At 67.1% G+C, this 115,343-nt stretch carries 74 protein-coding genes and 1 pseudogene; 38 read left to right on the top strand and 37 right to left on the bottom strand.

Annotated elements, in window-relative coordinates; translation table 11 throughout:
- From M1247_RS26765 to M1247_RS26750, 4 genes are all read left to right on the top strand, one after another.
- Positions 1-471, top strand: coding sequence for a PaaI family thioesterase (locus M1247_RS26765; RefSeq protein ID WP_064884955.1), 471 nt, complete (start codon positions 1-3; stop codon positions 469-471).
- Positions 468-1,139, top strand: coding sequence for a TetR/AcrR family transcriptional regulator (locus M1247_RS26760; protein ID WP_064884957.1), 672 nt, complete (start codon positions 468-470; stop codon positions 1,137-1,139). Before M1247_RS26765 ends, M1247_RS26760 begins: the two co-directional genes overlap by 4 nt.
- 74 nt (positions 1,140-1,213) lie before the next feature.
- A complete protein-coding gene (locus tag M1247_RS26755; protein ID WP_064884959.1) occupies positions 1,214-1,648 on the top strand; it encodes a DUF6188 family protein in 435 nt (144 codons plus the stop codon).
- A gap of 146 nt (positions 1,649-1,794) precedes the next feature.
- Complete coding sequence (locus tag M1247_RS26750) at positions 1,795-4,866, top strand: MMPL/RND family transporter (protein ID WP_207545017.1); 3,072 nt, start codon at positions 1,795-1,797, stop codon at positions 4,864-4,866.
- A gap of 232 nt (positions 4,867-5,098) precedes the next feature.
- Here the strand turns inward: M1247_RS26750 and M1247_RS26745 are convergent.
- The 10 genes and pseudogenes from M1247_RS26745 to M1247_RS26700 form a co-directional block, all read right to left on the bottom strand.
- A pseudogene (locus M1247_RS26745) lies at positions 5,099-5,797 on the bottom strand (aminotransferase class I/II-fold pyridoxal phosphate-dependent enzyme); the annotation flags it as partial.
- Complete coding sequence (locus tag M1247_RS26740) at positions 5,784-6,902, bottom strand: MFS transporter (protein ID WP_410506954.1); 1,119 nt, start codon at positions 6,900-6,902, stop codon at positions 5,784-5,786. The gene M1247_RS26740 and the pseudogene M1247_RS26745, both read right to left, overlap by 14 nt.
- A 29-nt stretch (positions 6,903-6,931) precedes the next feature.
- Positions 6,932-8,200, bottom strand: a complete 1,269-nt coding sequence (locus M1247_RS26735) for an amidohydrolase family protein (RefSeq protein ID WP_317159436.1) — start codon at positions 8,198-8,200, stop codon at positions 6,932-6,934.
- Positions 8,194-9,300, bottom strand: a complete 1,107-nt coding sequence (locus M1247_RS26730) for a CoA transferase (RefSeq protein ID WP_317159435.1) — start codon at positions 9,298-9,300, stop codon at positions 8,194-8,196. The genes M1247_RS26735 and M1247_RS26730 overlap by 7 nt, the downstream gene beginning before the upstream one ends.
- The gene (locus M1247_RS26725) at positions 9,300-10,331 is read right to left on the bottom strand and encodes a hotdog family protein (protein WP_317159434.1); all 1,032 of its coding nucleotides are present in this window, start codon (positions 10,329-10,331) and stop codon (positions 9,300-9,302) included. The genes M1247_RS26730 and M1247_RS26725 overlap by 1 nt, the downstream gene beginning before the upstream one ends.
- On the bottom strand, positions 10,331-11,206 hold the full coding sequence (locus M1247_RS26720; RefSeq protein WP_410506953.1) for an enoyl-CoA hydratase/isomerase family protein: 876 nt from the start codon (positions 11,204-11,206) through the stop codon (positions 10,331-10,333). The genes M1247_RS26725 and M1247_RS26720 overlap by 1 nt, the downstream gene beginning before the upstream one ends.
- Positions 11,207-11,210: 4 nt before the next feature.
- Complete coding sequence (fadD4, locus tag M1247_RS26715; RefSeq protein ID WP_317159432.1) at positions 11,211-12,731, bottom strand: fatty-acid--CoA ligase FadD4; 1,521 nt, start codon at positions 12,729-12,731, stop codon at positions 11,211-11,213.
- Between the two features lie 92 nt (positions 12,732-12,823).
- A complete protein-coding gene (locus M1247_RS26710; protein WP_317159431.1) occupies positions 12,824-14,650 on the bottom strand; it encodes a phosphoenolpyruvate carboxykinase (GTP) in 1,827 nt (608 codons plus the stop codon).
- Positions 14,651-14,807: 157 nt separating this feature from the next.
- Positions 14,808-16,289, bottom strand: a complete 1,482-nt coding sequence (locus M1247_RS26705; RefSeq protein ID WP_317159430.1) for a hypothetical protein — start codon at positions 16,287-16,289, stop codon at positions 14,808-14,810.
- Entirely contained in the window at positions 16,286-17,275 is a 990-nt protein-coding gene (locus tag M1247_RS26700; protein ID WP_317159429.1) for a FeoB small GTPase domain-containing protein, read from the bottom strand. Before M1247_RS26700 ends, M1247_RS26705 begins: the two co-directional genes overlap by 4 nt.
- Positions 17,276-17,426: 151 nt before the next feature.
- Between M1247_RS26700 and trmB the strand changes: the two genes are divergently transcribed.
- From trmB to mmpL3, 3 genes are all read left to right on the top strand, one after another.
- Positions 17,427-18,188 carry a tRNA (guanosine(46)-N7)-methyltransferase TrmB gene (gene trmB / locus M1247_RS26695; protein WP_410506949.1) on the top strand — a complete coding sequence of 254 codons (762 nt, stop codon included), beginning with the start codon at positions 17,427-17,429 and terminating at the stop codon, positions 18,186-18,188.
- Entirely contained in the window at positions 18,185-18,898 is a 714-nt protein-coding gene (locus tag M1247_RS26690) for an NYN domain-containing protein (protein WP_317159427.1), read from the top strand. Before trmB ends, M1247_RS26690 begins: the two co-directional genes overlap by 4 nt.
- A gap of 63 nt (positions 18,899-18,961) precedes the next feature.
- Positions 18,962-22,015: a trehalose monomycolate exporter MmpL3 gene (mmpL3, locus tag M1247_RS26685; protein ID WP_317159426.1), complete on the top strand. Its 3,054-nt coding sequence runs from the start codon at positions 18,962-18,964 to the stop codon at positions 22,013-22,015.
- A gap of 8 nt (positions 22,016-22,023) precedes the next feature.
- On the opposite strand, the gene M1247_RS26680 is transcribed toward mmpL3, so the two are convergent.
- Entirely contained in the window at positions 22,024-23,166 is a 1,143-nt protein-coding gene (locus tag M1247_RS26680) for an AI-2E family transporter (RefSeq protein ID WP_317159425.1), read from the bottom strand.
- A gap of 71 nt (positions 23,167-23,237) precedes the next feature.
- Between M1247_RS26680 and M1247_RS26675 the strand changes: the two genes are divergently transcribed.
- Genes M1247_RS26675 through M1247_RS26665 form a run of 3 tightly spaced genes read left to right on the top strand, consistent with a single transcriptional unit; the run spans position 23,238 to position 25,890 of the window.
- Positions 23,238-24,314, top strand: a complete 1,077-nt coding sequence (locus M1247_RS26675; RefSeq protein ID WP_317159424.1) for a lysylphosphatidylglycerol synthase transmembrane domain-containing protein — start codon at positions 23,238-23,240, stop codon at positions 24,312-24,314.
- A gap of 9 nt (positions 24,315-24,323) precedes the next feature.
- Complete coding sequence (locus M1247_RS26670; protein WP_317159423.1) at positions 24,324-25,529, top strand: M23 family metallopeptidase; 1,206 nt, start codon at positions 24,324-24,326, stop codon at positions 25,527-25,529.
- Entirely contained in the window at positions 25,516-25,890 is a 375-nt protein-coding gene (locus M1247_RS26665) for a DUF3054 domain-containing protein (RefSeq protein WP_317159422.1), read from the top strand. The genes M1247_RS26670 and M1247_RS26665 overlap by 14 nt, the downstream gene beginning before the upstream one ends.
- Here the strand turns inward: M1247_RS26665 and M1247_RS26660 are convergent.
- From M1247_RS26660 to M1247_RS26645, 4 genes are all read right to left on the bottom strand, one after another.
- Complete coding sequence (locus tag M1247_RS26660; RefSeq protein WP_317159421.1) at positions 25,878-27,215, bottom strand: HAMP domain-containing sensor histidine kinase; 1,338 nt, start codon at positions 27,213-27,215, stop codon at positions 25,878-25,880. The genes M1247_RS26665 and M1247_RS26660 overlap by 13 nt on opposite strands.
- Before the next feature lie 23 nt (positions 27,216-27,238).
- The gene (locus tag M1247_RS26655; protein ID WP_317159545.1) at positions 27,239-27,907 is read right to left on the bottom strand and encodes a response regulator transcription factor; all 669 of its coding nucleotides are present in this window, start codon (positions 27,905-27,907) and stop codon (positions 27,239-27,241) included.
- A gap of 77 nt (positions 27,908-27,984) precedes the next feature.
- Positions 27,985-28,371 (bottom strand): heme-binding protein, encoded by a 387-nt coding sequence (locus tag M1247_RS26650; protein ID WP_317159420.1) that lies wholly within the window; start codon positions 28,369-28,371, stop codon positions 27,985-27,987.
- A 181-nt stretch (positions 28,372-28,552) separates the two neighbouring features.
- A complete protein-coding gene (locus M1247_RS26645; protein WP_317159419.1) occupies positions 28,553-29,110 on the bottom strand; it encodes a hemophore in 558 nt (185 codons plus the stop codon).
- A 274-nt stretch (positions 29,111-29,384) separates the two neighbouring features.
- Between M1247_RS26645 and M1247_RS26640 the strand changes: the two genes are divergently transcribed.
- Positions 29,385-32,246 carry an MMPL family transporter gene (locus M1247_RS26640; protein ID WP_317159418.1) on the top strand — a complete coding sequence of 954 codons (2,862 nt, stop codon included), beginning with the start codon at positions 29,385-29,387 and terminating at the stop codon, positions 32,244-32,246.
- Positions 32,243-32,845: an XRE family transcriptional regulator gene (locus M1247_RS26635; RefSeq protein WP_317159417.1), complete on the top strand. Its 603-nt coding sequence runs from the start codon at positions 32,243-32,245 to the stop codon at positions 32,843-32,845. Before M1247_RS26640 ends, M1247_RS26635 begins: the two co-directional genes overlap by 4 nt.
- Positions 32,846-32,849: 4 nt before the next feature.
- On the opposite strand, the gene M1247_RS26630 is transcribed toward M1247_RS26635, so the two are convergent.
- Together M1247_RS26630 and M1247_RS26625 are read right to left on the bottom strand one after the other, a co-directional pair.
- Entirely contained in the window at positions 32,850-33,539 is a 690-nt protein-coding gene (locus tag M1247_RS26630; protein ID WP_317159416.1) for a hypothetical protein, read from the bottom strand.
- Positions 33,536-34,138 (bottom strand): hypothetical protein, encoded by a 603-nt coding sequence (locus M1247_RS26625; protein ID WP_317159415.1) that lies wholly within the window; start codon positions 34,136-34,138, stop codon positions 33,536-33,538. Before M1247_RS26625 ends, M1247_RS26630 begins: the two co-directional genes overlap by 4 nt.
- Here M1247_RS26625 and M1247_RS26620 point away from each other — a divergent pair.
- The gene (locus M1247_RS26620) at positions 34,137-36,215 is read left to right on the top strand and encodes a M13 family metallopeptidase (RefSeq protein ID WP_410506948.1); all 2,079 of its coding nucleotides are present in this window, start codon (positions 34,137-34,139) and stop codon (positions 36,213-36,215) included. The two genes, M1247_RS26625 and M1247_RS26620, sit on opposite strands and share 2 nt — an antisense overlap.
- Positions 36,216-36,273: 58 nt before the next feature.
- Here the strand turns inward: M1247_RS26620 and M1247_RS26615 are convergent, their stop codons facing one another.
- Both M1247_RS26615 and M1247_RS26610 read right to left on the bottom strand, forming a co-directional pair.
- On the bottom strand, positions 36,274-37,296 hold the full coding sequence (locus M1247_RS26615) for a L,D-transpeptidase (RefSeq protein WP_317159414.1): 1,023 nt from the start codon (positions 37,294-37,296) through the stop codon (positions 36,274-36,276).
- Between the two features lie 143 nt (positions 37,297-37,439).
- Positions 37,440-38,657, bottom strand: coding sequence for an MFS transporter (locus tag M1247_RS26610; RefSeq protein ID WP_317159413.1), 1,218 nt, complete (start codon positions 38,655-38,657; stop codon positions 37,440-37,442).
- A 73-nt stretch (positions 38,658-38,730) separates the two neighbouring features.
- On the opposite strand from M1247_RS26610, the gene M1247_RS26605 reads away from it, so the two are divergent.
- Positions 38,731-39,018, top strand: a complete 288-nt coding sequence (locus M1247_RS26605) for a thiamine-binding protein (RefSeq protein WP_317159412.1) — start codon at positions 38,731-38,733, stop codon at positions 39,016-39,018.
- A 52-nt stretch (positions 39,019-39,070) separates the two neighbouring features.
- Here M1247_RS26605 and ricR read toward each other — a convergent pair whose 3' ends face one another.
- On the bottom strand, positions 39,071-39,370 hold the full coding sequence (ricR, locus tag M1247_RS26600; protein ID WP_317159411.1) for a copper-sensing transcriptional repressor RicR: 300 nt from the start codon (positions 39,368-39,370) through the stop codon (positions 39,071-39,073).
- A gap of 107 nt (positions 39,371-39,477) precedes the next feature.
- Here ricR and ilvD point away from each other — a divergent pair, with 107 nt between their 5' ends.
- A complete protein-coding gene (gene ilvD / locus M1247_RS26595) occupies positions 39,478-41,181 on the top strand; it encodes a dihydroxy-acid dehydratase (protein ID WP_317159410.1) in 1,704 nt (567 codons plus the stop codon).
- Between the two features lie 46 nt (positions 41,182-41,227).
- Here the strand turns inward: ilvD and M1247_RS26590 are convergent, their stop codons facing one another.
- The gene (locus M1247_RS26590; RefSeq protein WP_317159409.1) at positions 41,228-41,668 is read right to left on the bottom strand and encodes an SPW repeat protein; all 441 of its coding nucleotides are present in this window, start codon (positions 41,666-41,668) and stop codon (positions 41,228-41,230) included.
- A gap of 163 nt (positions 41,669-41,831) precedes the next feature.
- Here M1247_RS26590 and M1247_RS26585 point away from each other — a divergent pair, with 163 nt between their 5' ends.
- Positions 41,832-43,289: a hypothetical protein gene (locus M1247_RS26585; RefSeq protein WP_317159408.1), complete on the top strand. Its 1,458-nt coding sequence runs from the start codon at positions 41,832-41,834 to the stop codon at positions 43,287-43,289.
- A gap of 7 nt (positions 43,290-43,296) precedes the next feature.
- On the opposite strand, the gene M1247_RS26580 is transcribed toward M1247_RS26585, so the two are convergent.
- Together M1247_RS26580 and M1247_RS26575 are read right to left on the bottom strand one after the other, a co-directional pair.
- Positions 43,297-45,915: a helix-turn-helix transcriptional regulator gene (locus tag M1247_RS26580; protein WP_317159407.1), complete on the bottom strand. Its 2,619-nt coding sequence runs from the start codon at positions 45,913-45,915 to the stop codon at positions 43,297-43,299.
- A gap of 94 nt (positions 45,916-46,009) precedes the next feature.
- Positions 46,010-46,597, bottom strand: a complete 588-nt coding sequence (locus M1247_RS26575) for a TetR/AcrR family transcriptional regulator (protein WP_317159406.1) — start codon at positions 46,595-46,597, stop codon at positions 46,010-46,012.
- A 239-nt stretch (positions 46,598-46,836) separates the two neighbouring features.
- Here M1247_RS26575 and M1247_RS26570 point away from each other — a divergent pair, with 239 nt between their 5' ends.
- Both M1247_RS26570 and M1247_RS26565 read left to right on the top strand, forming a co-directional pair.
- Positions 46,837-47,265: an MmpS family transport accessory protein gene (locus M1247_RS26570; protein WP_317159405.1), complete on the top strand. Its 429-nt coding sequence runs from the start codon at positions 46,837-46,839 to the stop codon at positions 47,263-47,265.
- The gene (locus M1247_RS26565) at positions 47,262-50,162 is read left to right on the top strand and encodes an MMPL/RND family transporter (RefSeq protein ID WP_317159404.1); all 2,901 of its coding nucleotides are present in this window, start codon (positions 47,262-47,264) and stop codon (positions 50,160-50,162) included. Before M1247_RS26570 ends, M1247_RS26565 begins: the two co-directional genes overlap by 4 nt.
- Here M1247_RS26565 and M1247_RS26560 read toward each other — a convergent pair.
- The 7 genes from M1247_RS26560 to M1247_RS26530 all read right to left on the bottom strand — a co-directional run bounded on the left by M1247_RS26560 (position 50,159) and on the right by M1247_RS26530 (position 58,363).
- Positions 50,159-51,385 carry a glycosyltransferase gene (locus tag M1247_RS26560; RefSeq protein ID WP_317159403.1) on the bottom strand — a complete coding sequence of 409 codons (1,227 nt, stop codon included), beginning with the start codon at positions 51,383-51,385 and terminating at the stop codon, positions 50,159-50,161. The genes M1247_RS26565 and M1247_RS26560 overlap by 4 nt on opposite strands.
- Before the next feature lie 4 nt (positions 51,386-51,389).
- Positions 51,390-54,554 (bottom strand): ATP-binding protein, encoded by a 3,165-nt coding sequence (locus tag M1247_RS26555; protein ID WP_317159402.1) that lies wholly within the window; start codon positions 54,552-54,554, stop codon positions 51,390-51,392.
- A gap of 92 nt (positions 54,555-54,646) precedes the next feature.
- Positions 54,647-55,303 (bottom strand): O-methyltransferase, encoded by a 657-nt coding sequence (locus tag M1247_RS26550; protein ID WP_317159401.1) that lies wholly within the window; start codon positions 55,301-55,303, stop codon positions 54,647-54,649.
- 20 nt (positions 55,304-55,323) lie between these two features.
- The gene (locus tag M1247_RS26545; protein WP_317159400.1) at positions 55,324-55,797 is read right to left on the bottom strand and encodes a TIGR04338 family metallohydrolase; all 474 of its coding nucleotides are present in this window, start codon (positions 55,795-55,797) and stop codon (positions 55,324-55,326) included.
- Complete coding sequence (locus M1247_RS26540; RefSeq protein WP_317159399.1) at positions 55,794-56,537, bottom strand: DUF2786 domain-containing protein; 744 nt, start codon at positions 56,535-56,537, stop codon at positions 55,794-55,796. The genes M1247_RS26545 and M1247_RS26540 overlap by 4 nt, the downstream gene beginning before the upstream one ends.
- Before the next feature lie 9 nt (positions 56,538-56,546).
- Positions 56,547-57,545 (bottom strand): alpha/beta fold hydrolase, encoded by a 999-nt coding sequence (locus tag M1247_RS26535; protein WP_410506947.1) that lies wholly within the window; start codon positions 57,543-57,545, stop codon positions 56,547-56,549.
- Positions 57,524-58,363 (bottom strand): alpha/beta hydrolase, encoded by an 840-nt coding sequence (locus M1247_RS26530; protein WP_317159397.1) that lies wholly within the window; start codon positions 58,361-58,363, stop codon positions 57,524-57,526. The genes M1247_RS26535 and M1247_RS26530 overlap by 22 nt, the downstream gene beginning before the upstream one ends.
- A 748-nt stretch (positions 58,364-59,111) precedes the next feature.
- On the opposite strand from M1247_RS26530, the gene M1247_RS26525 reads away from it, so the two are divergent.
- Together M1247_RS26525 and M1247_RS26520 are read left to right on the top strand one after the other, a co-directional pair.
- On the top strand, positions 59,112-59,825 hold the full coding sequence (locus M1247_RS26525; protein ID WP_317159396.1) for a sigma-70 family RNA polymerase sigma factor: 714 nt from the start codon (positions 59,112-59,114) through the stop codon (positions 59,823-59,825).
- 40 nt (positions 59,826-59,865) lie between these two features.
- Positions 59,866-60,162: a YbaB/EbfC family nucleoid-associated protein gene (locus tag M1247_RS26520; RefSeq protein ID WP_317159395.1), complete on the top strand. Its 297-nt coding sequence runs from the start codon at positions 59,866-59,868 to the stop codon at positions 60,160-60,162.
- A gap of 38 nt (positions 60,163-60,200) precedes the next feature.
- Here the strand turns inward: M1247_RS26520 and M1247_RS26515 are convergent, their stop codons facing one another.
- The 4 genes from M1247_RS26515 to eccCa all read right to left on the bottom strand — a co-directional run bounded on the left by M1247_RS26515 (position 60,201) and on the right by eccCa (position 68,650).
- Positions 60,201-61,724: a MinD/ParA family ATP-binding protein gene (locus tag M1247_RS26515; protein WP_317159394.1), complete on the bottom strand. Its 1,524-nt coding sequence runs from the start codon at positions 61,722-61,724 to the stop codon at positions 60,201-60,203.
- A 73-nt stretch (positions 61,725-61,797) separates the two neighbouring features.
- Complete coding sequence (gene mycP, locus M1247_RS26510; protein ID WP_317159393.1) at positions 61,798-63,174, bottom strand: type VII secretion-associated serine protease mycosin; 1,377 nt, start codon at positions 63,172-63,174, stop codon at positions 61,798-61,800.
- A gap of 2 nt (positions 63,175-63,176) precedes the next feature.
- Positions 63,177-64,616, bottom strand: coding sequence for a type VII secretion integral membrane protein EccD (gene eccD / locus M1247_RS26505; RefSeq protein ID WP_317159392.1), 1,440 nt, complete (start codon positions 64,614-64,616; stop codon positions 63,177-63,179).
- Positions 64,613-68,650: a type VII secretion protein EccCa gene (gene eccCa / locus M1247_RS26500; RefSeq protein WP_317159391.1), complete on the bottom strand. Its 4,038-nt coding sequence runs from the start codon at positions 68,648-68,650 to the stop codon at positions 64,613-64,615. Before eccCa ends, eccD (M1247_RS26505) begins: the two co-directional genes overlap by 4 nt.
- A gap of 123 nt (positions 68,651-68,773) precedes the next feature.
- On the opposite strand from eccCa, the gene eccD (M1247_RS26495) reads away from it, so the two are divergent.
- The gene (gene eccD, locus M1247_RS26495) at positions 68,774-70,264 is read left to right on the top strand and encodes a type VII secretion integral membrane protein EccD (RefSeq protein WP_317159390.1); all 1,491 of its coding nucleotides are present in this window, start codon (positions 68,774-68,776) and stop codon (positions 70,262-70,264) included.
- 13 nt (positions 70,265-70,277) lie between these two features.
- Here the strand turns inward: eccD (M1247_RS26495) and eccB are convergent, their stop codons facing one another.
- Entirely contained in the window at positions 70,278-71,780 is a 1,503-nt protein-coding gene (gene eccB / locus M1247_RS26490) for a type VII secretion protein EccB (protein WP_317159389.1), read from the bottom strand.
- A gap of 143 nt (positions 71,781-71,923) precedes the next feature.
- On the opposite strand from eccB, the gene eccE reads away from it, so the two are divergent.
- Both eccE and M1247_RS26480 read left to right on the top strand, forming a co-directional pair.
- On the top strand, positions 71,924-73,684 hold the full coding sequence (gene eccE, locus M1247_RS26485; RefSeq protein WP_317159388.1) for a type VII secretion protein EccE: 1,761 nt from the start codon (positions 71,924-71,926) through the stop codon (positions 73,682-73,684).
- On the top strand, positions 73,681-74,460 hold the full coding sequence (locus M1247_RS26480) for a DUF5336 domain-containing protein (RefSeq protein ID WP_317159387.1): 780 nt from the start codon (positions 73,681-73,683) through the stop codon (positions 74,458-74,460). Before eccE ends, M1247_RS26480 begins: the two co-directional genes overlap by 4 nt.
- Positions 74,461-74,500: 40 nt before the next feature.
- On the opposite strand, the gene M1247_RS26475 is transcribed toward M1247_RS26480, so the two are convergent.
- Both M1247_RS26475 and eccA read right to left on the bottom strand, forming a co-directional pair.
- Positions 74,501-75,598, bottom strand: a complete 1,098-nt coding sequence (locus tag M1247_RS26475; protein ID WP_317159386.1) for a MinD/ParA family ATP-binding protein — start codon at positions 75,596-75,598, stop codon at positions 74,501-74,503.
- 29 nt (positions 75,599-75,627) lie between these two features.
- Positions 75,628-77,439 (bottom strand): type VII secretion AAA-ATPase EccA, encoded by a 1,812-nt coding sequence (gene eccA / locus M1247_RS26470; RefSeq protein ID WP_317159385.1) that lies wholly within the window; start codon positions 77,437-77,439, stop codon positions 75,628-75,630.
- A 231-nt stretch (positions 77,440-77,670) separates the two neighbouring features.
- Between eccA and M1247_RS26465 the strand changes: the two genes are divergently transcribed.
- The 15 genes from M1247_RS26465 (at position 77,671) to M1247_RS26395 (ending at position 115,271) form a co-directional block, all read left to right on the top strand.
- Positions 77,671-77,949: a hypothetical protein gene (locus tag M1247_RS26465; RefSeq protein ID WP_317159384.1), complete on the top strand. Its 279-nt coding sequence runs from the start codon at positions 77,671-77,673 to the stop codon at positions 77,947-77,949.
- 13 nt (positions 77,950-77,962) lie between these two features.
- On the top strand, positions 77,963-79,327 hold the full coding sequence (locus M1247_RS26460) for a WXG100 family type VII secretion target (protein ID WP_317159383.1): 1,365 nt from the start codon (positions 77,963-77,965) through the stop codon (positions 79,325-79,327).
- A gap of 10 nt (positions 79,328-79,337) precedes the next feature.
- Positions 79,338-79,634, top strand: coding sequence for a PE domain-containing protein (locus tag M1247_RS26455; protein ID WP_317159382.1), 297 nt, complete (start codon positions 79,338-79,340; stop codon positions 79,632-79,634).
- Between the two features lie 75 nt (positions 79,635-79,709).
- A complete protein-coding gene (locus tag M1247_RS26450) occupies positions 79,710-80,810 on the top strand; it encodes a PPE domain-containing protein (RefSeq protein WP_317159381.1) in 1,101 nt (366 codons plus the stop codon).
- Positions 80,807-81,619: an ESX secretion-associated protein EspG gene (locus tag M1247_RS26445; RefSeq protein WP_317159380.1), complete on the top strand. Its 813-nt coding sequence runs from the start codon at positions 80,807-80,809 to the stop codon at positions 81,617-81,619. The genes M1247_RS26450 and M1247_RS26445 overlap by 4 nt, the downstream gene beginning before the upstream one ends.
- A gap of 71 nt (positions 81,620-81,690) precedes the next feature.
- Complete coding sequence (locus tag M1247_RS26440; protein WP_317159379.1) at positions 81,691-81,960, top strand: WXG100 family type VII secretion target; 270 nt, start codon at positions 81,691-81,693, stop codon at positions 81,958-81,960.
- Between the two features lie 18 nt (positions 81,961-81,978).
- Positions 81,979-82,266, top strand: coding sequence for a hypothetical protein (locus tag M1247_RS26435; protein WP_317159378.1), 288 nt, complete (start codon positions 81,979-81,981; stop codon positions 82,264-82,266).
- Between the two features lie 88 nt (positions 82,267-82,354).
- Positions 82,355-82,684, top strand: coding sequence for a hypothetical protein (locus tag M1247_RS26430; RefSeq protein WP_317159377.1), 330 nt, complete (start codon positions 82,355-82,357; stop codon positions 82,682-82,684).
- A 135-nt stretch (positions 82,685-82,819) separates the two neighbouring features.
- A complete protein-coding gene (locus tag M1247_RS26425) occupies positions 82,820-85,072 on the top strand; it encodes a HEAT repeat domain-containing protein (RefSeq protein ID WP_317159376.1) in 2,253 nt (750 codons plus the stop codon).
- An 11-nt stretch (positions 85,073-85,083) separates the two neighbouring features.
- Positions 85,084-85,917 carry an ESX secretion-associated protein EspG gene (locus M1247_RS26420; RefSeq protein ID WP_317159375.1) on the top strand — a complete coding sequence of 278 codons (834 nt, stop codon included), beginning with the start codon at positions 85,084-85,086 and terminating at the stop codon, positions 85,915-85,917.
- Between the two features lie 80 nt (positions 85,918-85,997).
- Positions 85,998-86,462, top strand: coding sequence for a YbaB/EbfC family nucleoid-associated protein (locus tag M1247_RS26415; protein WP_317159374.1), 465 nt, complete (start codon positions 85,998-86,000; stop codon positions 86,460-86,462).
- 3 nt (positions 86,463-86,465) lie between these two features.
- A complete protein-coding gene (locus M1247_RS26410) occupies positions 86,466-86,765 on the top strand; it encodes a WXG100 family type VII secretion target (RefSeq protein WP_317159373.1) in 300 nt (99 codons plus the stop codon).
- A gap of 49 nt (positions 86,766-86,814) precedes the next feature.
- On the top strand, positions 86,815-104,877 hold the full coding sequence (locus M1247_RS26405) for a DUF3626 domain-containing protein (RefSeq protein ID WP_317159372.1): 18,063 nt from the start codon (positions 86,815-86,817) through the stop codon (positions 104,875-104,877).
- A gap of 480 nt (positions 104,878-105,357) precedes the next feature.
- Positions 105,358-114,213 (top strand): WXG100-like domain-containing protein, encoded by an 8,856-nt coding sequence (locus M1247_RS26400; protein ID WP_317159371.1) that lies wholly within the window; start codon positions 105,358-105,360, stop codon positions 114,211-114,213.
- Positions 114,214-114,254: 41 nt separating this feature from the next.
- A complete protein-coding gene (locus tag M1247_RS26395; RefSeq protein WP_317159543.1) occupies positions 114,255-115,271 on the top strand; it encodes a sigma-70 family RNA polymerase sigma factor in 1,017 nt (338 codons plus the stop codon).
- Positions 115,272-115,343 lie beyond the last annotated feature (72 nt).

Raw genomic sequence — 115,343 nt, 5'->3', positions numbered from 1 at the left:
ATGGGCTGCGGCCCGGACAACCCTCACGGCCTGCAGCTGGTGGTGTACCGCTGCGGCGAGCAGGTGTATGCCGATGCGACCTTCGACGAACGCCACATCGGGGCGCCGGGATTGGCGCACGGCGGCGCGGTGGCGGCCGCCTGCGATGACGTACTGGGCTTCACGCTGTGGATCGCCGGCACACCGGCGGTGACGCGCCGTCTGACCGTCGAGTATTTGCTGCCGGTGCCACTGCACCAACCGCACCGGATCACCGCGCACATCACCGAGCGCAACGGCCGCGCCCTGCATATCCGCGCGACAGGCACCGACACCGACGGCGTCACCCGGTTCACCGCGAGCGCGGTGTTCGTCGTGGTGAGCACCGACCACTTCGCCGCCCACGGTGATCTGGCGGCGTTCGATGGCCTCCTGGAACAGTTCACCCGCAGCAAGCGGGCCCACGCCGACCCGCACGACCCGGCACCGTGACCGCGACCGACACCGAAGCCCACCCCACAAGGCAACAATCCCAGTCGGATTCGCCGCCGGTGGCGCCACACCCGAGCGCGCCGCCGCGTCCGCGCACGCCGACGCGACACCGAGAGGCGATTCTGGATGCGGCACTGACGGTGGCCGCCGCGGGCGGGTATGAGGCCGTGCGGATGCGCACGGTAGCCGATCGGGCCGGTATCGCGGTCGGCACGCTCTACCGCTACTTCCCGTCCAAGACCCACCTGCTGGTCTCAGCGCTGGCCCGAGAATTCGGGCGGCTGCAGGCCGCCCAGGACTGGGCCGCCACCGGCACGACACCTCAGCAGCGACTGGATCGGCTGACCGGTTATCTGCACGAACACTGGCAGCGCGACATTCATCTCACCGACGCCATGACACGGGCATTCGTCGCCGCCGACAGCACCACCGCCGCCGCCCTCGACGAGGCCGCCGCGGTCATCCAACGCCTGCTCGCCCACACCCTGGGCGGCGACACGCCCGGGCCGCTCGATCAGCCGGTCGCCGAACTCCTCGCCGACATCTGGCTGGCGAACCTGACCGCCTTCATCGGCCGGCGGGCCTCGGCGGCCCAGACCCGTGACCGCATCGATCGGGCCAGCCGGCGCATCGTGGATCGCCTGGCCACCCTCACCCCCGACAGTTAACGATACTAATAGTATCGCAGCGATACTTACCGTACCCTTCAGATGCGACCCAAAGACGTGTCGAAGGAGGCGCCATGTTCACCCAATGGATCGAAGACTGCGTCGTGCAACGCGTGTCGCTGCGCGACGGGTTGGTGTTGGACCTCGATGGCTACAGCGAGCTGGTGATTTCGCGCCCCCTGCGGCTGACACTGCCGCCCATCGGGGACTTTCCGGCCGAGGAAGTGCTCATCGACCCCGACCGGGTCGCGGTGCACGAACGCCCGCTGCTCGACCTGGCCGGCGCGGTGTGCACGCACGCCCGATACGGCGATGACGGCGCGTTGCACCTGGGCTTTTCCCGCGGACACCGCATCGATGTCGAGGCCGACGCGCACGCCACAGCCTGGGAGCTCTACGGCAAACGGCACGGATACATGGCCTGCCTGCCGCGTGGCCGGGTCCGGGTGGTCCGCCACGACATCCCCGACGACGACGACACCGACGCCGGCGTCGGTGCGGGTCGCTAGCGGCCCCCAAGACGCGCCCGCGCGGCACCCTCGGACGCGCCGCGCCAACCACTGTGGTACTGCTAGTAGCGTAGCGATACCGATAGTTCCTTTTCTCGGGTGGAGGGGTAGTGACCGACAGCGATCCGGATGGTTCGGGCACCGCGATGAATGTTCGGCGGCGATACCGCCGTTCGGCCGAACCGGCGGATTCCAGCGAGTACAGCGCGCGGTTGGCGGCGCTGGCGAGGTTCACGGTGAGGCACAAGGCGCTGGTGATCGGAGCCTGGCTCGGCGTCGCGGTGGTGCTGGCACTGCTGTTTCCCCAATTGGAAACCGTGGTGCGGCAGCAATCGGCGGAGCTGCTCCCACATGATGTGCCGTCGTTTCAGACAGTGGACCGGATGAGCGCGGCGTTCGGCGAACAAGGTTCCAAGACAATGGTGTTCGTCGCGATGGAAGACCCCGCCGGGCTGACGCCGTCGACGCGGGAGCGCTACGACGACCTGGTGGCGCGGCTACGCGGCGACACCGCACACGTCTTGCTGGTTCAGGATCTGCTGGCCGACCCGATCACCGCGACGCAGGCGGTCAGCGCGGACCGCAAGGCCTGGTTTCTGCCGGTCGGGGTGGCCGGCACCCTGGGCGATCCCGCCGCCGCTGAATCCGTGCAAGCGGTGCGCGACATCGCCGCCGAGGTGTTCGCCGGCTCGACGATCACCGCGTACGTGACCGGCCCGCCCGCCACGTTCAGCGACCAGATCGCGGCCGCCGAACACGACCTGGTGCTGATTTCGATCGCCACCGCCGGCCTGATCGCGGCGATCCTGCTCATCGTGTACCGCTCGGTGTTCACCGCGCTGCTGCCGCTGCTGGTGATCGCGGTGAGCCTGGTCGTCGGGCGCGGTGTGCTCTCGGCCCTGGGCCAGCTGGGAATGCCGGTCTCGCAATTCACCGTGGCGTTCATGACCGCGATCCTGCTGGGAGCCGGCACCGACTACACGGTGTTTCTGATCAGCCGTTACCACGAGCAGCGCCGCGCACAGGTGCCGCCCGATCAGGCCATCGTGCACGCCACCGCCAGCATCGGCCGGGTCATCCTGGCCTCGGCGGCCACCGTCGCCTGCGCATTCCTGGCCATGGTGTTCGCTCAACTGAGCGTGTTCGCCGCCCTCGGGCCAGCCTGCGCGGTTGCCGTCTTGTTCGGATTCCTGGCCACCGTGACGCTGCTGCCACCGGTGCTGGCGCTGGCCGCCAGACGCGGCATCGGCGACCCCAAACCCGACCGCACCCGCCGCTACTGGAACCGCGTCGCGGTCGCGGTGGTCCGCCGACCCGTGCCCCTGCTGATCGCCAGCCTGGTCATCCTGCTGACCCTGGCCGCGGCCACCACAACGATGAAGATCAGCTACGACGACCGCAAAGGCCAGCCCGCCACCACCGCCAGCAACCAGGGCTACCAACTCCTCGACCGCCACTTCCCCAAAGACATCGTCATCACCGAATTCCTCGTCGTGGAAAACCCCACCGACATGCGCACCGCAAAAGGGCTGGCCGACCTCGACGAAATGGCCTCCCGCGTCTCCCAGATCCCCGGAGTCACCACAGTGTCCGGCGTCACACGCCCCACCGGAGCCCGCCTCGAACAAGCCCAACTCTCCTGGCAGAACGGCCAGATCGGCGACAAGATGGCCGGCGCCGTCGCCGACGGCAACGCCAGAAAAGACGACCTCACCAAGCTCACCAGCGGCGCCGACCAACTCGCCGGCGGCCTGGCCCAACTCGACACCACCGTACGCACCGCCCTGACCCCACTGACCGCGACACTCACCCAAGCCCAGACCGCCGGCACCCAGATTCAGCAGTTCCGGCCCCTGCTGCAACAACTTTCGGCCACCGCCCCCGGCGTCGACCGCGCCATCCAATCCGGTCCCGGACTGCGACCCCTGGCCGAACAAGCCCAACACGCCATCGCCGTCCTCGACCCCCTCACCGGCGCCCTCAACACCTCACCGTGGTGTGCCACCACACCCCAATGCGCCCAGATCCGCGACCAAGTCCAGACACTGGTGAGCTTGCGCGACAGCGGATTGTTCACCCAGATCGCCGAACTCGGCGATCGCTACAACCCCGACACCAACGCCACCGTCGCCGGCACCCTGGCCACCGTCCAAACCGCGGTCACCACCCTCGACAAAGCCTTCGCAACCCTCGGAGACCCCGCCGACCTGGCCGGCAACATCCGACGCCTCCAAGACGGCATCAGCCAACTCGCCTCCGGCGCCCAAGCCCTGGCCACCGGCGTCCACGCACTGGCCGACTCCAACATCGAAATGCTGTCGGGGATGAGCCAGATCGCCACCCAACTCCAAAACGCCGCCCGCGCCACCACCAACTCGGACTCCTCCAGCGGCTTCTACCTGCCCGCCAACACCTTCCAAAACCGCCAATTCACCGATATGGCAAAACAATTCCTCTCCCCAGACGGAAAAACAGCACGCTTTGCCATCGAAACCAGCCACGACCCCTACAGCGCCGAAGCAACCCGCCTCGCACACGAAATCACCGACGTCGCCAACGCCGCACGCCCCAACACCTCACTGCACCAAGCCACCGTCTCCGTTGCCGGGTTCCCCGCCGTCAACTCCGACATCCAACGACTGCTGCGAGCCGACTTCGCCCAACTCGCCCTCGCCACACTGCTCATCGTCGGACTCATCCTCGTACTACTACTGCGCGCCCTGCTCGCCCCGCTCTACCTGCTCGGCACCGTCGTGCTCAACTACCTGGCCTCACTGGGCATCGGCGTCCTCATCTTCCAATGGGGACTCGGACACGAAATCGCCTGGCCAGTACCACTACTCGCGTTCATCATCCTGGTCGCAGTCGGCGCCGACTACAACATGCTGCTCGTCTCACGACTACGCGAAGAATCAGGACACAACATCCGCGTCGGCGTACTGCGCACCGTCGCCAACACCGGCTCCGTCATCACCTCAGCCGGACTCATCTTCGCCGCCAGCATGTTCGGCCTCATGGTCGGCTCGATCGCCATCATGATCCAAGCCGGCCTCATCATCGGCTGCGGACTCCTACTCGACACCTTCCTCGTGCGCACCCTCACCGTCCCCGCCATCGCCACACTCCTACGCGAAGCCAGCTGGTGGCCCCAACGAGCCACCCGCAGCCCGACAGCCACCACCCACTCCACACCACCACAACTAGCCACCCGTCATTAAGAACCAACACCCGCGCCCACGCCGAACAAGTCACCGCACTCGTCACCGACGGCACCCCCGCCATGATGGGCGGCGACGAAGCGATGGGCTCCCGAACCATCGCGCCAGCCAGACCGCACCAACCAACCCCTAACCGGAAACACCGGCGGCCCAGCCTGTTACCGATCAGTCCAAGCCAGCCAGCTCGCCTCAGCGGTAACAACAGTGAACATCAGAATGTGACCCCAGATAACTGTTCGAATCCCGCACCCATCTTGTGCACGCTGACCACACAGACATCGGCGCCGGCGCTCATCGCCCAGGTGGGCAGGTCCTCATGGAACGGAAGATGTGCTCCCCAGGCCTCATCGACGATCAACGGTTTGCCGCGGGCATGGCAGACCGCCGCGATGCCCTCCAGGTCGGCGCAGGTGCCGTACGGACTCGGACTGACGATCAGCGCCCCCGCCGCGTCCGGGTGGCGCACCCAGGCGTCCTCCACCTCCTGCGGCGACGGCGGATGCGACAGATGGCGTTCGGCATCCCAACGGGGGGTGATCCAGCGCGGCACGACGCCGGAGAAGATCAGACCCGCCACGACAGACTTGTGGCTGTCACGGCTGAGCAGCAGGCCGTCATCGCCCGCCACGACGGCCATCATCGCCGCCTTGACCGAGAGCGAGCTGCCACACGTGGAGAACCAGGCCACCTTGGCACCGACAGCCTCGGCCATCAGGTCCTCGGCCCGCTGCAAATAGCCGTTGCTCGACCGCCGGTCATCCAGGCCCCCGTTGGACAGCACGTCGCTCAGAAACGGTTCGCGGCCGAGCACCCGCAGCACACGATCGTCGACGCCGCGGCCTTGCCGGTGGCCCGGCGGGGTGAAACCGTACCGGTTGGACGAGTGGTATTCGTTCAGCGCATCGAGCAGCGGTGCCTCACCCTGATCCAGGGCCTTTTCGTTCATTGCCCGGGATTACCCAAAACAACCCGATAATCACACATCCACCTGCCAACACCGCAAATCCCAGCGGAAAGGAACTCGCGGTGGCCAGCGCGCCCACGGCCAGCGCGCCCAGCCCGGTGCCGGTGTCGAATCCGACGTTCCACGCCACGCTGACCGCGCCGCGGGCGTGCTCGCCGGTCGAGGCGAACGCCTGGACCAGCGTCAGATTCTGCAGCGATCCGTAGGCGGCGCCGACCAGCACCGAACCCACCACAACCACGGCGCCGCCGATGTTGATGCCCACCGCGACAACCACCAGCCCCACCGCGCCGAGGCCCAGCATCGGTCCGATGAACCGGGCAGGCCCGCGCCGGTCGGCGATCCCACCGATGAGCCACCGGGTCACCGCGGTCGCTCCGGTCAGCGCCAACAGTGCAGCAAAAGCGGTACCGGCGCTCCCGAACTGCGGTGCGAACGTCAGGATCGCACCGCCCGCCGCAGTGATCACGACGAGTGCCGCGATGGCAAAGACCAACCCACGCGACACCGTGAAACGCTCTCCATCCTGCGCCGGAGGTGCCGTCTCCGGACCGGGCCACATCAGGATCAGCGGCACCGCCAGCAGCGAGGCCGCGGCGAGCGCGAACACCAGTGCAAAACTGAGGTGTTCAGCCAGCCAGGGCGCCGCGGGGGTGAGAAGGAACTGTGGCGCCGCGATGGCAAGCCCGTACGCTCCCACCGCTCGGCCGCGGTGTTCCTGCGCGAACAGACCGGCGATCCCGTCGACACTGCACACGGTCAGGATGCCGAAGCCGAAGCCGCGCAAGGCGGCCAATAGCAGTACTGCCCACAATGATTCGGCGAGCATGTGCGCCAATGCCGGTGCGCCGAGCAACACCAGCCCGAGCGCGAACGTCATGCGCCAGCCGGCTTGTCGCACTACCCGACCGACCAGCAGTTGAGCGATCACGGTGCACAACATCAGCACGGCGTTGACCAGGCCCGCGCCCAGGTTGTCCGCGCCGATGCGCACGGCCCACATCGGCGCGACCGGCAGCAGCAGCGCAAAGCCGGTGAATCCCAGGGCTGCGGCCGCCAGCAGCACCGGCATCCCGGGTGCGCGCCACACTGCGACGCGGCTCACCTGCTGAACACCACGTCGCCACCGATGATCGTGGCCGCCACCAACCCCGCGTCCAGGGCATCGAGCACCCGGTGCGGCGGTGCCGACAGCACGCAGACGTCACCCGGTTGGCCCGCAGCGATGCTGCGCCTGCGGGCCGGGCGCTGCGCTTCCCCGAAGAACAGTTGCAGCGCAGTACTGGCGGGGACACGCTCGGCGGCGCTCAACACCGCACCGCTCGGCGTGCGGCGGTGCACTGCCGCACGCATCGCCGCCCACGGGTCGAGATCACCGAACGGGGCGTCGGTGGACAGTGCCACCGGTACCGCTGCCCGCAGCAGCGACGCCAGTCGCCACAGCTGGTCGTGTTCGGCCACCGGCACATCCGTGCGGTACTGATCGCCGCGTTCGGCCACGAAGTTGGGCTGGGTCACCACGGTCACGTCGAGGTCGACGAGATCGGCGATGCAGTCCTCGGGCACCATCGCGGCGTGCTCGATGCGGTCGGACCGGTGCACTCCGGCAGCACGCAGCGCCGCGATCGTGACGACGAGTTGCGCCGCGGTCACGCAGTGCACTGCCACCGGACCCGTTACGTGCCGGTCTGCGATCCACGCGGTCAGCGCGTCGAGGTCCAGGTCGTCGTCGTGCAGGATCTTCTTTCCCGGCGCCAGGACATGCAGCCGTTGGCGCAGTCCGCGGGGCTGGGCTCCGAGATCGGGGGTGGCGTCGGTGACCGCGGTGACGCCGTAGCCGGCCAGCCGGTTGCTCAGTGCGGCCATGGCGGATTCGCGGCGCGGCAGCGTATCCGACCAGGAGGTGTCCGCACTCGGTAACCTCCCGTCGTCGTGGTCGGCTCTCCCGATGGCCCTCAGGCCGGCCGAGTTCAATGTCCACAGCACACCGCTGCGATGCTGCACCCGCAGCGGTACCGACGGCGCGAACTCGTCGAGCAGGTGCCGGTCGAGTGGTCCGGCCACCGCCTCGTGATAGCCCACCGCCCGGATCCAGCCGTCGCTGCCCGGCACCGCGGCGGCCAACACCCGCCGCAGCTCGGCCGCGCCGTGCACCTCGCGCGGACCCACCCGGACCGAGCCCTGTTCGGCGGCAGCCGAATACACGTGCAGGTGGTGGTCGTGCAGCCCCGGGATGACTGTGCCGTACACGGCATCGAGCACCTGCTCGTCGGGGTACGGCGTGAGGCCATCGGCAACCTCGGTGATCTGCTGCCCGAGCCGGATGTCGGTGGCCGTCCCGTCCAGGAGGGTCGCCCGTTGAATCAACATGTGGCGGTCGTTCTTTCGCGTATCAGCTGTTCGACTGCGGCGTTGTCGGCGCCCAAAGCACGAGCGGGCGGGCCCGGGCTGGGGCGCACCGGTGATGTTTCTCCGCCGTCAGGGTGGGCCGCGTATCCGGCGGCCACAGCCGCCATCGAGAATTCGATCAGCTCGCCGCCGCCGCGATTACGTGACGCGGCGACGGCGTGCGCGGCATGCAGTCCGGTAAGCGGGTCGGCGATGGCATCGCCGGTGAATACCGGTGCACCGTCACGGTATCCGACCAGGCCGCCCGATACCGCGGCGTCGTCACCGAACGCCACCCAATCGGCCTGCGGGCCCACCGCACCGTGCCCGGTGATACGCAGCCACACCCGGCCGTCGCGCGGCGCCACGGAGTCCGGGCCCAGCCCGCGGCGGGCAAGGGCGGCGGGCCGCGACGCTTCGATCACGACATCGGCCACCTTCAGTAGGGCTGCGATGGCATGGTATTCGCCGAAATCCACCGCATAGGAGAGCTTTCCGCCGTTCATCCAGTCGAAGAACGCGCGCTCGCCCGCCCTGGTCCCGTCCGGACGTCCCCGGCTCTCCACCTTGACCACGATCGCGCCGGCGCGGGCCAGCAGCTGCCCGCACAACGGGCCCGCCCACATCGACGACAGGTCGGCCACCAGCATCCCCGCCAGGGGGCCGTCCTTCGGTGCGCCCAATGCCCGGATCCGGGGCGGCGCAGCGGTTGTCTCACCGAGCACCGCAACCGGTAGACCGAGCAGGCGGGCCCGCTCGGCCGCATCGCAGGCGCGCTGCCCGGCGAGCCATTCCTCGACGGCCGGCCAGGCATCGACCTCGTCGTCGGCGCCCACCAGCGCCGGAACAGTCGCAACGTCGTCAGGCCGCGACAGCGTCAGCGCACACCAGCCGCCGTCGGCCGTAGGCAGCAGCCGCGTCGCGCCGCCTGCCGAAACCCTGCCGTGCGCAGCCAGGCCGAGCAGCGCGGCGCGGCCGGTGAGAATTTCGGCGGCGTCGACCGTCACCCCGTCGGTGGCGGTGACGAATTCGTCGGCGACCGTTTGGGCTGCGGCCAGGACACTCGCGGCGATGCCGGTCATCAGAACAACAGCGCGCTGAACCGCCAGTCCAGCACCTGCCGGTCCGTGGTGTCAGGGTCCGTGGCGCCTATTTCGCTCCTCGCGTGCGCGGCGTACACCAGCGACCTCAGCCGCAGCACACCCGCTTCGGCCGATTCCACGTGCAACTCGCTGAACAGCGTGTCGTTCTCGTACACCGGACCGGTGTGATCGCAGGACTCCCAGCCCAGCACCGTGACGAGATTGGGCAACAGTCGGCTCGCCTGCGCCAACGCCAATCCGATGGTGTGACCTCCGTACACCAGGCGTTTGCCGCCGGCGCGCCAATCATGGTGGGTGGCAGCGATGTTCAAGGTGAGCCTGGCCAGTTCGGGAGCGCTGCTGACCACATCGCCCGTGCTGCGCAGCACCGTACCGGCCAGCGCCGGGTCGAAGTGTGGGCCCCGCACGCGGGCCCGGTATCCGTCGGCGTCCCAGCCTGCGGTCGGATCAGGTGGCGTGTCGGTGCCGATCGTCGACAGGTCATCGGAGTGACCGGTGTCCGCGGCGCCGTCGGACAGCGGCAGCATGGCGCAGCGGTGGAAATCCAGCACCAGGCGCTCGTTCTGGTCGACGGTGGTCATCCGCAACGCCGCCAGGCCGGTCGGCTCGCGACCCGACTTGTTCGAATTCTGCTTGAGTCCAACAACTTCAGTGCGGGTGGTCAAGGTATCGCCGATCACCGGGTACCGGTGGAACGCCAGCCCGCGGTAGAACAGGTTGGCCTTGACCCGCTGGGTCACCAGCGTGCTCTGCCCGATCGCCACGTCGCAGACCAGCGCCGGGTGTGCCAGAGGTCCCGGCGCACCGGTCACCGCCGCGGCCAGTTCGGCGTCCAACGCCAGCCGCAGCCGATCACCGATGATCGACTGGTGGGTGGCTGCCGCGCCCGCCGTCAGCGTCATCGACGGCGCGGTATCGAACACCTGCCCGACCTCAAGGTCGTCGAAATAGGGACCACCGCTCACACTGGCACTATGCCATCCGGCGTCGCCGGCCTGCACGGGCAGCATCAGCTCACCTCGTCGACCAACCCCCACGCGAGCGCCGTCGCCGCATCGATGGTGTGCCCGGAGAGCACCAGGTAGGCGGTGCGCCAGCGGCCGATGCGCCGGGTGACGCTCACGGTGCCGCCCGCACCCGGAATGAGTCCCAGTTGCAGCTCCGGCAGGCCGATGGTCGCCTCGGGGTGACAGCGCACCCGACCGCAGTACGCCGCCATCTCCAGGCCACTGCCCAGCACCTGGCCGTGCACCTCGGCGCGGCAGCGTGGGCCGAGCCGGGTGGTCAGCGCGTCGAGCACCAGCGCCGGGCTGTGACGGGTGCGCGCCAGGTGGGCACTGGCCGGATCGGTGAACGATCCGAACTCCGCGAGATCGCCACCACTGCAGAAAGATCGGCCGTTGCCGCCGAGCACCACCTCGTCGACCGCAGGGTCGAGCCGGGCCACCTCGAGCGCTTCGAGTAGCGCGGCCCGCGCGTCCGTGGAGAACGCGTTGTGCCGCTGTGGCCTGTTGAACCGGATGTGCAGGGTGTTGCCGTCGCGGTGGGCCTGCACCGGTTCCGGTAGAGCGGGCACGGTGGCGGGCCCGCGTTCGGCCAACCAGCGGGTGAACTCCGGTCCGGACTGCAACGTCGAATAGGCCAGCGATTCGGTGATGACCCCGCCGAATGCGGGAGCGCTGACGTCGACGCTGCCGAGCACGTCGAGACAGACCGCCGCAGCCTGCGGCCACCGCTCACAGCGGTGCCGGAGTTCGTCGAGCGTCTGGCCCACCGAGTCCACCGTGACCACCCGCGGGTCGTCGGACCGGGCCTCGGTCAACGTGAACGCCGCACCGTCATCCGGGTTTTCGACTCCGACGCGGACGCCGCCTGACAGCTCGATCACGTCATGAATACTTCTGGATCAGCTCCTGCTTGTACAGCTTGCCGGTATCGGTGCGCGGCAGTTGTGTCTCGAAGGAGATCGTCCGCGGGCACTTGTAGTGCGCCAGGCGGTCCCGCAGCCAGTTGAGGAGCTCATGCTCGAATTCCGGGGTGGCGTCAGCGGGGTCGACGGTCTGCACCACACCTTTGACGGCCTGTCCCATGTCATGGTCTGGCACGCCGAACACCGCGGCGTCCATCACCTTGGGATGCACGACGAGCATGTTCTCCGCCTCCTGCGGATAGATGTTCACGCCGCCCGAGATGATCATGTGGTGACGCCGGTCGGTCAGGTAGAGGTAGCCGTCGTCGTCGAGATATCCGATGTCCCCCACCGTCTTCCACCCGTGCGAGTCGCGGGAGGACGCGGTCTTCTGCGAGTCGTTGAGGTATTCGAAATCCGCGCCGCCCTCGAAGTAGATCTCACCGGCCTGCCCTGCGGGCAGTTCATTGCCGTCGTCGTCGAGGATGTGCACGATGCCGTTCATCGGCTTGCCCACCGAGCCCGGATGGGTCAGCCAGTCCTCGGCGAAGATCAACGTCGCGCCGATCGCTTCCGAGGATGCGTAATACTCGTCGACGATCGGCCCCCACCAGTCGATCATCTGCTTCTTGATCTCGACCGGGCACGGCGCCGCGGCATGCATGACCCGCTCCAGGCTCGACAAGTCATACGAATTCCGGGTCTCTTCAGGAAGTTTCAGCATCCTGGTGAACATCACGGGGACGAACTGGCCGTGGGTCACGCTGTACTTCTGGATGGCGTCCAGGGTGCCTTCCGGGTCGAATTTTTCCAGCACCACGGTGGTGATGCCACCGGCGTGCACCTGCATCGACCACACCGACGGCGCGGTGTGGTACAGCGGCGCCGGGCTCAGATAGACGGCCTCGGGGTGCATCCAGAAGCCGACCAGTGCGGCCATCAGGCCCGGGGTCTCCGACGGTGGCAGGTGCGGCAGTTCACGTTTGATGCCCTTGGGCCGACCGGTGGTGCCCGACGAGTACTGCAGCAGATCGCCGTCCAGTTCGTCGGCGATCGGGGTTTCCGGCTGGTCGGCGACCGCGTGCGGATAGCTCTGCCATCCATCCAGCTCCCCGTCTGCGATCAGGAGCACGGAGGGCAGGCCGTCAGGCAACTCGTCGCCCAGGCCGGCCAGCACGTCCTTCATCGCCGCCGAGCCGACGATGGCCTTGGCGCCACTGTTGTCGATGATGTACGCGGACTCGGCGGCCGTCAGGTGGGTGTTGATCGGCACGTAGTACAGACCACTGCGGCGCGCCGCCCACATCACCGCGTGGATGTGGGCGTTGTTCTCCATCAGGATCGCGACCACATCGCCCTCGCGCAGGCCCTGCCGGCGGAAGTAATGCGCCAGTCGGTTCGCGTGGGCCTCCAGCTCACCGAACGTGACGACGGTGCCGGACGGGTGAAGGATGATTGCCGGCTTGTCGGGGTTGGCGTCGGCATGCTCACGGATCTGCATGAGCTGACTTTAATGGGCGCCACTTGACGGGTGTCAAGTGGCTGGCGTCGCGCTTCGTGATGGCCGCGGCGTGTGGCCTACTACGCCTCGGCCTAAGCCTCGGCCAGGCGCTGCTTGAGTGCGTCGAACTCGTCTTTGACGCCGCTCGGGAGCTTCTCGCCGACGAACTCGAACCACTCCTCGATCAGCGGCAGTTCGGCGCGCCACTCGTCGGCGTTGACCGCCAGCGCCTCGTCGACGTCGGCCGGGTTGACGTCGAGACCCTCGAGGTCGAGGTCGGCCGCGGTGGGCACGATGCCGATCGGGGTGCTCTTGCCTTCTGCTTTGTGCTCGATGCGCTCGATGGCCCACTTCAGCACGCGGCTGTTCTCGCCGAAGCCAGGCCACAGGAAGCGGCCGTCATCGCCGCGACGGAACCAGTTGACGAAGAACACCGCGGGCATCTTGGACTCGTCGGCGTTCTTGCCGATGTCGATCCAGTGCTGGAAGTAGTCGCCGACGTTGTAGCCCATGAACGGCAGCATGGCCATCGGATCGCGCCGCACCGTGCCGACCTTGCCCTCGGCGGCCGCGGTCTGCTCGGAGCCCAGGGTGGCGCCGATGAACACTCCGTGCTGCCAGTCGCGGGCCTGCGTCACCAGTGGCACCGTGGTCTTGCGCCGACCGCCGAACAGGATCGCCGAGATCGGCACACCCTGCGGGTCGTCCCATTCCGGGGCCAGAGTGGGGCACTGTGAGATCGGCGTGCAGTACCGCGAATTCGGGTGGGCTGCCTTGGATTCCGTCTCGCGCAGAATCCAGTCGTTGCCCTTCCAGTCGATGAGGTGATCGGGTTCGCCTTCCAGGCCCTCCCACCACACATCGTTGTCATCGGTCCTGGCGACGTTGGTGAACACCGTGTTGCCGGCCTCGATGGTCTTCATCGCGTTGGGGTTGGAGTCCCAGTTGGTGCCGGGCGCGACACCGAAGAAGCCGAACTCGGGATTGACCGCGTAGAGCCGGCCGTCCTTACCGAACCGCATCCAGGCGATGTCGTCACCGACGGTCTCGGCGCGCCAACCCGGGATCGTGGGCTGCAGCATCGCCAGGTTGGTCTTGCCGCACGCCGACGGGAACGCCGCGGCGATGAAGTACGCCTTGTTCTCCGGCGAGATCAGCTTGACGATCAGCATGTGCTCGGCCAGCCAGCCCTCGTCATGGGCCATCGCCGAGGCGATGCGCAGCGAGTAGCACTTCTTGCCCAGCAGCGCATTGCCGCCGTATCCCGAACCGTAGCTCCAGATTTCGCGGGTCTCGGGGAAGTGGGTGATGTACTTGGTGCCGCTGCACGGCCACGGAACGTCTTCCTGCCCGGGCTCCAGCGGAGCACCCACCGAATGCAGCGCCTTGACGAAGAATCCGTCGTCACCGAGCTTTTCGAGCGCGGCGGCACCCATCCGGGTCATGGTGCGCATCGAGATGACGACATACTCCGAATCGGTGATCTCGACGCCCAGCTTCGGGTCCTCCGCTCCGAGCGGGCCCATACAGAACGGCACCACATACATCGTGCGGCCCCGCATCGAGCCGCGGTACAGCTCGGTCATGATGCCGCGCATCTCGGCCGGGTCCATCCAGTTGTTGGTGGGTCCGGCGTCGATCTCGCGCTCGGAGCAGATGAAGGTGCGCGACTCGACGCGGGCCACGTCCGACGGTGCGGACAGCGCGAGGTACGAGTTGGGCTTCTTCTCTTCATTGAGCTTGGTGAACGTGCCCGCCTCGACGAGCTCGGCGGCCAGGCGGTTGAACTCTTCGTCGGATCCATCTGCGAACACCACGCGCTCCGGCTGAGTCAGCTCTGCCACCTCTTGAACCCAGGCCAGCAGTCCCTGATGTTTCGTCGGTGCGGTGTCCAGACCCGGAATGGTCGCTGAGGTCATCACATTCTCCTGCGTAGGTTTTTTGGAATCCGACCACGCCACAACGCGGTCACGGCGGTTCCCTGAGATAGAGGTTAACGCGGGTGATATACCCACGGGGAACCAGTGCAATGTCCGATGACTCACAAGAACGATTCAGATTCGGTTATTGCCCGAATTACTCGCCAGTAGCCGCCGAGCTGCCATAAAGGTCGGTCCGCACCGCGTCCAGCGCACGCTGTAGCAGTGGGGTCCGGCGGTCCCGCTGGGCTGCGGCGCGCGCCGTGGCGATCGCATGTTCGCGCAGTTCAGCGTCGATCGCGGCGACCTGTTCTGCCGCCGTGGCCGCGTCGGCCTCCGCGCGGGCGGACAACTCGGTCGTGAGCTCGGTTTCGGCGGCCAGCACCCGGGTGGCGACGAGTTCCTCGGCAGCCGACCGAAGCGTGCCGGTGCTCTCGCCGACCCAGCGGTCCAGCACCGCCCGGTCGTGCAGCAGGCCCCGGGTGCTCACCACCCAGGCCGTCAACAGCAGCCCCACGACCGCCCCCACGACCAGACCCGCGACGGCCAGTCGCGGAGCCGCCCCACCGAGCAGTCGGCTCACCGTCAGTGCCACACCAAGCCCGAAGCCGACCCCGAGGACCATCATCAGCCGGGTCTCCAGGGCCCGGGATTTGAGCGGCGGCACACCGATGTCGGGCCGGGCCGGGGCTTCCGCGCCGGCGGGTGCGCTCAATCTGAGTTCACGGGCGACGTCCGAGAGGTGTTTGGTGACGCCGTCGGAAACATCGTCGATCACCTCATCGGCGCGCTGCCGGGCGTAGGCCTCGAACGTACCCACCCGCCGCCTGCCGAGCCCGGCGACATCCTCCTGCAGTTCCGAGCGCACCGAATTGCACCGGTTCCTGGCGAAATAACCTAACTGCACCCTGGCCTGCTGGATCTGGCTACGCAGCGCGATGCTGCGCTCCGTCCTGGTCAGCCTGCCGACGCGGTTGATCTCGTCGCGACGCTCGCGCAGGGTCTCGACGCGGGCTCTACGGTCTGCACCGGAACCATCGGACCGATACCGCCCGATCACCGCCTCCAGCCGGGTTTCCCAGGCGCGCAACCGGTTCCGGCGCAACACATCGGGGTCAGCCAGGCGGTCTGTGAGCAGTTCGACCAGCTCGTCAAGCTTTGGCTCGCCGAGGTCCGGGGCGGCTGCGACGCCGACCCAGGGCATTCGCCGATACCGGTCCGCCCGCCCGGCCAGGATCTCGGCATCGGCGTCACGCACCTCACGCCAGTTGCGATGGGCATCGACTTTCGAGAGCACCCCGACCACCAGATCCGTGTGGTTGGACGCCAAATCAACCAGGGTGCAATCAGATTCGGTAAGGGGAGCGGCTGCTGAGACGACGAAGACCACCGCGGCAGGTGCCTCGCCTGCGAGTAACCCGGTGGATTCGACGAACGTGTGCTGCGGCATCCGCTCCCGCAGCGCGGCCAGCACGCTGGTCGCCCCGGCCAGCCACGGACCGGTCACCAGCACGACATCGAGGGCCTCCACACCCGGGCTGCTCAGCCCCGGATCGATCGCCGCGACCACGGCATCGGCTTCTGCCAACCCTCGCGTCCGACCTTCTATCCCATCCTCGCCCAGCTCCACCTCGGTCATCGCGCTGAATCCGCCGCGCCCTCGAGAAGCCTCAATGAGCCGCGGGCGATAGCTGCACCGCAACTGCGGTGCAGCGCATTCACCGGTCCGCGGCTGTACCGCCGCCACTGCCTGGCCCGACGCAGGTGCGCCTCGGCATTCGCCCCACGATCCACTGCCACCCCGTCGGCCTGCACCACGTCGACGGCGGCGGCCATGATCGCGATCACGGTGTCGTCGGCGGCCAGAAAGCCACCCACCTGCCCATCGCCCAGCGCACGTAATTCGGCCACCGCGCGCTGCACGCGGCGGTACCGCACCGGCGCGCTCACTCCATCGAGCGTTTCGAGCACCCGATCGACCTCGCTGAGTCGCTGCAGCAGGCCCGGTAAATCGTCGGGATCGGCGCCCCGACTCAGCGCCAACGCGGCATGGGCGATCCCGAACCGGTCGAGCGTGGCCAGCAGTTCCGCGCGCAGCGGGCCGGAGAGTCGATGCGGGCCGGTGAGGAATGCGTCCGGTGACGTCAGGTCCGCCGGGTGGGCCACACACACCTGCAGCGCCGCCACCAGCGCCTGCGAGGGCGCCACGTTTGCCAGCAGCGCAACCATCGGCACCACCGGTACCCCGGTCAGCCTGCGCAACTCGGCGGCCCGCCGGTGTGCGGTCGCCACCGGCCCGCCGCGGCCGGAGCCGGCCAGGTCGGCTTTGTTCAGCACGACCAGCGCGGGTGTGCCGTCCTCGCGCAGCCGCTCCAGCGCAGCACGGTCCTCGGGTTTGAGCACCTCGGCAATCACCAGAACCGCGATTTCGCCGGCGTTGCGCACGCTCACCCCGGCCGCAGTGAGGGCAGCTGCGACCGAACTGACACCGACCCCGCGACGACCCTGCACAGCAACATGCACCGGCGCCGACACCCGTGCGCTGATCTGCGCCAGCCGCGAACGCCCATCACGGTCAGCGAAGCATTTCAGCTCGTCTGCGAAAATCTGGCAGCCTTCCCTCATTCGTGCCGGTCTCAACCCGGTCGTCCACCGCAAATCGTGGCACGTCACAGGCGGGGTCGCGAACGCTTGTTTGGTCCGTCCGTCCAGCCATAGCAGTTGAAGGCAACTGTTGGATATCAATCTGTACCACGATGCGGGTACATCGCCGTCGATGAGACACCATGGACGGATGCACGTGCCCAGGCTGGACACCGGCAGCCCCCCAGCCACCCAGCCACACCGCTACCCACGGGTCACCAGCTTCCGGGCCCGGCGCTCGACGCTGTCCGGAGGACAGCAGCAGACCTGGGACCGGCTGTGGCCCGAACTCGGGATCCAGGCCCGCACCGACGACGGCACCCCGGTTGTCAATAACCTCGACGCCTGGTTCGGCCGGTCGGCGCCGCTGGTGCTGGAGATCGGTTCGGGCACCGGCATCTCGACGCTGGCGATGGCCCAGGCCGAACCGCACATCGACGTGATCGCGGTGGAGGTGTACCGCAAGGGCCTGGCACAGCTGCTCAGCGCGATCGACCGGGCCGGGGTCACCAACATCCGGCTGGTCCGCGGCGACGGCGTCGACGTGCTGGAACACATGATCGGCCACGAAAGGCTGACCGGGGTGCGGGTGTTCTTCCCGGATCCATGGCCCAAGGCCCGCCACCACAAGCGCCGGCTACTGCAACCAGCGACGGTCGCGCTCATCGCCGATCGATTACGGCCCGGTGGGGTCCTGCACGCGGCCACCGACCATGCCGGTTATGCCGAACACATCGCCGAGGTCGGCGACGCCGAGCCGCTGCTGCGCCGCGTCGATCCGGACGCCGACGGTTCGGCCCTGCCGATCTCCCTGCAGCGGCCCGTCACCAAGTACGAGCAGAAGGCCCTGGCCGGTCCGGACGTCGCCGAATTGATCTGGGAGAAACGGCAATGAGCGTGACCGAGGACTTCCCGCAGACGGCCCCCGAATCCGCCGGATCCGCCGAGGACACCGCGATCCCGAAACGTGTGCTGCTGGTGTGGGATGCACCGAATCTGGACATGGGACTCGGCTCGATTCTGGGCGGCAGACCGACTGCCGCGCACCGGCCCCGTTTCGACGCACTGGGCCGCTGGTTGCTGGCCCGCACCGCCGACCTGTCGGCCGAACTCGGCGGTGCGCACGGCGATGGCAACACCGACGTCACGCTGGAGCCCGAAGCCACCGTCTTCACGAACATCGCCCCCGGTAGCGCCGATGTCGTTCGGCCCTGGGTGGAAGCGTTGCGTAACGTGGGCTTCGCGGTCTTCGCAAAACCGAAGATCGATGACGACAGTGACGTCGACAGTGACATGCTCGACCACATCGCGCTCCGCAAAAGTGAAGGGCTTGCGGCGGTACTGGTGGCCTCGGCAGACGGCCAGGCGTTCCGGCAACCGCTGGAGGAAATCGCCCGCGAGGGCACGCCCGTGCAGGTGCTTGGATTTCGCGAACATGCGAGCTGGGCGCTAGCGTCGGATACCTTGGAGTTTGTCGATCTGGAGGATATTCCCGGTGTTTTCCGGGAACCGTTGCCACGGATCGGCCTGGACTCGCTACCCGAGCAGGGAGCCTGGCTGCAGCCTTTCCGGCCGCTGTCATCGCTACTGACCTCGCGTGTGTGACAACTACAAAGAACGTAGAAATTTCAAACGCGCGGGTCTCCAAAGATCTAGTTAGGAGCGTAAGTGTTCGCCTGGTGGGGTCGAACGGTGTACCGGTTGAGGTACATCGTCATCGGTGTCATGGTGGCGCTTTGCCTCGGTGGCGGCGTCTACGGAATCAGTCTGGGAGACCACGTCACGCAGAGTGGTTTCTACGACGAAGGCAGCCAGTCCGTCCAGGCATCGCTGACGGGCGACGAGGTGTACGGCCGCGACCGGACCAGCCACGTGGTCGCCATCCTGACGCCCCCGGATGACAAGAAGGTCACCGACAAGGCCTGGCAGAAAGACGTCACCGGCGAGCTGGACCAGTTGGTCGATGACCACAAGGACAACATCGTCGGCTGGGTCGGGTGGCTGAAAGCCCCTGACACCACCGACCCCACCGTCAGCCAGATGAAGACGCAGGACCTGCGACACACCTTCATCAGCGTGCCGCTGCAGGGCGACGACGACGACGAGATCCTCAAGAACTATCAGGCCATCGAGCCCGATCTGCAGCAGGTCAACGGCGGAGACATCCAGCTCGCCGGGCTCAACCCGCTGGCCAGCGAACTGACCGGCACGATCGGCACCGACCAGAAACGCGCGGAGATCGCCATCGTCCCGCTGGTGGCCGTGGTGCTGTTCTTCGTGTTCGGCGGCGCGGTCGCGGCCGCTCTGCCCGCGATCATCGGCGGCCTCACCATCGCCGGTGCGTTGGGCATTCTGCGGCTCACCGCCGAGTTCGGGCCGGTGCACTTCTTCGCCCAACCCGTCGTGACGATGATGGGCTTCGGTATCGCGATCGACTACGGCCTGTTCATCGTGAGCCGGTTCCGAGAGGAACTTGCCGAGGGTTACGACACCGAGACCGCGGTACGAAGATCGGTGATGACATCGGGGCGCACGGTGGCATTCTCCGCGGTGATCATCGTGGCGTCCTCGTTGCCACTGCTGCTGATCCCGCTCGGCTTCCTCAAATCGATCACGTACGCGATCATCGCGTCGGTCATGTTGGCGGCGTTCCTGTCGATCACGGTGCTGCCCGCGACGCTCGGCATCCTGGGCGCCCACGTCGACGCACTCGGGGTGCGCACCCTGCTGAAGGTGCCGTTCCTGGCCAACTGGCCGTTCTCCCGCCGGATCATCGACTGGTTCGCGGAGAAGACGCAGAAAACCAAGACCCGTGAAGAGGTCGAGAAGGGGTTCTGGGGCCGGCTGGTCAACGTGGTGATGAAGCGGCCGATTGCCTTCGCCACGCCGATCCTGGTCGGCATGACCCTGCTCGTGCTGCCGATCGGCTCTCTCGCGCTCGCAGGGATCAGCGAGAAGTACCTGCCCCCCGACAACGCGGTGCGCCAGTCTCAGGAGCAGTTCGACAAGCTGTTCCCCGGCTTCCGCACCGAACAGATCACCCTGGTGATGGAGCGCGACGACGGCGAACCGATCACCGACTCGCAGATCGCCGATATGCGCGCCAAAGCGATGACGGTTCCCGGATTCACCGATCCGGACAATGATCCGGACGCCATGTGGAAGGAACGCCCGGCCAACGACAGCGGATCGAAGGATCCGTCGGTGCGGGTGATCCAGAACGGCCTGGAGAATCGGGGCGACGCCGCCCAGAACATCGACGGGCTGCGTGCGCTGCAGCCGCCGCGTGGCATCACCGTGCTGGTGGGTGGCACCCCGGCGCTGGAACAGGACTCGATCCACAGTCTGTTCGACAGGCTGCCGCTGATGGTGACGATTCTGGTCATCACCACCACGGTGCTGATGTTCCTGGCCTTCGGATCGATCGTGCTGCCGATCAAGGCGGCGCTGATGAGCGCGCTCACGCTCGGCTCGACGATGGGCATCCTGACCTGGATGTTCGTGGACGGCCATGGGTCGGGCTGGCTGAACTACACGCCGCAGCCGCTGATGGCGCCGATGATCGGCCTGATCATCGCGGTGATCTGGGGTCTGTCCACCGACTACGAGGTGTTCCTGGTCTCCCGCATGGTGGAGGCCCGCGAACGCGGCATGTCCACCGCTGAGGCCATCCGGATCGGTACCGCGACCACGGGCCGCCTAATCACCGGCGCCGCCCTGGTCCTTGCCGTCGTCGCAGGCGCGTTCGCCTTCTCCGACCTGGTGATGATGAAGTATCTGGCGTTCGGTCTGCTGATCGCACTTCTGTTGGATGCCACGGTGATTCGTATGTTCCTGGTGCCGGCCATCATGAAACTGCTCGGCGACGACTGCTGGTGGGCTCCGCTCTGGATGAAACGGATCCAGGAGAAGCTCGGCCTCGGAGAGACCGAACTCCCCGACGAACGCAAGCGTCCCACCGTGCGCGAGCCTGCCGACGACGAACGCGCGCTGGTCGGTGCCGCGATGCCGCCTCCGCCGCGGCCCCGTCCGCACGATCCCACGCACCCCGGCGTCGATCAGGTAAGGCCCGTGTTGCCGCCGCGCACCAACGCGCCATCGGCAGCCGGAACCACCCGGCTCCCGTCCCCGCCACCGCAGCAGCAGCCGCCACAGCAGCAGGCGGAGGAGCCCCCGACCACCCGGTTCGCCATGGCCAAGAACGCCGTGCGCAACGCGGTGAACAACGCCGTCGGTAACGCAACCGGCAATGCCAATGCCAATACCCCGACTCAGCGCACGCCAGCGCCCCCGACGGGGCAACCTGTGCCGCCGCCACCCGGCGGCCCGCCCGGACCGGCAGCACAGCGTGAAGAGCGGGAGATCGAGTCCTGGCTCGGTGCACTCCGTGGCGGCCCGGCCGGTCCGGCCGGTCCCCCGCCACCACAGCCACCGCCGCCACCACCTCCGCGGCCGTCGGCGGATTCCACCCGGGCGATGCCGCAGTCCCGCCCCGCGCCCGGGGACAACGCGCCGACGACGGCGTTCAGCGCACAACGGCACCCGGACGCGCCGCAGGCAAACGGTGGGGCCGCCGACCCCACCACTGCCATCCCGGTACCGCGCAAGCGAGATCAGGACCCGTCGACGGAGCAGCTCAACACTCGCGACAAGGATGAGCCCAAGCGCCGTGGCGGCGGGATGAGCGCGCAGGATCTGCTGCGCCGCGAGGGCAGGCTGTAGCGAGCGATCTAGTCGGGCGGCGGTTCGTCGGGTCGGGCCTGCATGATCACACCCGCACCCGCAGTCTCATCCTGTCGGGCCTCCTCGGCCTCCGGGTCGCGGGCCAGCAGCACCCGGATCGCGCTGTTGAGGAATGCGACCGCAGGCACCGCGAGCAGCGCGCCGACGATCCCGGCGAGCACGCCGCCGCCGGCGATCGCCAGCACGATCGCGAGCGGGTGGATCGACACCGCACGGCCCATCACCAGCGGCTGGAGCACATGGCCCTCCAGCTGCTGCACCGCGATGATCAGCCCCAGGGTGATCAGCGCATAGACGAAGCCCTTGGCCAGCAGCGCGACGATCACCGCCAGGAATCCGGCGACCACCGCACCCACCAGCGGGATGAAGGCGCCCATGAACACCAGCGAGGCCAACGGCAGGGCCAGCGGGATCCCCATGATCGCCAGACCGGTGCCGATGCCGACAGCGTCGACGAGGGCCACCAGGAACGTCGCCCGCACGTAGCCGACCAGTGAGTGAAAGCCGGACCGCCCGGCATCGCGCACCCGGTCGCGCACATGCTCCGGGACCGCCTTGGTGACGAAGCTGAAGATGCCGCGGCCGCCGTGCAGCAGGAAGATCAGCGTGAACAGCGTCAACAGGGCGCCGGTGAGCAGTTCGGTGAGTGTGCCCGCGGTGGACAGCGCGCCGGTGGTGACCTTCTCCTGGTTGTCCCGCAACGCCTCGATCGCGGTGTTGCCCGCCTGGTCGATCTGCTCCTTGCTCAGGTGCGGTGGGCCGTCGATGAGCCAGTTCCGCAGCCCGTCGATGCTGCGTGTCATCTGTTCCACCAGCGCGGGGGCACCCTCGATGAACTGGCTGACGACGAACGTCAGGATCCCGCCGACGACCGCGATGCCGGTGAGCAGCACCAACGCCACTGCGGCACCACGCGGTGCCCCGCGCGAGTCCATGAAGTCCACTGCGGGCAGGAGCAGCGCGGTGACCATGGTGGCCAGGGCCACGGGGACCACCAGCACTTCCAGTCTCTTCGCCAACCACAGCAACGCGATGACGGCGGCCAGAATCACCAGCACCCGCCATGACCACGCCGCGGCCTTGCGTACGAGGGGTGTTACCGACTCGTCGGCAACCGAATCCGAAGGCATGTCGGTAGCGTAGCCGCGGCGCGCCCGCACATCGGTGAGGTCAGAGCTACCTGCGCAGTTACCCTGTACGCGTGTCACACGACGCGCCGGCGGACACCGCCCGCGGCAGGGCCGGGCCGACACGCGGCAAGTACTGGTGGCTGCGCTGGCTGATCATCGCCATCGCGGCCTCAGTGCTGGCGGTCGAGGTGGCTCTGGTCTGGGACCAGCTGGCCAAGGCGTGGCGAAGTCTGCTGACGGCCAACTGGTGGTGGGTGCTCGCCGCGGTGGTGGCCGCGATGGCCTCCATGCACAGCTTCGCCCAGATTCAGCGGACCCTGCTGCGCTCCGCCGGTGTGGAGATCAGGCAGTGGCGGTCCGAAGCGGCGTTCTATGCCGGCAACGCGTTGTCCACCACGCTGCCCGGCGGCCCGGTGCTGTCGGCCACCTTCGTCTACCGGCAGCAACGCATCTGGGGTGCCTCCCCGCTGATCGCCTCCTGGCAGCTGGTGATGTCGGGTGTGCTGCAGGTGGTCGGCCTGGCGCTGCTCGGCCTCGGCGGCGCGTTCATGCTCGGTGCGAGCAAAAACCCACTGTCACTTATCTTTTCACTCGGCGGTTTTGTGGCGATCATCCTGCTCGCCCAGGCGGTGGCCACCAGGCCCGAGCTGATCGACGGCATCGGCGCGAAGGTGTTGTCCTGGCTGAACTCGCTGCGCGGAAAGCCCCACCACACCGGGCTGGCCAAATGGCGCGAGATCCTGTGCCAGCTGGAATCGGTGAGCCTGGGCCGGCGCGACCTCAGCGTCGCGTTCAGTTGGTCGCTGTTCAATTGGATCGCCGACGTGGCCTGCCTGGCATTCGCCTGCTACGCCGCGGGCGGCCATCCGTCGCTGGCCGGGGTGACGGTGGCGTACGCGGCCGCACGGGCAGTCGGATCGATCCCGCTGATGCCGGGCGGGCTGCTGGTGGTGGAGGCGGTGCTGGTCCCCGGCCTGGTGTCCAGCGGCATGACCCTGGCCTCGGCGATCTCGGCGATGCTCATCTACCGGTTGGTCAGCTGGATCTTCATCTCGGCGATCGGCTGGGTGGTGTTCTTCTTCATGTTCCGGACCGAGAAAGACATCGATCCCGACCTCAGTGAGCCCACAACCGAACCCGACGGCTAGGAGCCTGCCATGCGATACCCGACCATCGTCGTGGCACTCGGTGCCGCGATGGCCTTGACGGCGTGCTCGTCGGCGCAGGTTCAACAGTCGGAGACCCCTACGCCCACCACTCCGGCGGCGGTGCCGACCCCGGTCATCGGATCGGTACTGGCAGCGCCGATCCCGGTACCGGCCACCGACGGGCGTACCCATCTGGCCTACGAGTTGATGCTGACCAACCCGATGTCGGGCAATGTGACGCTGAGTTCCGTGAGCGCCATGGCCAGCGACCGAAAGTTGCTCACCCTGACCGGCGACGGCCTGAAGTACTGGACCCGCGCGCTCGGGAATCCGGCCGCTGGAACCAATGTGCTCGGCCCCGGGCAGAGCGCCACCGTCTGGCTCGATGTGGTGGCTGACGATCCGGCGCAGGTACCGACCGAACTCACCCATGAGATCGAGATCAGTGTGGCCAAGCCGATGCCCGGCCTGATCCCGCCGAAGATGACCGAGAACATCGCGCCGGTGACGGTGCAGACGCGCAAGCCTGCTTCCATCTCACCGCCGCTGACCGGCGACAGGTGGCTGGACGTCAACAGTTGCTGCGATATGTCCGCACACCGCATGGCGCTCAACCCGATCAACGGAAAGCTCTGGGCCGCTGAGCGGTTCGCCATCGATTATCTCCAACTGAGCCCTGACGGCCGCATCTTCACCGGGGACGGGGCCAAGGTCGAAAGCTACCCGTTCTTCGGCGCGGACATCCACGCCGTCGCCGACGGTCCCGTGGTGGCGGTCCTCGACGGCCTGCCCGAGCAGACCCCGGGGGTCACCCCCACCGGGTTGTCCCTGGAGCAGTACGGCGGCAACCACATCGTCCAGGACATCGGGGACGGCAACTATGCGTTGTACGCGCACCTCAAACCGCAGAGCCTGAAGGTCAAGCCCGGCGATGACCTCAGCAGCGGGCAGGTCATCGCCGCGCTGGGCAACAGCGGTAACTCCGACGCGCCGCATCTGCACTTCCACCTGATGGACGGCCCGGATCCACTGGCGGCCAATGGGTTACCATTCGTGTTCACATCGTTCCGGCTGGACTCCAGGCTGACATCGGCAGACGCGGGCGATTCGCTGCTCGACGGTAAACCGGCAGCGCTGCAGCCCGGCTTTGCCGTGCGCGACCAAACCGAGGTCAGCCCACTGATGTTGGACGTGATGAGCTATGCGGCGAACTAGCGCGCTCGCCTTCCTTGGCGACCTGCTCTGCGTGGTGGTGTTCTGCACCCTCGGCCGGCGCAGCCACGCCGAGGGTCTGACCGTCGCCGGGGTCGCCGAGACGGCATGGCCGTTTCTGGTCGGCACGGTTGTCGGCTGGCTGGTCTCCCGAGGCTGGCAGCGCCCGACCTCGCTGGCGCCCACCGGGATTGCGGTATGGGTCAGCACCGTGGTGATCGGCATGCTGTTGCGCAAGGCCACCTCCGCCGGGGTGGCAGGCAGCTTCATCGTGGTCGCCACGCTGGTGACCGCGGTACTGCTGCTGGGCTGGCGTGCGGTGGCGGCCGGGGCCGGCAGGCGTGCGAACTCTCAGTCGTCCTGATCCAGCGGGGCCGGCGCCGTCGACACCGTCAGCGTCGCCCGTAGTCCGCCCAGCGGGCCGTCGGACAGCTTGATCTCACCGCCGTGCAACTCGGCTTGTTGCACCACCAGCGCCAGGCCCAGTCCCGAGCCGCCCACGCCCGCGGTGCTGCCGCGGCGGAACCGCCCCAGTACGGTCTCGTGTTCGTCGACCGGCAATCCGCGCCCGTTGTCGTCGACGGTGATCGTCAGCACGTCGCCACTGCGGTGTGCGGCCAGCACGATTCGGGTCGCCTCGCCGTGGGTGACGGCGTTACGCACCAGGTTGTCGACCGCCAGGCGCAGCCCGCCCGGCCAACCCAGCACGGTGCCCGCGTCGTCGGCAGCCTCCACGTCGATCTGTACCGCATCGCCGGGGCGGGCGTTCTCCCGCGCGACGCGGTAGAGCAGGTCGGTGACCTCGATGAGCTCGCGGTCCTCGGCCTGCGCCAGCTGACCCGAGGCCAGGTGCCCAAGCGCGGTGATGATGGCCTCCACCCGGCGTTGGGCGCGGGACAGATCGGCGACCACCTCGTCCCGTTCGTCGTCGGGCAGGTGGTGCAGCCGCAGGGTGTCCAGGTCGGCGCGCATCGCGGTGAGCGGGGTGCGTAGCTCGTGGGCGGCGTTGGCGGCGAAATCCTGGGCTGCCTGAAGGGAATTGGTGGTTGCCCGCTGGGCGGCGGCCAAGCGGGTCAGCATCCCGGACATCGCCCGCGAGAGATCCTCGGCTTCGCGGACACCACGCACCTCCGGCATGGCTTCGGTGCCGCTGCCGAGCTTGCTGGTGTGCTCGGTCAGCTTGCGCAGTGGCCGGATCGCCGGGCCGGCGAGCATCCAGCCGACTCCCCCGGCAAGCAGCACCGTCACCACCCCGACCACGATGTACATCGGAATTCTGTTGGGGCTCAACAAGATACTGTCAGCTCGGATTCCGACCGACATGAGCACGCCACCCTGCTGGTCCACCTCGACCGTGCGGACGCGGTACTCCACTCCGTTCACTTCGACGTTCTGGGTGCCCAGCGGAAGCGCAGGCAGTTGGAAGCCGCGCTGGAACACCACCTGCCCACCGGTGGCCGACCGTCCGGTGGTGAGCACCCCGCGGTTGGGTCCCTCCAACTGCTCAGGGTTCAGGCTCGCGTCCACGATCGCGTCGAGACGCCGATCCAGTTGTTCGGCATCGTTGTTCGCCAGGACCACCGACGTCAGGATCGTGAACGCCGCGACGACCGCCGCCGCGGCAGCCGCGGCGGCGACCGCCACCCGGGTGCGCAGCGAGGTGGACCGGAGCAGACGGAAAAGCCACACCTAGCGTTGGCTCCCCTGAATCCTCACGAATCCTCCCGAAGCACATATCCGATACCGCGGACGGTGTGGATGACCCTGGGCACGCCGTCACGTTCCAGCTTGCGTCGCAGATAGGAGATGAACACGTCGGCGACATTGGTGTCGACGTCGAAGTCGTAGCCCCACACCAGTTCCAGCAGCCGCTGCCGGGAGAGCACCACGCCGGCGTTCTCGGCCAGCACCGCCAGCAGATCGAATTCCCGCTTGGTCAGTTCCACCCGCTCGCCTGCGACGAACACCAGACGGCGGGCGGTATCGATCGTCAGCGGCCCGACGGTCATGGTGTCCGAAGGCGTGTCCGAATGGCTGGCGCGGCGCAACAGCGCGTGCAGCCGCGCCACCAGCTCACCGAGGTCGAACGGTTTGGTCAGATAGTCGTCCGCGCCTGCCTCCAGGCCGGCTATGCGGTCGTTGACGGTATCCCGTGCCGACAGCACGCAGATCGGTATGTCGTTGCCCAGCGCACGCAACGCAGTAACCACAGCGACGCCATCGAGTTCAGGCATCTGGACGTCCAACACCAACGCGTCATGCGTTTCGCTGGACAGCAGCCGCAGTGCTTCCTTACCGGTCGCCGCGACCCGGACGTCGAACCCCGAATGCCGCAATCCGCGGGCAACCGAAGTTCTGACATCCGGATCGTCGTCGACCATCAGCACCGTCCGGCTCGCGCTCTCCGGCGCGAGTGGTCCGTCGTCGCCCGCGGGGGTATCTCCCACCCGCACGCGGACTACGGTACGTCGGGCGTCGGTGCCGCCGAGCCGCAGCGGTTCTTCAGATCGACCAGTGGCTGGCGGATTCCGGTCAGCTCGGCCTTCACCTGCTGGTTCTGATCCAGGTAGGTCTTCACCTCGGTGCGCACGTCCTCACGGGACTTGCCTTCCAGGCTGGTGAAGAACCAGTTCACATCGGGATGGGTGAACAGGTACGCGGAGGTCGATGCCGAGACACCCGACGCCACACCGGCCAGATCGGCCGCGCTGCAGTTGGGGGGGTTCTGAGCCGGGTCATCAGCCAGTGCCGACGGGATGGCACCGAACAGCATCGCGCCGGCTACTGCACCGGCGCCGGCCACGCCAGCTACCACGCGCCGCGTATTACGGGCCGAGAGCAACATGGTCAAGCTCCTTCATCGGATGGGGGAAGGCCGTAACCCCAAGCGGTTAGCGGCTTAGAAAAGCTAAGCAGAATCTGTGGATAGTTTCTTGCCTTGCGCTGAACCAATCCCGACATCGTCAAAAACCGCAGTTCAGAGTCGTCTTCGCGGGCAACTCGCGGCGGGCCCGATCCGATCCGGGCTAGCGCGCGGTGCGTGCGCTGGGCCCGGGAAGCGGGCCGGCGCCCTGGCTGGCCGCCGACGCCGGGGCGGACTGGGCCGGCGCCGAGACGCCCGGCACGCCGACGGTCTGGGCCGAAGGCAGCCCCGCCGGCAAACTTCCGGCGGCCGCGCCGCCCTGCTGCTGCGCGGCCTGCATGAGGCCCATCAGCTGCGGAATGCTCAGCGGCAGTTTGCACCGTGCACTCAGCGTGACCAACGGCTGCTGCAACGCCTGGACGTCCTTGGCCACCTGCGGGTTGGCGTCGAAGTAGGTTTTCAGCGCGCCGAGCGACTGCGGCCCGGCCTGCTGCTTGCTGATGGTGGTGAGCGCCTGGTTGGTCTGCGGGTGCTCATCGAGGTACTCACCGGTGTCGGTGGCTACGTTGCCGATGGTCTTGGCGACCTCACTGGCCGCGCAGGGATCGGTGGCGGCCTCGGCGGCAGGCACCATCAGCACCGCGACCGCCAAACCTCCAGCTGCCGATACAGCGAATGCGCCGGCAATACTGCGCCGCAGCGCACCGTTGATCGAACTCATGGGACTACTCCTTACGGCCTGCGATCGTCTACCTGCCTCGCAAACACTGCGTCGGCGGCATGCGAGGACCCCGACGGACGTGCAGCCGGGGGCCATCTTGCCATCTATGTCGCCGAGCCAGCCAATTCCGTTAGCCGCTGCCACGGCTTCGCCCCGCCGAATCTCAGAGTGATCTCAGAACCGTCCGAGCGGCGGGCCACCATACCCGCGCCGAGGTACGCTCACGCTACGCAACGCCGGGGGGAGAAAGCGGGGACATCGAATCCAGCAGTTCATGATGCGCTTGAGCAGCAGTCTGCGCAGGTTCCGCTGGGCGGTGTTCGCGGCCTGGTTGCTCCTTCTGGTGCCCTCGATCTTCCTCGCACTGAACCAGTCGTCGAACCTCACCGGCGGCGGGTTCGAGGTCGAGGGCTCTCAGTCGCTGCATGTACAGCGGCAACTCGAGGAACATTTCCCTGATCAGGGCGCCTCCCCGTTGGCACTGGTCGCCGCGCCGCGGGCGGACGCGTCCTTCGAGGACATGAACGCCGCGGTGGCGCAGCTCGAACGGTTCGCCGCCGAGGTGCCGAGCGTCACGATCCTGCCCAATCCCCAGCAGCCGGCACCGCAACCCGACCGGCCCTACGTGATCACCCTGCAGCTGGATTTCAACAACACCGGCGCAGTGGACACCGCCAAGCAGCTGCGCCAGAAGGTCGGAATCCACGGCGAGGAGCCGGGCCAGAGCGAGAGCGGCAAGGTCAAGTACTACGTGATCGGCCAGGGCGCCCTCGGCGCGGCCGCCACCCAGGCCACCAAGCACGACATCGCCCAGGCCGAGAAGTGGAACCTGCCGATCGTGCTGATCGTTCTGCTCGCGGTGTTCGGGTCGCTGGCCGCGGCCGCGTTGCCGCTGGTGCTCGGCATCTGCACGGTCGTGGTGACCATGGGCCTGGTCTATGCGCTGTCGATGATCACCACGATGAGCGTGTTCGTGACGTCGACGGTGTCGATGTTCGGTATCGCCCTGGCCATCGACTACTCACTGTTCATCCTGATGCGGTTCCGTGAGGAGCTGCGGGCCGGGCGCGAACCCGAGGATGCCGCCGACGCCGCGATGGCCACCTCCGGTCTTGCCGTGGCGCTGTCCGGTCTGACCGTGATCGCCTCGGTGACCGGCATCTACCTGATCAACACCCCGGTTCTGGTGTCGATGGCCACCGGCGCGATCCTCGCGGTCGCGGTCGCGGTGCTGACGTCGACGACGCTGACGCCTGCGGTACTGGCCACCTTCGGTCGCGCCGCGGCCAAGCGCTCGTCGTACCTGCACTGGTCGCGGCGCGCGGAGGCGAGCCAGTCCCGGTTCTGGACCCGCTGGACCGGCTCGGTGATGCGGCGCCCCTGGGCGTCGGCACTGGCCGCCGTCGTGGTGCTGTTGACCTTGGCCGCACCGGCCTTCGGGATGGTGCTCGGCAACAGCATGCAGCGGCAGTTCGAGCCGACGCACGAGATCCGCGGCGGGGTCAACGCCGCAGCCGATGCGCTCGGTCCCGGCGCGCTCGGCCCGGTGCGGGTCCTGGTGACCTTCCCCAACGGGAATGCAGACAGCCCTGCAGGCACCGCGACCCTCGACGAGATCCGCCGCGAGATGCAGCAGGCCCCGAGTGTCCTCACGGTGCAGCCGCCGGCGTTCTCCGACAACAACGACAGCGCGCTGCTCTCGGCGGTGCTCTCGGTGGACCCCGAGGACATGGCGGCACGCGAGGCCGTCGACTGGATGCGCGGCAACCTGCCCCAGGTGGCCGCCCCTGAGGCCCAGATCGACGTGGGCGGTCCGACCGCGCTGATCAAGGATTTCGACGACCGGGTGTCGGCCACCCAGCCGCTGGTGTTCCTGTTCGTCGCACTGATCGCGTTCGTGATGCTGTTGGTGTCGATCCGGTCGGTGGTCCTCGCGCTCAAGGGCGTGCTGATGACCGTGCTGTCGGTGGCCGCGGCCTACGGCAGTCTCGTCGCGGTCTTCCAGTGGGGCTGGTTCGAGGAGCTCGGCTTCGAGCAGCTGTCGTCGCTGGACAGCACGGTCCCTCCGCTGGTGCTGGCCATGACGTTCGGGCTGTCGATGGACTACGAGATCTTCCTGCTCACCCGTATCCGGGAGCGGTTCCTGCAGACCAACAACACCCGCGACGCCGTCGCCTACGGGGTCAGCACGAGCGCCCGCACCATCACCAGCGCCGCGTTGATCATGATCGCGGTGTTCATCGGGTTCGCATTCGCCGGTATGCCGCTGGTGGCCCAGATCGGGGTCGCGTGCGCGGTGGCGATCGCAGTCGACGCAACCATCGTGCGGCTGGTGCTGGTGCCTGCCTTGATGGCCATGTTCGACGAGTGGAACTGGTGGCTGCCGCGTTGGCTGGACCGCCTGCTGCCCGAAGTGGACTTCGAGAAGCCGCTGCCGAAGATCCAGGTCAGCGACCTGGTGATCATTCCCGACGACATCTCCGCGCTGGGCCCGTCCGGCTCCGACCTCCGGATGATGGTCCGCACCGCGGCCCGCATGAAGACGCTGGCGCCGCAGACGATCGTCGTGACGGACCCGCTGGCGTTCAGCGGCTGCAGGAAGCCCAGCACCCGGCTGGGGGCCCAGCGGCCCGGCCGCGCCAAACCGTGCCCGCCCGGGGTGCACCCGGTCACCATGTGGCGTGGCAGGCTGTCGGTGGCGGTGGACGCGTTGGAGACCGAAGCCGACGCGATGCGGGCGCCGGTGGAACGCCGCGGCCCGGTGGAGACCACCAATGTGCAGCTGCCGACCGGGGACCGGCTGCAGATCCCGACCGGTGCCGAGACACTGCGCCTGAAGGGCTATCTGATCATGTGCCGGAACAGCACCAAAGACTTCGCGGAGTTCGCCGATCTTGTGGATTCAATGGAAACTCTAACCGCAGCACAGGTGTTGTCCGGAATGGATCGGTACTACTGTGGGCAGCGCCCGAGGAATCGGTGGGTGGCCACGCAGTTGGTGCGCCGCCTTGCCGACCCGCAGCCGTCCGACGAGCACGACGTGAGAATGTCAGGACCTGAGGCAGCTGAGGATTGGGCGCTCGTCAGGCAACGCTGCCTGTCGGTTGCGGTGGCCATGCTGGAGGAGGCGAAGTGACGTTGACTGCTGATACGCGGGATACGCGTCGCGAAGGTGTGCCATCCGGCAAACGGGCGCAGCCCCAACGGATTCCGGCATCACGTCCGGGCGCCAAGGATCCTGCGGGCCGACGCGCCACCCCGCCCCCGCCGCAGCCCGCCCCGGTTCGCCGCCCCGCGTTCGACGATCGTCCGGTCGAATACTGGCCCACCGCAGCGATCCGTGCCGCGCTGGAGACTGACGACCTGGCTGTGTGGCAACGGATCGTGGCGGCCATCAAACGGGATCCCTACGGCCGGACTGCCCGCCAGGTCGAGGAAGTGCTGGAAACCGCACGGCCCTACGGGGTTTCCAAGGCTCTCTCGGAAGTCATGGTGCGCACCCGCGAACACCTGGAAGCCACCGAGCGGGCCGAGGTCGCCCGTCAGATCCAGGCGCTGCTGCGTCGTTCGGCGCTGCAGCCGCAGGAGTTCGCGTCGCGCATCGGGGTATCCAACGAATCGTTCGCGAATTATCTGGAGGGCCGCACCAGCCCGCCTGCGTCGTTGCTGCTGCGGATGCAGCGGCTCTCCGACCGATTCGCCAAGATCGCCGCCCAGCGCGGCAAGTCTTCCTAGCCTCCTAGCGGGAGTGCAGCGGGGTCACATCGTCGACCAGCCAGCGCCCGTCCTTCTTGGTCAGCGCGACCCGCAATGCCAGCACGGCGTTGTCGGCCGGCTTGCCGGGCACGCTCTGGGTACCGCGGAGCACCACCGCCACGCTTGCCATCTCCGGCCCGAGTGCCTCCACCCCCGCCGATATGGTGCTGGCCTGGGCCGATACGTTCTTACTGGTCAATTCCTTTGCCACGGCGGCGAATTCGTTCTTGAACTGCTCGGCCCGCTCCGGTGACATCAGGCCGGTCGCCCGGTCGATGGAGGCGGTCGGGCTCTGCGGCGTGAACGTCGCGGTGGCCTCAGAGACACTGCTGGCGATGCGCACCACCTCAGCCCGGTCGCTGTTGAACGTGCGGTCCGGCACGGTCCAGCGCAGGTAGCCGATCACCACCGCGGCCACGAGTGCGGCGGCGGCCACGCCCACCACCGCCAGCCGCAGCCCCGGACCGTCGTCGTCGGTGCCGACGGTGACGCCGTCACGGCGCATCAGGGCGAAATCGACGATCACGCCCTGCACGATCAGCAGACACAGCACCGAGCACACCGAAACCCACCACAGCGGCCAGGCCAGCACGATGCCGATGAACACCAGCGCGACGATCGCGGCCACCGGGGCGGCGATGTCGAAGGCCAGCACCCGCAACCGGTTCCTCATCGGATCGGCTCCAGCCGGGAGATCATGAGTTGGCCTTCCACATCGGAGACGTCCAGCCGCAGGTTCCAGCGCACGGTCTGCGGTTTGTCGGCGCCCGCGTTCTTGCTGATCGAGGTCGCGACGACGAGCACGGTGTCGATCCGGGACACCAGGCCGCTCAGCTCACGTTGCGGCTGTTCGGGGGCCGCGCCATCGGGCGCAGGCGGGTGGTAGAGCGATTCGATGGCCACCGAGTCGATCTGGCCGGTGGTGTCGGTCTGCAGTTTGCGCACCAGATCCCGGAACGGCTGCACCGTGGCATCGAAGTCGGTGTTGAGTTGGCCGACGGTGCCGTCGTGCAATTTCTGCATACCGGCCTCGACGGTGTCCTTGTTCATATTGATCAGCACATTGGTCCAGTCGGCCGCGGCCTGCAGCACCCGGGTCTGATAGGAGCGCTCGGCGACTTCGCCACGGTGACCGGACCACATCATCACGCCCAGCACCACCGCGGCCACGGCGATCACCCCGAGCACCGCCGAGGCGACCCCGTAGCCGGTGAACATGCCGTCGTGGCCGCCGCTGTCGTCGGTGCTGGCCTTGCTGGGGGCGTCGGGCATGGCCGTGAGGGTACCGGGCGGGGTTTCGGCCGGGCACCGCGCCGGCTTCTGGCAGCATGTTGGGGTGACGCTAGAAACTTCCCGTGGCGGAGCCGCAGCGACAATCAAGTCCGGTATCGACCTGAGCCATGTCGACCCGCAGGCCCGCGCGCAAGATGACCTGTTCGGCCACGTCAACGGCCGCTGGCTGACGGAGTATGAGATCCCCGCCGACCGGGCCACCGACGGCGCCTTCCGCTCGCTGTACGACCGGGCCGAGGAGCAGATCCGCGATCTCATCAGCCAGGCCGCGCAGTCCGGTGCGGCCCCCGGCACCGATGAGCAACGCATCGGCGATCTGTACGCCAGCTTCATGGACGAGGCCCGGATCGCCGAGCGTGGCCTGCAACCGCTGCGCGATGAGCTCGCTCTCATCGACGGCGCCGCCGACGCGCAGGCGCTCGCCGCGGTACTGGGCGGGCTGCAGCGCGCAGGTGTGGGCGGTGGAGCGGGGGTGTACGTCGACACCGATTCCAAGGATTCGACGCGCTATCTGCTGCACGTGAGCCAGTCGGGCATCGGGTTGCCCGACGAGTCGTACTACCGCGATGAGCAGCACGCCGAGATCCTGGCCGCCTACCCGGCGCACATCGCCAGGATGTTCGGCCTGGTCTACGGGGCGGATTCGGCGGCCGCTCATGCCGACACCGCGGCTCGGATCGTCGCGCTGGAGTCCAAACTGGCCGCCGCGCACTGGGACGTGGTCAAACGCCGCGACGCCGACCTGACCTACAACCTGCGCCGGTTCGCCGACCTGTCTGCAGACGCCCCCGGATTCGACTGGGCGGGCTGGGCCGGTGCGCTGGGCGCGACGGCCGGGCAGGTCGACGAGCTGGTGGTACGTCAGCCCGACTATCTGACCGCGTTCGCCGCGGCGTGGTCCTCCGAGGCCCTCGACGATTGGAAGGACTGGGCGCGCTGGCGCCTCATCCATGCCCGCGCGGGGCTGCTGACCGATGACCTGGTGGCCGAAGACTTCTCGTTCTACGGGCGCACACTGTCCGGCACCGAGGAGATCCGCGACCGCTGGAAGCGCGCGGTTTCGGTGGTGGAGAACCTGACCGGCGACATCCTGGGCAAACTTTATGTGCAGCGGCACTTTCCGCCGGAGGCCAAGGCCCGGATGGACGAGCTGGTGGCCAACCTGCGCGAGGCCTACCGGGTCAGCATCAACGATCTGGACTGGATGACCCCGGAGACCAGGGCCAAGGCGCTGGCCAAGCTGGACAAGTTCACCCCGAAGATCGGCTATCCGGCGCGCTGGCGGGACTATTCGGCGCTGGTGATCGAACGCGATGATCTGTACGGCAACTACCTGCGCGGGCATGCCGTCAGCTCGGACCGCGAGCTGAACAAGCTCGGCGGCCCGGTGGACCGCGACGAATGGTTCATGACGCCGCAGACGGTCAACGCCTACTACAACCCGGGTATGAACGAAATCGTCTTTCCCGCAGCGATTCTGCAGCCGCCGTTCTTCGACGCGGAGGCCGACGACGCCGCGAACTACGGCGGCATCGGCGCGGTGATCGGCCACGAGATCGGCCACGGCTTCGACGACCAGGGCGCCAAGTACGACGGCGACGGCAACCTGGTCGACTGGTGGACCGATGCCGACCGTGCCGAGTTCGGAGTCCGGACAAAGGCTTTGATCGACCAATACGAGAAGTTCACCCCGCGTGGGTTGGACCCGTCACACCATGTGAACGGCGCCTTCACGGTCGGCGAGAACATCGGTGACCTCGGCGGGTTGTCCATCGCGTTGCTGGCCTACGAGCTGTCGCTGAAGGGCCGGGAAGCGCCGGTGATCGACGGGCTGACCGGGGTGCAGCGCGTGTATTTCGGCTGGGCTCAGGTGTGGCGCACCAAGTCCCGTGATGCCGAGGCGATCCGGCGACTGGCGGTGGACCCGCATTCCCCGCCGGAGTTCCGGTGCAACGGCGTCATCCGCAATATCGACTCGTTCTACGAGGCGTTCGAGGTCAACGACTCCGACGAGTTGTATCTGGAACCGCAGCAGCGCGTCCGTATCTGGAACTGAGCCACCGAACACAAAACCCCCGCAGCGAACTGCGGGGGTTTTGTTGTGCTCGGCTGGGTCAGAAGATCTGCCAGTCGGACGCACCGTCGGGCTGGTTGTAGAGGCCGCCACCGGAGTTCTTGATCACGACGGGGTCGCCACTGCCGAATTGGTCGTAGAACCACTGTGCGTTTGCCGGGCTGAGGTTGATACAGCCGTGGCTGACGTTCCGCTTGCCCTGGTCACCGACCGACCACGGGGCACTGTGTACGAAGATGCCGCTGTTGTCGATGCGGACCGCGTTCTGCACCTTCAGCTTGTAGCCCTCCTTGGAGTCCACCGGCACGCCGTAGGTGGAGGAGTCCATGATGATGTCGGGGAACTTCTCCAGCACGTAGTAGGTGCCGTTCTTGGTCTCATGCTTGCCGTCGGACTTGCCCATCGACATCGGGAAGGTCTTCTCAAGCTTCCCGTTGCGCCTGATCTCCATCTGGTGGGTCGCGTCGTCGACCGTGGCCACCAGGTAGTCACCGACCCGGAAGCTGGACTTGGTGCCCGCCGCGTCGATGTTCACCACGGTGTTGGCCGGCCAGAAGTCCTGCGGGCGCCAGCGCACCTGGGTGTCGTTGACCCAGTAGAAGCGGCCGGGCACGGGCGGGTTCGAGGTGATGCGGATCGCGTCCTCGGCCATCTGCCGGTCGGCGATCGGCCGCTGGAACTGAATGTAGATGGGCTTGGCCACGCCCACCATCGACCCGTTGACCGGGTTGAACGACGGCGGCAGGAACGGCGGCTCTCCGGTGAACGGGGTCGGGTTCTGGCCCGCCGGGGTACCCGCGGGGATGACCGAAGGGGCGCCGTAGTTGTTGACCACAGAAGGCCCGGCCGGGTCGGCTGCCGGGGCAGGCGGTGCGAACGGGTCCTGCGGCGGCGGGAACGCGAAGGGGTCCGGCGGGGGCGCCATCGGATCAGGAACGCCAGGTGCAGGCGGTGGCGGCGGCACCTCGGGATCTGCCAGCGCAGACGGGCTCATGACCAGTCCGCCGACCAGTCCAGCTGCCAGAAATGCGGTGATCAATCTACGTTTTGCCGATTTCGGCATCTGTTACCTCCAAAGAGCACAACTTGGACCCAGTGTGTCACAGCATGGGGACCAGCTACCGCCGCGAGAGGCTCTCATATCTCGACACCGACTGATTCCACAGCGCTGAACTGCAGTGTTAGTCGGCGCCGGGGTGAGCAGCGTTACTTGTCGCTGGTCACGCAGGAAACTCGGAAAACGCCGCGGGTGAGCAGTACGCCGCCCATCGCGGCGATGATGAGCGCGGCGGCCACGGCCACCACCGCGGCCAGGCCGACGCCGTCGTAGATCACCCCGCCTGCCAGCGCACCGCCCATGATGCCGATCTGGAAGGTCGCGACGTACAGGCCCGAGGCCCCGTCCGGATCGCTGGGCGCGGTCCGCATCGCCGAGGCCTGCAGCATGGGTGGCAGCGCGGTCGACGCGGCTCCCCACAGCACGATCGCGGCCGTGCCCAACAGCACCCCGGGCCGGTGCCCGGACGCCAGCAGCGACAGCGTCACCAACGCGGTCGCCAGCACCGCCAGGCAGCCCACCACCGATGCCTTCGGCCAGTGATCCAGGGGACGGGCCATCGCCGCCATCGCGATCAGGCCTGCGACGCCGAAGGCGGCCAGCAACCAGGCCAGCCGTGGACCGTGCACACCGACCACGTCCCGGATGATGACCACGATGAACGTGTAGGCGACGAAATGCCCGGTGACGCCGATCAGGGTCAGCACCGACAGCGTCACCAGCCGTGCGTTGTGGCGGTGGCGGTGCCGCGCCGCCGCGGGCTCGTGGGTCGAGAGCATCGGCGGCAGTGTCACGGTCGCCGCCAGCGTCACCATTGCAGCCGCGACCGCCACGGCCGCCACAGCCATGCGCCAGCCCCACAGTTCGCTCATCGCCGCCGTCAGCGGAGTTCCCACCACCAACGCCATCGCGGTGCCGACGTAGACGGCCGCGGTGGCCCGCCCGGCGTGGCTCGGCGGGACCAGGCGGGCGCCGATCGGCGCGATCACCGACCACATCAGGCCGTGGGTGAGTGCACACAGCACCCGGCCACCGGCCAGCACCGCGAAGTTGGGCGCCAATGCCGAGATAACTTGGGAGACAGTCAGAAACACCAAGGTGAAGACCAAGGTGCGGCGCCGCGGCCAGTGCGCGGTGAGCCGCACCAGCAGCACCGTGGTCACCGCGGCGACCAGTGCGTAGGACGCCATCAGGGTGCCGACGAGTCCCGCACTGACCTGCAGATCGGCGGAGATCGCCGGCAGCGCACCGACCGGCAGGATCTCGGCCGTGACGTAGACGAAGGCCGCCGCCGCCAACACCGTGAGTTGGATGGTCACCCGTGGTGTCCACGGGCGTGCGCGTGTCGTCGGCGGATCCACGGTCATCTGCAGGCCACGGTAGTGGCTTGAAGTGGCGGTACCGGACAACCCACGCCTGCGGGCGCGCAGAATCGAAGGCGTGATTGTTGCCTTCAGTGTGAGTCCATCCGGCGGCGACGACTCCGGCGGTGTCGGGGCGGCCGTGGCCGAGGCGGTGCGCGTGGTCCGCGCCTCAGGTCTGCCGAACGAAACCAATGCGATGTTCACCAACATCGAAGGTGAATGGGATGAGGTGATGGCGGTGGTCAAACAAGCAGTGGAAGCCGTTGCCGCGACGGCACCACGCGTCAGCCTGGTCCTCAAAGCCGATATCCGGCCCGGCTACACCGGGCAGCTCACGGCGAAAGTGGAACGCATCAACCGGTGATTTCGGCGTGATCGGTTGCGCTCAGCGGAACCGATCACGCCGAAATCACGAGCTAAGACCGGACCAACCGGGCGATCGCCGCGGAAGCCTCGGCGAGCTTGGCGTCGGCCTGCTCGCCGCCCTCGGCGACGGCGTGGCTGACGCAGTGCCCGAGGTGCTCGTCCAGCAGGCCCAGCGCCACTGATTGCAGGGCACTGTTGACGGCGCTGATCTGGGTGAGGACATCGATGCAGTACTTGTCCTCGTCGATCATCTTGGCAATACCGCGGACCTGGCCTTCGATCCGCCGCAGGCGTTTGGCGTAGTTTTCCTTCTGCGCCGAGTAGCCGTGTACCGCCGAATCCTCAGCCATGTCCGTCTCCCGTTTGTCGAGGGTGTTATCACACCAGCATACCGGTACCCCATGGGGGTATGGATATCGGTTTTGTCGCGGGAAACCGCGCGGGCATACTGCTACTTATGCCCTCAGACTCCAAGCCAGATATCAAACCGCGCAGCCGCGACGTCACCGACGGCCTGGAAAAGACCGCAGCCCGCGGGATGTTACGTGCGGTGGGCATGGGCGACGACGACTGGGTGAAACCGCAGATCGGTGTCGGGTCGTCGTGGAACGAGATCACTCCGTGCAACATGTCGCTGCAGCGACTCGCGCAGTCGGTCAAGCAGGGTGTGCACGCGGGCGGCGGGTATCCGCTGGAGTTCGGCACCATCTCGGTGTCCGACGGCATCTCCATGGGTCACGAGGGGATGCACTTCTCGCTGGTCTCCCGTGAGGTGATCGCCGACAGCGTCGAGACCGTGGTCCAGGCCGAACGCCTTGACGGCACAGTGCTGCTGGCCGGCTGCGACAAGTCAATCCCCGGCATGCTGATGGCGGCCGCCCGGTTGAGCCTGGCCTCGGTGTTCCTCTACAACGGCTCGATCATGCCGGGGGTCGCCAAGCTCACCGACGGCACCGAGAAGGAAGTCACGATCATCGACGCCTTCGAGGCGGTCGGAGCCTGCGCGCGGGGTCTGATGTCACGTGAAGACGTCGACATCATCGAGCGCGCAATCTGTCCGGGTGAGGGCGCGTGCGGCGGCATGTATACCGCCAACACCATGGCATCAGCGGCCGAGGCGCTGGGCATGTCATTGCCGGGCAGCGCCTCTCCTGTCGCCATCGACAAGCGCCGCGACGAGTACGCCCGCAAATCCGGCGAAGCGGTCGTCGAACTCCTGCGGCGCGGCATCACCACCGCCGACATCCTCACCAAGGAGGCGTTCGAGAACGCGATCGCGGTGGTGATGGCGTTCGGCGGATCCACCAATGCGGTGCTGCACCTGCTGGCCATCGCGTACGAGGCACGCGTGCCGCTGACGCTCGACGACTTCATCCGGGTCGGCGCCAAGGTGCCGCACCTGGCCGACGTGAAACCGTTCGGCCGGCACGTGATGAAGGACGTCGATGAGATCGGCGGTGTCCCCGTCGTGATGCGCGCCCTGCTGGACGCCGGTCTGCTGCACGGCGATTGCCTGACGATCACCGGTCAGACCATGGCCGAGAACCTGGCCCACATCGCGCCGCCCGACCCGGACGGCAAGGTCCTGCGGGCGATGAACAACCCGATCCACCCGACCGGTGGCATCACCATCCTGCACGGCTCACTGGCCCCGGAGGGGGCCGTGGTGAAGTCGGCAGGTTTCGACTCCGACGTGTTCGAGGGCACCGCAAGGGTTTTCGAGCGGGAACGGGCCGCACTGGATGCGCTGGAGGACGGCACCATCACACACGGCGACGTCGTCGTGATCCGCTACGAAGGCCCCAAGGGCGGCCCGGGCATGCGCGAGATGCTGGCCATCACGGGTGCGATCAAGGGCGCCGGGCTGGGCAAGGATGTGCTGCTGATGACCGACGGCCGCTTCTCCGGTGGCACCACCGGGCTGTGCGTCGGGCACGTCGCACCCGAGGCCGTCGACGGTGGCCCGATCGCGTTCGTACGCGACGGTGACCGGATCCGGCTCGACGTCGCCAAGGGCACGCTGGACGTGCTCGTCGACGCCGACGAATTCGAGGCCCGCAAAGCGGGTTTCGAGCCGTTGCCGCCGGTCTACACCACCGGGGTGCTGGCCAAGTACACCAAGCTGGTGGGCTCGGCCGCCGTCGGCGCCGTCTGCACGTAGGCGGGTCACCCGGCTACGCGAGCGTGCGGTACTGCTCAAGGGTGGCTCAGCCGTGCCTGCCCTCCGATTTGCGCACCTGCATCCCGAAGTACGCCGCGACGAGTCCCAGCACCGTGACGATCGCCCCGCTGATCACGTGTGACCAGATCATGCCTGCGGTCGGTCCGCTGACATAGATCCACGGCGAGATGATGAGCCACACCCCGAAGACCGGCAGTGTCCAGGTCATACCGTGGGCGCGGTCCAGTGCGCAGCTGAAGCACACAGCCAGGAAGCCGATCATCCCGCCGACGATCAGATCGTTGACGGTCAGCCTGCTGAAGGCGTCGTAGTTGACGATCCACGGCGACAGCGCGACATAAACCGCTGCCAGCAACGTCAGGCCGAACGTGGCCTGCGCGGTCATCGACTCCGCGACACGGTCATATCCGGCCCGCAGTGCCACGATATCCGGGTGTTGATCGATCGATGAATGGACTGTAGCCATTTTCGTATCCTTTCCGTTACACGGCAAGGATTTTGGGTCCTCACCGCACCCATCCACCACTGCCCAGATTACGCCCCTGACCAGCCTGCGGGAACACCAAGTACAGTGCGATCCGACCCTCGAACGGAGTAGCTCAATGCGGTGGCGCGGCAACGGTGCCCGGATGGCCGGGACCACGGGTGCGCGTCAGCAACTGCGCTGGTTCGCAACGCTGTTCGCGATGGGATTGGTGTTCCACTACTCCGACAGTCAGCCCCTCGCGGTCGTGCCTGCGCTTCTGGCCGGCCTGCCTGCACTGATGTTTCCCGGCTCGGTGGCCGCTGTCGGACTGGTCGTGGTGGCCGGCGCCACGCTGGCGGTGCTGAACCTGCCCGCTGCGGCGAACCACCTGGTGATGAGTCTGCTCGTGGCCCTCACTCTCGGGGCCGCGGCGTGGTGGGCTCTGGCCACCCGGAACCGGCCCGGCGCCCACAGCGATGTCGTCGCGCGCTGGCTGGATGCCGCCCGCAGCCCGGCCGGTCTCGTACTGCTGGTGGTCTATCTGTTCACGGTCTTCGACAAGTTGAACACCGCCTTCTTCACCTCGGCGGTCTCGTGTGGCGGCGACTTACTGTCCCAACTCATCTGGCTCAACGGTCTCGGCGAGGTCGTGCTGAGCCCGGCCGTCGCACAGTTCTCCGCAATCGCCACGGTGGTGATCGAGTCCGTCATTCTCGTGTTGCTGGCAGTACCGCGGCTGCGGTGCTGGGGTGTGCTGCTCGGCGTCGGCTTCCACTCGGTCCTGGCGCTGGCCTCGTTCTACGACTTCGCGACGATCGTCTTCGCGGTGTATGTGCTGCTGGTCCCTGCCGAGGTGTTCACCGGTCTGGCGCCGAGGAGCGCGGCGTTGCGGCGATGGGCGCTCACCGGCTTCGCGGCGCACGTATTGCTGAGTTTTGTGTCCTCCTTTGCCGATTCGCCGACAAGTCCCGTCGCTCTGCCCTGGCACACCCTGCTCGTGGCCACCTGGTTCTTCGCCGTGGGACCGTTCATGTTCGCCCTGGTGCGCGGCTACCTCGCCGCGCAGGCCGCCGGTGTCCGCTCGCCGGGCTGGCGCTTGAAACCCGCGGTGTTGCTGCTCGTTCCGCTGCTGGCGTTCGCCAACGGCGCCACGCCTTTTCTGGGGCTCAAAACCGTCGCGAACTACTCGATGTTCAGCAACCTGCACACCGAAGAGGGCGAGACGAACCACCTGCTTCCCGGTGTCACCGCGCTGGAACTGGCCGGCTACCAGCGCGACACCGTCACGGTGGTGGGTCTGGAGCTGCCGGAGCAGGTCGAGCTGGATGCGCTGCATCGCGTGCTCGGCGGCCTGACGTATCTCCGGTGGCAGGCCCGCTGGATATCGGAGGAGCCGCCGGTCCGAATCCCCTGGTTGGAACTGCGGCGCACGGTGGTGCTCTGGCAGCGGGCGGGCATCGGCGGCATCCGCATCGCCTACCTGCGGGACGGGGTACCCCATGTGGTGCAGGATGCGATCGCAGATCCCGTTCTGGCAGCGCCGTTGCCGTGGTGGCAGCGGCATCTGCTCGCGTTTCGGGCGGTCGACTCGGGCCTGGGCGCCGACAGCTGCCGATGGTGACCGCGTCTCACCCGTGTAGTGCCAGTCCCTTCGGACCGGCCAGGATGATCGCCGCCAGCTCTTCACGGGAACTGGCCCCCACCCGTTGGCAGGCCCGGTAAAGGTGGCCCTCCACGCTGCGCACCGATATCACCAGGCGGTCGGCGATCTGGCGGTTGGACAACCCGGCGGCGACGAGTTCGGCGATCTCACGCTGGCGGTGGGTCAGCGGTTGGCCCGCCGGGTTCCGTAGCGCGGGTGTGCACAGGCCGCCGCACTCCTGCGCGATCTCCTGCGCGACGGCGGCGGCATACATGCTCCGCTTGTTGTTTCCGGCACGGCCGAACGCCACGGCGGCCTGCGCGGTGGCGTCCGCCGCGCTCGCCCGGTCACCGACGGCCTGGTAGCCGGCTGCGGCATCGAGCAGACCGGCTCCGTCGTGCGCTGCCAGGGCTTCGGTGTGGCGGGCCACGGTGTCGGCCAGCGGGAGGGTGAGCGCATCCGCGAGTGCACGGGCCCGGACGGCCCCGGAGGCGTCGCCCCACTGCGCCGCGGCCTGCAGGCAGGCGAGCTCGTGTGTCGGCTGTCCGCGTTCGGCGGCAACGCGGGCGGCGTCGAGAGCGACGCCGACGGCCTCGCCCAATGCGCCGCCGGCAGCCAGGGTCCAACCGGTGACCAGCGACAGCGCCGTCTGCATGTACACGTAATCAGCCGGCACGCAGTCGTGCGCCGAGGCCAGCGCGTCCTGAGCCGCCGCAGCGTGGCCGAGCTTGGCGTGGGCCTCCGCCAACGCAAAGCGACTCGCAGCACGTAAACCCGTTGTCACTGCGTGTGTTTCGGCACCAGCCAGTGCTTCGTGCAGGTGTTTGACGGCGTCGGGGAGGGCGCCGCTCACCAATTCCGCATGCCCGAGCAGGAACGCGAGATTCGCATAGGCGAGCCCGGGCACATCGCGGGCGGATTCCTCGAGATACGCCGCGGTGCGTACACATTCGTCGTTCCGACCAGTCAACCGGCAGGCACGCCCGTGGACGGCACCGAACCAGAACCGCATCGGTGAGGATTCAAACGAGGTGGTGGCACGCTTGATGGCCTGGTCGGCCACCGCGGTGATGTCATCGACCACGCCCAGCGCACCCAACGCCATCATCAGCGCCAGCGAGGCCATCATCGCGTGGAAATCGGTCAGGCCTTCGGAATCCAAAGCAGTCCTGGCCTTTTCGGCCGCATTCTGACAATGACCCAGCACCGCATCCACGCAGGCCTCCACCGCGATGCGCTCGATCCGCTGCCCATCGGTTTCCGCTGTGGTGGCAAGCTTTTCGAGAAGATCGGCCGCATCGCGCGGCCGCCCGAGCATCCAGGTCAGGTTGGCCGCCCGTAACGTCACCCAGTGGTGGCTGTCCGGCCGACCGTTGGTGCTGATCCCGCGCAGCACTTCCTCCGCGTCGGCGCCGCGGCCCAGCAGGATCAGCGTCATCGCCCGCATCGGCCCCGCTTCTGGCGCACCACACTCCGCTGCGGCGGCGGCGAATCGTTCTGCCGCGTCAGGGTCGAGCAGCACGGTGGCACACCGCGCTGCGGTGAGATACAGCTCGGGGTCCGCAGGCAGGTTCGAGTTCAAGGCCAGCAGGGCGCGACGCACGGTCGCCCGCATATCGGTGTCGGGATCCGACGCGAGCCGCTGCGCGAGCCGTCCCCGGATTATCGACAAATGCATCTCACCGGCGGTGGCCCGGCGCAACTCGCCGTAGAGCGGATGCGCCAGCCGGGCCACCAGCTCACGGCCTGCCCGCTCGACGGTCACCAGGTGCATCTGTTCAGCGGCCTCGAGATCGGCGCGCGCCACCAGATCGCACAGGATGTCGACGCCGAGCGGCTCACACTGCGACAGCGTGTCGAGCACCAGCGCAAGCCCCTCGGTGAGGGTGCCGAGGCGCCGACCGACCATGTCGGTGATGCTCTGGGACACAGCGACATCGCCGCCCCACATCCAGACGCCCGCCGATTGGCGCAGCTGCCCCGCGGCGAGTTGGTCCTTGACCAGTTGCAGCAGATACAACGCATTGCCGTCGGTCAGCTTCCAGAACCGGTGCGCGCTACGGCTGTCCACGGGGCCGGAGACGACCGCTTCGATCAGCGTCGTGGCCGCCGCCTCGGACAGGGGTTCCAGATCGATCCGGTCCAGCAGGCTGTCTTTCCACAGCGCGGTCACGGCGTCCGGTTCGGCGCCTCCTGGCCGGGCCGTGACGACAAGGCGCACTCCCTGGGTCTGGGCCAGTTGATGCACGACGTGTGCGGACAGGCCGTCGAGCAGATGGGCGTCGTCGACGCCGATGACGACCCTGCCCCGACGCTGCTGGGCCACGAACGTGTCGATCACGCGGCGCACGTTCGGCAGTGGGTCGCACATGCTCTGGGTGATCGATCCGGTGAACGCCCCGAGTGGGATCGCCCGCGCGGATTCGGTGCCGACAAACCAGTTGGTCCGATGCCCCGATGCCGCCGCGTGGTTCAGCGCTTCTCGCGCCAGCCGCGTCTTACCCACTCCGGCGTTGCCCACGATCAGCACACCGTGGTGACCACCCGGCCCACCGAGGGCACGCCGTATTGCCGCCAGTTCTACTTCGCGTCCCGCCAGCTTCATGGTGTTGCAGCTATCCGTCGTCGCAGTCGTCGACTCCCGCGATTGCCCAGGATATGGCGTTTCACGACGCCCGGGAGCGGAATTAACGCAACTGTCAGTCTGCTGAGTCGGCCGTAACCGCGACCGGCGCCCGCAGCAACCGCCGGGCGCATTCCAACAACGTGCTGTGCAGATCGTCGTCGGTCACGTCGGCGAGTTCGGGATCGGTTGCACTGCCGTACACCCCGGCCGCGAGCATGGATATGACGATCCGACTGGCGACGTCGGGGTCGGGGCCCAGCAGGATGGTGGTGATGCGCTCGATCGGGTCCTGTAGATCACTGCGGGTATGCACCAGGCTGTCGATGACCGGATCACCGTGGAACACCGCGGTCAGTCTCCGGTGCCGGACGGCGAGTTCCACCATGCCGCTGACCGCGACATCGCGCTGTGCGTCTGCCGACGACATCGCCTCGGCGATCCGGACCAGTCGCGCGAGGTCGTCGAAAACGGGCTGCACAACTGCCAGCACGATCTCGTCTTTCGAATGGAACTGGTAGTACACCGCAGCCTTGCTGACGCCGAGTCGGTCGGCGATCATCTGCAGCGACGTGCCGTTCACCCCGTGCTCGGCGAACAGGTCGAGCGCCGCGTCGAGCACCCGGTCACGCGCGAACCCGCGCGGCAATACCGCCTTCGCCACACCAGTCCCTCCGTCGCGCCGCAGCCTACCCAAGGGGGCCAGATCACATGCTCAATTAACTGAACTAACTTGATTCCAGTTAGCCGACTGTATAGGTTTCATTTGTCATCCGGCAAGGACGCCCGCGGGGGAGGTCGCAGCTTCGCCAGCTGCTCGACGCCAACCTGCTCAGCGCCGCCCACGCCGGCATCGGCCGAATACGTGACTGCATATCTCAACCGAAAGGCCAACGAGCGAATATGCGCCTCTTGAGACGGTTCTGGATTCCGGTGCTCATCGCGGTCGTGGTGGTTGTCGGGGCGTTCACTGTGCTGCGGGTGCGCACGTTCTTCGGCGCCGGAGATGGCACGGGCATGGCCAGCGCAAAGGTCGATGACACCAAACCGTTCGATCCCAAGGTCGTGGTCTATGAGATCTACGGCGAACCGGGCGCCTATGCCGACGTCAACTATCTGGACCTCGACGCCCAGCCTCAACGGGTCGACGGTGTGAGCCTGCCGTGGACGCTGCGGTTGGAGTCGACGGCGCCGTCGGTGTTTCCCAACATCGTCGCGCAGGGCAACGGTGACACGATCAGCTGCCGCATTTCGGTCGATGACGAACTCAAAGACGAGCGCACCTCCAACGGCGTGAACGCCCAGACCTTCTGCTTGGTGAAATCTGCATGAGCTCCCCCACCTCCGACGCACCGACCGACGCCTTCCCGGCAGCTGGTCCCAGGCACGCCCAGCCGGGCGGCATCGCCAAGTGGATCCGGCGGATGTCCATTCCGATCATTCTGGTCTGGATCGCCATCATCGCCGTGCTGAACGTGATCGTCCCCCAGCTCGAAGAGGTCGGGGAGATGCGCTCGGTGTCGATGAGCCCCGACGAGGCCCCGTCGATGATCGGGATGAAGCGCGTCGGCGAGGTGTTCCAGGAGTTCAAGTCCAACAGCTCGGTGATGGTGGTCCTGGAGGACCAGGACTCCCTCGGCGACGAAGCGCACAAGTACTACGACGAGATCGTCGACAAGCTCGAAGCCGACAAGAAGCACATCGAGCACGTCCAGGATTTCTGGGGCGACCCGCTGACCGCCTCCGGCGCGCAGAGTTCTGACGGCAAATCGGCGTATGTGCAGGTCTACACCGCCGGTAACCAGGGTGAGGCGCTGGCCAACGAGTCGGTGGAAGCCGTTCAGTCCATCGTCGACAGTGTGCAGGCCCCAGCCGGACTCAAGACGTATGTGACCGGTCCGGCCGCGATGGCGGCCGATCAGCAGATCGCCGGTGACCGCAGCATGCGGATGATCGAGATGATGACGTTCACCGTCATCATCATCATGCTGCTGCTGGTCTACCGGTCCATCGTCACGGTGATCCTCACCCTGGCCATGGTGGTGTTGGGGCTGGCTGCCGCCCGTGGTGTGGTGTCGTTCCTGGGCTTCTACGAGATCATCGGCTTGTCCACATTCGCGACAAACCTGTTGGTCACGTTGGCGATTGCCGCGGCCACCGACTATGCGATCTTCCTGACCGGGCGATATCAAGAGGCCAGAAGTGTCGGCGAGGACCGAGAACAGGCCTACTACACGATGTTTCACGGCACCGCGCATGTGGTGCTGGGTTCGGGCCTGACCATTGCCGGTGCCACTCTGTGCCTGCACTTCACCCGCCTGCCCTATTTCCAGACCCTGGGTATCCCGCTGGCGATCGGCATGACCGTCGTGGTCTTCGCGTCGCTCACACTGGGGCCCGCGGTCATCACCGTGGCCAGCCGGTTCGGCAAGACGCTGGAACCCAAGCGCGCCATGCGTACTCGTGGGTGGCGCAAGCTCGGTGCCGCCGTGGTGCGCTGGCCCGGACCGATCCTGATCGCCACGATCGCCTTGTCGCTCATCGGACTCTTGACGTTGCCCGGCTACCGCACCAACTACAACGACCGCGACTACCTGCCGCAGGATCTCCCGGCGAACAGTGGTTACGCGGCCGCCGACCGGCACTTCTCGCCGGCCCGGATGAATCCCGAGCTGCTGCTCATCGAGAGCGATCATGATCTGCGTAACTCGGCGGACTTCCTGGTGATCGAGCGGATCGCGAAGCGGATCTTCGAGGTGCCCGGCATTTCCCGGGTACAGGCCATCACCCGGCCGCAGGGCACCCCGATCGAGCACACCTCGATCCCGTTCCAGATCAGCATGCAGGGCACCACCCAGACCATGAACCAGAAGTACATGCAGGACCGCATGGCTGACATGGGCGTTCAGGCCGAAGACATGCAAACCATGATCGACACGATGACCAACATGATCGATCTCATGACAGAGATGTCGGCGACGATGAACAGCATGGTCGGCAAGATGCACGTGATGGTCGGCGACATCGAGCAATTGCGGGACAACATCTCGGATTTCGACGATTTCTTCCGGCCGATCCGCAACTATCTGTATTGGGAACCGCACTGCTTCGACATTCCGATGTGCTGGTCGATGCGATCGGTCTTCGATGCCCTCGACGGTGTCGACACCATGACCGACGACTTCAAGACCATCGTGCCGGACATGGACAAGATGAACGAGATGCTCCCGCAGATGCTCATCCTCATGCCGCCGATGATCGCGACCATGAAGACGATGAAGACCATGATGCAGACGATGCAGGCCACCCAGGGCGGCATGCAGGATCAGATGGCGGCCATGCAGGACAACTCCACCGCCATGGGGCAGGCATTCGACAAGGCCAAGAACGATGACTCCTTCTATCTGCCGCCCGAGACGTTCGACAACCCGGACTTCAAGCGCGGCATGAAGATGTTCCTGTCCCCCGACGGCCATGCGGTGCGGTTCATCATCAGCCATGAGGGCGATCCGATGAGCCCCGAGGGCATCAAGCACATCGACGCCATCAAACTCGCGGCCAAGGAGGCCATCAAGGGCACGCCGTTGGAGGGCTCGAAGATCTACCTCGGCGGTACCGCGGCCACCTTCAAAGACATGCAGGAAGGCGCCAACTACGACCTGCTGATCGCCGGAATCGCCTCACTGTGCCTGATTTTCATCATCATGCTGATCATCACCCGCAGCGTGGTGGCAGCCGCGGTCATCGTCGGCACGGTGCTGATATCGCTTGGCGCGTCCTTCGGGCTGTCGGTGCTGATCTGGCAACACCTCATCGGACTCGAGCTGCACTGGATGGTGCTGGCGATGTCGGTGATCATCCTGCTGGCCGTCGGCGCCGACTACAACCTGCTCCTGGTATCCCGGCTCAAAGAAGAGATATATGCGGGCTTGAACACCGGCATCATCCGCGCCATGGGTGGCAGCGGTTCGGTGGTGACCGCCGCCGGTCTGGTGTTCGCATTCACCATGATGTCGATGGCCGTCAGCGAACTGGCGATCATCGGGCAGGTGGGCACCACCATCGGCCTTGGCCTGCTCTTCGACACCCTGGTGATCCGGGCTTTCATGACACCGTCGATCGCGGCGCTGCTCGGAAAGTGGTTCTGGTGGCCACAAATGGTCCGTCAGCGGCCGAAGCCGCAGCCGTGGCCGACGATCCAGAAAGATCCGCAGGACGCGCTCAGCTAACCGAGCACGCGACTCTCGAAAAGGTCGGCGCCGCGGGATACCCCACCGGCCTCGGTGAATCCCGCGGCGACCCGTCTGGCACCGGCCGCCATCGCCATCGCCTGGCGCACCTTCTCGAGCAGCCGCGGCGGTGTCAGCTTTTTCGCCGGCAGGCGCGTGCCACATCCCGCCACCTCGACCCGCCGTGCCACCTCGAACTGGTCACGTCCATAGGGGACGACGCACACGGGAACGCCACGGGCGAGCGCCTTCTGGGTCGCTCCCATCCCGCCGTGGGTCACTGCACACACCGCACGGTCCAGCACCGCGCCGTGCGGGAGGAGCTGGCGCACGGTCGCATTGGGAGACGACGCGGTGCTGGTCGGCAGCCCGGCAGGCATCGTGGCGACCACGTGCACCGGCTCGTCGACCAAGGCGGCGAGTGCCGTCTCCACAAGGCCGCCATCGTCTTGCTGCTCCGATGACGTCGTCACCAGAACGATCGGCCGGTCGATCGCACGCAGCCAATCCGGTATCGGTTCCGCTACCGGGTCGGCCACACATGGTCCGATCATCTGCACCGGATCACCCCATTCGGTCTGTGGATACTGGAAGGGCTTGCCGCTGGCGAGCAGCATCAGCGGTGTCCGGCGGAGGAATTCGTCTGTCGAGGCCACCCGCGATAGATGCACCGCCTCGCGAATGCCGTTGATCGGCGGCAGGATGATCTTCTCCAGAGGGCCGAGCACCGCGACCCGCACCCCCGCGTCCCGCATCCGCCCGATCACTCCGGCCCGCGGCCGCAACCCCAGCCCGAACGGTGGCACTCCAGACGCGCGGAGCGGCGGCGTGAACGGCGAGAAGGTCGCCCACGGAATGTCACCGGCCTCTGCCGCCGACAACGCACCCCAACAGTTCACATCGATGAGCAACGCATCTGGATGAACATGTCCGACAGCGTCTCCGAGGTCAGCGACCTCGATCGGGGCACGTCGACCGAACACCGCGACACCGCGCTTCAGTGCGGCCCGGGGATTGCCGGCCTTCCAGTCATCCATCCGCATCGCCTCGATGCGCGGATCGATCTTCTCCGTGCTGAATCCGAGCTGCCTGCCGATGTCGATCCCGGCGGACAACGTACGCACATGGACTTCGTGACCACGCCCCGCCAGCTCCGACAGCATGGCACTCATCGGCAACAGGTGACCGAGCGCGGGTGAGGTGTAGGCCAGTATCGTCGCCATCGGACTAACCTCTCATTGCCCGGGCATCGGCGAGTCGACCTCGTGCGTCCAATCTTTCGCACAGGTCGAGGTACTCGGTGACGAGGTCATCCGAACTCGCCTGGTCACCTTCCGCCTCGGCCAGCAGGGCACGCGACCGCAGCCACCACAGGTCCAGAGCGGGAATCCCGGGCCGCTGCGTCTGCCATTGGTCAATCACCACACGCGCCTCGGTGAGGTCGCCGGTGGATCTCCGTTCGATGAGAAGCTCGATGAGCGCCTCCCCCACAGCACCGGCAAACACTCTGGAGCCGGCCCGCAGATGCAGCGCCAAGTTGGCGCGCAGGTCGTCGAGAACTCCGTCGGGCCCCTCTCTTCGCGCCGCACCGGCACCAAGGTCGGCGATGACGGTCGGCAGTGCGAACGTCATCGAGTCGTGCGTGTGGATGTACGAGCGCACATCTTCGAGCAGGTCGACCGCGACCTGATGAGACTGGGGCGCTGCCCGCAGCAGCGCCGTACCGTACGCCCATTGCGCGCAGATGACGCCGCTGACCTCACCCAGCGTTTCCGCCTGCCGCCAGGCCTCCTCGATGTCGTCGATCAACTCGCCGGCTTCGCATAATCCCAGTGCCACAGCCACACCGGCATACATCACAACGTGGGAATAGACGACGGTGTTGAGTGCCCGCGCCCGCGCGATACCCTCGTGCAGATCGCGACGGCCCCGGTCACCGTGACCGATGCACAGCTCGATGACCCCACGCAGGGCGTGCGCCGGTGACAGTTCGACTGCAGGCACACGCGGCCCCTCCAGCAGGTCGATGGCCTGCAGCGCGGCGGAGAACTCGCAGTTGGCGAACAAGACAAAGGCGATGGCGTTGACGCAGATTCCTGCGGCCTCTCCATCCCAGTCGGCGGCGATCACCATGTCCTGCAACTCTTTTGCCAGCACCACCGCCTCGCTGAGGCGGTGGTCGTTGGCCGTCATCGCCCACAACTGGCCGGCCATTCCGATCGCGAGTGACCGCGTATCGTCGGTTCGCGTTGCAAGCTCATGGAATTCGCGGTACCGCTGCTCGGTCCCGGCATCGTTTCCGACGTAGAGGGAGGTGGATACCAGCATGGTGCGCGGTGCGATACGCATCTCTGCGACACCCGCCTGATCATCGGGTAGTCGGTCGGCGATAGTCCGTGTCCGCTCCCACTGCTCGCGTGCCGCAGGTAGGTCGCGGGGCCGCAGCCATTCGGCAGCGCGCATATGCCAGCGGTACGCGTCGACGCTTTCGCCTGCCGCGTCGAAGTGGGTGGCGATCAACGCCGCATTCTCGTCGGCTGAGGAAGGCTCACGGCGCTCGATGGCCGCCGCGAGGCGACTGTGCGCCTTCGCCCGGTCAGTACTCAGCTGGGATTCATAGGCGACCGCGCGCACCAGCGGGTGATGGAAGCAGTACCGTTGCCGCGGAACGAATTCCACCTGATCTATCAGGGCCGCCGATACCAGCTCGGACAGCCCGGTGGAGCCGGCGTCGGGACGCAGCACCCGCAGCGTGTCGATGTCGAACTGCGCGCCGATCACCGCCGCCGCGTTCAGCATCGATTTCGCGTCGACGGGAAGCCGATCGATCCGCGCCGCCAGGACCGCCTGCACGGTGGGCGGAACGGCTATCCGGTCGACACCGGACGGCAGCCGATGATCGCCACGACTACCGGACAACACTTTTCGTCCGGCGAGATCCCGGACGATCTCCTCGATGAAGTACGGGTTGCCTGCAGCCGAATGGGCGATCCGTATGGCCAGGCCGCCAAGGGACGGATCGTCGCCGAGAAGTTGCCCGACCAGGCGTACCGCCACCGCTTCGTCCAGGGGTTGGAGCGTGATCGTCTGCGCTGAATTGCGCTGCAGCGCCCCGTGGAACTCCGGTCGGTAGGTGGTGAGAAACATTAACGTCGTCGCGTCGAGCACGGCGGCGAACCCGGCGAGGACCTCGTCGCTGGGGGTGTCGATCCAGTGCGCGTCCTCGAGCACGAATACGGTTCGAGTGGAACGGGCCTGCACCACCCGCGTCATCACCTCCACCAGCCGGCGTCGTCGTCCGTCGACACTCACCTGCCCATCCAGCACTGCTGCTTCGTCGATTCCCATCGCTTCGAACAGAATTCGCATGTCGGACGCGTGCGTCGGGACGAGCCCCGCACACTGGGCGACGATGCGTTCACGGGCGTCGGCCGCGCGCAGCCCCTCGACCTTGAACATGCCCCGCAGCAGTTGCGCCAGGACCCGGAATGCCAGCGCCGAAGCATGCGCCTCGCATCGCGCAACGACCACCTCGGCACCGCGATGCGCGGCGGCTGCGGCGAACTCGCCGATCAAGCGGCTCTTACCCAACCCGGGCTCGCCGACGATGCCGACCAGAGCGCCACGGCCCGAGTCGAACACGCTCTGCAACCGATTCAGATCGGTATCGCGGCCCAGCATCACCCCGTCGGTTCGGCCCAACAACTTGCGCTGGGTCTCCACCGAGTGCAGTTGGCGGGCCTGCACCGGCGCGGCGGCACCCTTCACCCGAACGTTCTTCACCGGACCCAGCCGGGTGATGTCCTCGACCAGCCGTGCAGTGGACTCTGTGCACAACACTCCACCCGGAGGCGCTGCCGCCTCCATGCGCTGTGCCAGTCCGACGGGATGGCCCACCGCGGTGTACCGCCCCGGCCCTGCGCCGATGTCGCCGGCGATGACGTCGCCGGAGTTCAGCCCGATGCGGATCTGGAGGGCGACGCGGTCACGCCGCAGCACCGCAGCGGCCAGCGCAGCCGTGACAGCCTGAATCTCGAGCGCCGACACGCATGCGCGCAGAGCATGATCCTCCAGCGCGACCGGAGCGCCGAACAACGCCATCAACCCGTCACCGGTGAACTTGTCCACGGTGCCCTCATACCGCTGCACCACCGCGGCCGCACGGTTGAACAGCTCGTTCATGATCTCCCGGAGCCGCTCCGCATCCAGTGCCGCGGCGAGCTTCATCGACCCGACCACATCGGCGAAAAGGACCGTCACCTGCTTGTGCTCGCTCGTCGTGGCCCGCGGCGTGATCGGCGACCCGCACGCATCGCAGAACCGTGCCCTGGCACGCAGGTCGTGGCCGCACGAGATGCACCGGTCGGTGTGCTCACCGACTGGACTGGACATCCGCCGAACCTGCTAGTGCGTCAATTTCCTCATGATCGCGCACACCGCGGCGAATCGGTCCCCGTTTGCCAAACTGTCGGGGATCCGTCGAACTAACTGACCAGGGCGACGGCGAAGCCGTCCCAACCTTTGGTGCCCACGGTCTGGATCGCCGCGGCCTCCAGGCGCGGGTGCCGACCCATCATTTCCAGCATGTCGCGCACTGCCAGCGCTTGACGGTCCTCGGCGGCCGGCTCGAGCACCCGCCCCATCCGCGTCACGTTGTCCACCACGATGACCGAACCCGGATGGCCCAGTTTGATCGCCCATTCGACGTAGCTGACGTTGTTCTCTTTGTCGGCGTCGATGAACACCAGGTCATAGACGTCACCGCGGTCTGCCAACCGTGCCAGGGTGTCCAGTGCGGCGCCGACGATCACCTCGACCCGATCGGCGACCCCGGCGCGTTCCAGGTTGGCCCGGGCCACCTCGGCGTGGCGGGGTTCGAATTCGCACGTGACGACCGTGCCGTCCGGGCCGACACCGCGGGCGAGGTTGATGGTGCTGTAGCCGGCCAGCGTGCCGATCTCCAGCACCCGGCGCGCCTGAGACATCCTGGCCAGCAGGGCCAACAGTTTGCCGTGTTGCGCCGACACTTCGATGGCTGGCATCCCGGCGGCCTCCGCCGAGGTGCGGGCCGCCAGCAGCGCATCGTCCTCGGTGCGCAGAACCTGGTTGAACATGACGTCGACATCGCGGGGCTCGACCATGGCCGCCAGGCTAGCGCAGGTCAGATCACGCCCTCTTTTCCGTAGACCATCCGCAAGACCAGCCCGACCTCGGGACCCATCACCGTCTCGCACAGCTCGCAGTAGGTCGCGACGAAGGCCGGTCCGTGGGGTGGGGCGACGGTGCACAGGTGGTGCGCCAGTTCGTGCAGCACCACCAGTTCGCGCAAGGCCCAGGTGGTGTGCTGTTCAGGCACCGCGATGACGGCGGTGTCCTCGGTGAGCTCGTAGTGTGCGGCGGTGGTGCCGCGTCGCGCCCGCACCGTGACCGGGTCGCCGCCGACGCGGGCGAGCACCCCGTCGACATAGCGTTGCACCGCCTCCACCGAGGCGAACTTCGCCTCTGGTGGCAGGGTCAGCGAGGTGCCGAAGAAGTCGATTGCGCGCGAACTGTGTTGTGCGGCACGGTCGAACATCGTCCGCACGAACTCTTCGGCCGCATAGACCCTGGCCCGCGCGACGTCGCGGGCCGTCACTTCTCCAGTGCGCCGCGGGCGCCGGACAGCTCTGTGCTCGGTCCCAGCCGCGCGCGTTTTCCGGCCCGGTCCCCCGCTCGCCGCGCTGCCGAGGAGTACCCCGCAGACGCGCTGGTGGCCCGCCAGGTGCCCCGGGCCTGCGACGCCTGCCGATAGAAACTCTTGAGTTCGATATCCTTGTCCCGCAACGCAATAGCAGTGCCGGGACGGTCGTCACGGTCGGCTTCCTGCTGGGCCTCCTCCTTCGCCTGTTCCAACCGCTGCCCGATCCGAGCGCCGAACGCCAGCTGGAAGTTGAGCCTGGCGGTGATGGTGGGGGTCGGCCGGTGCGCACCGGAGGCGATGTAGGCCTCGGAGGCCTTCACCATCTGCATAACCAGGCCGGCGTACAGCGCATGGGTGGCATCGATATCCTCGGCGAAGCCGTACGCGTAGACAAACGTGGAGTTCGACGCCACATCGCACTTCACGTCATTAGCCAGCCCGATCACCACGAAAAGCTGGACATAGGTCCGCAGCCCCTTGGCCCCTGCCGCACCGATGGTGATGGTGCGTTGCACGGGCATCTGGGACTTGGTGCGCTCGGCCGAGTGCGACCGGGCCACCGCGAGGTCGATGGACGTCGCCGTGGCAAGCCGCTGAGCGGCGGCCATGAACGCCTCGGCCTCATGCTGATTGTCGGTGCCCTCGGCTTGACGCAGCAGGGCCGCGATCCGCGCCAGCATCTTGTCGTCGCTCACAGCGCGATCCTATGAGGGGCCGCCGACAAAGGCGTTCAGCGCGTCGAGGACCTGGGGTGACAGTGGGCCACCGTTGGCGTAGTTGGCGACGTTGTCGGTCGGGTCGTCGCGCAGCACGTGGTTGACGCCCTTGAGTTCGACGACTCGGAGCGCGGTGTGTTTGAGCGCGTCGATCAGCGGACGCTCGGTGTCACAGCTGGCCTGCCCGTCTGAGTCTGAGCAGGTGAGCAACACCGGCATCCCGTCGGGCAGGTCGGCGGCCAGCTTCAGCGGGTCGATCTGGTCCGCAGCGATGACCGCCTTCAGGTTGCCGGGATTGACCAGGGCGCTCAATCCCTCGGGCAGCTTGGCGGGGGCGGTGCCCTGGGTCCGGACCTGGTCGACGGCGGCCAGCCAGGTGGCCAGCACCTCCGGGTTCCCGTTGGCGCGTACCCGGTTGGTGATGATGTCGAGGTACCGGCCGGGCAATGGCTGCAGCAGCCCCAGCGCCTGCACCTTGGGATCGCCGGAGCCCGCCAGCACCATGGCGTGGATGGCGCCCTCACCCAGCGCGTATACAGACACCTTGTCCTTGTCGGTGTTGGGCTGCTCGGCCAGGAAACGCAGCGCCGCGTCCGCACCCGTGGTGTAGACCGCGCTGACCACCTCGGTCGGCTTCTTCTCGTAGGGGCCCAGTCCGGTCTTCCCGGTCCCGATCTTGTCGTACCGCAGGCTGGACACACCCTTGTCCGACAATGCTTCTGCCAGTTGGCGCATGTTGCCGACCGGACCGGCGACGGCGTTGTCCCCATTGCGGTCGGTGTTGCCGCTCTCGGAGATCAGCAGCGCGGCAGGCCCGGGCTTGCCGTCATTGCGGTACGTGCCGTGAATGGTCAGGCCGTCGGCCTCGAAGCTCACGTCGCTGTCCGACCAGCCTGCCGGTTTGGCTTCGTCGGTTCCGCAACCGGCCAGGACCAACACCGAAATCAGCGCTGCGGCAAAACGTTTCACAGATGTGCCTCGATCCATGCAGTGACATCGTCGAGTACCACGGCTTTCTCCGGCTCGTTGAACACCTCGTGAAACAGGCCGGGATACACCTTGAGATGCACATCCTCGGTGGGGACATGTTCGACCAGTACGTGGCTGCCGACAACGGGGATCAGCCGGTCCTTTTCACCGTGCACCACCAGCAGCGGGGCGGCCAGCACCGAGGCCCGCTGGGGCATGGTCTCACCGACCCCGATCAGTGCCCGCGCGATGCCCGCAGGCAGCTTGCCCTGGTAGACCAGCGGATCGGACTTGTAGGCGGCCACCACTTCCGGATCCCGCGACACCGCGTCGGCGTCGAGTGTCTCGACGGGCAACCCCGGTGCGATCTTGCCCAGCACCTTGGCGACCACCACCAGGACCGGGGACAGCCCGTCCTGGGCGTACACCGCGGGACCGGAGAGCACCATCGCCGAGTATTCGTCGGGGTACTCGACGCCGTAGGTGAACACGATGCCGCCGCCCATGCTGTGGCCGAGCACGATGCGCTTCAACGCGGGGTGTGCGGCGGCAGCGATGCGGACCAGGCTGTGGAAGTCGCCGACGAACTCCGACATGTCCCGCAGGTATACCCGCTTGCCGCCGGAGCGGCCGTGGCCCCGGTGGTCCAGGGCGTAGACGATCAGCCCGGCCTCGCCGAAGCGCTGCGCGACGTGGTGGTAGCGGCCTGCGTGTTCGGCGTAGCCGTGGGAGAGGACGACGACCCCGCGCGGTTCGGTGTCCGGGGTCCACACGTCGTAGACGATGCGAACACCGCCCACGCCGTCGAAGGACCGTTCACTGCGGGTACTGGTCACCTTGGCGATCGTAGTTGTCGGGTGCCCTTGACAGCGGACCACTTTGTCGTCGATCGCACCGATGCGGCGCCGATGCGTCGGTTACCCGATCCGAAAGACCGCATCAACAGTTACGGAAGTATGAACTCTCTTCATGCCGACATCCCGGCGATTGCACGCCCGGCTCAACTCCGGTGCGTTTGCTGGCGAACGGGCCTGATGCGGGTTCACGGGGTCCATCACGGCGTACGAGTCAACGTAGATATGAGCAAATGCTCAGGGTAAATCGCAGTATTCGACCACACCTCACGCTGCGTTTACGTCTTCTTGTCGGCCAAAACGGTTGCCACACGGACGCATCAGGGTGCGGTCGAACAACCCGCAGCGAGCTACTGTCCCGAACCCGTTGGCATGCGATAAACCCTTGTCCAACTGTGGTTATCGATGAATTGTTCGGGGTCGATATCACCCCTGAGCATTTGCTCAGGATGGAGTAGTCGACCGAGCATCGATTTGCGCTGCGGAGTCCCGGTGCGCGAGGTTCACTGAAATCCGCGACGGCAGTCTCGCTGTCGGTAGGCGGCGAGGGTCCGCGCGGGCACGAGGGAACCGAACTTCCAAACGCCTGCCGATCCGTTGCCAGAATGACATTTCAAGGGATTCAGCAAACATGGTGCCGTCGCCGATCCGTTCAAAGACCTGCGCGCACCGGGCACACGTGGATGCGGCACGAAGAATTTGGGCATAGCCTTCGTTCAAGATCGTGCCATTGTCGGCCACCGAGAGCCGTAGTGAAAAGACCTTGCATGAAAGGGCTTTGATAATGTCTTCGCCATATGTCAGTGCCGCTTCTGCGCCGCCGCAGCAGGAACCCTCGGCATTCGAACGCCGCCTGCGCAGTCTGCGTCCGGAAGAGGTGGAAGGTGTGATGGGCGGCATAGCACCCGCATCGCAAACATCTCGTTTCATCGAGGGCGTCGTACCGTTGACCGATCATCTGGTCCGGCAAGCGTGGAATCTGTGTGCACAGCGGGTCGATGTCGAAGACTTGGTCCAGGAGACGATCCTCAAGGCATACTTGTCCTACGGCTCATTCCGCGAGGGCTCCAACCTCAAGGCGTGGCTACATCGAATCATGGTGAACACCTGGGTGGATTCCTATCGGATCGCGCAGCGCAGGCCATCCGAGCAGCTCATCGGCGATTTGACCGAAGATCACCTGGTCTCGGTGGATTCGCTTCGGTCACGCGCTCGGCAGTCGGCCGAGGTGGAGGTGCTGTCCGCGCTGCCGGATGTCGCCGTACTGGCTCTCCGGGATTTGCCAGACGACCTGCGGGAGACGGTCTTCTACGCCGATGTCGAGGGCTACCGGAACACCGAGATCGCGAAGATCCTGAACATACCGGTGGGGACGGTCGGCTCACGTCTTCATCGAGGCCGCAAGACGCTTCGCGAGATCCTGACGCAAAGAGAATGCGCGTAAACCCGGGGCCGTCTTGGCCGTCGAAGGGAGCGCAGACGGTGTGAATGAACGCCTCGTCGAACGGCGCGACCTCACCGTGGCGCTCAACGAACAAATCGATTCACTCTCGGTGACAGTGAGCAATGCCGACCAGTCGGTGAGCGTGCAGGTCGACGGGTGGGGCGCACCGACCGGATTGTGGTTGCGCGATCACGCTTACCAGAGCGGGGCCGAGGCCCTGGCGGATCAGATAGTCAAGATCGCGCATGCCGCGGCCCAACTCGTCGCCGATCGACAGGCATTTCTGCTGAACCAGTACAGGATACGGGCCGAGCAAGTCCAGGAGAACGCGGAATAGGCATCGAAGGGCCGGCCGGCTCGGAGCACCACCCCTCGTCAGCTCACCCGCGGAAACTTTGTGGCCACGGCACCGGCAAGCTCCAAGTAGACGCGCACCGCGTCCGCGGACAGCATGTCGAAGTCGACGTCGGCGCCCCTGGCCAGGTGTGGTTCGAACGGGACGACGTGGATGGACCCGCTCCTTGCCTCGAAGTACTGGAAGACCTCGTCGAACACGGGTGATCGTGAACCCGCTCGAGCGCCACTGAGCACCACGTGTGATTCCCGCGCCAACATGCCATAGCCATGCTGGCTCAGCCAGTCGAGCGTGGCCGCGGCACTGCGCGCGGCGTCCACAGCCGGTGAGCTGACGAGCACCAGTGCGTGCGCCAGGTCGAGCACGCTCGCCATCGAGGAGTGCATGATCCCGGTTCCACAATCCGTGAGGATGATGTTGTAGTGCGCCTGCAGAATCTCGATCGTGCGTCGGTAGTCGCTTTCGCCGAAGATCTCGGCCACCGCGGGATCCTGCACGCTGGCGAGCACCTCGAGTCGGCTGGGTGCCATGCGTGTGTGCTGGCGGACGTCGGCATAGCGCGAGATGTCGGGCTCGAGCAACAGGTCGCGCACCGTCGACGAGGTCGACGAGTCTGAGATGCGCTCGGCCAGTGTGCCGCGGTCGGGGTTGGCGTCCACGGCGATGACGCGATCGGAGCGGACCATCGCGAACGCCGAACCGAGCCCGAGGGTGGTCGTCGTCTTCCCGACACCCCCCTTGATCGAGAGCACCGCGATCCGGAAGTCGCTGGCGATGGGTTGTCTGATCTGCTCCAAGAGGTCCTGCTGCTCGTGGTCCTTCTGTGACACACCCGGGTTGACCCGGCCCCTGGTCGCCCGATAAAGCATTCGCCGCCAACCGAATTGCGGTGTCAGCTGCTCGTGGTCCGGGGAATCGCCGTCGAAGGGCCGGGCCGCAGGCGGCCCCGTCGTATCCCGTCGATCGGTGCCGACGGAATCAGGCCCCAGCTGCCGTCGCTGCCCGGACGATGGCCTCCCGGGGGGTTGAGCATGTCGGCCGGATCCCGGTTCGTCACCCGACGAAGGGGACGTCGGTGGAACCCGGTCCCGGCGGGGCGACATCCACAATGGCGGGCCCGGCCAACCCGGCGGGGGCGGCGGGGGCGGCGGGGGCGGCGGGGGCGGCGGGCGGTTCCATCCTGGAGGTGGCGCGGGCCGGTCCGGTCGGAATGCCGGCCGGGGTTCTGCGGGCTGCCCCCGCGGCGGCTCCGGTGCGGGAAACACCTCGACTGATGGATCGCCCGCTGCCTGCCATGGAGGCGCGGGCATCCGGCGACCGGTGCGTTGTGTGCCGTCCTGGAACGGGGGTTCGACGGCGCTCGGCGGTTGCGGCGGCGCGGTGGGTGGCGGCGGTTCGGGTTCGACGGGTTCGGCACTCGAGACGGGTTCGGCAAGCGCAGCGTCGACCCGGCCTTGCCGCGCCGCCAGGCGTGCCATCAGTTCGGCGGCCCGGCTGTCCACGTCGTCGACCGGCCGACGGTCGAGGTGGTCGTCATCTGTCACAGTCGCACCCTAGTTGCTCCAATGATGTTTTGTCGTAGCGTGATTGGCTGTCAGGTCGGTGATGTGCACTTCCCTACCTTCGCATCGGCATGTCCAGCACGGTGATCGCGATGCCTGCGAGGACCGCACAACCGACCAGAACGCCGAGGCCGAGGTTGCGGGCACGGTGGTCCGCCGAGACGCCGGGCGCCTGCGCGGCCACCGCCCGCGCCGAGTCGGGGGTCGCCGGCTTGGCCGGCAACTGGAAGGTCAACGCGGCCAACGGATCGACGACACCGTAGCCGACGGTCTCATCCGGACCCGACGACGCCGTCCTGGCCGTGTGCTTGATCCGCTCCATCACCTCGCCCGCGGACATCTCGGGAAATCGCGATCGCACCAGCGCGACCACCCCGGTGACATAGGGGGCCGCGAAGCTGGTGCCGTTCACCGGTACCGGACCGGCCGTGGGATCCAGCCATGCGTTCGTCAGCCCGGGACCGGTCGGGCTGAGTGACGTGATCTGCTCGCCGGGCGCCGCCACGTCCACCCACGGTCCGCGCAGCGAGAAGTCGGCGGGCCGGCCTGCCATGGTCACGGCGCCGACGGTCAGGACATAGTCGGAGAACCACGCCGGGCTGGCGACCGTGCGCACCGAGGCCCACGCGTCGGACAACGGTCGATTCGGGTCGTCCATCCCGTTCTGCTCGCTGCAATTGCCCTGTTGGGCAATGTTTCCCGCGGCGGCGACCACGACGACGTTGCTCTCGAACGCATAGCGCACCGCCTGGCCGACCGCATTGTCGTCGATGTTCGTGCCCACCGGCGCACACGCCGCCTCGGACAGGTTGACGACGGTCGCCCCCAGATCCACGGCCCGTGTGATCGCGTAGGCCAGCGTCTGGGTGTTTCCGTAACCCGTCGACGTCGCGCTGGGATCGTCCTGCGCTGTCCCCGCTCCCTGTACCGAGTACACGCCGCTGTTCTGCCGGATGGACAGGATGGACGCCTCCGGCGCCACACCGCTGAAGCCGTCGTCGGAACTTGGTGCGGCGGCGATGATTCCGGCCACCAGCGTGCCGTGCGCGTCACAGTCCACCAGGCCGTCCGACGACGAGACATAGTCGCCGCCGGGCTGCAGGGCGAGCAATCTGGGGTTGGGTGACACCCCGGTGTCGATCACCGCCACCTTCTGGCCCGCCCCCCGAGAGAACTTCCAGGCGGAGCGGTAGTCGAGCATCACCTCACCTGCCGGTCGGCGCCGGAACTGGGTGCCAGGAAGAGTGGTGGCCTGTGCGCACACCGTCTTCTGCTCGGTAGGGTCCGTCGGGGCGACCGGTCCCGTTGGCGGGGGGCCCGGTGCGATGATCGGCGGTCCGATGGCCGCCGCCGGCGCAGGCCAGGCCACGATGCCGCCGACGAACAGCCCCACCGCCGCCACCCGGCCCCAGTGCCTCTTTCCACGCGTCATCACTACACGCCCCATCTCGAGTAGGCCCCGACCACCCACAGCGCGCTGGGCGCAATCAAGGTGAACGCGAGGTAGGAAGCCGATGAGAGGAGCTTCCGGCATCGAAGGTGCGGCTGTGCGAACCCGGACCCGGTCCTCGACCCGGACCCGACCACGGCGAGGACGATGGCGCACACCAGTAACACCGAGACGCCGGCCACCGACATTGCCTCGTCGCCCTTCACCGCGGCGAAGGCGATCACGACGAGCAGGGCCACCGCGGGCAGGCCCGAGGCCGCTCGCCCGACGCCGGTGCGGGTAACCGGGCGGGGCAGCCCCAACGCCGCTGCACACACCACGCCGAACGCCAACGTGGACCACGACGGGGTGGGCGCGCCCCAGACGACTGTTGCCGCCGCGCAACAGGCGCCGACCGCCAGGCCGGCGGACAGTCCACCGCGCAGGGCACGCGCCAGGGCGCCCCGCCGCCCGACGTCGTCTCCGCCGGGTGCCGCGGCGGTTCCCGGCGATGCCTGCTGGTCCGCCTGCTCAGGTCGAGCAAGGCGGGAATAGTCCAGCCATGCGGTCAACCGGGGTACGGCCAGCGTCGCGACCGCGGCCCCGACGGCCAGGCACACCCCGGCTCGGGTATGGGTGAGACCGGCCGCATGGATCACCAAACCGATTGCGGCGCAAGCCGAGAACACTCCCGCGGCCGTGAAGCCCCCCACACCGGCTCCGATGAGGCGGTATCCCGCCGTGCACAGCAGCATCAGGGTCAACGCCCCGCCGGCCAGTGCCAGAGGGCCGTAGGGCGACAGACCGGCCCAGCAGCCGGCCGCGGCAATGGGGAGGCTCGCCCACCCCAGGGCCGTAGCGGCCCGAGGCGCCCTGCCCGACCGCGCGAAGATCGCGGCGATGACAAACAGCGTCACGACCACGAACGCGGACAGGCCGAGGATCGCGGCGCGTCGTGGGCTCGACGCGTCGATCAGCACGAGGTAGACCCAGACCGCAGCGGCCAGGCCCACGCCGAGGTAGGCGATGTTGCCTGCGGCCGACGGGTTCCAACCGGGATGACCCGATTGGTTCAGGTGGGCCGCGGCGTCGACCACGTCGTCGTACAGGGTCGGGGCAGAGACGGTCCGCCTGCCCCGGAGATAGAGGACGTCGTCCTGAGCTATCTCGGCCTCGCGCAAGGTGTCGTCGGGCCCCAGGGGTGCCCCGGACCGCGCTCCGACCAGCACCCAGACCACATCCTTGGGGCGGTCCTCGGACCCGGCGCCGTCGAACAGGCGGAGGACCTCGGGCACCAGCAGGGCGACGGGTACGTCCAACGGGAGGGAGAGGTCGATCTGTCGGTGCTGCCCGACGACCGCCACCCGCACCAGGTCGGGCACCGGTGACACCGCCTCGTGCCGGGTCGAGCCGAGATCGGTACGCGTCGGGGCGAGGTCGGTCACAGGTCGGGCATCCGCGACAGTTGGATGACGTCGGAGTTCACCGACCGCGACATCAACATGCCCCGTCCGGGTGGCATGGGTTGGGGCCGGAAGCCGAACAGCGCGCCCTCCTCCTTGGTCCCGTTCATCACGAGGCCGTGGCACGAAAGATCCTTCAGACGCCCGATGATCGGATCCATCATGGCCCGCCCGGCCCCACCGATGCGACGTGCGACGACCACCCGCAGACCCACGTCACGGGCCTGTGGCAGGTATTCGGCCAGCGGACCCAGCGGGTGGTTCATCGTGCTACCGGTGATCAGGTCGTAGTCGTCGATCAGGACGTACACGTCGGGGCCTTGCCACCATGACCTGTCGCGGAGTTGCTGCTGGGTGACGTCGCTGGGTGGGAGGCGTTCCTTCAGTGTGTCCGCGAGCTCCTTCATGGCATCGAGGCAGGACTGCGCGGCGGTCGCGTAGGCGCTCAGGTAGTCGTTCCCGATCGCACCGAGGAGCGTGCGCCGGAAATCCACGGCGACGATCTTGCACTGCTCCGGCGTCGAGCCCTCCATGAGGCCCGCGGCGATGTTGCGCAGCAGCCCGGTCTTGCCGCACTCGGAGTCGCCGAGCACGACGAGGTGTGGCTGGGCGTCGAAGTCCAGCACCACCGGAGCCAGCTCCGATTCGCTGACGCCGATGGCCACCTTGCTCCGGCCCAGCGCACCCGCGGTGCGGGCGGCCGCGGTGACCGCGTCACGGTCGACGTCGTGCGGGAGCATGCGGACCCGGGGCGCCTCCCGGTCGCCGTAGAGGGTACGCACCGACGCGCACGCCGCGGCGACCCCGGCCGGGAGATCCTCGACGTCCGACGACGAGTCCAGCCGGGGCAGGCCGATGAGCAGGTGCAGCCGCTCCGCGCTCATCCCGCGCCCCGGCCGCCCGACAGGAACGAGCTCGGCGAACTTGCGGCCGACGTCGCTGTCCATCGGGTCGCCCATGCGCAACTCGACGCGGGTGCCCATCATGTCCTTCACGGCCGGCCGGATCTCCATCCAGCGACTCGCGGTGATCGCGAGGTGGACGCCGTAGGACAGGCCCTGGATTGCCAGCGCCTGTAGAGCCGGCTCAAGCAGGTCGAAGTCGCTCTTGATGGTCGCCCATCCGTCGACGACGAGCACCACGTCGCCGAAGTGGTCGCTGCTCAACGGATCCCGGGCGGCCTCGGCCGGCGGCATGGCGGCCAAGGTGGCCTTGCGCTGACGGAAGTCGCGCATCGACTCGATCCCCAGTTCGCGGAATCTCTCCTCACGCGCCCGCAGGATCCCGGTCACCTCGGCGACGGTGCGGCGGATGCGGTCCGAATCCATCCGGCCCGCCACGCTGCCGACGTGCGGCAGGCTGGTCAGGCTGCCCAGCGTGCCGCCGCCGAAGTCCAGACAGTAGAACTGGATCTGCTCCGGGGTGTGGGTTGCGGCCGCGGCCAGGATGAGGCTGCGCAACGCCGTGGACTTACCCGACTGGGGGCCGCCGACGACGGCCACGTTTCCCTTCGCCCCTGACAGGTCGAGGACCAGAACGTCCCGGCGTTGGTCATAGGGCCGGTCCACGACACCGACGGGAAGCAGCAAGCGCCCGTTGATGTTTCGGGGGTCGCTCCAGTTGGAGTCGGGAAGCAGGCCGTTCAGGGCTGGGCTGGCCACCAGCGGCGGCAGCCACACCTCGTGGGCGGGCCTGCCGTGCCCCTGCAGCCGGCCGACCACGACGTCGAGCAGCGTCGTCCGCGTCGAGGGCGTCGTCGACGCCTCTTCCTCGGGCTGGGCGACATCTTCTTCTTGGGCTTCCGGCGCCACGACAGGATCCGGATCCCGTTCCACCGGCGTCGCGGTGAACAGCTTGGACGCCCTGCTGCCCAGCATCGATGGCCTGCCGTTCGTCGACGAGAGACGGGGCTTGGAGTAGGCGCCGGAGACGTAGGAGGCATTGAAGCGCATGGGCTCGTTGGCATCGCATTTCAGAAAGCCCGAACCGGGGACGCTCGGCAGGTGGTAGGCATCCGGAACACCCAGCACACTGCGGGATTCGCCGGCGGAGAACGTCTTCAGACCGATCCGGTAGGACAGGTGTGAGTCCAACCCCCGCAGCTTGCCCTCCTCCAGCCGCTGCGAGGCCAGCAGCAGGTGCATGTGCAGGCTTCGGCCGAGCCGCCCGATCATCACGAACAACTCTGCGAAATCGGGCTTCTGCGAGAGCAACTCGGAGAACTCGTCCACGACGATGAACAACGCAGGCAGTGGCTCCAGCGGCGCGCCCGCGGCCCGCTCTCGCTGGTAGTCACCGACGTTGGCGAAGTTGCCCGCCGAACGCAGCAGTTCCTGGCGACGGTTCATCTCACCGGCCAACGCGTCACGCATGCGGTCGACCATCGTCAGCTCGTCTTCGAGGTTGGTGATGATCGCCGCGATGTGAGGTAGGCCGTCCAGTCCCAGGAAGGTCGCGCCACCCTTGAAGTCCACCAGGATGAGGTTGAGCGCCTCCGGCGAGTGCGACGTGACCATGGCCAGCACCAAGGTCCGCAGGAATTCCGACTTGCCCGAACCCGTCGCGCCGATGCACAGGCCGTGTGGTCCCATCCCGCCCTCGGCGGACTCCTTGATGTCCAGTTCGAGCGGCTGGCCCGACGGGGTGATGCCCACCGGAACCCGCAGCCGTTTGCGCGGCGAGGAGGGCCGCCACACGTCCTCCGGGATGATCTCGGCGGCATCGGGAATCTTCAGCAACGCCATCAGACCCGGGTCGGTGGCCCTGGCGTTGGCCTCGAGGTTGACGATGTGCGCGGCGCCGCCGGGCCGGAACCGGCTGAAGGTGCGCGCCGTCGCCTCGGCCTCGGCCAGGCTGAGATCGTCGGCCTTGGCGAAGTGTTCGACGCCTGAGGCCGTCCGCGCACCGACGTCGTCGCCGTCGACGACGAGCTGCAGACCGCGGCGTGACCCGGATCCGTCACGGGGACCGTTGAGGTCGAGCACGGTGACACTGTCCAGACCGGCGTCGGTGATCAACCGCTCGTTTCCCGTGACGTACCCGTCGTCGATCACGACCACCAGATGCCGCTGGCCGTCCGCCAGTTGGGAGTTGCGGTTGAAGCGGCCGCGGTCGGAAAGATCTGACTCCAGCGCGGTCTCGAGCAGTTCGAGCGTCGGGTAGAGCAGCCGCATGGTGCCGCAGCCGTCGCGCAGCGTCTCGTGCTGCGCTTGAGCCAGCCACTTGACCCACTTCCAGTTCGCGTTGTCGGGATTCGACGTGATCACTGCGACCTGCACGTGGTCTGGACCGTGAAAGGTGCACAGCTCCAGGACCATCGCCCGCACCAGCTGCCGGATCTGCGCCCGGTCACCGTCGAAGCTGATCGTCGGGAACGCCCGCAGCGACACCGCCGTCGGCAGGGCGTGCACCACCGAGTGCGTGGCGACGAAACGTCGCAGCGCCACCGTGGACACCGGTTCCAGGTCCTCGGGCGGTCCGGTCTCGGGAGCCAGCAGACGGGTGGCCAGCCGATGGGTGCCCAGGCCTACGCGCACATGGCAGAAGTCGTTGTCGGTGGGTCGGCGCTCCCACATGCGGCGCGTGCCGGCCAGGTCGACGAGGGTCCGAGGGTCGGGATGGCTCCATTGCAGAGCTGCCCGCTGTCCGGCGCCCGTCTGGTCGGCGTCGTCGCGCAACCCGGCCAGGTAGCTGAAGAAGTCCTTGCGCTCCTCGTTGAGTTCGGCGGCCGCCTTGCCCGATTTGCCGCCACTCATGAACATGCCAGCCATCGACATGATCATCATCATCGGGAACAGCAGGAACATGGGATTGCGGGTGACGTTGCGGCCGCCCACGGTGATCATCAGCGCGATCATCCCGATCACGGCGACGAGCATGATGACGGGCATCAGTTTCATGAAGAGGTTTCCGGGGATGACCCGCGGCACCTCGGGGGGCGACTGCAGACTCACCTCGCCGCCCGGCATGCGCGGCGGTGACAGCCGCAATCGACGGACGAAGCCCTGCCTGGTCATCCCGCCTCCATCTGGACCGCCAATCGGAACCGGGCCCTCTATGGAGAACGAAATTATCTTCGGGCACGTTCGACTTGACGAGGGATGTCGTCTACCGAGAACTGCCCAGGGAGGTCACCGAATATGACCCTGCCGCCCACGCTGTCCACACTCGACGGAGAATCGGAGGAGGACCAGCGGCTGAGCCGGGTAACCGTGGTCGTCGGCGCCCATCTCATCGACGTCGCCCTGTCCACCACGGTGAGCGTCTCCGTCCTGGCAGGCGAAGTCGTCGACATGGCCAACCTCGGTGACTTCGACGACCCGGTCGCAGATGCCGAGGGGCGATGGACGTTCGCGCGTCTCGGCGGGGCCGTCATCGACCCCCGCCGAACTCTGGCCGAGGCGGGGGTTTTCGACGGCGACGTCCTGCTGATCCGGCAGGCGGGAGATCCCTCCCCGTCGATCCTGGCCGACGAGCTGACGAGGCCCGGCGCCGAGTCGGAACGACCCGATGCCGGTGGCTCGTGGCTCCGGCGGCCCGCGACGGGTTGGTATGCGCTCAGCACGGTCTTCGCGGTCGCCGCGGTACTGGTCCTGCCCACGCTCGCGGCAGGCCCCAGGGTGTTCGACGTGCCCGTGGCGGCGTTCGTCCTCGTCCTGGCCGGCGCCTTCGGCGCGGTGTCCGCGTGCGTCACAGACCGGTCTTCCGCGGATTCGGCGAGCGCGCCGGGCCCGGTCGTTGCGGCGTTGCCGCTGTTGTTCGGCGGTCTGCTCTACGTTCTGCCCATGGCCCAGGGCGTCGCCGCCCTGCCGGTGGCGCTGGCCGTGACGGCGCTGACCGCGCTGCTGCTACTGCTGCTCACCGGCACCGGCCGGGTCCTGTTCAGCGGGGTCATCGCGCTGGCCGCGTTCGGCATCCCGGTGTCACTGGCTCAGCTGACATTCGATCCGGCGCCCCGCACGATCGGGGCGGTCCTGGCGAGCGTCGCCGTCGTCGTCGTGTACCTGGCGTCGGGCATCACCATCATGGCGTCGCGACTGCCGGTCCCCCGCGTACCGACGGCAGGCGAACCGCTCGACGACATCGAGATCCAGGGCGGGACCGCGGTCGACGGGGTGGACGCACTCCGCGCGATCAGCCTGATCGTTCCCACTGAAGACGAGATGATCCGACGCGTCCGTCGAGCATCGGACTACCTGACCGGCGTGGTGGCCGCGGCCGCGGCCGCCGCCGCCGCGGGGGCATACCTGGCCAACGACGTCGACGACGGCTTCCACTGGCAGGGCGCGGTCTTCGGGATCGCCGTGACGACGGTCCTGTGCCTACGAGGGAGAAGCCACCACGACCTCTTCCAGGCGGCCACCTTGATCGGAAGCGGTTTGCTCACCGCCCTGTTGACCGTCGCCAAGGTCGCGGTCTTCCTGCCCGAATGGCGGGTCGTGGCCGCCCTGGCGTTGATCGCCATGACCACGATTGCGGTGGTGTGCGGCGTGGTGGCGCCGAAAGTGGAGTTTTCCCCGGTGATGCGACGCATCGCCGAGCTCGGCGAGTACCTCGCGGTCTTCGCCATCGTGCCCCTGGCCTGCTGGATCATCGGTGTCTACGCGTTCTTCCGAGGACTGCGGTTGTGACGGTTCGCCGACTCTAGGGCTGCGGGGCCGTGGGTTGCCCCGCCGGGTCGGCGGCCATCGCGTCGTGGGCGATCAACGCCGCCTCCTGCGACAGCCGAGGACCCGCCGGGAGAAGCGACAGGATCGGCCAGGGGGCAGGCATGGCGTGTTCGGGTAGGTCGCGCGACTCGCGAACCCCGACCAGACCGAGGACCGCCGCGGTGGCCTCATCCTTCACCGGATAGCGCAGCCCGAGGTCGCTGACGTAGAACAGGTCGCCGAGCGCCGGTCCCGGCCCCGGATTCGCTGCCTGCACGTACGCACCGGTGCCCGGCTTGAGGTACACCGCATCGAGACCTGGTCCTGCGCCGTCGGAACCGGCCAGCTGCACCGGTTGGGCGTCCCTGGGCAGCGGCAACTGATTTCCGAGCAGGACCCTCGTCGACACCGAGGCCTGGCCGACGCGGTGCTCCCAGGACATGCACACCACGGGTGCGGAGTCGGCGCTGACCAGATTCAGCGCGGTGGCCGGGTAGTCGTCCACCCCCAGCACGTGCACGACCGGAAGTTGACCGAGCCCGGCCAGGGAGATGACGGCCGGCTCGCGAGCCACCGCGGACTCCGGATTGCCGTAGCGGATGATGTCGGCGGTCTCGGCGGAGACCGGTTGAAGCCCCTCGGGCAGGACGACGTAGAGCTGATCGCCCCGCGAGTCCGTGGTACGCACCAGCGAACCCACCGGGAAGTCCGCAGGCAGATAGAACGTGGCGGCGCCGACTCCGTCGATGCGGATCGGCCGGATGGGCGCGACGGAGGGGAAAGCGTTCAACAGCCCGGCCGAGATCGCCCTTGGTTGCGCGCCGTCCAGGCGAAGGGCGGCGATGAGCACCGGATCGGTCGGGTCGATCGCGGCGCGGACCCCGTCGTACAGCAGGTACGTTCCGGCCCCTGACCGCACCAGAAAGGCCTGCCCCGTCGATCCCGGCGAGACGTCAGGACCCAATACGGGGTCGCCCGCCAGGACCGTCGTCTGCATGGACGTTGCGCCGACCGCTGCCGTGGCGGGCGGAGTCACCGTCGAATCGCAGACCGTCCACGCCGAGGTGCTCATATCTTCGCCGGCATGGATGGCGCTCGGGGCTCCGATGATGCCCACGGCGGGCCCGCGGGCCACGGTGTCGAGGAACTTGCGGTCCACCCGGCCCGGTGTCTCGTTCTTCCCGGCGGCCAGTCGAGCCGACGCCAGGTTGAGCGCGAGGTGCAACCGGTCACCGATCCGGACGTACAGGGCGCCGTCGGTGTCGCTCAACATGATGGTCGAGTTGCCGAAGCTGGGGGCAGGCTTGAAGAAGGCGAGCACTCCCGCGGCTCCGGCAATGAGGATGGCTGCGGCCACACCGGTGAGCAGGGCTCGCATCTGGCCGCGCATCGGGTCGTGGATCATCCGCGAGTCGGCCCGGATCAGCGCGTGCTGTAGCCGTCGCACGAGGAAGCGGTAGCCGTTCACCTGAGCTCGGGTGGTGACCTGTGCCGGCATGCGCGACTTCCTCCATCCGTATCTCCCGAAGGATTGCCGCCTCGGAAGCGTACCTACTAGTAGAGAAACTGAATCCGCAGTGAAAGCATTCGCGCCGCGACCCAACGCGGCCCACACACCCGGACGGAGAATCCGCGTTGAGCATGACGATCTCGTCCGATCGGCCCCTCGTCGAACGGCTGATGCCGCTGCCGGATCAGCTCCTGGTGCAGGCCGTCGTGTGCGTGGGTTTCGCGCTCGCGCTCCTGCTGGACGAACCCGGATGGTGGGGTGCAGCCTGCGGGCTCGCCGTCGGGCTGGTCCTCGTGGCGCCGCTGGCCGGGCAGTCGCTGCCCCGGTGGGGGATGGCCCGGTTCGACTTCTGGCGGGACCGCCGGCGACGACGCCGCCGACCCCAGGCCGGTCGACGCCGACGGCCGGACGGCTGGGCACCGTTCGACCACGAGCAGCCCGACGGCGCGCAGATCGGCTTCTCCTGGGACGGCAGGGTTTTGACGTCGATGATCCGCGTCGAGGAGACCCCGCAGGCGCTCACGGTGCTCGAACCGGGGGTCACGGTCTCGGGTGAGACGGTGCCCGTCGGCGTCCTGGCCGACTGTCTGCGGCAGTTCGACATCGCCCTTGAATCGATCGACGTGATCAGCCAGGGTGCCCGCTCGGCAGGCCACGGCCACGTCGCCGCCGTGTACGACGCCGTCCTGGGGCCGCTGCCTGCGATCGCCCATCGTTCGATGTGGGTCATCGTCCGGATCGATCCGTCCCGCTGCCCCGAGGCCATCCGGGCACGAGGCGGCGGTTGGGACGCGGCACTGCGCACCGCGACCGTCGCGACGCGACGCGTGACGAACAGGTTGCGGGATGCCGGCCTGCAGGCCGGCACCACGACCGCCACGGACATGGTCCACGCGGTCACCGACCTCTGCAGTGGGTTGACGCTCGACTCGTTGAAGGAGACCTGGGCAACCTGCCACCGGGGTCGCTTCCAGCTGCGCAGCTACGGGATTGCGCCCACGGCGTGTACTTCCGACGGGCTCGGCGCGCTGTGGACGCTGCCCAGCCGCTCGACCACGGTGACGCTGTCGCTTCGTCGCGACGAACAACGCGGCGCGGTCGAACTCCGCGGTATCGTGCGCCTTGATTCCTTCGGCCACGGTCGCCAACCTCAGGCCGGATTGCGCCAACTGCCGGGTCGCCAGTTCGATGCGCTCGCCTGTGCCCTGCCGCTGCCGACGCCGAGACAGCCTGTTGGCCAGTGGATTACGGTACGCGACGACGACGAGGGTGCGCAGACACTGGTCGATCTCGAGCTTCCCGCCTCGGGATGTGGTCAGATCGTCGGCGCCGACGAATACGGACGCGCGGTCGCCCTGTCACTGTTCGGGCCGCGCGTGACCAGGGTCGAGCTGCACGGCACGCTGCACCTCGCCCAGCAGGTGGTGTTGCGGTCCCTGGCACTGGGCGCTCGCGTGCAGGTGCACACCCGGCGCACCGGGGCGTGGCGCGCGATGGTCGAGGAGGTGGGTGACGAGAACCAGCTCCGGGTCACCGGTACCGATCGCGGTGCCATCGAGGCCGGTTCGCGTCGGGACTACTCGGTGGAGATGTACGACGGCGAGCCCGAGCAGCCGGTGCGGATGGGGGTCACGGCCGTCGTGGTGAGTCCCACCCACAGCCCACCGTCGACGGCAGCCGACGTTCGGTTGCAACTGCTCGACGAGGACCGCGGCGAGGTGCTGGTGACCACCGGGACATCTTCGGCAACAGTGACGATGGTGGCGACCGACGAGGAGATGCGATACATCGGGTCGTCTTTCGACACGGTGGACCGGCCGGACGAACGTGGATGGACCGACTACCACGACCAGCCCGCCTGGGACTGGCCGAGCAGGCAGGAGCAGCGATGAACCAGGACCGCTATGACGCAGGTGAATTCGACGAGGCCCCCTTCGACGAGGATCCGGCGCCACGCACGAATACACTTGTCAGAAAATCACTCTGGGTGGCAACCGGGGCCTTCGGGGCGGCAGCGTGGGCGGTGGGTCTGGCCGCGGTGATCCCGCTGGGGTTTGCGGTCCCCCTCAGCGTGCTGGCGGGCGCCGTCGCCGTCATCGGACTGTTGCCCCGGCAGGCAGCGCGCGGGTGGCTCGCCGTTGCCATTGCGGTCGTCGCGCTCGCCGATGCAGTGACCACCACGGTCACCACCGGGGAATCGACCTGGGTCCTGATCGTCGTCGACGTCCTGGTGGCACTGCAGGTGGTGGTGGCGGTGTCGGCCCTGCTGCTCGAGCCTCGGGAGCCGGTGGGGTCGTCGGGTCCCGAGGACGACTACGCGGCATATGCCCAATATGCGCAGGCCTATCGGGACTATGCCGAACAGTACGGTTCCTACTGGCCCGAGCAATATTCCGCCGCGGGCGGCGAGGCGGATGCCGTGGGGTACGGCCGGGCCAACGGTGCAGGCACGGTCCGCGGTGAGCAGGATGCGTGGGCCGACATGGAGGCCAAGTACGCCCAGCACACGTCACCGGTGGCTCCGGCACCGGCAGAGGGCGGGGGCAGGCAGGCCGACGGTATTCACGCCGGTGACCCGGGCATACCCGGGGTCAATCGGGCGGACCGGCCCGACGATACGCATGCACAGGCGCCCGGTACTGCCGCGACGCCCCCCGGCGCCTACTGATCGGGCCGGCGAATGCCACAGTACCGCAGGGCGAATGCGTTCAGACCGCGCGTCGCACCCGACGCAGGAGGTTCGTGGTGCGGCGTCCGTGGTGGAAGGCAGACGGCATGGCCGAGGCAAGGGCCGTGTAGGCGGAGCGGGTCTTTCGATTCAGACGATCGAGCCGAATCTCGCCCCCCTCGGCCAGATGTTCGTCATATGGGACGACGAAGACGTTGCGTACCCGGCCGTGGAAGTACTTCGTCAGTTGGGACACGTCGACCGCCGTATCCCCGGCCAATGGCGAGTTGACGACGACGCTGGTGTGGGCCGCCAGGTACTCGAACCCGTGGTGTTCGAGCCAATCAAGGGTGGCCAGGGCGCTGCGGGCCGAGTCGATCGCCGGGGAGGCGACCACCACCAGCGCGCTTGCGGCGTTCAGTACGCCTTGGATGGCCGAGTGCGTCAAACCGGTTCCGCAGTCGGTCAATACGACGTTGTAGTAGCGGTCGAGAACCCGGTGGACGTGGAGATAGTCGCTCTCAGAGAAGGCCTCCGACACTGCGGGGTCGCGGGCCGAACCCAGGAACTCCAAGCGGCTCGCGCTTTGTGACGTGTGCCGACGAACGTCCGAGTAGCGAGCAATCTTGCTGTCGGCCAGCAGGTCTCGAACCGTCGACCGAACCTGGTCGGGCCCGCGCTGGGCGAGTGTGCCGAGGTCGGGATTGGCATCGACGGCAATCACCCGATCGCCTCGCATGGTGGCGATCGTCGAACCGAGGCCGACGGTCGTCGTTGTCTTTCCCACCCCACCTTTCATGGAAAGCACTGCGATACTGCAGATCCCGTGGTGCAGGCGGGCGGGACGGATTGGCCCCGAGCCGTCTTCGGCGCCCACTCCGGGGTTGACGGTTCCCCCCGTGGCGCGGTGCAGCGCCGTACGCCAACCGTTCCGTTGCGGGGCCCGCTGCGAACGCGTCAGCCCCAGTTCGCGGTCCGAAGGGACGTCTCTCGCCGGTGGTGCCGGCGAGCCGAGGTTTCCTGCGGTGAAGCTGGTGTTGAACCGGGACAGCAACTCTTCGGGACCAACCGAACCGAAACGCATCGGCGTCGGGTCGTGGTGGCGGTGCATACCGTCGATGTCGTCGTGGTCGGTCACGCAGTCTCCTCTTTGATGCTCTCGCGTCGCTATCGCAGGTTGAGCGTCTGCAGAATGTTGCTCAAGGCGCCCTTCACATCACTCGACTCGATGCGAACCAGCGCGGTCTCGTCGATCTCGTCCAATGCCACGCCGTAGCTCTCGGTCAGCCGGAACGCACGTTCGTCCTCGGCCGCCTCGATCACGTTGCGGACGAACCGGCCGTTGCCTGCGAGGTCGATGTTCTGCCGCATCTTGCCGTCCGCGTCCGCGGACTGCCCCGAGCACAGCTCGGCGCAGACGGTGACCAACTCGTCATAGGCCTCCGACGACAGCTCGGAATCCCGTGAACTCGCGATCAGGCGCCCGACGTCACCCAGTTCGTTCGGGGTGTAGGACGGGAAGCGGATCCGCTTGGTGAACCGGGATGACAGCCCATCATTGGACGCGAGGAACCGATCGATCTCGGAGTCGTAACCGGCGATGATGACGACCAATCGGTCGCGGTCGTTCTCCATGCGGGCCAGCAGGGTGTCGACTGCCTCCTTGCCGAAGGCGTCCCCGCCGGACAGACCGGTCTGGATCAAGGTGTACGCCTCGTCGATGAACAACACCCCGCCCATCGCGGTGTCGATCAGTTCGGTCGTCTTGATCGCCGTGCTGCCGAGATGCTGGCCCACGAAGTCCTGGCGTTTGGCTTCGACGACCTTGAGCGTCTCCAGAAGGCCCAGACCGCAGTAGGTCTGGGCGACTACCCGCGCGACGGTCGTCTTACCGGTACCGGGAGGGCCGGTGAAGGCCAGGTGCAGACTGCTCGACGCTGTGTTGAGCCCCTTGTCCCGGCGCAACTTCGCCAGCGTGACGCCCGACCGCAGCTTGGCCACCTGCAGTTTGACGTCAGAGAGTCCGACCTGGCGGTCGAGCTCCTCCTGCGCGGCGCGCAGGTGCTGGTTGCTGCGTTCTGCGCGCTCCTCGGCGTCGACGTCCGCACCGGTGGGAGCGCTCTCGGGATCCCATTTGTCCCGGCGCGATTCGATGGATTCCTTGGTGGTGACGACCAGCCGGAACTTGGGATCCTGGAGGGCCGCGTAGTTGGCGGCGAAACCGGGTTCCTCGCTGTAGATCCGCTCGAAGATCTGGCGTGCGTCAGGTTCATTGCCCATCTCGCGCAGCGTCAGCCCCTTGCAGAACTCCGCCGCACGCCGCGCTGCAGGGATGGGGCCGCCGATCGCCTGATCGAGCCGGCGGATACCCTCGCCGAACAGGCCCATCTGTGCGCAGGCCGAACCCACCATGAGATGGCAGCCGGCCGCGATGTACTCGTCGACGTAAGACGCCGAGTCGGCAAGCGCGGTCAGCACATCCGGCCAGCGTTGGGTGGTGAAGTGCAGGACGCCGCGCACGTACGCTTGAATCTGTTCGGTCGACGGGTCCGTGGCCGAGCCGCCGGCTGCGGCCAACTCATCGAGGATCTGCTCGGCAGCGCCGTAGTCCCTGCCCTGAATGAGGCTGGCCGCGTACGCGATCCGAATCTCGGACAGAGAACTTAGCGGATAGTCCAGATAGAGACCGGTTTCGAAGCGGCCCGTCAGGGAGCGCGGCGCGAGGCCGAGCCTGCGCTGTTCGCGTCCGAGGTTCTGCGCGGTGGTGTTCAGGTGATGCAGCACCTCGGCGGTATTCTCACCGGTGGCCGCCCGGCCGAGCCACGCATCGCACATGCCGGGGTCGTACTCCGTGGCTCGCGTGAACGCCGACGCCGCGTACTGCAGGTCCCGTTCAATCTCGAGCCCGTCTATCGGGATGCCGAGGGACAACACCCCGGCGTTGAAGACCTGCTGGGCATCACGGCTGTCACCGCTCATCGGGGTCCACACCTCCTTCGTGCCGGTCCGCCATGTTGCGGCGTCGCCGTCACGATCTCAAACGCGCAGATCGCTGCGAACGTTCACTGCGGTGCCCTGAACACCTCGGCCCGCGGTGATTCGGCGGTCCGTGAAAACTCGAGTGAATGAATCTGCCCCAGCGTCCGTTCTCAATGTCGTAGGGCACTCGCGACGTTGCTAGCTCCCTGGGCATTCCCGAGAGGAAGTCAGATGGCGTTTTCAGTGGTTCCCCCTGGGCTCGAAGCATTTTCGGCCGCCAATGCCGCCGCCGCGCAGGCCGTGGCCGCAGCGGGCTCGGCGGACCAGGCTGCAAATGTGGCGTCTGCCACGGCCGCACTGGGACCGATCGGAGCCGAGTACCTCGCGGCGTACGGGCCGGCTCAGGCCAACAACTTTGCCTCAACCCAGGCGGTTGCCGGGCTGCACGCTGCGATCGCGGCGGCGACGGAGGCGGCGAAGGCCTCGTTCATCGCCACCGACAACGGGTGACCGGAGCGACTCGATGCCATCGACGACGCACCAGCACTCACCAGGGGTCGCCACGGAAACGCCACGTCCGGCCCCGGCGGAGCCCAGCCCGGAGTCGTCCGGGGGCCTCGATGCCGCGCACGCCAATCTCGACGGCTACCTGAACGAGCCGGTTCGCGACATTCTTTCCCGGCTGGGTCTGGCGCCGAACGGGGCGTCGGCGCAACCGGCCGACCCGGCCGACCCTGCCGGCCCGGTCAACCCGGCACAGTCACAGCAGCCACAGCACTCCGGCGCCGATGCGCCCGGCGGCGGGGATGGCGGATTCGACCCGTCGCAGATGATCCAACCGGTCACCGATGCGCTCAGCAGTCTGGGCTCGGGTCAACTGGGCCAACCGGACCCGACGCAGTCGTTCGACGGGATCAACCAGGCGTTGGACTCCGCAGGCAGTCAAGTGCAGCAGGCGCTTTCGGGCCTCGGTAACGATTGGCAGGGCGACGCGAGCACGGCGGCGCAGGCCACCACCCAATCGGCGCTGTCGGACGGAAGCAAGGTCGCCGACCAGGCCGCGGCACTGCGCTCGAGCCTCGCCACGGCAACCGCTGCGGTGCAGACCGCGCGGGCCCGACTCATCGAGATCGTCAACGAGTATTGGGCCAAGATCGCCGCCATCGGGCCGAACATCATCTTCCCCTGGGGAATTGCCGCAGCCGTTGCCGCGGCGACGGAGGCGGTCACCTCCGCCGGCGAGGTCGTGTCGGAGACCGAGGGCAGTTTGGCAGCCCAGGCCGCCGCGGTGACGACGGCAGGCGCGCCCGTGGAAATCACTGCCGCGCCTGCTCTCGGCGCGGCGGGATCGCAGGCGTTGAGTCCGCTCATGCAGCTGGCGAACTCGGCTACGTCACCGGTGCTGCAGGCGATCGGTTCGGCGTCGAGCGCCGCTTCGGGCGCGGGCGCCCCGACCAGCACGCCGAGTGCACCGTCGGCGCCGGCCGGGCCGACAGGTACGGCAGGCAGCAGCGGCAGTGGCGGAGGCGCAGGGGGTGGCGCCGGCGCATTTCGCGGCGGAGTCTCGGCTGCCGCCCCGGCACCAGCCACCCGCCCGCTCAGTGCGGCGTTCCCCGCAGCGGCCGAGACCACCACCGCGGTGCAGGCGACGTCGGCCAGGCCCGGCGTCACGGCGGCCGGTGCCGGGGCGCCGATGGGAGGCGGAGCGGGTGCCCCGATGGGCCACCACGGCAGAGCTGGGATCGCCGCCGGCCACAGCGCCCCGGACTTCCTGCACACCTCAGACCAGGGCGGCGAGATCGTAGGTGATCTCGGCAGTGTCGCCCCACCGGTGATCGGTGAGAAGGACCCACTCGACAGTCCCGGTGTCGGACTGCGAATCAGATAGGAGCGCAACGATGGCGGACAACGAGATTCTGCGGATGCGGCCGACGGAGGTCGCCGAGGCGTCGGCCCGACTGGACGTGCTGGCCGCTCGCATGGAGCAGTTGATGCAGACCGAGAACCCCAACCTGACGGTGCCGGCCGGCGCGCGTGACGAGGTCTCGCAGCGGGTTGCGGCCACCCTCAACGGTGTTCACGACGCCTATGGCAAGTCCATGGAACACGGCGCCACCGAGATGCGCGACACGGCCGCCACCCTGCGTGCCCAGGCCGACGGCATCGCGAACCTCGACGACGGCCCGTCCGTCTGACCTTCGGCCTCGAGCACCCGCAGGTTCATTGCAGTACCCGTCACCCACCCGGAGCCACGGAGAGGAGGTCAGGACATGGGATTCACGAACGTTGCGTGGGAATCGCGTACTACCGAGCAGCTCGCCCGCGACCTGACCGAAGGGCCCGGCCCCACTCCCGCCGGTCAGGCCGGAGCCAGCTGGGTGCGGCTCGCCAACGAGTTGGCCGCCATGTCCGAGGACTACCAGAAGCTCGCCGATCAGGTGACCGGCGCGTTCGAGAGCGGTACAGCCGATGCGGTGATCCGCCGGATCCAGGACTTCGGGGACTGGCTGCGGGCGATGAGCCTCAGCGCGGCAGGCAACGGGCAGCGCGCCGAAGAGGCCGCCGTGGCCCACAGCGTCGCCATCCTGGCGATGCCGACCGTGTCGGAAGCCGTGGAGGCGCAGACGACCCGCGACGTCATGGCGTCCCTCGCGGCGTACAACGGGGCGATCCTCAACGGGCGGTTCGCCGAGTTCGACGAGGCGGCCGACGCCGACCAGACCAACGCTGCCGCCGTGATGCAGCAGTACGAGCAGGCATGTACTGGTTTGGCCGAGCCATGGGATCAGCCGCCCCCTCCCGACGTCAGCACCGGATCGGCGCGAGCCGCGGAGCGCGAGGCGCAGGCGGCCGAAGAGGACACCGGTCACGCCGGTGGCGGTGGCGGTGGCGCGGCAGCCATACCCGCTGCGCCGCTGGGGGCGTTCAGAGTCGCGGAGGTCAGGTCCAGCAGTGAGGCGAAGCGTCCGTCTGCCGGCACCCCGGTCAGCAGCACGTCGGCCGGAGCGGGACCAGGCATGGGCGGCATGGGCGGATACGGTCCGATGGCGGCGGGGATGGGCCGCGGCGACAACTCCCGCGCGCACGAGTCGGCGCTCGGCGCCGACGCCTTGGCCGGAGGCGGTGAGGCAGGGGCGGGGTTGACGGACGCCGGCACGAACTGGCTGCCCGCGGCGGCAAAGAGCGACGCCCCGCTGCTGGTGTCGAATGTGAGCTGGGGCCCGACGAGTTCGGCCTTCGACGGCCTGGTCGTCCCGTCCGAACCGGAGGCCCCGACCTACGCCGACCCGCCGGAATCGACCCTGGAGCAGGTGTCGAATCACTGGGTCTCACCCGCGGTCATCGGGCGCGGCGGGGAGACGAGCGCATGACCGGAGCGCTGACGCAGGAGTGGTCCTTCACGGCCGACGAGCTCGCCGCGCTGACCTTGCGGACGTCCGGTCCCGGGGCGCCCGCGGTGCTGGGCTTGCGGCCTCGCCATGCCACGGTGGACGTCGGGGATGCCGCCCTGAGCCACGCCGTGCACACCCTGACCCGGCGTGGCGTCATCGTCGACGGAGTGGTCGAGCCCGAGATCGTCACGGTGCTCCACGCGTTGCAACGACCAGATCGCGAGTTCGTCATGCGCCTGGTTACCCCGGCCGGGATCGGGCGTACCAGCGTCGTGCGCCGCGGTGCGTTGTGCGTGACGGCCCGGCGCGTGGGCGAACAGCTCGACGTCCACGTGCTCGGTGTCAACATTGCGTTATCCGACGTAGCTGCAGCGCTTCTCGGCGACATGCCAGCTGCCCACCCGGCGGCGATCGATCCCGTCGGCGCGCCCCTGTCGGACATGACCGAAGCCCTCTCCGAAAGTCACGACCCGCTCGTTCTGGCGGATCGGATCCGGGCGCTGGGAGTCCAGCAACGCGCCGCCGTACTGCTGGGGGCGGCGCTGGGTTCGAGGCAGGCGTTCGCCGAGATCGTCTACTGCGTTCTGGTCAACGGCGAGGACCGGATCGCCCGGGTGCCGGCCGCCGTCGCAGTCCTCTACACCGGACGCGGCCGCGTGATCGCCGTCCCCAGTATCTCGCCGTCCGAACAGCTGTGGTCGACGCTCAAGCCGGGCTCTGACCAGGTATTCGGTCAGGCGATGAGCCAGCTCGACCAACTCTCCACCGAGAGTTGGGAGGGCGGGTAGCAACACCCAAGTGAGAAACACCGCTGATACCAGGAGATTTCGAAGATCACCAGGAAGGAAATGATCCGCACATGACTGTTTCACTCACCCCGGCCGAAGCCGAGGCGAAGATCCAGCAGATTCAAGAGGCGCGCGGGCAGGCCGTGCAGAAGCTGAATGAGATCAGCGATGCGCAGGAGCAGATGCTGGCGGCCAATTGGCAGGGCAGCAGCGCCACGACTTACCAGCAGACCTCGCAGGGGCAGCGCGAGGAGTTCGACAACATCATCAAGTCGCTCGATCAGACCGTCGAGAAGGGCTCGGAACACCTCCGAGCCGTCGCCAACATGGACAACGGCTAAGGACCAGGGAGAAAACACATGGCTGACAACATTCTCTACAACTTCGGCGCGAACGCCGGGTCGCTCACCGACATCAACGGGATGCTCAACAACATCCAGGAAGTGCGCGAGGACATCAACTCGATCTTCACGACGTTGATGAGCGTGTACGAGGGCGAGGGTGCCGCCGCGCTCAGCGCCGCGCACCAGAACATCGACGGCATGCTGGACGAAGCGGTGAACACCACCGTCAACACACAGAAGCAGGCTCAGGATCAGCAGGACGCCATGCAGTCACTCGACAGGGCGAACGCGGCGTCGTTCTGATCGGTGTTGCGGAGCCGGGGTCCGACCCAGACCGGCGGCCCCGGCTCCGCAATCCATCGCTCACACCCGATCAAGGAGAGGAAAACCGGTGGCGGAGACCTGGATCGACAGCATGAACGGCCTCAAGGACAGTGCCGCGAAGGGGGATGCAGACCTCAAACTCACGACAGAGGTGCGGGATGCGTACATCAAGGCGGTTCACGAATTCCGCGATCTGCTCGACGCACAGCTGAAGAAGGTGAACGCGTTGCCCGCGTACGGTTCGCCAGGGGATTGGCAGTCCGCAGCACAGACCAAAAGCAATCTCGAGCACGGGTGTAACGAGCTCAAGAGGGTCATCGGCGATTACAACCAGTATCTGGATGCGTTCGCAGACACGGTCACCGAGGCCGGCAAGCGGCTGATCCAGTCGGGCTAGGCACCCCGTCCTTTCATCAAATTCACGACGAGACCACCCAGGAGACGCCATGAGAAGCCCGAGCCCCTGCGGCGTGCCCCTCCCCGGCAGGCCGGCCGCGTCGGCAACGAGTTCGCGACAGGACGGTGACTCCTAATGGGCTCCTATGGTTTCGACGACTACAAGAACGATCACGTCGACGGCAAGATCAAGGACAACAACGGCGATCCGCGTCACGGCGGCGGAAATAACAAGCCGGACGCCACGCTCGCAGAGTTGGACACCAATGGCGCCAAAGTCGAAGCCGTCGAGGTGGTTCTGGAGAATTTCGACGGGATGGATTACCCGACCATCCACAGCCGCATGATGAACGTCTCGGAGAACATCGCCCCCGGTTACAACGACACCCTGCGTGACGTCGCCCAGCAGATCGTCAAGGGCATGGGGGACTTGAGGGATCGACTCGAGACGCTGGAGAGCGACGGCGGATGGAAGGGCAAGACGCACGACGCGGCGATGGCCAACATCCTGAAGTCCTACGACATTCCCGCAGAACTCCACAAGGGCGCTCTGTCGCTGGGCGTATTGAGTGAGTACTTCTCACAGACGATGTCGACCAACAAGCACAACATCCTCGATCAGTGGCAGACCTACCAAGACTGCCTCGAGTGGTATCCGAGTGAAACTGACACGGTCAAACAGTATTTCAATGACTTCGCGCGCGACGTAATGAAGAACTACTACGCCCCGGAGATCAGGGACATCGCGAGTCACCAACCGGCGGTCGGCTCGACGCAGACCCCGGATGTCGATCCTCCTCCGCCGCCCCCTGGCGACAACGACGGCGACGGCGACAACGACGGCGACGGCAACGGCAACGGCAACAACAATGGCGACGGCGACGGAAACAACAACGGGAACAACAACGGCGACGGCGACGGGAACAACGACGGCGACGGCGACGGCAATGGGGACGGCAACAACAACGGCGCCAACAACGGGAACGGGGACGGCAACAACGACGGCGCCAACAACGGCAATGGCAACAAGGGTGGTGGCGGCAACGGTCAGAACGGTTCGCCACCACCGTTCTCACCGCCAGACTTGAAGGCCACGAATCCCGGCGGCGGCTCGCAAGGTGACGGGTCCTCTGGCGATGGCTCGCAAGGTGACGGATCCTCTGGCGATGGCTCGCAAGGTGACGGATCCTCTGGCGATGGCTCGCAAGGTGACGGATCCTCTGGCGATGGTGAAGACACGCCGAAGCAGTCGTTCACCCCACCGCCCCCACCAGATCTGGAGAGTCCGGAACTTCAGGACGGATCCGGATCTGAGGGCGGATCGGGCAACCCGGACAGTCCATCCGACGGCACAGACGCCAAGTTCGACCCGTCGAACGTGTTCACCGATCCGAAGTCGATTGCGGCTGCGAACAAGCTGTTTGGCGATCCGAAGACGGCGGAGGCGGCAAAGAAGCTATTCGGCGACCCCAAGTTCGCCGACGCCGCCAAGACGCTCTTCGGTGATGGAGCCAAGGGCGGGCAAGGTTTGCTCGGTAATCCCAAGGCGCTCGATGCCGCCAAGACGTTGTTCGGCGATCCGGACGCTGCCGACGCGGCCAAGACCTTGTTCGGTGACCCGGACACGGCGAAGGCCGCGCAGCAGCTGCTCAACGATCCGCACCTGGGCGATCTCGGCAAGGCGCTCCAGGATTCTGGCGCACTACGGGCGACCGGCCTGCCGGACCTGGACTCGGCGAACGGGACTGGGGGCGACGGTACCGAGGCCAATGAGCTCGCTCGGAGCCTGCTGGGCCAGTCCGGACTGAGTAATGCCGCCAGCATCCCGGGCTTGGCCGCCGGCTTGAGCGGCGGTCAGGGCGAGGGCGGCAGCAGTCTGTTGAGCGGGATCCTTGACGGGGTCGGCCAGATCGTGCAGACCGTGCAGCAAGCGGCGGCTCCGCAACCGCCCGGCTTCGGCGGCCCCCCCGGATTCGACGGCGGTCCCGGTGGCCCGGGAGACCACCCCGGCTTCCCGGGAGACCACCCCGGTGGCGGAGCCGGCGGCGCGGGACACGGCGGCGGTGCCGGGGGCGGCGTACCCGGCAAGATGCACCTACCCGGCGCGCCGGTGGCGGCGGCCCATCTGAACCCGGTCATGCACAGTTCAGCGTCCACGCTGGCCACCGACGCGGCTCACGCGGGATCCGGCAGCGGTGGCGGTGCACCGGCGGGTGGCGGCGGTCACGGCGGTGGCGGCAAGGGCGGCGAGGCCAAGGATCACAAGGGCAACAAGGCACTTCGTGGCAGTCACAACGGGCAGGATCTGATCGGTCAGCCCGACGCCGTCGTTTCCGTCATCGGCGAAGACGGTTCGGATAGTGGACCGGGCTGGAGCGTGGACACCTGATGGGTAGCGCGATGTCCACCACGGGACACCACGCGGTTGGTGATCGGAGTGATCTCGGCCGGGCTGGTGGTGGCAGTGTCTCGCGACGTGAAGTGGGCGCGCTGGACCTGCTCGATCTGCAGCTGATCAACGAGCGTCACGGTCGCGACCCCTTGCCGTACCCATTCATGCTGACCCGACCGACACGGTTCGAGTTCGTCGACGAGGTGGCCCAATACGCCGCGCAACTGCCGGACCGTGTGCGCTCGGGAGATTTGAGCGCCTTCTCCAAGTGTCTGGACGCGTGGACCCACGCCGACGTCACCGTGTCCGGGCACGTCCAGTACATCCCGGCCGACACCCCGAGCATCCGGGTACTGGCCTTCCGCACCGGCCAAGCGGGCTACTTGCTGGAGCAACGGGCCGATGCGGACGTCGTCGACGTCCACACGGTCTCACCATTCGAGCTGGGTGCGGCCGTCGCACAGGCCATGTGCCTGAAGGGACCCGGACGCCATCCGCGGATGGTGATCCCCGAGTACCTCCCGATCCGCGCCGCGGCAGTGGATGACGACGAAGTCGTGGTGCGGCACGAGGTGCTCACCGAGCCTGGCGTCAAGGTCTCGGTTTCGCAGTTGTCGGCGTATGGCAAGGTGCAGAGCAACTGGCGCCCAGCCAGGGAGTGGGGCATCGATGCCCGCAAGGAATCCCTGATCTGGATGCGGATGACGGATGACGGTGACTATCTGGGTGCACCCGATCGCAGTCGCGGGGTCCCGCTGACGGCCGCGCTGCTTAGTGAACGCATCGACGGTCTGATCGCCGCCGACATCGAGATGCTGCGCGAAGCCCGGGGAGAATCGTGAGTCATGTGGTCGTGCACCTTTCGGCGGCGAATGATGTCTCCGCCGAGCGCGTTTGAGAAGTAGAGATCGAAGGGACGAGCGTGAGCAACGAATCGATACGAAGTGAATTCGGTCAGGTGCTGGCCTTGGTGCAGGAGCAGATGCGCGACCTGTCCAACATCCAGCAGCAACGATCGACGCTGGCGGTCAAGGCGACGGCGGCCGACGGCACCGTCGAAGTCACCGTGAACGCGCAGCGCACGGTGACCAAGACCGTCATCGACGAGTCGTATCTGGACGATCACGAGATCACCGAACTCGGTGCACATATCACCAGTGCAGCGCAGGCCGCGGTCCGCCAGTTGGACCAGCGGTCGGAGGCGTTACTCGCACCGATGAACGAGCGGCGCAAGGCGGTCTCGGAGATCTCGGGCAATGTCATCGGTCTGCCCGGCTTCCGCGAAGCGCTCGCCGAGGTGAGCGCGATGGGCGATTCGATGCGCGCTCAACCCAACACCACCGAGGACAACGGCGACGACTCCTCGTTTCCGACGATCAGGAGTTGATCCATGCCGGAATTCGGAGTTCAACCCAACGATTTGCGTGCCACCTCCAGGGACCTGGCCGACGTGAGCACCAGGATGAAGGGTGTGATGTCGCGGTTGTCGACCAAATTGGCCGCCGAAGGGAGCCCCTGGGGTGACGACGACAGCGGTCGGAAGTTTCGCCACGGAGACAACGACAACGGGTACGACGCGCAGCGGGAGTGGGTGGATGGCTCGGTGGATGCCAAGGCCCAGTTGCTCGATGAGTACTCCGCCGGCCTGCGTACCGGGGCGGACACCCTTGAGCAGACGGATGACGTCTAGCTGGGTGGTGTTGTTGGTGCGGTTGCGGGTCGGCTGCGCCTGAGTCGTCATGTCTATCGATATTCCCCCTGCCCTGCAATGGGTTTCCTATCTGGCGGGCAGTAAATGGCCGCAGGGTGATGAGGACGGGCTGTGGCGTATCGGTGAGCATTGGCATGGCTCGGCCTCGGAGATGTCGGATCTGATTCCGGATTTGGATCGGGTCCGCAACGAGACGATGTCGGTGATCACCGGCGAGACCGCCAGCACCGCCGAGCAGGAGTTCGCCAAACTCTTCGACGGCGACTACTCGGTGGACAAGCTGGTCGAGGCGATGGCGGCGTTGGGTGAGACCGCGCGTCAGGCCGGTACCCAGGTCGAGGCGTCCAAGATCGAGATCCTGGTCGGGTTGGCGCTGGCCGCCGCGGAGATCATCTATGCGATCGCGATGGCGCCATGGACGTTTGGTGCCTCGATGGCGTGGATTCCGCCGATCGAGGCCCTGACCATGGCCGCGGTCCGCGCGCTGTTCAACCAGTTGCTGCGGGCATTGGTTCGTCGGGCGATCGAGGCGTTGACCAAGACCACCGTGTCGCGGTTGCTGCGCGAGGTCGCCCAGCAGAGTGCTGAGGAGGTCGCCGAGGAGTTGATCACCAACCTGGCGATCCAGCAGTATCAGATCGACCAGGGCCACAAAGACAAGATCGACTGGGACGACGTCGGTACCGCGGCCAAGGGCGCGGCTGCCGGTGGTGCGGCCGCGGGGCTGATTCACGGTCCGACGTTCGGGGCGTTGGGCGGCAAGCACGGCCACGGTGGTATCGGTAACGCGTTCGCCGGTGCGGGGGCCTCCTACGCCGCTGAAGTGGGTGCCGGGGTGGTCGGTGCGGTCGCTGTGGGCGGCAACCTCGACGCGGGCGAGATTTTCGCCGGCGGCGCCCTGGGCGCGGTCTCTGGTGGGATCGACAGTTCCCACGGCCATGGTGACGACGCCCCGCACGGCTCGCCGGACGGCCTCGACGGCGACAGCCACGCATTCGACCCCGACAACAAAACACCCGACGGCAACAACGTCAGTGACAAAGGTCCCGACGCGCCGCCTCCCTACGCCCAGTCTGACCCCAACCCGCCGCCGCCCTATCAGAAGTCTGACCCCAATCCGCCGCCGCCCTACCAGCAGCATCCGCCCGACGACTCGTCAAACGGGCCCAATAGCTCGGTGTCACAGAACACCCACAACTCCCACACCGCGGCCACGGGCGCACCACAGCCACAGCCACAACCCCACAACGGACCACCAGCCGAACACGGAGGCAACCAGCACAACAGCCAGAGCGGTTCACAACAGGCGCCCGGCAACGCCAACAACGCCCCAGGCGATACGCAGCAGACACCGGGTGACGGCCAGACCAATCAAGCCGCGGCGTCGTCTGGTTCAGGCGGTGCCCAGAACGGACAGGGCGGTTCACAGCAGACCCCGGGCGCCACGAACAACACCCAGAGTGATTCACAGCAGACGCCGGGCGGGAGCAACGGTGACCGTGGTAGTTCACCGCAGTCCCCCGGCGAAGCAAACACCAACCATGCCGTAAATCAACACGATTCAGGTAACGGCCAGTCGAATTCGCAGCAGTCGACCAGCGACGGACCCAACAACAATGAGACACCCTCGCACCAGGCTGAAGCCCACAACCCGCAGTCGACGCCGCAGCAGGGATCCACCCACACCGACAATCCACCGTCAGCGCACCAAGACTCGCAACCCAGCCAGAATTCGGGCGGTGCACCCGAGCACACACCCCCTGCACAGACAACCACCAACGGATCATCAGACACCCCACCGGGACACGCCGAGACACCGCCACCCGACTCACAGTCACCCGCCAGCGGCCCGTCCGAGTCCCCGACAACCGATCCCGAATCGGCGACCCAACCAGCTGCGCCACCGGCCAATCCACCGCTCGGCAATGAAGCACCACCACCAGACCGATCACACCCAGCCGGCGAAGCACCAGACGACCAGCCGTCACACCCCACCACGCCGCCGTCCGACACCAACGACAACTCCACCAACCAGCCAACCCCGCCAACGCCCACGGCGGCCAATCCCAGTGGGGTAGCCGCCCCGCCCACACCACCCAACACCCCGACCACCGCGCACGCCACGAGCGCCGCGACACCGTCCACGCCCAACCCGACAACCACACCCACCACGCAAACCGGCCCGACGACCACACCCTCGCCAAACCCCGCCGGCGCCGCCAGCCCCAACACACCCCCAAAGACATCGGCAGGCCTAGGAGCATCGTCGAACCCGACACCGACAGCCGTGTCCACCATCGCAAACACCACCGCCGCCACCCCGGCCCCACGCTCCACGACACAGGAACACACCGAAGTCGTCGTCGGAACGGCGCCCACGCCACCGCCGCCACCGCTGCCGCCAGCCAGGAAGTCCGCCCCGCCCAAGGTCACGAGCGGCGGGCCGCCACCCAAACTGCCGCCACCACCGCGGCGTAACCGGGACGCCGATGTGTCCAGCGACGAGACGTGGCGACACGACCCTGCCACGACCGCGGAGTGGTTCGAGCCGCTGAATCCCGCGCCTGTCAAGGACATCGATGACCATCGCGCCGAGGCGTTCGTCCAGACCGTCGACACCGAGGTCGCTGACACGCTCTCAACGAGCACGCCCACCTCCACCGAATCGCATACCGGGTTGATTCGGTACGACCTGCGGCGAATCAAAGTGGCGCCGAACAAGTTCGTGCAGGAATACACGGTCAAGCTGAACGTGACGGCCGACAACGATCCTGACATCGGGCCCGACACCGTCACCGACATCAAAGCCCGGGTGAAAGCCGGCGTCGACACACTGCTCAACAACGGCAACCGCCTACCCAACGGAGACGAGTTCCGCGTCAACGTCGAATTCACCGACACCGGCGCACACGCATACGTCAAAGTCGGCGACTTCGAGGAGAATTCGCAAACCAAATGGCGCCCAGACGCCACCGAGAACGTCCTCGCCCACGAAATCCTGCACTACCTCGGCGTGCCCGACGAGGGCCGAGACGCAAGGATCGCGCTGCGCCGGCACACCCACAACTCCGGGGTGCACGACACCGACGGCGGAATGATGACGTCCGAGGTTCTGGGACACGACCCGCGGCTGCGCCCACGGCACCTCTGGATGGTCGAGCGCACCGCCAACAGCCAGCTCTCGGTACCCACCTCACTACTCACCACGGCCGACAACACACGAGCGCCACTGCCGCCCAGGGTGTTCGACGAGAGCAGTCAGCCTGCCGAGACACGCAGGGCCCCCGGTGTTGACCGCACGGATGGCGCCGATGACCACGGTGGGTCGTCGACCGAGGCTGTCAGTGCGCCGGTGCGGGATTCGTTGCCGGTGTCGGAGCAGTCGCGTGCGGACGTCGAGTCCTGGATCGGCGATGTCAACAACGACGGCGACGCGTCGGTGCCTCCGGCCGGGGAACGGCTGACCAACTGCGGACCCACCACCTGGGTAGTGTTCGACCGCCTATCAGGAACACCCAGTTTCGGGCGGGCCCACCCGATGCAACTACGCGCCGAAGCCGTCGGCGAGGCAACCGGATTACCGCTCCGCAGTAGCGATCCCGACAGCATCGCCGAACAACTACGCAACGCAGGCACCGGCGCACACACCGTCGTGGTGGCCCAATTCGACAACGGCGTCGCACACAGCTTCAACGCCCTCTTCGACGGCAACCAAATATGGGCCATCGACGGCCAACACGGCACCATCACCGCCTGGCCCCCCACCCTCGACCGCCCCAACAACCCCGTCACCAACTGGTTCGCCGGCACCCCCGACCCCCACGGTGAGAATCCGCCAGACGAGACGACCGTCACCGGCCTCGGTAGTAGCAAGCCCACCACGTCAACCAGCGCGGACCCGCCAACCGGCGCCACGGTCGGCCCCGCTGTGTCGACCCATGTCTTGACGCCGTTCGGTCCAGGGAGCAAACAGCTCAACACAACTCAACATGCGGAACTAGACCTCATTGCCGACGGCCTAGTGGAAAGGGCACAGCAGCAGCTCGACGCCGGACGCGGCGGCTTGCACGTCCGCGCCGAAGGCGGGGGGAACGGCGGTCGGATCAGCAGAGGCGCCGACGTCGTCGGTCAGGAGCGCGCCGGCGCCACGCTGGACTACCTCCGTTCCCAGATCGGGCAGCGACTCGAGGCGGCCGGAATGGCTCGTGATGCGGTCACCGTCAGCCGCGAATCGACCTCGCGGGGGCCTGTGCTCAGAGATGAGCTGGTTGGTTCCGACGAGGAAAAGCGGCGCACTGTCTTGTTGACGGTGGAGGAACGTCTACCCGCGCGCCCGGTTGGCCCGCCGGCCGCCGGGGCGGAAGGATCCCGGCCCGCGGACCTCAATACATCTGCAACGCAAGCGCATTTCGATGCATCCCCGGTCTCGAGTGCCGACCGGGACGAAGTGCTCGGCAGGTTGGCGGCCGGCGACGTCGTCAGCCTGCTCCACGCCGGCGAGGTCGGTGAACTCGAATCGGCCAGGAACACGGTACGAGACCGCCTTCGCGATTCGTTCCGCGACCGGCACGAGCATGTCGATTCAGACCTCGAAAAGATGGTTGAACTGCTCGAGAACTCCCGTATCACCATCAACTTCCAGGTCGATGAAGCGCTTGAAACCCTACTTTCCGAGGACGGCGAAACGGCGCCGTCAGGCGAATCAAGTCAGCGCACCTACCTCAACGCATGGCAACGAGGGGCCTTCTATTCGGAAGAGTTCGCTGACTTACGCGACGAAGCAGAGCGGATGACCGGCCAGTACGACGGCCACGAACCTCCTGTCGACGATGAATCGCCTCAAGATGTGGACGCGCGTCGACGGGTGAACGACTATCTGTCCCGTCAATCGCCGAACTTCCAACCATCAGCGCGACCCAGGTATGGCGCACTGGATTACGGACAATCGCTCAACGGAGCTGCTCCCGGTTACGGGAGTGCGTACTTCGTCCTCAAGGAGCATGTCAAGCACCGGGCGACCTTCACCGCCAACGACTCCATGCAGGGCAACCCCACAGGTTCGACTTTCCTGGGCATGACCCAACTATTGGCACGTACTCGAGACAGCGACTTCCGCAGCATTCACCGTCTGGCCACAACCGGCGAAGGTTTCGAGCGCGAGAAGGCACGACGCGATCCAGCCACCGGCACGGACACGAATTACCTGGAAGCCCAGATACATACGCCGATCGACTTCTTCCGCGACATCGAAGCAGTATCCATCGACCTCGACGATATGAATCGCATCCCAAGCGAGCGCCGCACTGAGTTGAATCGGCGGCTGAGGCAGTATGCCGAGACGCACAACGTGCGCCTCGAAGTACGGCGGGGAAACGACATCGTCACACGTGACATAGTCGCCGAGTTCCCCCGGCCTTCGTCCTCGGCTCACGCCGGCGCCACCGCACGATCCGACTCCGGTGACGACGTCGAATCTCTGCGCGACGAACGCGACACCTCTTCGGACAGCGACTCCGAGGACGCGGAGAGCGAAACCAATCCGACGATGTCGCAGGTGGTGTCGGGGTTGCCCACTGACCGTGACGGCGGTGGGCAGGCTTCCGGTGACGGACAGCACGTGCAGGATTCCGCTGGTGGGCCGGTGCGGGATTCGTTGCCGGTGTCGGGGCAGTCCCGTGCCGACATCGAAGCCTGGATCGGCGATGTCAACAACGACGGGGACGCGTCGATCGCTCCGGCCGGGGATCGGCTGACCAACTGCGGACCCACCACCTGGGTGGTGTTCGACCGCCTGTCGGGGATCCCGAGTTTCGGGCGGGCCCACCCGATGCAACTGCGGGCCCAAGACGTCGGCGAGGCGACCGGATTGCCGCTGCGCGCAAGTAATCCCGACGGCATCGCCGAGCAGTTGCGCAACGCAGGCACCGGGGCGCACACCGTCGTGGTGGCCCAGTTCGACAACGGTGTCGCACACAGCTTCAACGCCCTCTTCGACGGCAACCAACTATGGGCCATCGACGGCCAACACGGCACCATCACCGCCTGGCCCCCCAACCTGGACCGCCCCAACAACCCCGTCACCAACTGGTTCGCCGGCACCCCCGTCGCGCAGTCCACGGGTGGGGACACCTCAGCTCCGCGCATGTGGGGCGCGCCTGGCGAAGCGGTCGGATCGGACCCTGGAACCGCTGGACCGTCCACCGTCGATGCTCCCATCGAACACACCTCGGTGTCGTCGACTGGCCAGCACGGCGACGTGCTGCATCTGCCTTTCGACGAGGGCACTACGTCGGTCGATGGACGTCGGCATGCAGAGGTCGAAGCGTTCGTGTCTCGGGTTGTCAGTGCAGCTGAAAGTCGGCGTGACGCCGGAGAAACGGGTTTGGTCCTGCACGCGCAGGGCGGAGGAAACGGCGGAATGCTCAGCCGTGGAGCTCACGCGATCGGTCTGGAACGGGCGGAAGCAGCCCTCGGCGCGATACGACCACGGATCGAGCGTGCACTTCACGAAAAAGACATCCCTGCCGACTTCGTGACGATCGCTGCCCCGACGTCTCGGGGCACGGCACTCACCGACGACATCTCCGGGCCGGATGACCAAGCGCGGCGTCGGGTGGTCGTGATCCGCATCGAGAACCAGCCGCAGTCCGATGACCCCGCGGATGATGACGGCGACGGCTGGGTGGTCGACGCCGACGGGATGCCGCACTGGGGTCGCTACGGCGCGGCCGGCTTGCTGTTGCGAGCCAGGAACTCCGACGGTGTCCCTGTGGTGCTCTTGCAGCGTCGGGCGCAGTGGTCCGATCAAGGCGGCACGTGGGGCCTGCCCGGAGGTGCGCGGAGCCGTCTCGAGACCCCGGCGCAGGCCGCGCTCCGGGAGACTCACGAGGAAACCGGCTTGCAAGACAACAGGTTCCGTGTGCGCACGAACCTGGTCACCGCACGTGCACCAGGGATCGACTGGACGTACTCCACGGTGATCGGCGATGCTCCATACCCGCTGAAAGCCGAATCGAGCCACGAAGGCTCACATCGGTGGGTGCCGATCGATGCGGTGACCGAATTGCCGTTGCATCCTGGATTGGCTGAAAGCTGGGATGCGTTGCGTGAGCACATGGCAGCCAACCCACCAATGCCTGCGCGGCCCAGCCCCCAACTCGACCCGTCCGTCGATCCGACCGATGTGAGCGGCGGATACGCAATCGACAGCCCCGATGGCGCCCTGATTTTCCGTGATGACAATGATCTGCTGTATCGGGAAGACACCCGCCCTCCCGAGGTGATCTTCGCCGAGGGCTTCGCGATCAACCCCGTCACTCGCGGTCTGAGCAAGGTGTTCGATTTCATCTCCACGACCCGTAACCCTGAACTCGGATACTTGCCGCCCGATTCGAATCAACGAAGATTTCGCTACACCATAGACGCGCCGGGAGGGCTCGACGTCAACAGAACGGTCGGCATCGGCCCGTCTGCCTATCAGCAGGAAGTCTCGTTTCCCGGTGGAATCCGGCGGGAGAACATTGCATCAGCAGTGGAAATTCTTCCTCCGAACGAAGACAGCAGCGCCGCCGGGGCGGGATCGCCGTCCTCGGCACCCAAATACGGGCCCGTCGTCAGGAACGAGCACTTCAACCCCGATCTGCCGAACGAGAATGCGCCCGCGGTACTGCAAGGCCCGATCGGTGGCCGGCCGGCCCCCGACGACGACACCTCGTCCGTCGCATTTGGCAGTACCGGAACATCGATGCATTTCCACCGTGAGGACGAACCCGATTCGTGGGATGCGTATATGGCCGGATTGGCCGATTCGTCTGGGGAGGTCCGGCAGGCGTCCTCGAGTTCGTCGGCGGGCCTGGAGGGCGGCTTGCTGCGACTGCCTTTCCGCGAGGGCACCACGGCGGTCGACGAGCGGCGGTGGCATGTCGAGATCGAAGATTTCGTCTCCCGAGTTGTCACTGCAGCCGGGCGTCGGCGTGACGCTGGGAAATCGGGGTTGATTCTGCATGCGCAGGGCGGTGGAAACGGCGGGAGGTTCAGCCGGGGAGCTGACGCGGTCGGTCAGGAACGGGCGCAGACGGTCATCGACGCGATCAGGCCGCTGATCGAGCGTTCCCTCCAACAGAATTCGATGCCTGCGGACTTCGTGACGATCGCCGCCCCGACGTCTCGGGGCACGGCTCTGCCTGAGGACGTTTCCGGGCCGGATGACCAGGTGCGCCGGGTGGTCGTAGTTCGGGTCGAGGCCTCCGCCGGCCAGCGTCCACCCGCCCCGCTGCCGGACCGGACAACGCGACCAGCGACCACCGGGATCCGGGGTGCGGTCTCGGGATTACCCACCGACCAACCCACCACCACAACGGACTCCCAGCCCACTGCCCCCACCGATCAGCCTGCTGCACACACCCACCCAGCCGAGACCACCGGCGTCAAGTCCGAATCCGACCCCGAGCAAGAATTCTTCGACGCACGCGACACCTTCGACGACGACGCTGAATCCGAGCAGGAATTCTTCGACGCACGCGGCACCTTCGACGCCGAGGACGACGAGGCTGGGGGCCCAGTCGTCGAGACCACGGTCGACCTCGAATCCGAAGCGGATACCGAGCAGGAATTCTTCGACCTCGAATCCGAGGCGGATACCGAGCAGGAATTCTTCGATGCTCACGAAAGTCTCGATGACACTCCGGAAACGGAGGACCAGCCAGACCCACAGCTGCCGGCCCGAATCGGCCCCGATTTGGCTCTGGGTGGCTCGGACTCGATCGAAATGTTCCGTTCGGGTGCTACCGGTGATGCCGGGCTACAGCACATTCGGCAAGTGGTGGAACGCGAGGGTGGCCCGAGCGCCTGGGAGCTTCACCGCGCCGACCTGGCCGCGTTGTTCTCCGACGACAGCATCCGCCCCAATGCCCCGGGCATGCTGCGAGGTGGGCGCACGATCACCCACACCATCGATCTCGGAAAAGGTCGGGCGCTGCACGTCGAGTTGCGGCTCGATGGTGCATCACCGGACTCGACGCTGCGCTTCAAGAAAGAGGAGAAGGCCGGCGGCGAGTTTGAGCATGCCTCGGATTCCACCGTCGAAACCGGCACCTCCAGGGAGGGTCGCATCACCGGCCTCGGCGGCATCCAAGGCAGCGTGACGCACGCGAACGCCACTGACACGGCACCGCTGATCGGCTCGATCGAACGCCAGCGGGTCGTGGCGCAGCAGCGTGCCGACCGTCAGATCAGCGGTGGCCGGGACGAAGAGCCGGGTAGTCGCTTCGAAGGGCAGATTCAAGCCATCATCACCACCCGCCGCGTGGGCCGGTTGGACCCGGCGGGTCCAGTGCGTCGCCGCCTCAGCAAGATGGTGTCACCCGGTTCCGAGCCTACGAGCAATATCGTCAGTTCCGACCGAATCCCGTATTCGATCGAGGTGTTCATCCCCAGCCGCGAGGTCAGTCGCGACGGCCAGGACGAGTCGCGCGACCATGTCGGACCGCTGCCGGGCGATTCCGCTGTTCCACCCAGTGGCGGTCCCCCGCGAATTTCGCAGACACATGCGCTCGGCGGCTCCGACGTCGTGAGCAATTTCTGGTTCGTGGCCGACGACCCATCGCCCGGCTCGCCCCGGCGACAGACGGTGAGCGACCTGGTCGACAGTGCCTCGATGACACGGACATTCCAGTCGGCGTTCGGAGAACAGGCCAAGGCGGCCATGCACGAGACGAGCAATTGGCTGACCGTCGAGAAGGTGCAGGCAAACCTGCACGGCATGACCAACAAGCAGCCACTCGTTCTGCAATACCAGACCGTGCCGGGCGCGACGTTGGAAGTTCACGCATTCGTCGAGCCCCTCGGCACTCCGTTGCACACGAACAGCGGTCAGTCGCCGCCGTCGGGGTCCACGCCGAACCCGATGATGCGTCCGGGGGGTGAGACGAGCAGAACCGAGTTTCACTACGGCAGCGAGACCGACAGCTCGACGGTGCGCCAGAACGCCAGGACCAGGGCGCTGCAGTTACCCATTCCCGGAAGATTCCGTGGCGCCGGCGGTACCGACACCGGGGAAGCGAGTGGCGGTTTCGACGCCAACCACACCCGTGGGGTCAGCCGTGATCAGTCGTCGAGCCTGCAATTCCGCCACCGCAACACACTGAAGACTCCCGTGCCAGGTGAAGCGTGGCGCGGTCAGGTTCGGCTACGGTTCGTGATATCCAACCGCCACCGGATCGCCGAGGATGGGCGCCGGTTCGATGCGGTAGCGCACGAGACTCTCGGTCACTTCGACATGATGAGCGAGAAGTCGGAGTCGACCCCGATCGACGACTTCCGCGGCAAGACGGTATGGGCTCCGCCGCAACGAATCTGGGGTGATCCACCGGCGGATACCCGGTCGCAGGGCAAGCGGCAACGATCGAATCCGATTTCCATCCTCGCCAATCGCCCGACGATCACCCGCGGTGAGGAGGCCGTGCCGTCGCGCGGTCTGGGCTCCATGGACCGGGTCACCAACCTGGACGTGAACGGGTTGCGCGGCATGCTCGACGTCGTGGGCAGCCACGCCTGGGGCAGTGCGTGGAAGAAGCAGCGTTCCACCGTTCTGAACTCGTTCCACCTCAACCGGATTCGTGCTGCCCTGCCTGCCATGACCCAGCACAGCCCGCTGGTCTACACCGGGCCGGGCGGGGGGAAGGTGGCGGTGACCGCTGACTTCGAGCAGCTGACCTTCCGGCGAGTCGTCGAGACGCTGGCCAGCCCGAGTTACGAGGTGAGTGAGGGACCTGCGGGCGGCGTCACGCGCAATCGGCAAACCGGTGGACAAGGCGGCCTTGGCGGGCGCGGTGGTGATGTCGCGGACGGGAGTGTTCTGGGCGAGGTAATCGTCGGCGGCAGTCAAGCCAAGCGCTCGGGCGACCGGTTCCGCGACCGTCGACGCGAGGCGGTGGGAACGAAGTTCGACCAACGGCTGGCCGTGTTCGAGGGATGGGTACGGCTCGACGCCGTGGCGACCGGGCCAAAGGCCACCTCTCACGAGTCTGGTCTGTTTCCCGTGGAGATCGCGATCCCGTTGTCCGAACTGCAGGGCGAGCGGGAACACGATACGCTTTCGCCGCCTTCGTTCAGCCGGGAACAGGCGCAGGGGTTCGTCATTGACAGGACCGGCCCGGCGATGACCTGGACGCCCGTCGCACATGAGAATCCGCCGGAGCCGCCCCGGCATGCCTTCAATGAGGCCTGGCACCCCTCGGACATGGTGGTCGGTGTCGAGCGGGCAAGCGGCCTCTTGGAGGCGATGCGCGACGATCTCGCTCCCGTTCTTGGGAAGCAGCTCGACGACGCGATCCAGAGCCTCTCCGAGGCGTACGGGCCGGAGGTCTTGACCCCGCGACTCGTCCACGAATCGGGCAAGGAATGGAGCCACGTCGTCCCGCTGCAGGTCGGGTCGATCACCGTCAAGGTACGTCCCGTGCGTGACGCACGCTCGGCTGAATACGTCGGGCCGTCAGAGAAATACGAGATCGACCTGATCGCCGAGTCGCAGTCCTTGACCGGAACGTCGCACAGCGACGTCGGCAGTACGATCGTCGGCGGTCGTGTTCAGATTCCGGTACCCCACGGCTCGGTGATGGTCCAGGGCACACGGACCACGCAGCGTCCGGCAGGCCCGACCACAGACCGCGACGGACACGTCACGGACCCCGCCAGCGAGAACACGAACGCCGACATCGACAGGCGGACGGTGTTCCGTGACAGAAACGTTCAGCCCTATAACTTGTTCCGGCAGCCGATCGCCTTCCAGATCAGTTATGAGGCTCACGGGCTGGCCGTGCCGCTGACACTTCAAGAGAGCTATCCGTCGGCGCCTCGGCCGGTGCAGCTGGCGGCAGTCTTCGCCTATCCCAAGAAGGCGCCCGCTCTCGACGCGGCTCCTCGCGAGCCCGGTGAACGCGCCGGGGAGACGCTCCGGCTCGACCCGAGACAGAGCGTCGTGGCGGTGCGGCCGCACTCGTCGGACGGTGTTCCCGACGAACGGGCATCGACCCGGACCGAGGAACGCACCGCCGGGGAGGATTTGATCGGCACTCACGTGCTCGATTCGGTCGCGCCCCAGGGGCGACAAGTCTTCGGTGCGGCCTGGCCCAGGGTGCGTGCCGAATTGGCCGAACACGTCAACACGGTGGCGGTCCAACGGCGCCTTCGTCAGTTCGGCACGGACGCCGTGTTCGTGGTCGATCTGAAGTCCGTACGCGGCGGCAAGGTGTCGCTCAGCGGACGCATCGACACCATCGGGACTGCGCAGCCCGACGGGGTCAGTGAGATCTACCGCGGTGGTCAGACGAACCGTAGCGTCGGCACGTCCGCCTCGAAAGCCACAAGCTGGCAGGGGTATGTGCAAGCGCAAGGCGATCTCCTCCCCGGCGACCCCGGGACGAACGTGTCACTCCTGGGCCGGGTCGACCTCGGATCTGGCCGGGGAGTCGACAACACGCGCACGCAGCTGGCGGGTACCGGCCTACAGGTCCGTCAGCGCAAAGACGCACTCGGCCGTGCTGCGACGGCATCGGTGACGGCCGAGATGAGCCGACCGGCCGGCTTGTTCGAAAGCGGCGGGACCGTCAGGGCCACCGGCACGGCCGGGATCGCATTCACCATTCGCGAGCAGACGACGGGCGATCCAGGCCTCGGCCGTCTCCTGGAGGGCAACGCTGTCGGGCGCCCACTGAGTAACAAGACTGTCGTCGAAGACATCAGCGGCGGCGACGGGCTGCGAGTCAGCACCCTGGCGGATCTGCACGCCGCATCATGGGGTGACAGGTCTACACGCAACGACGTGAAGACGGTCCTCGGTGACGGCTCGCTGAGCGCGTCGCTACCCGCGATGACCCGCGGCCCCGTCGAACTGTTCCGCAGGGGTGCCTTGTCGATCGTGGGGCGCGTCGAGATGCAGCCTCTGCGCTTCAAAGAGGTCAGGGCCGGAAACCATACGACCAACTCGCTCAACGAGGTGAACCAGGTTGTGGGGACTCGGAACATCCAGTCCCTGGAATCAGGAGCGCGGCTACTCGCCGGCCCTCATTGGTCGGTGCCTGGGTTCAACGGTTCGTTGTTGGCCGGCATCGGCGGCGGCGGGCGCGTGCGGCGCGGCGAGTCGTCCAGCGAGACCGCCAAGACCACGTCCAACTCCAGATACCAGCTGCCCTACGTGGTTTTTGCCGGTACCGCTCGGATCACCCTCACCGCGCGCGACGGCACCACGTCACGCGAACTGACTGCGGTGGACCTCGGTGGGCAATTCCTCATCCCGACCGACGAGACCCGGGCCGTCGAACCGCCGGCTCAAAATCAGGATCCAGCCGACACCACGCCTACAATCGTTGTGGCCGAAACGATTCCAGAATCAGAGGAACCGCCCCCGGCGCCGACGGCACCGCCGTCCTCACCCGACGATCCTGCATCCGACGAGTCGGCCGTGGGCATGGCGACGACCGTCGATCGCGGCAAAGCCAAGGCTACGGCGGCGGACTACGAGGCTTGGGACCGTGAGGAGCGCGACCGCGACCTCGCTGCACTCGAGGTGGCGCGGGAGGAATTGCAGACCTATCAGGCCGAGTTGGACGCGGTGCTGGCCGATCCGTCGGCCACGCCGCGTGACCGCAGCGTGGCCCTGGGCAACCGCCACGATGCCCACCGGTACCTTGACTCTGTTCGCGAGGACTTCGAAAACCGTTGGCAGCCGAACCCCAAAGCCGCCCGCGATCAGCGGCCACCGGCCGAAGAAGCGCGCATGGCAGCGGACTTGGGTGGGCCTGCCGAGTCGGGCGTGGTTAGAGTGCAGGCGAGACCGTCACCCCGGGGCGGGTTGGGGTTGCCGGTGGCGGACTCTGCCAGTGGGCGCCGCAATGACGTACCCGAGTTCGCCGGTATCACTCAGGTGCGACCGACGAGTGCCACGTTGTCGGCGGCGGAGTTCGCCGCGGTGGTGGATGCGGTGGTGCCGGCGGGCAGGGCGGTCGAGGCTTTGGATTGTGGGCCGTTGGTGCGAGCGTTGGTTGATTGGCTGTACGGCGGTCGGGTACGGCCGTTGGGGGTTTCCGACGATGCGGCCGGCGTCCGCGGTGGGGCCGGCGGCGCACGAGACCAGGTAGTGGCCGGGGGTGGCTGGGCGCAGGTGAACGGGGCTGCGGGGACCCAGCAGTTGGCTGACGGTCTTCCCGTGGGCTCCACGGTGGTCGCGATGACCTCGCCGTTGCGTGGGAAGATTGGTCACGTGGTGGCCGCGCGGGTCACCACCGACGGGCCGCGGTGGGCTGATCCGCAGCGCCCAACCGAGCGCACCGGTGCGCAGGTGCCTCCCGAGGTGGCGTCGGCGCCGTCGGTGTGGGCGGTGGTCATCGATCCCATGGGGCAGGTTGTGGATCCGCAGACGTGGCCGGTTGTGCCGACGTCCTCGGGTGGGTCAGTGTCCGCGCTGCTGCCGCCGGCCGTGGACGGCGTCACCGACAGAGACCTCACCGGCCGGTTCGGTGCCTATCAAGGACACCCCGGCAACACCGGTGGGCGTGAGTCCGACTCCGACGTTGAGATGACCAATGCGGCTGACGACGTGGCATCTGAGCCGGACGCTGACGACCCGGCCGGAATCGTCGAGTTGCAGGTGCCGGGTGACGGATGGTGTCTGCTCTATTCGGTGGTGGCCAGTACTCCACCGCGGCAATGGAATCCCCACATGTATCAAGGGTGGGCCGCCTCAGCGAGCGAGGCGCACCGCCAGGTACGCGAGCAACTCGTCGACCACCAGGCACCAGTCTCGGACGCATCGTCGCCGCTGTCTCGGGCCGCCGAAGGCTTGCGACAACTGGTGATGGACTGGGTGCGCAACAGAGCGCCGTCAGATCTACCGTCAGACGTGGTTCGTCCCTTCCGCAGCAGCCTCGACGAGATGGACAATTACGAAGAATGGCTGGCGGGTGCCAGCACGGACGAACTGCGAAATCAACTGTCCAGCCTCGGCATTGACACGACGCACGCCCTTGACTGGATGAGTGCCGCGGGCCTGCGCGAACTCACCGTTCAGGCCCGCGCCCAGGAACTCTCCGAGAATGACCCCGCCATGTCCGTCGTCGCCGCACATCGGCAGGCGGAGTCCGATGTCCCGCACGTACGGAGTCGCCGCGGCGCACTGGCCGGCCCCGCCAGCCAGCGCGACTATCTCCGCCGGCGCGGTGTGGGCATGCCGGTCGACCTGATCGTCGATGACGAGGACCTACGGTCGGTGCTCAGAGTCGAGCGGCAAGATCAGCCGTTGACTCGAGACGAGCACCAGCGGCTGCTGGACACCCTCGAGAAGTGGCAACCGAGCACCAGCACCTGGGCCGACGACATGGGGGAAATGTTTCCCGGGCTCATCGGCCACGCTCTTGGCGTACGCCTACGAAACCGCTCGACGGCGGGCACCCATGATGTCGGCCCCAGAAACGCCCCGCCAGTCAACGTCTTTCACAACGGGGTGGACCATTGGAACGCCAGCACCGGCGCCGAACAACCCCGATCGACCACCACAGTCCTCCACCGGTCCCTGCCGTCGAGGCCTGCACCGATCGCCGGCCAGTCCAGGACCACCTTCCCGGACACGGCCAAGACCGGCGGTTCACCGGAATCCTCCGAATCATCGGATCTCAGCGACCCCGACTCCTCCGACGAGGAAGACGCATCGTCGGACGACGGTGATGACTACCGCGACTCGGTCGCCCGACCCTACGCGACGGGCACGCGGGGCCTTCCCGTCGCAAGACACAATCGAGTCGATGCACCCAAACGCGGTCGTATCAGCCCCACTGATACGGAGGCTCGACGCAAACGCGCTCGAATGACCGAGCCGGCCAGCAGCCCCAGTCAACCGGCGCCTGCTCGTGGAGAGGTCGCGCCGAAACCGACTGCCCCGTCGGCTCTTCCGAGCGAGTTGACGGCGGCAACGGTGGAGGCAATGCTGCGCGATCAGAAGGCTCGGCCCAAAGTTCCTGGTATTCAGATCGCCCGGAACTATCCCGGGAACCTCCTCAGAACCAAGCGATGGCTCGCAGGTTCCTCCTGGGGCACGGGTACCAGGACCAATTTGCCCAAAGAGCTCAGTCAGATGCCGGATTACGAAGAGCACCGCGAGGCCATCGCGGACCTCCTCCGCGAACTCGGCTTATACGACAGGCAACTGCCCGAACCGCAGGCTGCGCCGAAGCCATTCGGTGCCGACGACCTCGTCCACGCGTTACGATCGCTGATAGAGCTGCGCAAGACGCACCAGAAGATCATGGGCGGGCAGAGCAAGGGCATGGGTAAGGGCAGGCTGCTCCTGATTCTCGCGAAGAATACGGGTTACACCGGCAACAAACTGACGGAACTCCTTACTACAGACGGAAATTGGCGCCCGCCTCGCGAAACCCTGACAAGGCTGCCCGGATATGAGAGACAGCGTGAGGAGCTGGGCCGCCTCTTCGGCCAGCTGGGTCACGACGGCCTGGCGCAGGACATGCCGCACGCGGCGGAAGCGAACGCTCCCGCCGCCGGGGTAACCGTCGCAAAGCTGGCCGCGGCGCTGACTCAGATAGCCGCCAATCCAGGAATCTCCCTGCATGCCGTCGGGACGACCATGGGCATATCTCGCGTAGCAACGGGGAAGTACCTGGCACCGGACGCCGGCGGCCTACGCATCGATCCCGAATGGTTCACGGCTCAGCCCGACTACGCGGAACATCGGGATGCGATCCAAGCGTCATTGCGCCAAATTGGGCAGGACGGCCAGGCGGATCGCCTTCCGCCGGCCTTCGCCGCCGCAGAGCTCGTCGAGGCGCTACGCAGCAACGACGCACTGCTCGTGGACGCCATTGCCCGAATGCGGCTCGACCCCGAACTGTCGCCGCACACCGCGGGATCCCTTGCCGGTATGACCGCAAATACCTTGGCGGCCTTCACATCAGTGGTGGACAGGGGGCCATCGATCCGTGCCCAGCCGACTGTGGAGACGCACCTGAGAGACACGACGCCTTACCTACGTCGTGAACTCGCCGCGCGGCTCGAGGATATGACCAATCTGGCCCGAGGACGTCACCCCGTAGGTGCGCGACGCACGGACATGACCAAGGTGACACTTCCGGGGGCCGGGTCCGCGCCGGATCGTATGTATGTAGTCCACCGAGGAGTCCCCGCTACCGTCAAGCCCGGGAAAGCGACGCAACTAGCGCTCCTGTACCGCCATAACGACGACTTGGTGCGACCGCCTAGGTCTTACCAAGGTGATCGGCCGAGGCAAGCGCTGCGATGGCTCGCCACGGCGCTGAAGGAACAGCTGGAGGAACGGAGTGAAGTCCAGGCCTATCTCGACGCCGGCGAAGGCACGCTGTATGTCTCGTCGAACAGCACAGCGCTCAACCATCGACTTGAGACTCTTCTGGCTTCCGGATCGAACTTCGAACGAGCCCTTGAAGGCCGTGCCGCAGCGCTCGATCCGAGACGGGACCGGCACGTCGCCAACCTGCGGGATTTGTTGCGCTCACCCGTCGTTGACCGGGGGGATGCAGTCAGCAAGATCGTCGCTGCGCTGAAGGATGGTCGGGTTGTCGTTCCTGCCGAGCGTTACACACGGCAGTACCGCACGGGGGACGGCGTGTCGCGTGCCCATGCCGTCGACCTGCACGCCGAACGGCGGATCATGAGAACGTTGAAGTCCGAGGGCCGGGCGATGAATCTCGACCTTCTTGCCGGCACCATGCGCGCGTGCGGTTTTTGTGCAGCTGATTTGGAATTCGAGCCGTCGCGGCCTCGTGGTCCGTTGTGGCTGTCGCGCAACGCCACATTTGAGCTGGACGCCGATGCGATCATCGACGACTACCTGCGGCGATCAATCGGAACTTACGCAACTCGAACACGACGCGACAAAATCACGGTCGAATACGATACGGACTCCGATTCCGACGCCACCCGCGAATCGGCCGAAGACCAACCCGGGCCCCAGGCGGACGCCGCCACGACATTCAATCAGGATGACTCGTCACCGTTGAGTAGCGCTGATGTGTCCCGCGAGTCGTCCTGGTCCCCGACGCAAGACTGAATCGGCCTTTCCCCCGGCCTGGTATGCACCTTCCGCAAGGTAGGGAGGTGCCGATGACCGAGTCGGACCAATCCGCGAGGTGGGGAGCGGGTTTCGGTGTTGGCGCTCGCAGCGGTGCTGGCCGGCGGCTCGGTGGCTATGCCAGCCTGCTGATCGCTGCGGTGGATCAGCGTTCGGTGCGTGATTCTCGGAGCAACCGACGTCCCAGGAGGTTTCGTCACTCCCGCTAAGTAACGTTCGCACAGGGTTCCTCTGTCATTCACTATCTGATCGGCCCTCGTCCGTGCGCGGGGGCGAGAGTTGGATCGTGTGGGTACGCACCTCGAGCATCTCGGCACCAGGCCGCCCACGGTCCTTGCCGATTCGGCTACTGCGGTCGCTGGTCGGGTGACTTACTGCCCTGGCTGCCCCGCTGGACGGATGATGTCTAGCGGTGTGGTGTTGTTGGCGCAGTTGCGGGTCGGCTGCGTCTGAGTCGTCATGTCCATTGACATTCCCCCTGCGTTGCAGTGGATCTCCTATCTTGCGGGCAGTAAGTGGCCGCAAGGTGATGAGGACGGGCTGTGGCGCATCGGTGAGCATTGGCATGAGTCGGCATCGGAGATGTCGGATCTGATCCCCGATTTGAATCGGGTGCGCAACGAGACGATGTCGGTGATCACCGGCGAGACCGCCGACACCGCGGCGCAGGAGTTCGCCAAACTCTTCGACGGCGACTACTCGGTGGACAAGCTGGTCGAGGCGATGGCGGCACTCGGCGAGACCGCGCGTCAGGCCGGTACCCAGGTCGAGGCGTCCAAGATCGAAATCTTGGTCGGGTTGGCACTGGCCGCAGCGGAGATCCTCTACGCGATTGCGATGGCGCCATGGACATTTGGGATCTCATTGTCGTGGATTCCGGCGATCGAGGCGCTGACCATGGTCGCGGTCCGGATGCTGTTCAACCAATTGATGCGGGCGTTGGTCCGTCGTGCGATCGAGGCGTTGACCAAGACCACCGTATCGCGGTTGCTGCGCGAGGTCGCCCAGCAGAGCGCTGAGGAGGTCGCCGAGGAGTTGATCACCAACCTGGCGATCCAGCAGTATCAGATCGACCAGGGCCACAAGGACAAGATCGACTGGGACGACGTCGGTAACGCAGCCAAGAGTGCGGCTGCTGGTGGGGCGGCGGCGGGGGCGTTTCATGGTCCAGCGTTCGGGGCGTTGGGCGGCAAGCACGGCCACGGTGGCATCGGCAATGCACTTGCCGGGGCTGGGGCTTCCTACGGTGCGGAAGTGGTCGCGGGTGTGGCTGGTGCGCTCGCTGCGGGTAGCAACTTGGATGCGGGCGAGATTTTCGCAGGTGGCGCCCTGGGTGCGGTGTCTGGTGGTATCGACAGTTCGCACGGTCACGGCGACGACTCCCCGCACGGTGCACCGGACGGCCTGGACGGCGGCAGTCACGCATTCGACCCCGATCACAAGGCACCCGACGGCAAGTCGGACGGGGACCACGCGGACGGGCCGGGAGGGGACGCGAATGACCCACCGCCGCCTCCCTATCAAAAGTCTGATCCCAACGAACCCCCTCCGCCCTACCAAGAACGCCCGTCCAACGGCTCCTCCGACGGGCCAAAGAGTTCGCTGTCGCACGACGGCGGCAACTCGCATACGGCGGCCACGGGCGCACCGTCGCCGCAGACCCACGACGGCTCATCGACCCAGCACGGGGGCAACGGACAGAACGGCCAGCACAGTTCGCAACAGTCGCCTGGCGGTGGCCAATCCAATAACGGTGTAGGTCAGCATGACTCGGGCAACGGCCAGCACGGTTCACAGCAGTCGACGACTGGCGAGCAGTCCAGCCAGGGTCAGCATGACTCGGGCAGCGGCCACAACGGTCAGGGCAGTTCGCAGCAGTCGACCAGCGGCGGGAACAACACGCAGGGCGGTTCACCGCAGTCCCCCGCTGATGGAAACACCAACCATTCTGTAAATCACCAGGATTCAGATGCCGTCCAGTCGAAGTCGCAGCAGCCACCCGGCGGCGCGAACAGCACCCAGGGCGCTACGCAGCAGTCGACCGGCGATGGGCTCAACGATGGGGCCTCCTCGCATCAGGCTGAAGCGCACAACCCGCAGTCAACGTCACAGCAGGGATCCACACACACTGATGATTCGCCTTCGGCGCAGCATGGCGCGCCGCCGAACCAGGATACGGGCCGCGGACCCGAGCACACACCCCCTCCTCAGACGGTCACCAACGGGCCGTCGGACACCCCAACGGCGCATGCCGATACACCGCCATCCGCCGCACAGTCACCCGCCGACAACCCATCCGAGCCCCCGACAACCGATCATGGATCAACACCCCAATCGGCTCCGCCGCCCGACCAAACGCCGCCCGCCAATCCGCCGCTCGACGACGCGGAACCGCCACCGGATGGATCACGCCCGGTAGGCGAAGCACCGGGCGAGCAGCTACCGCAAGCCAGCACGCCACCGTCCGATACCAACGGCAATTCCACGAACCAGCCAACCGCGCCGCCGGCGGAACCCAACACCGCAACCCCACCGCCGCCCGCCAACACCTCGGCCAACCCGCCCACGGCAGCCAACGCCCCGACCACCGCTCCCACGACGAACGCCGGGACTCAGTCCACGACGACACCGTCCAACCCGACAACCACGCCCGCCAACCCGACACCCACCACGCCCAGCGCGCAGGCCAGCCCGACGCCGACACCGACGTCGAACCCCGCCGGGGCCGTCAGTCCCGGCGCACCTGCGAAGGTGTCGGCGGGCTTGGGGACGTCGTCGAATTCGACTCCGACGGCCGTGTCGAACATCGCAAGCACCACCGCCGCTGCACCGGCGTCTCGTTCGACGAATGAGCAGTCCGAGGTCGTCGTGGGGATGGTGCCTACGCCGCCGCCACCGCCGGCCGCCACATCACCCAAGCCGCGGCCCAAGGTCTCGGTGGCCCGGCCGTTGATGCTGCGCGGTCCGGTGTCGGGATCACCCGATGCCGTGGGATCGGATGGGGATTGGTCTGATCAAACTGATCGGGGAGAGTCTTCGCCGGTAGCCCGGCGGGCGGAATTGCCCCGGTCGGGGCAGTCCCATCGCGACGTCGCCGAGTGGGTGGGCGATGTCAACAACGACGGCGACCGCGCGGTGGTGCCGGCGGGGCAGCGAATGGCTAATTGCGGGCCCACGACGTGGGTGGTATTCGATCGCCTGGCTGGGACGCCGAGTTTCGGGCGGGCGCATCCGGTGCAGTTACGCGCCGAAGACGTCGGTGACGTAACAGGGTTGCCGCTGCAGCGCAGTGATCCCGACGCGATCGCCGATCAGCTGCGCGACGCGGGCGTGGGTGCGCACACCGTGGTGGCGGTCAGGTTCGGCAACGGGGTGGCACACAGCTTCAACGCCCTGTTCGACGGTGACGGGGTGTGGGCCATCGATGGGCAGCACGGCACGATCACCGCGTGGCCGCCGAGTCCGGGGCGGGAGGGCAACCCGGTCACCGACTGGTTCGCAGGCACCCCCCCAGCGCAGTCCGGTCAGGGCGAAGTGACCTCCGCCGCCCTCGACGACCACAACAACATCACCTACACGCCCACCCAGGAATCACTGCATGGTCCGGTTTCGGGTTCGTCTCTTGCCGTTCCGGATCCGGATGACGAGCACCCGGGCAAAAGCCGGGACAAGGGCAAGGGCAAGGCCACTGCCGAGCAGCAGGCCAGCGAGGCGCTGGCAGACCAACGGCGCGAGCAGGCCGAGCTGTTGGGCGCACTGTCCGAGGCCCTGGCGGACCATCAGCGCGCCCAGACCGAGGTGCACGCCGCCATCGACGATGGGAACGTCGAACGGCTGGCAGCGGCGACGGCTCAGCTCGGTGCGGCCGAAACGCAGCTGGGAGCAGTCGAGGATGTCGCGAGGCATCGCGGCGTGGATCCCGATACGTTGGGTGCCCGGCAAACCAGGCCCCAAGAACCCGCCCGTCGCAGTCCTCCCGACGTGGGTCCCTCCAACTGGGCGGCCGCCGCCAGCCATTCCGACGCCGAGCCGGAATCTGATGAAGAGGGCGAGTTCTACGACGCACTCACCGGATTGGAAGGCGACGAACAGGGCTGGCCCGTCGTCGACAAGGCTGCCAGCAAGCCGGCACCCGCGGCCACCGCTGGTGCCAGCCACTCCGACGCGGAGCCGGAATCCGACGGAGAGGACGAGTTCTACGACGCACTCACCGGATTGGAAGGCGACGAACAGGGCTGGCCCGTCGTCGACAAGGCTTCCACCACGCCGATACCGGCCAGCGTTCCAGCTCGCGATCCCGGTCCGCGGCTGCCGGCCCGTTCGGGGCCGAACCTCGTGCTCGGGGGCATGGACGTCGTCGAGCGCTTCCACTCCGGGAATGAAAGTCTGGACCAGATCCGAAGGTTGGTGACCGAACACGGCGGCCAGAAGACGTGGGACGCCAACCGCGAGCGTCTGGCCGCGTTGTTCTCCGACGACGGGCTCAAGCCCAAGGTCCCCGGCATGTTGCGGGGCGGCAAGCCGGTCAGTCAGGTGGTCGAACTGGGATTCGGCCGAACCCTGAGCCTCGACCTACGGCTGGACGGGTCCGCGGACGCATCCGCGCTGCAGTTCAAGGAGAACGTCAAGGAATACGAGTTCGAGCACAGCTCCGACCCGAGCAGCATCGTCGGGTCGTTCGACGAGGGCCGCCGCACCTACGTCGCGGGTGCGCAGGCCGGCCTCACCCACACCAACGCAAGCCACACCATGGGCCTGTTCGGGCTGCGCGAGCATCAGTGGTCGGAGTCCACGCAGCGCACCGACCGCCAGATCAGCGGCGGCCAAACGACCGAGCCCGGAACGCGTTTCGAGGGCAACATCCAGGCCGTGGTCGCGTATCGGCTGAACGGCCCCGTGGACCGCGGGACCGGTTCCGGCAGGAGTGGCAGTCTCCCGCCGGTGTCGTTCCACACCGAAGTGACGGTTCCCACGCGGGCCGTCACCGACGGTGCCGGCCCCGCCGCGGCATCCGATGGGCCACCGCGGGTGACGAACTCCCGCGCACTGACCGGATCCGACGTCGTGACCAATCTGCAGTTACTTCCGGACGCCGTGGGTCCCCATCGCGGTCCGCAGTCCACCACGGAATTCGTGTCGAGCCCGGCGATGCGCACCGCATTCGGGTCGGCCTACGGCAAGCAGGCCGACCGGGCGATGAACGAGATCGACGAATGGCTGAGCGTCGAACTGCTGCAGGCCAATCTGCACGGAATGACCAACAAGCAACCGCTCGTGCGCCATCTCGAGGGCATTCCCGGTGGCCGGGTGGAGGTGCACGCATTCGTCGAGTCGCTCGGCACTCCCCCGGATGCCACGCCGGCGGTCGGTGAGCAGACCTCGAACGCTGAGAACCCACGAATGCGCCCCACCGGGGAGACGAGCAAGACCGAATTCCACTACGGCACCGAGACCGATTCCGCCACGACGCGGCAGGATCAAATTACCTACACCGCCCAGCTTCCCCTGCCCGGACGCAGTCGCGGGCAGGGTGGTACGCCCACCGGAGAAGTGGTGGGAGGCTTGGACGGTGGACTGAACGTGGGCCGCAGCACCAATGAGGTGACCGGCTCGCAGTTCCGCAACCGCAGCACGTTGAAGAACCCGGTGGCAGGTCAATCGTGGAGCGGGCAGGTCCGGTTGCGGTTCGTCATGCATGGCCCCGGCTCGGTCTCACCCACGCAGCGCAACGGTGCCTTCAAGGGCGCGGTACACGAGACACGGGCCGAGTTCGACGCTCTGATTGAGAAGTCCGAGACCACCCCGACCACCGATTACCGCGGGACACAGGTACATGCGCCGCCCGCGCGCATCTGGGGCCGGGGTGGACCGTCCGCTGAACACAATTCCTCGACGCGCCGGTCGCGGTGGAAGTTGGGCGCGGCAAGCCGCCCGGCGGCCGCGCCGGATGACGGGGCTGCGCCCACGCCACGCGAGCGGGGGGAGGCCGAGCCGCTGGCCGGGCTGGGCAGCATGGATCGGGTCACCAACCTCGACCTCAGCGGATTCCACGGCCTGGTGGACTCGATGGGGCACCGGGCATTCGGCCGCAAGTGGAACGAGGTCCGCCCGACCGTCACAGCCGCCGGCCACCTCAATCGCATCCGTGCCGGACTGCCGGGCATGACCCAGCACAGCCCACTTACCAGCACCGAGCTGGCCGGGCCGGGGTCGTCGAGCACGTTGGCGCTCACCGCCGACATCGAGAACCTGACCTACCGCCGCACCATCGCCAAGGTCTTGTCGTCGCCCAGCATGGAGAGCACCGAGGGGTCGACGACCACGACGGTCAGCACCAAGCAGATCGCTGGGCAGGGCGCGCTGGGTGGACGCGGCGGCGACGTGGCGGGCGGTCCCGTGCTCGGTGAGGTCATCGTCGGGGCCAATCAGACTGCCCGCGAAGGCAGCCGGGTCCGCGAACAGCAGCGCGCGGTGGTGCAGACCAAGTTCGAACAGCCCATGGCGATCTTCGACGGCTGGGTTCGCATCGACGGCACGATGACCGGCTCCAGGGCCACCGTGCACGAATCGGGTCTGTTCCCCGTCGAGATCGCGATTCCGCTCACTGAACTGCAGGGCTCGCGCACCCACGACGCGGTGCTGCCGCCCACGTTCGACAGGTCCAGCCCCGCGGGATTCGTCGAAGCACCAGCCCCCGTGCGAAGCGATGCGCAGACACCCCCGGTCGCAGTCGAATCCACCTCGGCCACAACGACTTCATCGCTGGCGTGGACGCCCCCGACTGCGACGGACGAACCCCCGGCACCCCCGGCTCATGCTCTGCTGGAAACCTGGCATCCCACGGACATGTTGGTCGGCCTCGACCCGGCAAGTGGCTTGACGGAGGCTATTCGGGCCGACCTCGGCCCCGCCCTCGGCAAGGACGTCGACAAGGCCATGCAGGGGGTGACCCAGCACTTCGGCCCGCAGGTGTTGCAGGCCCGCCTGGTCCACCAGTCGGGTCAGCAGTGGAGCCACGACATTGCGGTGACCGGTGGCAAGATCACGGTCAAGGTCAAGGCAATTCGAGAGGCCGACGCCGAATATGTAGGCCAGTCAGCGAAATTCGAGACCGACCAGTCCATCGAGTCGCAGTCGTCGACCGCCCGTTTGCAGGACGACCTGACCCGCCACGTGGAGGGAGGGCGGCTCGTCGTACCGTTCCCGCACGGGTCGGCGTCGGCTCAGGTTACCCACAGCGGTTCGATACTGCCCAAGGCGGCACCCGCCGCCGGCGGCGATCTCACGACCCCGCGCGCCGAGACCACGGTCACCGACACCGACCACCGGGTTCCGACACGCGTGCGGACCACCGAGGCAAACGACCTGTTCCGGCAACCCATCCGGTTCGAGATCAGCTACGAAAAGCACAAGGGTGCCCGGCTGCTGTCGAAGGTGCCCGAGAACGCCGCCGATGTGCGTCTGGCCGGCGTGTTCGCCTACCCGCACACGGCTCCGGCCGACAACAGTCAGGCCGGCCGCGGACCTAGTGGAGCCGCGGACGGGCCAGGCATCCGACTCGAACCCGATCACGTCGTCACCGAGGTGCGGCCGCCTGCACCGGATCAAGCAGAGCCCCCGCAAGCGGCGCCTGCCGCGACCCGCACGCCCAACGAGGACGCGGTGGCGGCACACGTCCTCGATTCGATGACCGAGCAGGGCCGGGAGGTGTTCGGCGACGATTGGCCGGCCGTGCGGGCCGAACTCGCCCAGCACGTCAGCACCCGCGCGCTGCACGGTGGGCTGGGCGATTACAGCCGTAATGGTGAGAAGACCGTCGAGCTGGATTCGGTCAGAGGCGGCAAGGTCGTATTGAGTGCGCGAGTGGACGACCTGACCGCCCCGGCTCCGGGGACGGCCAAGGATGCTGAGTTCTACACCGGCGGCCAGACGATTCAGACCGTGACCGACACCAACACCAAGATCGATAACTGGCAGGTGATCCTCCAGGCGCAGGGCACCGTGTTGCCGGTAGACGTCGGGGTGAACGCCTCCCTGCTCGGCCGCGTCGACATCAACCGGGCCGCCGACAGCAGCAATACGCTGACCAAGAACTCGGCCACCGGCGAGCTGTTCCGGAAGAAGGCCGCCGCGAACATCCAAGCCGGCACAGCTACGGTGCACGCTCAGATGAGCCGTCCCACTGGGCTTTTGGGCAATGGAACCCGACGCGAGGGTGGCGGCGTAGCCAAGATCGATTTCCGGGCCAGGCAGGCAAGTCCGGATGCCGAGCAGCCGCGCTACGAAACGCGACCGGAAACCCTCGACGGGGGGCAACGCGGGCTGCCGCGAGGTGCGATAGTCCGCAAGGTTGTCGACGGCGACCAGTTCCGACGCGGGGCGCAGGACAACATCAAGGCGGTGGGCGGGATCGCGGCGTCGCGACTGCGGGATCAGCTACCCACGGCACTCAGCGACATCACGTTGCAGCGGCACCTGCCTGCGATGACGCGCGGTGAGGAAGTCGAACTGTTCCGGGACGGCTCCTTGCGGGTTACCGGCCACGCCGACCTGACCGCGCTGAACAGCACCGGGGTCGAGGGCAAAGGCGGGATGACGAACCTCCTCAACGAGGTCAATCAGGGCTATTCGCATCAGGATTCGTCGGCATGGGAGGCGGGTCCCCGGTTCTTGGCCGGCCCCCACGGCAACCTGGGTGACGTCTTGCGCGGGAACATCATGTTCGGTGGAGGCGCGCTGGGCCGTAGCCGTCACGGCGCCTCCTACGGGCAGAACGCCAAGGTGTCCGCCAACGCGAAGTTCACCGGCTCCCATGCTGTCTTCGACGGCGCCGCCACGATCGTGCTGACCGTCCACGACGGCGACACCTCGCACACGCTGTCCGGGGTGGACGTGCATGGACCGATGCTGATCCCCACCTCAAGGCTCGACCCGGTCGAGACGCCGCCTGCGCCGGCGGATATCCACGCACCTCCGCCGAATGAGGTGCCCGCGGTCAACACCGGTGCGACGGGGGCCCGGTTGTCGACGTCCTCGGCTGGACCTGCCGGCCAGCCCGCCGGATTGCCTATTGTCAGGAGTCGCCGTCTACAGCGGCTGTTCGGCGGTGGTCGAGGCCCGACGGTCAAACCGGCGACCGTCGCAAACCCCCGCCGCCCGGCCACCGAGGATGGCCGTGCGACCTCTGTGCGCGCACCGGCGCCGATGATCGAACTGACGGATTTCGGTGCAGGTCTGAGCCTCCAGGGGGCACTCGATGACACTTTCGCCCGGTTCGGCAAGCACGATGACGCGCGTCGACCCGATGCGCGGTGATGGCCCGCACGACGGGAATCAGGACCGCACGCCAAACGCGAATGTCGGCGGTGCTCGGTAGGCTCACGAATGTGACCGTCCTCGCTGGCCGCCTCGATGACGATGCTCCTGCCGATGCGTTTCTCGCCGACGCTCAGCGCTATCGGCGTGAGCTGTTGGCGCACTGCTACCGGATGACCGGCTCGCTGCACGACGCCGAGGACCTGGTGCAGGAGACCTACCTGCGGGCGTGGAAGTCCTACCAGGGCTTTCAAGGCAAATCCTCGGTGCGGACCTGGCTGTACCGCATCGCCACCAACACGTGTCTGACCGCACTGGAAGGCCGTCAACGCCGTCCCTTGCCGTCGGGGCTGGGCGGACCCAGCTCGACCGGGACCGAGGACATCAGCGAGCACCACGAGGTGCCGTGGCTGGAGCCGCTGCCGGATGAGTCGACCGATCCGGTCAATATCGTCGGTTCCCGCGAATCGGTCCGGTTGGCGTTCGTGGCCGCACTGCAGCATCTGTCCCCCCGTCAACGCGCGGTGCTGGTGATGCGCGAGGTGCTGCAGTGGAAGGCCGCCGAGGTCGGCGAGGCGATCGGCACGTCGACCGCTGCGGTGAACAGCCTGTTGCAGCGGGCCCGGGCGCAGCTCGACGCGGTCGGCCCCAGCGAGGACGACAACATCGCCGCGCCGGAGTCGCCCGAGGCGCAGGACCTGCTGGGCCGCTACATCTCCGCATTCGAGGCCTACGACATCGACAGGCTGGTCGAGCTGTTCACCGCCGAGGCGATCTGGGAGATGCCTCCGTTCGACACCTGGTATCAGGGCCCGCAGGCCATCGGCGACCTGTCCCGCTACAAGTGCCCGGCCGAAGGCCCCGGGGATATGCGGTTCATCCCGACGACGGCCAACGGTCAACCCGCAGCGGCGATGTACCTGCTCAACCGCGAGACCGGCCGCCACGAAGCCTTCCAGTTGCACGTGCTCGACATCTCCCCGGACGGCATCTCGCATGTGGTGGCGTTCATGGAACCCTCGTTGTTCGACAAGTTCGGGCTGGCCGCTGCGCTCTAGTGTCCTGAGTCATTAATTCTGATGCAGTAGTTGCCGATGCTGGTGAAGATTTGGTCGGCAGTCTTGGTCCAG

The sequence above is a fragment of the Mycobacterium appelbergii genome (assembly GCF_032883035.1).
GTDB lineage: Bacteria > Actinomycetota > Actinomycetes > Mycobacteriales > Mycobacteriaceae > Mycobacterium > Mycobacterium appelbergii.
The sequence above is the reverse complement of the archived record's forward strand: the minus strand, read 5'-3'. Positions and strand labels throughout refer to the sequence as shown.

Excerpts from the sequence above, each read along its gene's own strand:
- M1247_RS26765 (WP_064884955.1), top strand. The coding sequence starts at position 1 with ATGGGCTGCGGCCCGGACAACCCTCACGGCCTGCAGCTGGTGGTGTAC.
- M1247_RS26755 (WP_064884959.1), top strand. The coding sequence starts at position 1,214 with ATGTTCACCCAATGGATCGAAGACTGCGTCGTGCAACGCGTGTCGCTG.
- M1247_RS26750 (WP_207545017.1), top strand. The coding sequence starts at position 1,795 with ATGAATGTTCGGCGGCGATACCGCCGTTCGGCCGAACCGGCGGATTCC.
- M1247_RS26740 (WP_410506954.1), bottom strand. The coding sequence starts at position 6,902 with ATGCCGGTGCTGCTGGCGGCCGCAGCCCTGGGATTCACCGGCTTTGCG.
- M1247_RS26735 (WP_317159436.1), bottom strand. The coding sequence starts at position 8,200 with ATGTTGATTCAACGGGCGACCCTCCTGGACGGGACGGCCACCGACATC.
- M1247_RS26730 (WP_317159435.1), bottom strand. The coding sequence starts at position 9,300 with ATGACCGGCATCGCCGCGAGTGTCCTGGCCGCAGCCCAAACGGTCGCC.
- M1247_RS26725 (WP_317159434.1), bottom strand. The coding sequence starts at position 10,331 with ATGCTGCCCGTGCAGGCCGGCGACGCCGGATGGCATAGTGCCAGTGTG.
- fadD4 (WP_317159432.1), bottom strand. The coding sequence starts at position 12,731 with ATGCAGATCCGTGAGCATGCCGACGCCAACCCCGACAAGCCGGCAATC.
- M1247_RS26710 (WP_317159431.1), bottom strand. The coding sequence starts at position 14,650 with ATGACCTCAGCGACCATTCCGGGTCTGGACACCGCACCGACGAAACAT.
- M1247_RS26705 (WP_317159430.1), bottom strand. The coding sequence starts at position 16,289 with ATGACCGAGGTGGAGCTGGGCGAGGATGGGATAGAAGGTCGGACGCGA.
- M1247_RS26700 (WP_317159429.1), bottom strand. The coding sequence starts at position 17,275 with ATGAGGGAAGGCTGCCAGATTTTCGCAGACGAGCTGAAATGCTTCGCT.
- trmB (WP_410506949.1), top strand. The coding sequence starts at position 17,427 with ATGAGACACCATGGACGGATGCACGTGCCCAGGCTGGACACCGGCAGC.
- M1247_RS26690 (WP_317159427.1), top strand. The coding sequence starts at position 18,185 with ATGAGCGTGACCGAGGACTTCCCGCAGACGGCCCCCGAATCCGCCGGA.
- M1247_RS26680 (WP_317159425.1), bottom strand. The coding sequence starts at position 23,166 with ATGCCTTCGGATTCGGTTGCCGACGAGTCGGTAACACCCCTCGTACGC.
- M1247_RS26670 (WP_317159423.1), top strand. The coding sequence starts at position 24,324 with ATGCGATACCCGACCATCGTCGTGGCACTCGGTGCCGCGATGGCCTTG.
- M1247_RS26665 (WP_317159422.1), top strand. The coding sequence starts at position 25,516 with ATGCGGCGAACTAGCGCGCTCGCCTTCCTTGGCGACCTGCTCTGCGTG.
- M1247_RS26655 (WP_317159545.1), bottom strand. The coding sequence starts at position 27,907 with ATGGTCGACGACGATCCGGATGTCAGAACTTCGGTTGCCCGCGGATTG.
- M1247_RS26650 (WP_317159420.1), bottom strand. The coding sequence starts at position 28,371 with ATGTTGCTCTCGGCCCGTAATACGCGGCGCGTGGTAGCTGGCGTGGCC.
- M1247_RS26645 (WP_317159419.1), bottom strand. The coding sequence starts at position 29,110 with ATGAGTTCGATCAACGGTGCGCTGCGGCGCAGTATTGCCGGCGCATTC.
- M1247_RS26640 (WP_317159418.1), top strand. The coding sequence starts at position 29,385 with ATGATGCGCTTGAGCAGCAGTCTGCGCAGGTTCCGCTGGGCGGTGTTC.
- M1247_RS26630 (WP_317159416.1), bottom strand. The coding sequence starts at position 33,539 with ATGAGGAACCGGTTGCGGGTGCTGGCCTTCGACATCGCCGCCCCGGTG.
- M1247_RS26620 (WP_410506948.1), top strand. The coding sequence starts at position 34,137 with ATGGCCGTGAGGGTACCGGGCGGGGTTTCGGCCGGGCACCGCGCCGGC.
- M1247_RS26625 (WP_317159415.1), bottom strand. The coding sequence starts at position 34,138 with ATGCCCGACGCCCCCAGCAAGGCCAGCACCGACGACAGCGGCGGCCAC.
- M1247_RS26615 (WP_317159414.1), bottom strand. The coding sequence starts at position 37,296 with ATGCCGAAATCGGCAAAACGTAGATTGATCACCGCATTTCTGGCAGCT.
- M1247_RS26610 (WP_317159413.1), bottom strand. The coding sequence starts at position 38,657 with ATGACCGTGGATCCGCCGACGACACGCGCACGCCCGTGGACACCACGG.
- ricR (WP_317159411.1), bottom strand. The coding sequence starts at position 39,370 with ATGGCTGAGGATTCGGCGGTACACGGCTACTCGGCGCAGAAGGAAAAC.
- ilvD (WP_317159410.1), top strand. The coding sequence starts at position 39,478 with ATGCCCTCAGACTCCAAGCCAGATATCAAACCGCGCAGCCGCGACGTC.
- M1247_RS26590 (WP_317159409.1), bottom strand. The coding sequence starts at position 41,668 with ATGGCTACAGTCCATTCATCGATCGATCAACACCCGGATATCGTGGCA.
- M1247_RS26585 (WP_317159408.1), top strand. The coding sequence starts at position 41,832 with ATGGCCGGGACCACGGGTGCGCGTCAGCAACTGCGCTGGTTCGCAACG.
- M1247_RS26580 (WP_317159407.1), bottom strand. The coding sequence starts at position 45,915 with ATGAAGCTGGCGGGACGCGAAGTAGAACTGGCGGCAATACGGCGTGCC.
- M1247_RS26570 (WP_317159405.1), top strand. The coding sequence starts at position 46,837 with ATGCGCCTCTTGAGACGGTTCTGGATTCCGGTGCTCATCGCGGTCGTG.
- M1247_RS26565 (WP_317159404.1), top strand. The coding sequence starts at position 47,262 with ATGAGCTCCCCCACCTCCGACGCACCGACCGACGCCTTCCCGGCAGCT.
- M1247_RS26560 (WP_317159403.1), bottom strand. The coding sequence starts at position 51,385 with ATGGCGACGATACTGGCCTACACCTCACCCGCGCTCGGTCACCTGTTG.
- M1247_RS26555 (WP_317159402.1), bottom strand. The coding sequence starts at position 54,554 with ATGTCCAGTCCAGTCGGTGAGCACACCGACCGGTGCATCTCGTGCGGC.
- M1247_RS26550 (WP_317159401.1), bottom strand. The coding sequence starts at position 55,303 with ATGGTCGAGCCCCGCGATGTCGACGTCATGTTCAACCAGGTTCTGCGC.
- M1247_RS26535 (WP_410506947.1), bottom strand. The coding sequence starts at position 57,545 with ATGGATCGAGGCACATCTGTGAAACGTTTTGCCGCAGCGCTGATTTCG.
- mycP (WP_317159393.1), bottom strand. The coding sequence starts at position 63,174 with ATGACGCGTGGAAAGAGGCACTGGGGCCGGGTGGCGGCGGTGGGGCTG.
- eccCa (WP_317159391.1), bottom strand. The coding sequence starts at position 68,650 with ATGACCAGGCAGGGCTTCGTCCGTCGATTGCGGCTGTCACCGCCGCGC.
- eccD (WP_317159390.1), top strand. The coding sequence starts at position 68,774 with ATGACCCTGCCGCCCACGCTGTCCACACTCGACGGAGAATCGGAGGAG.
- eccB (WP_317159389.1), bottom strand. The coding sequence starts at position 71,780 with ATGCCGGCACAGGTCACCACCCGAGCTCAGGTGAACGGCTACCGCTTC.
- eccE (WP_317159388.1), top strand. The coding sequence starts at position 71,924 with ATGACGATCTCGTCCGATCGGCCCCTCGTCGAACGGCTGATGCCGCTG.
- M1247_RS26480 (WP_317159387.1), top strand. The coding sequence starts at position 73,681 with ATGAACCAGGACCGCTATGACGCAGGTGAATTCGACGAGGCCCCCTTC.
- eccA (WP_317159385.1), bottom strand. The coding sequence starts at position 77,439 with ATGAGCGGTGACAGCCGTGATGCCCAGCAGGTCTTCAACGCCGGGGTG.
- M1247_RS26465 (WP_317159384.1), top strand. The coding sequence starts at position 77,671 with ATGGCGTTTTCAGTGGTTCCCCCTGGGCTCGAAGCATTTTCGGCCGCC.
- M1247_RS26460 (WP_317159383.1), top strand. The coding sequence starts at position 77,963 with ATGCCATCGACGACGCACCAGCACTCACCAGGGGTCGCCACGGAAACG.
- M1247_RS26455 (WP_317159382.1), top strand. The coding sequence starts at position 79,338 with ATGGCGGACAACGAGATTCTGCGGATGCGGCCGACGGAGGTCGCCGAG.
- M1247_RS26450 (WP_317159381.1), top strand. The coding sequence starts at position 79,710 with ATGGGATTCACGAACGTTGCGTGGGAATCGCGTACTACCGAGCAGCTC.
- M1247_RS26445 (WP_317159380.1), top strand. The coding sequence starts at position 80,807 with ATGACCGGAGCGCTGACGCAGGAGTGGTCCTTCACGGCCGACGAGCTC.
- M1247_RS26440 (WP_317159379.1), top strand. The coding sequence starts at position 81,691 with ATGACTGTTTCACTCACCCCGGCCGAAGCCGAGGCGAAGATCCAGCAG.
- M1247_RS26435 (WP_317159378.1), top strand. The coding sequence starts at position 81,979 with ATGGCTGACAACATTCTCTACAACTTCGGCGCGAACGCCGGGTCGCTC.
- M1247_RS26425 (WP_317159376.1), top strand. The coding sequence starts at position 82,820 with ATGGGCTCCTATGGTTTCGACGACTACAAGAACGATCACGTCGACGGC.
- M1247_RS26420 (WP_317159375.1), top strand. The coding sequence starts at position 85,084 with ATGTCCACCACGGGACACCACGCGGTTGGTGATCGGAGTGATCTCGGC.
- M1247_RS26410 (WP_317159373.1), top strand. The coding sequence starts at position 86,466 with ATGCCGGAATTCGGAGTTCAACCCAACGATTTGCGTGCCACCTCCAGG.
- M1247_RS26405 (WP_317159372.1), top strand. The coding sequence starts at position 86,815 with ATGTCTATCGATATTCCCCCTGCCCTGCAATGGGTTTCCTATCTGGCG.
- M1247_RS26400 (WP_317159371.1), top strand. The coding sequence starts at position 105,358 with ATGTCCATTGACATTCCCCCTGCGTTGCAGTGGATCTCCTATCTTGCG.
- M1247_RS26395 (WP_317159543.1), top strand. The coding sequence starts at position 114,255 with ATGTCGGCGGTGCTCGGTAGGCTCACGAATGTGACCGTCCTCGCTGGC.